A 103,815-nucleotide genomic window follows, 5' to 3' on the forward strand; every position below is an offset into this window, starting at 1 on the left:
GGGACAAAACATTCACACTTTGTTTAATTTTATTTTCCTTTCAAAACAGTGCAGTTATGATGGTTTAATTATAATCACACTTGATATATTTATACTTCAATAGCTTCTGAAATCCGCAGTGCATCTTCAATCTCGACACCAAAATAGCGCACGGTGTTATCTAACTTGACATGTCCAAGCAAGATTTGAATCGCCCGAATATCCTTGGTTCGACGATAAATCAATGTCGCCTTGGTTCTACGCAACGAGTGCGTGCCATACAATTCACTATTCTGCCCTAATTGACTCGCCCAGTTTTTTACCCTTGAGCGGTAATAGCTATAACTCATCGGCTGATGAATACTCCTTGGGCTAGGAAATAGATAATCCTCAGCGGTTAATCCCTTTTCAAGCAACCAAGATGTCAGGCTGTGCTGAGTCTTTGGAGTAATTTCAAACTGAACGTCACGATGGGTTTTACGCTGTATTAATCGCACTCGCGGATTGATTATGCCTGATGAGGTAATGTCTTGGACCTTCAAGTGTAATAAGTCACAGGCTCGCAATTTTGAATCAATCGCCAGATTAAGTAACGCTAACTCAGCAATATTATGTTCTAACTCCAAACGAGTACGAATGCGCCAAATCTCTTCCAATTTAAAAGGTCGTTTTTGTCCCATGGGATGACCTTTATTCCAAGCGTCCATACAAACCTCCTCAGGTTGTAATGAATAGACACTTGAAGTATAGGAAATAGCGCTCTTAACTGAACAAATATGGATTATAAAATCTCATGCATAAATAAAATTAAAGCGGAGTCTAAAAATGAAGCGCTGAATTGCTTTGGGGCAATAGCTTTTTAACTGAATGAAAAGCGAGAGGGTTAGTGAGGATTGGCATTGTTGCAACAGTGACCGTTGGCGGCATGGATGCAGCCGTCAAGCCCTCAGGGACGAGTTTATGGCGAGTCACTGGGGAAACAGTGACAATTTATGTAGCACACCTGACGACGAAGTGATCTTGCCGTGGGGCATTAGCTTTTTAGCTAAATTAACAGCGAAAGGGGCATAAACGTGCCTGAACAGATCGGCCTGATACTAGTTTGGACCAAAGCGAGTGAGCCAGAAGCTCGCACAAAATGCCAGCGTGATGCGCGTGAATCAGACTGGTGTAGATTGATTCACGAGGATGATTTAGAAATAATAGCGACCATTAGAAAATTATATGGTTAACGTCACGTACAACGGCGCAAATTGATGCGTCTTATTAGCAGACTCTGATACTAAACAATGCTCCGAACCAGCTTTGAGGCTGCTCGAGTATAGCAGTACAACGGATGACCTCTTGAGTTATATCGAACAACCAACAAGCCCAATCTAAGCATTAACTGTAAATCATCTTGGAAAAATCGCGTCTCATTACATAAAAAATCAGGTCCAGGACATAATACAATTTTTTGTTTTATATCGCTTATAGCGTTTGACAATAGGAAGAATTCACTATTATTTTCCTCCATCAATTTGAGGATATCGAGAGTCTGGTCTGAGATTGCTTCTTGCACATAAGCGAGCGCCAAACCCTCAATCCCATCTGACCTGGTTGCAAGAATTGCTAGGCGCTCTGAAATAGTATCAAGCTTTTCATGTACATCAACCAAGCCCCTATTGAAGATGCTTTGAATGCTAAGTGTCGTAGCATGATTTGCCTCAATTGCTTGTTTAATATCTCCATGATTATGCTCCATTAACCAAACCAGAAATTCATTCAACTCTATTTGTTTATTTCCAGTCCGGCCCGATGAAAAGGCAGAGAGCAATCCTACTATTGTTGCGAATTCAGCTACCATATTTTCTGTGCCCTCGTCTCAATTGTATTCGTGCGCATAGTGTTTATCTTGTAGGTCAACTGAATTTAGTAACTACTTTAAAATACTAAATTCCATATTATTGCTAGATTGTGAATCAGACTATCCTAGAATGATTCACGGGCTCACTTTGGGACAAAAAAAAGCCCCGAAGGAAGATAGTTACGGGGCAAAATCGGTATTAAGTATTTAATGAGAGGATGCTGGTCATTATTTATACGCTTTACAACATGAACGATACACTATCGCTAGTATTAAATTGTATTCATTATCAGACTGCCTTTTCGCCGCACATTAAGAAAATTAATCATCTGTTCATGTATTCAATAATCAGTATTCACCATTATGGAATAACCCTAATATCTACAAGGTGCAAAAATATCGAGTTGGCTCTGATAGACAGTGGTTTTTACATTCATAAGTCCTAGCAAACTGTCGAACAAATTGTCGTGGGAAAAGCCGCCCTGTTCTGCTCGCTGTGCAACACAAGTCATGTTCAACTGATTATCTTGGCTAAAGTCATTAGATACCCAAGCCAACATTGGTACGCTAGTTTGTTCTTTTGGTGCAATACTATAGGGCGCACCATGTAAATACATGCCCTTTTCACCCAAAGACTCACCATGGTCAGAGAGATACAGCATTGCAGTATCGAACATATCCTGCTTACCTTTTAATTTATTCACCACTTCACTGAGAATAAAATCCGTATATAGAATAGTGTTGTCGTAGGTGTTAATCAGTTCTTCTTTACTGCAATTCTGGATATCACTGCGCGGACAATCCGGTATAAATTTACGATGCTCTGGCGGGTATCTAAGATAATAAGTTGGTCCATGACTACCAATGATATGCAAAAAAATTACAGTATCTTGACTTGGTGCTACTGCCAGAATTTTATCTAATTTGTTGAGCAATACTTGGTCAAAACAATATTGGCCAGAACACAGCTTCGGATCACTCTTCAAATCTATCGTGAGATTTTCAACCTGATCACATACACCTTTACAGCCAGAATCATTATCAAACCACTGTACTTTTATACCACTATGACTTAACACATCAATCACTGTGTCTTGAGCATTAGCACGGCGAGGATCATAGTCTGCCCGCCCCATTCGTGAAAACATACAGGGTAGAGACACCGCTGTGGCCGTGCCGCATGAGCTAGTATCGTTAAACGCAATCAGCCCCTGATTTTGGGTATGAGCATTGGTTGGCTTGTTATATCCATAATATTGATAGCTCATTGAGTGCGCAGTTTCACCCACAACAAACACTAATAAGTTAGGTTTAGTGTTCGGGTTACGACTGGCATTCTTCGCATCTAGGCCAAGTTGTTGGTATTCCATGGGCGTCTGCAAATAGTGCTCATTGAGATATTTAGATGCACTACTAACAAAATAGGTAGGGACAATGTAACGCCTTAACTCACTGTTGTTTCGACCAAATGCAGCATAATCTTGATAGTAAAAAAAGGCGACTATCCCAATGCCAACGAACATTAGCAGCATAAAGGCTAATTTATGCAATAACTCCTTAAAAAAGGGCTGATAATGAATATCGGCCTTATAAATAAGATATGACGGTAATAGCCCTGTCAGCAGTAGATTGGTAATTGATGCAAGATTTACATACATCAATGCTTCGGCAGGATGTGTTTGAAACGTGTTTTCGATCATGCCGTAGTCAAACACGACATTGTATTGATAGGCGGCAAAAAATACACTTGAGGAAAGTAACGTCAATACAATGAAAAAGGGCTTCAGCAGGTATTTGACGGTAAAAATTGAAAACAAAAAACTCAGCGCAAATGTTAAAAATAGCGGCATAGATGCGATGAAAAGGGGATCGACTTCTGGTTGTTTTTCAATTCCTTTTCGTACTATACCAAAGAGAGGTAGATTGAAAATGGCAACATAACACAACGCAGTGATGAAAGTGAATTGGTTAACCGATAACGTCTTAAATCTAGAAATCACAAAAATCCCTTTTTGTTAAAAAAATCAATACTACCTTGATCTGATTAAAATAACCTTATAATAACAAGGCTGTTTTAGTGAGTAATATTGATTTTTGAAGTCCATTAGCCAGTGAACCAGACTAGGCAAGTCTGTTTCACTGTAACGATTTTTGAAATCCCTCATGGGCAGGTCATACTTTTTGGTATTCATTACTTTATGTATCTCAAACTATCAGACTAAGTAAGAGCTAGCCTTCGAGCTGTGACACGTTTTGGGGCAGGAATGAGCCAGCGATGAACCCACCGACTCGAATCGGGACAAAAGTGAGTTAGACCATTAGCTCAAATGAGTGAGTTTCAAATATCTCAAATCGCAGCACTTTTAGTGTAATTAGCGCATCCATCCTCATTGCTGCTTTGACTTATTAGGCATGGAGTAGAATTATTCATTTTCAGTTCCACGGTGATCAATTGTAGGTATCTCATTAAGCAACGCTATTAGCTCAGAGCGATCAACAATCATTTCACATATCTTTCTTGGCTTATCATTGCTTCCGTTAGTCATTACATCCAGGCTCAAATAATCAATACCACCACCAGTTAAATCGGTAGCAGTGGGCAGTTGAATCCATCGTTCCGAGACCTCACACCTTAAAATTCTATTTTCACGATCGTCCTTTTTTTCTTCTCTTGGATCGAAAACCGCCGTAAATAACATTATTTGTCATCGTTTTCCCTTGTGTATGTCCACTGCTAACGTGAAGCGTTGGAGTGTTGCTGAAACGACTTGTTAGGCATGATGCTCATAGCTCCTACTTAATGATTCAACCCAAATGGGCTCATTACGCTCAGTATCAATAACAATAGGAATTTGGCGCTTTGAATTTTCCATAATCCTGCAGCTTTAATCCAAGCTTAATTCAATGGCTTTCTCTCGCCCCAGTTCAGTCAACGTAAACGAAAGCCTGAACGTCTGCAAGGACCGGTGCATATGGACCAAACCATTCTCATTGAGTTTGTGGCAAGATACCCTAAAGTTTGTCCCAAAGACCTCTGTTGCTCGACTTTTATTCAACATAGTAAGGATATCTGTCGCAGGTATAGGTTTTAAAAAACCACGAAGCTCTAGCTGGTATAGCACAAATAGGATATCTTTTTGGACTGCTGAAACTCTCATCAAACATCACTCTTATTCATGTGTGATATGATTAAGATATCAAATTTAAGGGTAAAATAAAATGAAGTTGGCTACCTCCCTGGCATTATCAAGTCTGTTGTTTACGCCGATCACACTTGCCCAGGACTTATTTGCAGAAAGCACTAAATCAACGCTCAATGATGCGATAGCGAGCCCGTTTACAGGATATGTGGTGGGCGCGTTTACCGCGATTATCATCATTGCTTTAATTGTATACGCGCTCAAAGACTAATCACTCATTAAGCGAGTGTTTACCCTTCAAATTACGCAAGCGCTGTAACCGATTGAATACCTGCAAAATAAGATTGACGCCCTTAGCCTCATTAAACGCTTTTAAATCATGATAACCCGGGTTCCTGTAATTATGCCTATCCGTGGTATTTATCACCCCCGTCGCCTGGCATGTAACGCACTTACCACTGACACTGTAACGCTTAGGCGTCTCACAATGACAGCCGTCGCAGCGATGAACAGAGGTGTACATTCGCTGAAGTGCCAGCATTGCCTCAAGGCGTTCACCTTCAATTGAAGGAATATTTTCAAACATAGGAAATTTTATCTTAGAAATAAACGCGTAGAACCCAATCGACGAATGCCCTTTTCGTTGTGACAGGGCGTGAGGCATATTCAAGTACGTTGCGGCCTTCAAAACGGCCTGTAACCAACGTGGCACCTTTTTCAACATGCCAATAATGATTATTATGCTTAGCTGTAAATATTCCGTTTTCTTCAATGGCAATAATATCTAGCGAGTTCAATGTAGGTCCTTTTTTAGGTTGACACCATGATGATGCGTACAACGATGTTCAATATCAAGCTCAATCAACCGCTGATTCATATGGTCTGGGTGTTGCCAGTATACCTCACCCTTCACCGGTGCGATTTGTAATGTTAAATGCTGAGCAATATCATCATTTTGGCTATCCGGTGCCCCGATTAACCACACAGGGTAAGGACTCACAAACGCATCTAGTTCCAACTTTTGCGCCATTGCCAACATAGCTGATGCAGTTGCCGCCTCAGGGACAAAAATCAGTTTTGCAATGATGCTATTGCATCTTGAACAGGGAAAGGATTTATTTTCAATGACCTGAAAATTATCTGGCACGTTTTTAGTGAAAATAGGAAGTTGTTCATTCAATGGCTTTTGGGCTTGATGTTGTAATAATGCATCCGTCATTTGCTGCGCAACAAACGCAATGACAGCCTTGTTATCACTCGCATCCACATTCATGTAAGGCTGAAGCTGCGTATTTCCTTGGGTGGTTTCACTGACTATCACCCCACCGATGGCCTCATGACCATCGCGAAAAATCACGTAAGCCTTACCTTGTCTTATCACCGATACCCCTGGAGGAAGGGCTAATTTTTTTTGTGCCATTGATGATTTTCCCACTATTTTGCACGTGCCTGGACGAACTTAGCGCGGCGCTGGTAGTTCTCTTCATCATAGAGCGCTAAGGATTGCACCACCTCGCCGGCTACTAGCGCCTCTTTATATTTAATAAAAAAGAGTGGGGACTTCATACCCTCTAACCGGAAAGTGACTTTATCCGCAGTATTGGCATTAAGGCCCCAAGGGTGCATTTTTAACACCTGAGCACGAATAACTGTCGCAAATTTCCGCTGGCCTTCGGTGCCACTTTTGAATACCGTCATAAATCATCAACCTAATCAATGTTTAAGATAGTATTTTTACGTTATGTGAAGTTTATTTGCAAATTTTAAGGGGAATACATCCGATAAATTGAAAAGTTGACCGCGCTCATTTTGAGTGGCGATTTGTTGTCCATCTTGCCAACCTTGAGTTCTATGTATGCCCACTTCCCCATCATAAGGGTTGACTGGTGCCTTATTTAAGTGAAAAGTTCGCAAGCCCGCTTGGTATATGCCATCAAACCGATGCTGAGTAACGATATCATCCTCGATACCTTCCCAAATATCCTTACCCTGCTGCACTTCATAAACATATCTTTCCATGAGTGCTTGTCGTTGCAACAAGTATTGTGATTGAATCGGGGTTAACGACCCTTCAAAAGTTAACGCTTCAAGCCGTTCGATGACACTCTCTACCGCGTTGCGCGGTAGCGGAACGCTGCCCAATGAAATAGTTAACCCAGAAAATCCCATTGACTCAAGGGAAAGAACCTTACCAACAAAAAAAGGTTGTTTATCCAAATCAACCTGGGAACACTTCGGTATGGCCACCATGATGGGCGCCATATCAACGTTAAATTGTTTGATGTAGGCCGTACTGGCCTTTGTAACCTCTGTAATTTCCCAAATCGCCGTTGGCGCTGCGAGTACGGCGGAAAAATATAATCGTGCCATTGCCCCTTCGCGCCAACCTCTCTTACGCACAAAATATTCACCAATCGTTTCAGACTCAGATATCGGGTAACAAAAAGCCAATTCATCCGTTAAATCATCCGAAAAATACCATTCTGCAAGGTGGTCAAAAGGAATATCAGGGGCTAATCCGTCGAGAACAGTGTTAATAAGGCATTTTTTATATTGATTGAAATAGAATCCTTCTAAGTGACTCAAAAAGTTTTGAAAAAAATGGTCGTATTTACTTTTAACATGACTCATAGACACCTCTTTATACTCTTTAAAAACAGCACCTTAACAATAAACAGTATAACACATTAAGCACTGTATTTAAAAACAGTGTGATGTTTTTTTGCACGATAAAATAGGATGGATGACCGTCTTACAAGTCACAAATTGGTATGATTATTGCTCTTTTCCCTTCTGCTAGACCGCTTTTGTTTTTAACTGGTGTTCAGCACGTTTGTAGCTTAACGGTCGGATGACAAAATTCACTTTCAGCGGTGCTTTAAGTTCTCGCCCCTGCCAACGGCAGGAAATGGCGAGGCATTATTGCTCTTAGGTGGATTTATCCACCGTTGCTTGTGCCTTTTAATAAGTTATCTTTTACTAATACTTAATCTTTTTTAAAAAAGCTTTTGGACTCCCACTTCTTACTCCTTTTTCTTACTCCCATTAATGCTTTGATATACCGCCCTTATCCACAACCCACAGAGAAAGTAAAAAACGTACCTAGCTGTTTGGCAAAAAAAGGAGACGATATTATGTTTTACAGAAAGATTAGGCTGCTTTAACGTCTGATTTAAGCGACTAAAAACGTCCAGATGTGCAAAGTCCCCGCCAATCAAGACGGTTGCTTAAAATGCCGCTCAGTGGGTTTGAGGTGGGTTCGTGCTTTGTGAGAAAAACATATCAGCGGTGAACCGCTGTTTTACTGGGAGCTGGCGCTTGAACACTCGCCAAGTAAATGACAGGCCGTTATTGATAGCCTTTTGATAAGCTTGCTTTATCTGTGCGCGAATTGTGTCAGTGTATGCACCAATCGCTTGCAAGAACTGAGATGAAAGCCATTTATAAGAAGCTACAGAGCGTATGGTTTTTTCCGTTTCACCGGCATTCTCTGTGTGACTGGCAATTTTGACTTCCTGAACAACGAACACTCCGGCCAGCTTTAGCATATCGATATAACGATACCAGGTAGAGCTCGGGATCGCTTCTCCCCAACGCTTCGCATGGGCTAACATCAGTGCGTCATGGCTAGTGGTATCCATACCTATATTTTTCGCTTTACCGACTTGGCCACTCATTAAATCGCATGTGGTAATCATCGTTACCACTATTTCAAAGAGTTTGCGCTTAGTCCGTTCTGACATCTTTCTTGATATACCACCCTCATCAATTTCAAGCTGGCCACGATAGATAAGTTGACGAGCGTTATTGATCACTTCGTTGAAATAGCGAGGTAGACGAGCGTTTTTAACCTTGAAACCATCAAGGCTCGCTTTAAACGCATTAGCACCAACAGCGGTTTTATGGTTTTTTACATGCAACGCCGCAGCACGCTTTGCAGAGCGTAGCTTTTGCCGTTTAATGCGAGCTTTGTCAGTTGTTGTCTTTTGCACAATAATATCTAACGCTGTTTGATTTCAGGCGCAAATTCAGCACGAACCACCCCTTCCATCACTTCCATCGGAATACGACCGAACTTCTCCTTCGCACTTTGTGCCTTAGGGTTATTTGCACTTACATCATTACGGCTTATACCTGAATGCTGTGTAGTTTGACTCATTTCCAATACCTTACGAACACAATGAACCGCTTCATGGCGCTGTCGCTCAAATTCTTGTCTGCTCATACGTGCTTTAAATTGTGCATCCAACAGATCAACCATTAATAAATCAAACTCTTCAATCAGCGCGACCATACGCCAACCAAATCGACTAGTTACAAACAACGCCTTTTCAACCGGTTTTAATGAAGCGCACTCAGATGACGTCACACGGCGACGACGTTCATTTGCCATTAACCCTGTGCTTAACTGATTAATGGTTAAGAACGCTTCATTTAAACTGTTTTCAATCAAAATAAGCCCATGATCTGCGTATGGATCATCTTTCGCAGCAGAGGTTTCTAATACCGCAGTATGTGAAAAGAACCCGGGTAATCCCTGACTTTTGCCTTTGCGACCGTGCCACAACGAGACAGAATCACTGGCATGAAGTGCAATAGACGCATCGCTACGCAATAAACCCGCTCTGTTTTTATTTTTTTTCATCATCATTTCCTTTTTTGATATCTGACCAAATAGCACCGATACTGACCGCATGCTGTTTGGCTAAGACGAGTAATTCTTCTGCAGTGGGGTAAAGCGGATTAGGCAATTTCTCGATGTCAGACCAAAGCGCCAAATGGCAATCAGCAGGGATAGAGCGCTGTCGATAGTTGGGATCCGTATCAACAAAGCGGCGCCAAGAAGCACATGTGTGTTTTGAAATATTAAGCATGTCTGTCATTAATTTGTTAGACGCGCCGTAAATGATTAGCTCTTCACAAAATAATGGGATTTCAATACCTTCCATTTTTTTTAACAGGTAATTGCCGTTAATCTCGATAAATGCACAATCTAATTTCGCTGCCAATTCCTCTAACTGAGCCGATGACATATTCATTATTTGACACAGTTGCTCAGGAGGCAGCCCTAGCTGGTTCAATTCATGCGATTTACCATATTTTGCGTAAACACAAAGTTGATTTAAGAAAAAGAAATTGAAACTAATAGCAGCATTCATCACTCACCTCCTTCGCTAGAGAGTGCGCTATTGTCAGGGAGGGCCAATGCTGCAAGCGTCGTGGTTAACTTAATGAAAAAGCCATTCAAACGTTTGCCACTTGCTGTCACTTTAACCGAGTGAATATTCCTACCTTCTGTAGTTTTAAGATGAAGCCCTAAAGACTGAAAACCGGATTGAACCGCTAAATAACTGTCGGCATCACAACCCTGTTGGTACTTTTTACAAAAGACCTTCATAGCCGTGGGTGACACGATGAAGACCTGCCCATTCACCTTGTGAATAAAAGCCTCTGCTGTATTAATGGACACTTCACCAGCTAATAGTCCAGCTTCAATCCAGTTCCAAAACAAGATCCCAATTTGATGATCTGTTAGTTTGTTAAACGGCGTTACCAGTAGCTCTGGGCCCAGAACGTCTGCAGATTCATTTATGTCATTTGTTGATGGAGTTGCCTCAATTATTGGGGACATGAGCGCTTCCATTCCAGGGATCATGCTTATCAGTAAATCGTCTTGAACGATGACTTCTCGCGTCACATCGGTATCGTCTGTTTCAATAATTTCAGTATTAACAGACTCTGGGACAGGCTCCTGTTCTTCCACCGCAAATCCAACTGATGATATTGCTTCAGCTAAGGGCTTTTCATCTTCTGGCGGCAATATATCGATGGATCCAGGTAATGAGTTGAGCGCAAGCTCTGGCGCAAATGTTGGCAAGTGAATACACAAACACGTAAATTTTTGGTACCAGTTCACGTCAGTTAATGTCACTTTAATCGACCAAACCGCTAAACCCTGCTCGTTAGGGCGGATAATGTTGTGCTGCTGCAATTCATTAAACAGCTTTGTGTTTGAGGACGGTACGCCAGAGATCCCCCTGTCTAACAACGTGGTTCGAATGAGATCAGCAATCGGCTTACACACTAAATACAAGTGCTCACCGGCAACGAAGCCCTCCCCACCTTTTTTGTTAAGCAATACTTTTTTCTCTGTCAGCAAATAAGTCATCGTGACATGGAGCTGCTCAGCAAATGAGTTGTTCTCAAAGCGCATACGCTTCGCTGCGGCATTGATGCCGTCTTTTGATGCTCCCAAATCTTGCGCAACGCTGGCTGCATCAGCTTGTTTCACGATAAGCTCAATCACATTGTCAGGATTTTTATGGCCGGTTAGGTACTCGGTAAGGCAAGAATAGAGCATGGTGTCACTGGTGATGGACAACATGGGATTCTTCGAAAGCATTCTCGTTAAAAAGGAGTGTGCGATCCGTTGATGGTTTAAATAGGCTCGGTCATCTTTGTATTTGAACCGGTAAGGCTGTGTGAGTTTACCCACGGGCCCTAATGCCGGTGTCCAAACCTCGTTATCTGCGTCAACATTGAATAGCTCAATTTGCATATCCATGATTTTGCCGCAATCATGGAAAAGTGCGGCCAAAAATACCCCGTACACCCAAACAATCTCGCGGTGCAAAACCTCTTCAGGTGGGGTGTTGGGTGGCATAATGTAATTACGACGAATGCGCACCGCATAAATTGCCACGTCTAACGAGTGGTAAAGCAGTCCTTTGCGGCCGTGGTGGTGGTAACTCGCAGAAGCTGGCAGTTCTTGCACCCACAGCGCGAAATTCACAACAGTATCGATAACAAACTCAGTCCATATTTCATAGGGCAGCGCTAATCCGCTGCGTTGCAATACTCTGACTTTGTCTTTGATCGTCTCGTCTGCGCGTATTTGCGCTTCTGTCCACGGCATGAAATAACCGGCGGGAACAGTACCCTTTACTTGTAAAGGCACTGTTTTCGCTGGTTGCATCGCAAAGTTTTTAATTCTTTTGAAGAGATCCATCTACTACCACCCTTTTAACTGTATATTTATACAGTATTTTTATAAGTACAGTTTTTAGCGCTTTGTTGTCAATAAATTTTGTATGGTTATTTTACTTTTCAAACAAATCCGGCCTTAAATCATGCTTAGATATCCCTGTAATTTCAGAAACTTGCTTTACTTTTGTTGGATCGAGTTTTCGTCGACCGTTTTCTAAAAATGAGATCGTAGATTGATCTACTTCCAACATATCAGCGAGTTCATGCTGGGTGAGTTGATGTTTTCTTCTAAAATCTTTTAGGGCAACAAGCCCGCAATTACCAATAGTCATATTTTTTAACTACCTATAGAGATTGAGGGCAAGTTAAAGGCACTCATAATCACAAAAAAATTATGTATTTAAGGAGGTTGGGTGTGTGGCAAGAAAGAATTCGAGATGCACTAAAAAAGCGTGAAATGACTCAAGAAGATTTAGCTATAGATACAGATTTATCGCAAAGTGCGATATCAGCATTTTTATCTGGCAGAAAAAATCCAAGCCTAGATAGCTTAATCAAAATTGTAACGGCACTAGATATGACAATGGCGGATTTATTCAGTCCGAGTGAATCGTCATTTAATGAGCAGAACCTAGATGATGAATTTCGTCGTGTAAAATACGAAATGCAACAATTAATCAGGTCTGCTGAACCATCACAGTTACATTCTTTGTCATTGCTTTTAGCAATCTCAAGAAAAATCTTGCGTTAACCCCTGCCGTTTCCAAACAGAAAACAACAAATGAGCATTACTGAAAGCAGTAATGACTTAGGAGTGGAGTCTTGGTCTTAAGTAAACCAAGCGTAATCAAACCGTGTAGGTCTAATCACATTAGTTGATACCAATAACGACGTTATCGGTGCTTCTGTCAAAGACAAGAGAAGCTAAGTTTAGGATACCTCAATCAGCGTAAGCTGAACGCGACACATCTCATGAGGCCATTTAAGGCGTACTGCCGTGTGCTTCACACTGTAAGTCAGTGAGCAACTATTTAACATGCTTAGGCTATCATTCAGATATAGAAATGCCAACAACATTTTTCTGTAAAATGCTGTTTCTGTTTGGGAACGGATTTTTAAAGAGCGTGAACATGTGCACGTGATCATATTCACACTATAGACTAGAGTCAATAACTCTTAAACTAAGTTCTGTTTTACTACTTCAATGGGACTTTAATGACACCAATAGAAAGACGTATTTCATATACCGTCGAAAACTGTGGAATGAGCAACACCGAACTAGCACGTAAAATAGGTGTTGAAAGAACAACTGTAAGCAAGTGGTTGAAAACAGGTAAAATATCTATAGAAAACTTTGCCAGTTTATGCGTGACTCTTAATGTTGACCCTAGGTATTTTTTGTTCGGAAATCTGCAAGAAAACTTACTTGATAACATACAAGCTAATGAATTTAAAACATTAATTACAGCAGATATGATCAATGAACTAGATAAAATTATACGCTCGCATGAAAGTTTATTAAACGAATTAAAAAAACTGAGAAAATAGTAGCTTATTACGACCCTAACGTAGTCTAGCTTCTGACATTGCAGAACTAAACTTTTGCATAAAATCTGACTCAAATGCATAGCCTGATTGCATTAATGAGCTGATGTTAACAGTAAGATTATTCAGTTCCTCTACTGTAGGGTTGCCATCTGAGTTAGCAACAAATCCATCCACTACAGCCCAGGTTTCTTGTGCTAGTTCTAATGGATTTCTTTCATCTCCGAGCTTTTTGCGCTCCTTCTTTTCAGCTGCATCGATCTGAACAGGATCAACCCAGTAAAATAAAAACTCAATATGAGTGATTTTCCGACCTTGTTTCTTATAACTCCAACCCAAATTTTGAGTCTTTTCGTCAATTAAAAACTTAATCCTGTGCTCTTTTGATTCGATCTCTCTGATAGCCGGCGAAATGATTCTCTCAATGAAGCTATTTGTTCTGGCATATGTTTTTTTGATCAATTTCCCCTTTTCATCAAGTAAACCAAAAAACGCGTGAAGCTCTTCGAGAGAAAATGGGTTCAGTTTTCCTTGTCCATACTTAAACCTACATAGAGCGGTATAAAGCCTTTTGGCATAATCCGTTTCTAATGCCGTAAACGTATCATTGTAGATCTGACTATGGCCCTGTGATAAGCAGAGATATTCATTCATTAACAAATCATTGGGCACGATAGTAAGAACACCATCTTCATAGGATACTTGTTTGAAAAGACTACGAAAAATGAATCGACGCTTATTTGGTTCTTGCAATCCAATTGTTTTCTCGCTAAGTCGTTTTGCAGGATCTTTAATCACATTATAAAGCGACCGGTTATCAACTTTTAGCCATTCACATAAAACGTTTGAAGTGAAACTATAGTGCGGAGATGGAATAGTAGGTGGCGTCGAAACAGAGGAGTCTGAGATCACCCAGTGATCTTTATCGAGACGAGAAAGTAAAAGGGCAAATATATCATGTTCAACCGGAGACATTGATAACTGTGAAAAAACAAGACGATGAGCTTGCCTAAAAAAATCTGAAGTTAACTGCCCAATACGTTCTGTTTTAACTAAATTAGTATTTGCCACTTTTAGTACCTTAAATCAAATTTATAATGCTTAAGTCACGTTTTACTCTGCTTACCAGAAGAGTTAGATGTGTCTTAAGAACTTTGAGTGACCTTTCCACCAAATAGGCATTCTTTGAACAGCCAAGACAAGTTTAAACCGTCAGATCATGCGTTTTCATAAAATTGACCAGAGCAAACCGTGTCATATGGCTACATCCTATCAGAAACAAACAGAGCATCAAGTGTCTTTTAATCTAAAAACACTATTTACTCTGTTTAACGCATATGGAAATAAATCGATCTACATCTAGATGCATTCAGCGCAAAACCAAATGACTTCTGCGGTTTGGTTGATAGAGTGGCCAGGAACTTAGAAGCTAGATTACAATGCAAAAGAAACATATTGTAAAATTCGATAAATAGTACGCCTGCTCTAAAATTGTCTTTGCTTGTAGAAACTTACCTAAGCGCCGTCACAAACTAGGTTTTACGCCCAAATGACGGTAAGAAGTTGCATTAACTGGATTCTTTTAAGTGTGCAATTTTTATTGAGTATACTTATCCAATTAAATTATCCACAGCTTTTCAATAAACAGCAGAGTTAAACGTGTTCAAATTCAGAGTCAGACGTGTTTTTTTACGGAGTAAATAGTGACATTTAACAGAGTGAACAGTGTTTAATAGCAGAGTAGACAGTGACATTTAACAGAGTAAAACGTGTCGTTAAGTTGTGCAAGTTACTGATTTTTATGTTTTTGCAAGACACCATAGATCTTTATAGATCTTCATAGATCTTTCATAGATATTTATAGATCTTATTATATAGGATGTGCATATGTGCATATGTAACCGCAAGCGGTTAACACATACACACATATACACATATACACAATCACAATAAATTTTTTTCTTTTTCTTTTTCTTTTTTTATAAAGCGTACCCTCCCCACCCGATAGGTGAAGAGGGATATTAAAAGATCAGTTCCTTTTCCCTTTATCGGATAGGGCTTTTCCCTTGTGGAAAACCCTTCCCTTGCCCCCTTTAACCCTTTTCCTTTTTCTGTAGTAGAATTATAAGAACTTGATAATTAAGTTAAAACTATAATTCACTAATTAGATTTCTTTATAAAAAATATCTACATCACATTCGTTCTGAATCGCTATAACAATTGATTCAATATCATCAGTGTTAATTATTGATGACCAACTGCATACCTGTTCCTCCTCTGTCTGAATTAATTCTTCATAATTATCAGCCTTACCACCATATGAAGATACTTTTGCTGGATTCCATATCAAATATTTATTCATATTTTCAACAGAAGCATCAAGTTGTTGTGGCAATAAACGTGTCAAAGCAGCTAGTACGATTGCTGAATCAACTTTGCCTTCATTATCAAAGTGAATAACTGACTCTGTACTTAAGTTATCTTCAAGCCATAAGATTAATTGCTCAAAAGCAAAAATATCAGACGGTATTGTCATGTTGTCTCTCCATAAAAAGGACAACAACCCAATGGGAAATTGTCCCATTGGGTTTAAGTTTATTGATTAAGCATTCAGTAACTTCTTCGCTAACGCGACCTCGATACTGTCACCATCAGAGTTAAGAGCATCTAGGCCATTATCTGGCATATCACCAGAAGTCGATTGAGTCACAGCAATCTTCTTGGCCATTAATTCCAAACAAGTCATTTGTGCCGTGTTGTTGTAACCTAAAAATGTCACATCAACATCATCACTCTGCCCTATTCGCCAACTGCGCCGAGCAGCTTGCATCAACGTGTAAACGTTATAACCGGTTTGCATAAAGATAATTGATGGAAATTCCAACAAATCTAGTCCTGTTTTGACCAGTTCAGGATTACAGATTATACAATCAACACCTCTATCAACTTGCTCCAATATCCAGTCCTCCCGATCTTCTGTTTTCACAGAAGCACGCATCACTGCAGCCTTTATACCACTTGGTTGCAATAATGATTTTAATCGAGTGGCAGTATCGCGTTTACCGGTATATGCGGTATACACAAGTGTGCGCCGCCCTTTGGCTTTATTACTATTCACCATTTCAATAAGCCGTTCCTCTTTTGGCGTCGGGCGTTCATCATCAAATAGTGAAGGCACAAAGGCCAACGTTTCTCGTGTTCGTGGATGCAATACGTTTTCAGCCCTAAAACAACAATCTGGCCAAGCTAAAAGGACGTTCATCACCACACCTAATAACGTGGTATCTCCCGCCCTTAACGCTTTTCGTAACCGTCCTAAAAGCGTTGTTTCCAATGCGCTATATCTTTCTGCCATGTCAGCATCGAGATCAACACCATCAAAAAACTCCTCATAAGCCGGTAAAATATTGCCTCCAATATCTTTAAGTTTAAGAAAAGCCGTATATGGCAATACGTATCGAGCAACACCTAATGGACCAAATCCAGGAGCGCGTGTTTGACTCACCCGAATGTTTTTACCCTTAGCTGTTTTATGATTATCCTCACTGGATACCTTCATTATCTCTTTGATAATGCCGTGTTCTTGTGAAAATGCCATCGCAGCACTGCCTAAACGTCCATTGTGGTAAGTGTAACCATCTTTCATCATGATATTGGGCATACAACGCCACAGTAGATAAAACAAATCTTCTGCATAACCGCCCATTAATGTGCCAGTCAGGAGTAACGTTTGTTTCGTGCAAGACGCTAAGACTTGCATCGCCTGTCCTTGCGCCGAACCAGCGTTCTTATACTCATGTGCCTCATCAATCACCATTAGATCAAAAAAGCCTTTTGGTAAATATCGCTTAATGAATTCACTCGCTTGGTAATCACCTTGGCCAAACGCAAATTGGGTTTTAGCCAACTTACGCTCAATACGCTCAGCTTGTCTGTCATTAAATACAAACTCACCCTCAGCATCGATAAGATTTACAAGTTCGTAAATATTATCCGTAAGTGCTTCAGCCATATTGTTAACCCCAAAGGCGTCTATAAGCCTTGCAGCAGTGGCTTCTCCTATCGTCGGCAACGTCATTAACGATCGTTTTACCGTACCATCTAATGAACCATCAATCCGTTTACGATGTAGCGTCCATAAAGGACTTTCACATTGCTGACACCAAAGCTGATTATCTTGAGGAAAGTTAGCCGGTGTAAAAGCATAACCTTCTTCATCTTTCACCTCTGAAAAACAGTCAGGACAAACTACATGGTTAGCCCAGCCGTATTGTGGATCATCAATGTCTCTACTAAGTAATGTCCGCTTACGTTTAATCTTAAACGCAACCTTCCAGTTATATCCCATTCGCATCCTGACACGGCCTAGAATGAAATACTCGGGTCCGTCATGTTCTGTGGCTATTGCTCGGATCTTCAATAGTGATAACAATGTATCTGGACCATTTAATATCCACACTTTTGCATTATCGACTGTATCCAAGATTTCACGGCGCCACTTGTAAACTAAATGCGGTGGGGATAACACCAGTATACGGTGAGCTTTACGCTCAGCATGTAACACTGCCGTAACGGCGATCGCCATCATCGTCTTGCCAGTGCCCATCTCTGCATTAATAATCGCAGCAGGGGCATTGTCATCCACCAATAAACTCGATACCGCTTGTACTACCTCTGCTTGTGCCTCAAAAGGGACTCGCTTAAGGCTTTGCATAACCATATCTCTATCGATACAAGCATGTTGGTAACGAGCTGGATAAGCGTTCTCCACGTTTGCTAATAGTCCAGAACCAAAATCATGTATGAAATCCGTTAAAGAAACAGTGTTCTTTGAGGTTTGAACTTCAGATTCTTCGGTAACAAGATGAGTTAATATTGCCTCAGTCATAGCACTTCCTCCGATTGATTGCTGTACGAAGGTTGTAGCGAATGACCTTGTAATGTCAGAGAGCGATCTTTTATTGCCTCAGCGATAATGGATTCAATTACATCTGGTTCAAGTTTGATTTGATAACCAAACACTCCCCAACTGGTTAGCGCTTTAACACAATGGCTTAATAACTCTGCAAGAACATCTTTCCATTCATCAAGCAATGGCAGATGGCACAGATTTTTAACCAGGGGCCATAGCGCATCCCAATTCAAAGTATGTTGACTCAATACCAACGCTTCTTGACTGCCATGCGGTGTTTTCATTAATGTCGGTAGCATTAACCAGGTATGCACCCATTCTCCGACAGGGGTATATTTGGGTAATCGTGTGCTTAATTTTTTCATGTCAGTGACACGATTAAAATTAAGTAGTTGTGTATCACCATTCGGTAACTTCACAAACCTATCGCGATAACCCCCTTGGCTAACAGGTAAGGTTAATGCCGCGAAAAAATGTTGCATTTCACCATCTCTGGCCCATAACGATAGAAAAATGATGTCGTTATTTTCGTCCATCACAAATGCATCAATATACAGACCACCATTGAGTGCGATAAGCGGTGTTGTTTGTGGTAAATATTGCATAGAGCCTTATCCTTAAATATGAATAAGCCCCGTGCATAGGGGCCTATTGCCCCTAATGGGAAGTGAATTATTGAATAACGATAATGTCACCAAAAGTATCACCTTCAGTGATATCAATTGCGCGAATTGTCGGTATAAATTGGTCTATTCGAGTGGTTATAGTGTTGATTTCATCCATAGTGGTAACCGTTCGCTGCACTTTTTGAGTGCCCCCCTTAACCAACAAATGTTTGCTACCATCATTGCTAACTACATGACCTGATATTTGTCCCGCCGCTAATGCTAGGGATAAATGCCAGGGCGAAAGTTTACGTAAAGGACTCGGTATCGTGTGATGACAAGCTTGTGAAAACACGCCGCCAAAACGCTGCCATAAACCTTTATGAGTGAAAAAAACATCACCCAGTAATGCCTTATCCGGACTAACAACTTCGAATCGAAATGGCGTTGTCGATATCGCGGGTACTTGGTATGGTTCAGTGACGGGTGACGTCGGTAATATTGCCGCTTTGCTAATACTCTGACCGATATTAACTAATAGATCTCGATGCCTATCTCTAATAAGCCTGAGTTCTTCTCCATTCATATCGCGTTTAACGCCCATAATAACCACTTGATTGAAGCGATCTGTTGCGGCTGAATAAACACGGATATCACCGATGTTTCTGGCTAAATAATGACAGAAACCAGGGCTAAGACTGGGAAAGGGCACAACTAAAGCAACAACCCCTTCTTTGCGTAAAAAGCCCAAACAGCGACGTGTAAACTGTATTTCTAATCGATTCATGCCTTTGTCAGCTTGAGCTAAATTGTCTGCAACAACATCCCCATATGGGGGATTAAGAAACAGAAAACTCATGCTATTACTGCCAACTACACAGTCAAAAGTATTGACATTAAGTACATGTTCGAGCTGCTGGGCCGCAATGGTTGCGCGTTCTTTATTAAGCTCAATGCCATAACAACTCATCGGATTAATAAAGCGCTTACGCAGGAATTGCAATGCAGCACCGTCACCACAGCAAGGGTCAATCGCGCGGATGTAACCAGCAGGTACGGTGAGTAAACAGGCTATCCCCTGGAGGGTCTCCTCATCCGTTGGGTAATAACCGTCTTTTAAATAATTATGTGCTACGCGTGGGTGCATAATTGCCATAAGCAATCCTCCAAACACGGCACTTCCCCACAGGAAAGCCCCGTGGGTTATTAATGTTAATTTATGGTTTAAGCATCAATTTGCTTAATCCAAATTTTCTCCTGAGGTTTAAATTCCCATACTCGTTTTCCATCAAGGAACTGCCCTTTCAAGTAATTTATCTGCAGTCGCATTTGTTCACGATTGGTTGGGTCAAGCTTTACGGCATTACCTAATGGCCAGAGATCACCGAAAATTAATTCAGCGCTATGGGGTTCAAGAGGTATTGCAGCTTCTGTTTGAACTAACGAGTTATCTACTAATGGTTCGCTCAATGGAGATGGATGTTGTTCAGCACGTTCTTCCGTTAGTGGATCAACATTCATCGGCTCATCGATTTCAACAGGACGTTCATCAAAGTTATCAAGCCAAATTTGCGAGACTTCAGCTCTGGTTTCGATGGTAAATCGATGCCCTAATTGATAACTTCCTGAATAAATCCGCTTAATTGCAAATGTGCCGTGGTATACACCTTCTGAATATTCTTCAAGCAGCGCATCTTTTACGGTAAATCTACCGATATCGAGCTCAAGTTGAGCAACATTGAATAGACCAAAGCGCCCAGAGATAGTTTTAATCGTTAATGTGCCTGGAACTTGTAACATAAGAACTCCAAAAATAATGAAGATCTTTCCACCGGAAAAGATCTTCCGGTTAAGGATACTAAGTACTAGCAAGGGTAAAATGTCTGTATTAAGACCGAGGTGAAGGGTACTCCAATCAGCCTAAGCTGAACGCGACACATTTCATGGAGCCATTTAAGGCGTACTGCCGTGTGCTTCACACTGTAAGTCAGTGAGCAACTTTATTACACAAAATAGCTTACCATTTTGAATTGAATTAGGAAATAGGAAAAATTTCTACTGGTTAGTAGGAGTATGTTCATGGAATTTAATGCGTTGAACTTTTGCTTAAGTAGTTAATAACTATTTGTTTTTAAAGGATATAAAGTGATTGTATTTAATGGATTTTACTTTTGAATTATTTGCCATTAATCGCCCAATCTCAAAAGCCGCAGCAGCACGCCACTAATGTTCTTTTTCATCTTTATACTAATTACCTCAAGAAGTGCTTATTCTTTCAAAAAAGTGGCACTTATTGATAACTTAGTTAGATGATTTTTTTCCAAAATCCCGTAGTACTTTCTTAACACACTCAATATTTTAGGGTTTTCAAGTGCTCCTAAATGAGAAGGCCCGAGACTGCAATTCAGCAATATCGGGCCATAGGTCTTTCGCTTTATGCTAAGGAACTGGCACCGCGACAAAGGCGGGAGAAGAACCGTCAGCTAGCTACACTCCAAACAATAGACAAAAAACTTGGTGTTGTCTACTTGCTGTCGTGGGTGCGTTTTCTCCACTTCGTGAACAATATGGCTTTCTAATAGTCGCAGGCCTTACGATTGCTAAATGTGATTGATAAGAAGCGGATTGAGTGCGTTCTGCCTTAGTACAGCAAATTAAAGGTCAGTAAAGGCCACTGTGAGTGGCCTTTATTTTTTACTAATATGGAAAATATGCCGTTATAAACGAACAAAAGATGACGCTAAAAATCGGCGTCACAGTCAAAGATTAACTCTATTCTTCTTGCATTATCTGTTGGATCAATATTTTAATTTTTTCGCGTTTTTCAGCATTTATTCGAGATAGCGTTATTGTTGATTTGTGTGGAGAATCATCATGATAACGAATAAATTCATTGTTTTTCTCACCGCTGAACAAGGCTATTGGTTCCACACTTTTTTTCTGACGACCAACTTTAGCTTGCTTCTTTTTCAGCACAGATTCTAAGCAAGAGAACACTAAGATTTTATGTTCTTCTATGTTTTGACATTCAGAGATTTTACTTTCAATGAGTTCATAAGTTTCTAGAACAAAATCTTCAATGCCATCTTCATTTAACGCTTTAATTGACCTATTAATTTTGATTAAACGTTGACTGTCAGCAGCAGAGTTTATCTCGTCTTTGTCAAGAAAGAGAGTGTATAACCTGTCATCGACGTTATATGCATTGATATAGCGAGACAAGGTCGCTTCTGAAATCCCTTCACCCTCTGCAAATTGTTTTTGAGTTTGATCTGTTTCAGCCATTTTTAATGAGTAAAACTTACCCCATTCAAAATCAGTAAATTTTTTCTTTTTGTCAGATAAATCAACGATTTCTTTTGCTTCTCGCTTAGTTAAAGGTTGGTCTGATACCTCAACGGAATAACTACAATCCTTCAAAATCGCAGCAGCCCTACGCCGTGAACCATCAACAATCAAAATATGATTATCAGTATCGGAATACCCAATTGCTGGATATAACTGCATTGCAGCAATTGTAGGTAAAATATCCGACAGAGATTTTTCATTCAGCCAGGATTGTTCTCTAATATTTGAGCTATCAATACGTGTGAACTTCTGTATATCCCCTTTACCATTAAAAATATGTAACTTGAGTGTAATTACCCGCCCACTCGATAGTGTTAATGTGCGTTGTTGAGGTGCGATTAAGTGGTCATTTTCTTCTAAGGGCTGAGAAGTCCCTGTCGCTAATGCTTCACTACGTTTGCGTAATCGGTCTTGTAGTGCTGTTTTACCTGACATAATTACTGTTCCCCTTTATGGTATATCACCATCATATCTATCAGTTCTTTTGCCCATTCAGATGCTTTTATGTATGAACGATTAAACGCATCAGTGCTGCCTGTATAATTTTTTCTTATCATTGAAAAAATCGTTGTCGAACTGTCAGTGCAGCGCTCAAAAGCGTCTTCGGCAGGTAAGGGGTGTTTGAGTACAAATTGATGTCCAAAAATATTGTATAACTCTGAGACTGCTCCTTGATAAATATCTTGATCATGCTGACGCTTATTCGACACATCCTTTGATATGTAGGCGCTGATAAATTTCAACTTCTCACACTGATAACCATCAGAAATCATCTGTTCGATGACAATGGGTAAGCGTTCTACAAAGCGAACCGTTGAGTCCCAATTATAAAAAGTAGGTGGAACGGGAATGAAAATGCCATCTGCCGCAGCAATGCAATTTTTCATCACTTTATCCATATGTGGACCAGCGTCCAAAAAGATAAAATCATAATCTTTAGCCAGATTTTTTATGACACGATGATGCAATAGTGTGAAGTATGGCTGACCTTCTGTTATGTCGAGATCGTCCAGCTCATCAGCTAAGAATCCATCCAAAGTGCCACAGGGTAAAATATCCAGATTTGTAATTGATGTTTTCTTTACCCCAGATAACAACAGTTCATCACGAGTCAATCCTTTCGAAGCCATGGCTAGAACTGACGTTAAATCGCTATCAGAAATTTCATAGCCAGGCAGAACTTGTTGAGTGCTTGTGCCTTGTGGGTCTAAATCAATGATCAATACTCGAACCTGTTGCATAAGGTATTTATCAAGTAAAATCAATGCTTCCGCGAGCATGTTTGTGCCTAGTGATTTTCCAACACCGCCTTTAAGGTTTTGCAGAATTGCGACAAAGGCATTTAGTCCTTTATCTCTGTAACGAGTGACACCCAGATAATCTCCAACCTTCCAGCAATCCTCAATGGATAATTGATACTGACCTGAAGCTGTTCGAGGGAATATTACACCCTCGGTTTCTTGTTGCAGCATGATCTCTTTCAATGTGTTCATTGCGATCGGTTTGTTCGTAAATTTTAATAATCGATGCAATTCACGTTGTGAATATGTTTGTTTTGAAACTTCATTTTTTACATCTTTTTGAACATCTGAACGAAATTGACGAGAGCTTGTAGCGCGAGATCCCATTGCAATAAGGGCATTGTAATCCATGGTAGTTCTCCTAATTATTTTGAATAATGCTAACTGATTCATTTTTTTGAGTCAATTCCGAAATTATGAATCATTGATGCTTTTTTGATTATGTCTGTTTACAAGTGGCTAAATAGGGCATAAACTGAAAATCAATGGAATTTAAGGCATTAAATTGCGAGTGAAATACAAGTAAATTAGCTTTAAAAATATGAGTTTACACCTTCTTTATTTATTGGATTAGTTTAGGTGATTTTGATGAAAGCATTCCTAAAACGCTGGCACGCTGAGTTCAAAAAGGACCGAGAAATCAGACAAAGTACGCTTCTACCAACGATGTCGATAGAAGCGTATGTAAATACATTTCATGATTTAAACCAAGAGCCTGCGTCTAAGAACCCGCTGTCCTATTTTAAAGGTGGTGGGGGAGAATGGCGTGACGATGCTGGTAACCCCGATCCTAATGGTCCTTGGTTTTATTAATTTTATTTTTTGAGTTGTTCAATTCCTTTTGATGTGGTGCTCTTGATAGTATTTAACCCATCATTAAATCCGCTCCCCAAGCTTGTCATTTGATAGCCTGCAAAACCGATAACGCTCAGCCATAGTGCTGGCACAACTACATACAGTATTAACAACACGACTTTGATGATTTCAGAGTCCAATGCATTCATGGCGCTCGCGCCATATGAGATAGGATCGGTTATGTTGAAGTCGTGACCGCTATACATTGCCGATAACAATTTAGACTCGAGAGAACGACACCACTCCCACCAAAACGTAAAGAACTGAACCCCAAAATAGGCAACGGTTACCGTGATCAATACTCGCCATTGGTATAATGCTAAGGGTAAAATTAATGGGATTGAAATGATGATCACGCTCGTCAGTAACGCTTGAAAAATGGGAAGCGCTTCCTTAACAATAAAGAATACCGGCTCCATAAATACGCGCCCCGCAATTAAGCCTGCCCCCCCTGCGGTACTGCCCCACATTTCTGATATGAACTTTTCGCCACTCTTATCGATCACTGCACCATAGCCTCGCGTTGTTCGCCCTGTTGCGTTGATATTCTCAGTGCTCAATGCTCTGCGAATCAGCATGTCCTTACGGCCTTCAGCAGTGATTTCACCTTTAAATAGCTCATCGAACCAGCCTTGTGGTTGCATCACGTCAGCGTAGATTTCGGGAGAATTTTGCCGGATTTCTTTGGCTAGGCGATTACGGAGGCCATGTTGACTGTCCTGCCACCATTCATAACAGCTTGGATAGGCATGGGTTGACGCCTCGGCTTTGCCTAAACGTACTGCCCAATTTTCGTTGTAAGCTGCATCACGCACAGCGTTATATGGAAATGTTGGGACGGGTTCTAATGATGAGATTCCTCTATACGTGGTGTGTGCTGCTGCGGGATTATTTGACATAAAATACTTATCCCCCAACCATAGAGCGTGGTCAAAGTCTTTATCTGCCACACTTTGGGTTTGATAGGACTCTCTTACCATTGACGATTTTGCATTCGCAAAACATTGCTCATAAAACTGTTGGGTTTCTTGCTGTAAAGCTGGGGAATTAATGCTGACTTCACTCAACTTTAACTGTGAACGAGTGACGTCATAAGAGCAAGGGATTGACGCAACTGATGCATTGGTAATGCCGATTGATAGGCCGTGGATCAGTTTCCACCAAGAGGGCACTTTGGCAGTTTCCCCGCCCAATGATTCAAAGGCACTGTCCCAACTGGTCCCTGTGTCACTCCCGGGTTTAGTTGATGCGACACCACATTGTTCACTGCGAACGTTATTGTAGGTCAGAGTCTCCAGTCTCAACGATTGACTGGGCACCATTGCAAAAATATAAGCCGCGATAGCCAATACCAGCCCTACAGCACTACGATTGAGAGACAACAATCCTTTATTACCCTCATCTTCCCCTTCGCGCATTGCTTCTGTCATGGTGTTAAAGACAATGACAGCCAGAGGCAAAACCAACAGGTTAGCACTCGACAATAAGTAAAAGATTTTGTTGGAGATAACCCAAGCTTGCAACGTTAAAAATAACGTCAAATAGTCATTTACTACCATAGTAACCCCTCTGCTGCAGCCTGATGTAACGTTGATAAATAACCTTCATAACACGTCGCGAAAATAGCCACGATGAGCGGGATATAACGATGTTGTCGGAAGTAATAGTAAAATGCGATATAACCCAACAGACGCAGACCAATCATGTACCATGCATACGGCAGCGGCGTGAGGTTATTTTCAGGGATTGCTGCTGCTCCAAGGCTTAGCAACATCATCGCCGAGATAAAAAGGAACGTTGACAGTAAAACGAGGCCACTCTTTTTAATAAATTGACGCCAGATTGCTTTATTCGTTTGTTTATTCATTGGCTAGCTCCAAACTTACCACCTTCAAACGATGAGTTGACCTTGGGTGCATCTGGGCTCATCTGACGGTCTGCGTACTGCTTACGCGAAATCACTTCATCAATGATATTGCTGGAAAATTGTTGCCTGACAGTCGCTTCAAACCTCAATAATTCAATGTCTTGCTCGAGCAGTGCGATTGATTTATCAATGTCAGCGAGTGCCACTTTGTTTTGAGCAATGTAGGTCTCTTTCTTGCCCGCAATTAACGCTCTACGCGCTAAGAGTGCTTTATCGATAGTTTGCACTAATGCCACTTCAGATATCACTCGTTGCTCAATAATCTCCCGGGCAGGATCGACTTTCAGTGCTTGAATAAATGATGGCGGGAACGAAGGCGTGCCATTTTTACTCACCATGGCTTTTTGCAGTTCTTGCTCAATTGCGATCGTTTGTTTGGCCACTTCCGCACTTAACCCAATACCGGCAATAGCACCTTCTTTGCTTTTGTCGGTGCCAGTCTGGGTAACAACATCACCAATCACACCAGTAACCCATTCAGTGAGTTCTTCTTTGGTTTCCCAATAACGATATAAGCCTTCTTTTTTGGGTTTTGACTGACCTTCTGTCAATATTTCGAATCCTGCAATTGCAGTATCTGTTGTGATCCGAATAGGCTGCTGATTACGTCCTCCGGCCGGAATGCCACCTCGCCAAACCACCCCTGAATTACCTTTGTCCTGCTCAGCGTCTTTCTTAGCTTGGACGGCATCACCTTTCTTTGCTGCAGTAGTCCAGGCATTGGCTTGGCTGAGTTGTGCCCACTCGCTTGAGCCTAAGCCGTCACCCATCCATTTCGTCATGTCTTCACATGAACTTTTAGCATTGTCGAAATCAAATTTACTTTGCAAAACACCATTTGTGAGTAAATCGTATAAGCCAGGATCTTGTTTCTGAATAAAATAACCAGGAAGAGACATCACTGCAGACGTTGCATTTTGTAAGACGCTACCCATCATGTCTTGAAAACCATCTGTAATACCATTTAACTGATTTTTTACCGTCAATTCGGGATCTAAATTGCCACATTGCAGGTTCATGTCCCAATTCACACCAATGGTTTTTTGTTTAACACGCTGCTCTCTTGCTGGCGCTGAAATGACGTTACCTCCACCTATGGTGTAATAAATTAAATCCGTTTGTGCGTGACTAGGTACACTCATTGTTACCAACGTAAAGGCTATAACGCAGACTAAAAATCGCTCTTTCATTGAATTTTCCTTTTTAATTGCCAAAATGGGCGATTAGCATCGTCCCTTTGCGCTCACAACCACGGTAAGTGCGCCACACTGCCCAAACATATTCTCCGCTGTCACTCATTCGGTCGGCGAATGGATCGGTTATTGACGTACTATCATCAATATCAGGCCAAACACCGGCTTTCATTTGGAGCTTGGGATAGAGAGGTTGCCATGCTGTCTCGCTGTTATTCGGTTCAACAGCTTCTGGCGGCCAATAGCCTAGTTTCTTACTAGCGATCAATGACTGATAGACGCGGCTTTGCATCGGTCTTGTCACAATGTGAGCGGCTTTAAATGCGGCTAAGGCTGCGGATTTATAGGGGTGTTTTTGGACTGAGAATCCACCACGAGGATAGATGTTGCCCCAGTTACCTAGTCGATTTGAAAGCGGGTTCCAACTAGACATATTTAACACATCAGGAATATTGAATCGCCATCCTAGTGTATCGAGACTTGATAAGTAGTAAGGCATAAACGGAGTGGCGGGGCCCTTCAGTGAATACCCAAAACTAGATAACATTTCAAAAAATGTTCCCTCGGCAGGGTGACCGATAATATCGGTGTTCTGAAACGTGACAGTTGTGCTGTCCAATAATGCGGGGCTTTTAGCGTGACTATTGCCTCCGCCTCGTGCTGAAGAATTAGCTGGTGACATCCAAGCGGTTATGTCCCAAGGTGCTTTCCCTGTTTCTTGATAACTCATTGCTATCATGTCAGGTAATCGGTGTTTAACTTTAATTGATTGGTTTGTTTTGCAGCCAACAGGAGTGCATGTCATCCATAAACAGCCGCCTATAACTTGGTAATCAATACAATCGGGACAAAGGCTGCTCTGCAATATTTCAGCAGTATTGATATTGCCAGCATAACTGTAGTTGATTGAGATGAATCCCATCATGAACAATGAAACGCGTAACCGACGTTGAGTAGTTGTCACCAGCCTTCTCCTTGGTAGTGAACCCTCGAATCCTCTATGGATTGTGCTTTTAATAATGCCGCTTCGAGCGCTGTACAGCCCTGTTCATCCATGAAGTCTTTACGCTTCTTTTTTGCCTCGCCGTCAGTCTCACCCAGAGCAAGATAAAGGGCAGGGGGGATAATGGTAAATCGGGCTAAAAGACTATCGTCCATACCCATTACCACGCCTTCTTTGAACTTATGCTTTTCAGATGTCATTGAGCGTATGAGATCTAATTTGTTATCACTCAGTTTCTTGAAGTCTTGTAGCGTGTTGAGTTCATCTTCACTCATGTTAAGCAAAACCCACCATTCGGCATTGTTAAGCATTTTTCGTGAAACACTGGGGAAGTCTGCGAGATCTTGTGTTGCCAACCAAAACCATGCTGAGAGTTTTCGCCACATTTTGACGATCTTCGTTGCATAGGGAGCGAGTAAAAGATTGGTTGATATAAGATGGGCTTCATCGGTTAAGCAGACGATGGGGACGCCTTTATATTGATCGCGCTCTGCAATACCGTTGATGCGGTTGATTAACGAGATATAAGCCGTGGCCATCTGGGCTTCATACCCGTTCTTAGCATAAATACCTAAATCAATAATGGTCACATCGGCCTCTGGCCATGCTTCTCCTTCACCATTAAAAATTTTTCCTTCCATCCCTTCACAGAAGAAGGCCATCGAATCGCTCATCATGCGTGCGCGTTGTTGACGTTCTGGCGGATAAGTATCCTCGGTTGAAAAGGCTAATAACGCTTCTCTTACATGAGTAGGGCGCACCATGACATTATTGGCTTGGCATGTATTGGCGGCATTGACTAATGCTTGACGTACCATTGAGCTATCAGCGCGTCTGTAATCGTCCAGTTCGCGTTGCTCACCACCGGTTATCATCATTCTGGCCATGATCTCTAATTCACCAAGAATATCGCGCTCTTCACTGTCATCATCATTATCGTTTAAGCGCTCTGGCAGTAATGCTGCATCACTGGTGACGTGAGGGACATCCACACCAGCAAGGTGTTTTGCATCGGAAAAAGGGGCGAGTGATGTATTGCAACCTGGCTTTAACGATACTTTATTTACGGTTAATCCGTGCTTACGGCAGTAGTCAGCCAATAATCCAAATGAATCACCGGCTTCAATGATGAACAATCTTGGCCTATGAATGGCAAGTAAACGCAAACAGATACCTACTAACGTCGCCGATTTTCCTGAGCCAGAAGGACCAAATAGGTTTAAATGCGCGTTAGATCTAAAATCAGTCAGCGGGTCAAAGCTGAGAGGCTCACCTCCTCGATTAAAAAACGTGAGCGTATCTGCGCCGGTTCCGACGCTACGACCGAAAAGTGGCGACAGCCGTAACATATCTTCAAGCCATACAAAGCCACAATACCAGTATTTGCTATCAAATTGCGGTTGATAGTTCATCGGTAACCACCGAAAAAAAGCATCTAGTGGTGCGATTTGAGTGCTGTTATCAACAAATTTTGCGCCGAGGCCTTTGGTGTCAAATATTGATCGCAATACTTCAGTATGGCTCTCGATTTCTTCAACACTTTTTCCTTGCAAATAAATGGCTATTTGACCACGCCATAGCGCATTTTTATTCAGTTGTTTATCCATTTCATCGCATTGCTCGCGGCAAGCCACAGTTTCAGCTTCTCCGCCCACCGCAGATTTTTTTATTTCAGCGATACGCTCTCTACCAGCTTGAGTTGACTGAGGGACAAGGGTCATTGTAAACATGCCGCCAGGCGGCAAATCATCAAAGAGCACTTGCTTGTCAGCATCTTGCTGACTGTCATCTCCGACCTCACCAAATATTCGTCCTGTTAAAAACGATTCACTGCTCCAACTGTCCAGCTCCACAACCCGCGTTGCCACGCGCTCATTCTGAGTGTTTTTGAACCACCACAGGCCGTTTTCGACATCTGCAGTGACATGGCTTTGCAATAATCGCTCTGAGTAATCACGATCAATTATGGAGAAACGTTCTCGATGACTCAGTTCTTCACGGTGACAGGCAGGATTTAAAAAAGGCGCAAGCCAGTTAAACACTTCTTTGCCACTGGCTCGGCTAATACCAACACCATGATCTGACATTGAAGAAGGGTTAAGCAGGTAGCGCTGCAGTGAGGCTAACTGCTTACGATTTTTTATTACTTCTGATTTACCCGTGTTCGTGGGTAACCAGCGATAAACCGCCATAAACACTTGTCGAGAGCGACCACGCCAAGCACGGTTTTTGGAGCTGAAAATGCCTTGCTCACGGCCAATTAATGCAAAATGCTTTGCATCTTCATTGAGTACCGCTTGGCTAAACGCATCATCGATACGCACTTTTTCTTGCAACCTTGGCATCAGATTGGATAAATCATCAATGTCTCTAGCAAATAATTGGATGATCCACGGGTTATCTTCATCAGCTTTTTTCCCCACGGTCACAAAGGCATTGGTTAGATTGCTTAAAATGGTATTAAGCCCAAGTTGGTGTTTATCCTCGGTCGATACCGGTGTGATAGCAAAAAATGCGCCTACGGACTGCCCATCTTCTAACTCTGTGACGCCATTTTTGTCTACTTCGCACCAAGGTAGCTTCGCTGCAAAGGAAGGCGGTACGCTATAGTCTATTTCAGGCGCGGTGAGCCCTTGATTCGGATTGAAAAAACGTGTCACCTTCTGGCTTAGTTGAGACAGCATTATTGTTCTCCTACTGGCATTCTGGCTTTTTGATCGCTAGGCGTGGCGTAATGTACGCGCTCATAAAGGGGAAATACCGTGCTGTATCCTGGGACGGGCATCGCTCCGGTGCGGTGCGGGTAGACATAAAACACCACATCTGGATTAGGTAAGCGTGGAAATTGATTAAAGACCTCACGGTAACTATTGCGGGTATAGTCAGCTTGGTGTTTTGCCAGAGTATCAGGTGACAATTCGCGGCGTAGAGAGGCGCGCTGTTGCAACACCTCATCATTTGCCCCCGCCCCCATTTTTTGCTCCCATACGGTTTTGACATTGGTGTCAGGTTGGGGAAGGGTTGATTGTTGGCTCGTAGAACAAGCGGATAAAAAACTGACTACAAGTGTCAGTAATACTAAATTAATCCAATACATAAGTGCCTCCAGTTGCTTCTGTTGGGTAACGAACTTTTCGAGGGGTGACGGGTTTGTCAATGTGTAATGTACGACCGAGATGGACTGATATGGGCGTACCAGGCGGGGTATAAATGGCATCAAATGTGCTGGCCATACGCTCTTTTATCCAAGTGTTCACATTTTCCACGCTACCGGCTGCAGCATTGGCTAGTGCATACTTGCTGGCATCACCGGTAACAGAAGAACTACCACCACCGTTGTCTGATATTGAGGTTGTCGTTTGGGCGGCGGCAGCTGCACTGGCTGCTGCGCTGACGCCATCAAGTACACCCATCATCGTGAGGTAACTGGGGGCATTGGTTATTTTGATGCCGTTAAGACAAGGATTGCCATTAGGATCTGCGAGGAAACCGAGTTGCATCGACGTTGTTACTGCGCTGCCGTCAAAATCACTACTTAAACCATCAACGGCTTCCGGTATAGAGATGACACTGCCGTCTTCCATGATGAAATCGAATGATTCTACTGAACCGCGCACACAGGAGAGATTCCAGTCGCCGGTGACAGTACCCGTAGCGATAGCACCTTTAACCTCGGGTAACATGAAGCCATTGGCCATTAAGTTCTCTTTACCGATAATCAATGAAAATGGGTAAGGGGAGGTGACTTTGCCGTTGACGGGGATACGACCGATTAAGGCGGTTAATGATACGGAATCACTTAGGACAGAGCCACGCACTAAGGTGTATACCGGTGTTGGTTTTTCTTCAAATACGGCAGCATTTTTCTGTGCATCTAATCGAGCTTGTCTCGCTAAATTACGTTGATATGCCTCGTTCATCCCAGGCGTAGTTAAGACTCCTTTGTCATCGATTTTTGCATCGATGGGATTGAGCCACACTAATCCATCACTGCTCACAGGAGCAGACGGTAAATGGCTTATTGCACCATTACCAAGCCCCAGTTCGTCATAGAGATTGTCTTGTGCTAAATCGACTGGCTTATTGATCCCAATCACATCGGTACGCTTTTTTAAGTCTCCGACTTCTTTATCAAACTTAATTTGTAGATCAGCTAACCCCGTGTTGAGTCGTTCCTGTAATGATTCCGCGGCGGATTTGCTTTGTTGTTGCTGCGCATCTAATCGCGCTTTGAGCGCGGCATTTTCATCTTTTTGCGCTTTGAGCGTAATCGCGAGCGTACGCAGTGTGTTGTCGGGTGTATCTGCCGTTAACCCTAGGGTTTCCTTCAAGGTTTTCGCATCGGCATCACTTAATGTTACGGGGGCTGTATTAGTATTTGCCTCAGCTTCTGTGTTCGATTTCTCATTTTCATTTGGCTTGAGAATGCTGATTATGACCACGAAAAATAACGCAGCCAGTAACACTAAAATCAACTTATTTTTATTGGTCATGGGTGGCTCCTTTTGGGATGGGAGCTGGCGGTAACGAGTCAGCGAGCGTACCTTTTGACACTAAAAATGCGGTACTAATTGCGCTATCGGTTCCTGCGGGGCCCAGATCAGGAAAGGCAAAAGTGGTTCCGTAAAGCGCTGCAGTCACCTGCCTTGGATCAAGTGTCAACGTATCGTTATTTCTATGGGTTAATGTCACTGCTGTGACGGTATATCCCCCCAACGACCATGCCGCCACGGGTTTAGCGTTAACAGGCCACAAAGGAAATGCTTGTGCTTGAATATCGGGTGCAATTTGCATCGTGGCGCGACTGACACCAGGCAAGGGTTCTATTGCATGAGAAGGGCTATATATATTTTGGTAGGCGTACCTAACTAATAGCGTTGGAATAGGCATGGTTACGCGATTAACGTGTTGTGTTAACGCGTCCTGTGTTGCCTGTTTTTCATTAGCCGCCGCTTCTTCATTCGTTGTGACAATATCAACTTGATTGGCTGTAGTGATGCCTTCTTGAGCTCGTACATCGATGAGCATGCGCAACCCGTCTCGTAAGCGTTCAACTTGTAAGCGTTGTGATTCAAATGATTTATTGGCGGTGATGTAAATGGTGCCTCGCAGAGAATCAATATTGGCAGATTGATAGAGTGCAGAGGGCACACCAACACGCACATCTCCATCAAAGGACAACAACATTTCTTTGCCGACAGGTAATGAGATGGAAATGGGTACGCCGTCCCACACCACAGCCCGAGAATGCACGGCCTCTGTTGCGGGATTGGCTAATAACGGTGTCGCCAGCATCATTGAAAGCGTGAGCAATATCATCCGTTTCATTGTTTTTCTGCTCCAGATTGTTGGGTGACGTTAATTTCACGCGCTACACCATCAAAACAGTCGATAGCCAGCCCCCAAGGGTTATTGTTTACATCGACGTCATACCTGACAACGCGCAGTGGCCAACGGGCTAAAGAGGACTTCACTTCGGTGCCTTTAACGTATTCTTTAAGCTGCAAATCGGCATTGACTGTCCAGCTATCTTGGCTGTGAGTGATAACGCGATCATCAGTAAAACCCCTTCCAGGTACTTCAAATAAGGCACGTTCGCGACCTGTTAGCTCGCCTTTGCGGCTTTTGGTCTCATAATCTCTCGCTAAAATTCCACGACATTGCGGGGTGATATACCATTTGTAAGTGTGTAAGTTATTTTGATAATCATCTGCGCCATTGGTCGGCCAACGATTAATTTGGCTGAACATACGGACACCAAAGGCGTATACATTGGGAGCAGGCACTTCCCACCACACGCGTGTTGAGCCGGCACGTAAGTCTGGTGGTGTATGAACCGTGATTTCTTGTGCTGAGTTGTACCAACCGATAGCGATAAATACGCAAACCGTACCCAGCACCCCAACAGCAAAGCGCAAAGAACTAATGTGTGCATCGCGGTTTTTTAACGCATTGCGAAATGGACTTTTCATGGCAAAACCTCGAGAGTGTTATCTACAATGCCTAAATACAGATAGCCCTCAAACTGCGCGGCCTGAAACAACATAAACGTTGCATCTGGCCCAAAAAATAGCTCCATTTCATCCGTAGCAATCTCACTGAAAACAACCACTTCACGTTGTTGTAATGCCAAAACTTCCATTACGCCCACATAACGCTCTGGTGTCTCATTAGTACGATAGAGTGATGCGTGATAGGGCAGGTCATTAAATGTCACGTCACACTCACCGATGAGTTCACCGGTGAAGCGAATATCACTGAGATGCTGAAAGGATTGAGTCAAAAGATATAATTTCATTACTTCACCTCTCGACCGATTTGAGTAATGTATTCCACATCAATCGCGGCAAGTAATTTTCGTGTATGTGTTGATACTCTAAAAAAACGAGCAATATCTTGTTTATTTTTGGTGACAAGGACTCTACAGGTGTGACTAGGGAATTTGGCTGCATTTCTATCGCGAAAGGTTTCAACTACTACCCACTCGCCAGAGCCTTGCGCTTCATAGATTTCTTGTAAAATATCGGTGAATGCAGTGTCCCGTTGACGGAAATCAGTTTTGTGTTGGCTGCGAACCTGTTCAGTCATGGGAAAGTCTGCATAAGCACGCAGCCAGCCGACTAATTTGATGATGTCATCCCCGTTTGTGGGGAATATTTCAAATACGCTTGCAGCAGGCTGTCCTGCAACATTGGCGACCATATGATTAGTCATGGGATTTGTCCTTTTTATTGTGGTAGCACCCCGATGAAACGATGTACTTTTTTGGGTAAAGCGCATAATCAAACCGCTGATATAACCAGCCAACGGGTTTGCCAGTGCGCCATTTGATAATGCGGTCAGTGATTTGCTTGGGAAGCCACAGAATGATAGATAACCCTGCTAGACTCCCCAAAAGTAAGGGGGTAAAGCTTTGTATTAGTAGGGATGCAGCGGCACTCAGGGCAGTACTGATAATGGTCGAAATAACCGTCAGCAATAACACTTCAGGAATACTTAAGCCCTTAAGGAATGGCGGGTGCTCGTTGAGGAAATGAGCACTCTTCATTACGCTTTCTCCAGTAATTGCAAACAGAAGTTCACGCCCCAGATGCTCAGCAAAATTAGCACTGCCCCAATAACACCATCAGTAATGAGATCGCTTTTTTCTTTTTTCTGATTTCGTACTTCTTGAAATACGCCCCATAAGTGAATGAAGTAGTAACCTACGGATGCAGCTAATGCTATCCCGCCACCATAGAGCACAACGTCATAGGAGTAGGCGAAAAATGTTTTGAGAATATTCTCATCATCGCCTCCTTTCGTTGGTTCCTGGTTGCCTGGTATCTTGGCGAGTGCGGGGGTTACGGTAAATACGCAAGCTGATACCAATGCCACAAGATGAGTTTTGCATCGAGTCAAAAATGGGAATGTCATATTAAATAACTCCAGTGAATAAAATAAAATTGAGCACTAACCAAATCAGCATGGTGCGCTGCATGGCATGAATAAATTTCTTTCTATCAGTTTTGCCAGACTTAAAGCCGCGATACACACTCCAGCCTACCCAGATGGCCCATGCGGTAATGATGATCATGCCGACGACAGCAATCAGCAGCGCTAAATAATCAGCACTAAAGCCAGCGCCATGTTCAAATGCGGATAAGACCTCATTCATCCATTTTCACCGTGTAATCCCCTGATAAGGGCGTAATAGGTAATGGAATGGGGCGGGAAGGGTAAAGGTACGCATCGATACCCGATTGAATATCGCGTAGATCACTGCGAAGGGCTCGGTAATTAAGTTGCCGCGGTGAACGGTAGTCCGCACGTTCCTCTGCGCGTTGGATTAAAAATTCGAGTTTGGAGAGCTGATCACTAATGGCGGCCAGTTCTTTTTTCTCATCCATAACGGATGCAGCATGAACCTGGGGCATGAATAAGACGCCCAGAAAACTGGCAACAATGAGAGGGTGGCAACGCATGATATTTCCTCACGTAAAATAGGTGAGGAAACGGTACAGAAAAGATTTTGAAAAGTACTGATTAGAATCCCATTGAAAAAAGATTCTGAAAAACGTATTTTTAAATTTTAATTTGATATTATAAAAGGTTTTTTATGACTTTATCTCCGCGGGGGCTTTTGTTGAATTAATAGATTCATTAAGTATTTCCCTAGGTTTGGTATGCCTGCGTCGCTCAAAATATTTGCTATTCTCATAGAATGTCGATTATTACGTGGGAACATCAACACGCAGTTTTCATTATGAGGATGGGGTAACTCACCTACGAACCAAGTAACTTGTATACGGTTAAATATCTCAAATAGTTCATCCCAGAGTAATGTGTTGTCGACAGAAAATAACTTGAACTGTTCTGTTAGCTCTTTGACCGCAGTGGGGTTAAGGCTGTAAGCATGAAGACTACCACATAGCTGCACGGGTTGACCTAATATACCGGCTAGATAACGAGCCGTTGCAAAATGGTGACTGCCTCCACAGTTAATTAAGCATACTCGGTTGTCCCAATAATGATATTTGAAAAAATCTCCGCGCCCATGTTGCATAATGCGCACCTCGTTATGGGCTAAATTATGGTAAATCTGTTCTAAGCTAACATCATCGAGATATCCCTTACATCTAGCAAAAGCAAAGGAATCTAGCTCCTTGAATACATTAAGTGGGCTTTTCGAATTGCAAATAGCCTCTACTTGCCGAATATCACACTTCCACATTTCGGACTGTTGGTGTTTAGTGAGATTGACCAATGCAGGCACGCAAATAGAAAAGCCTTGATACGAGTCTTGCGTTTTACGCCAACCACGTAATTCACCTACTTGACTATCCCAACCTGCTGGTTTCCATTCGTGCCAGCAAGTTACACTGTCAGAACAGACTGTGCGAGGTGTATCTAAGGAATAACCTAGCTTAGGATTAACAGCCAGAAAGTCTTTCAGACTTGCGGGGAAACCAAGGATATCTTGGATAAAACGGACTATTGTGGAAAACATTGACTGACAGGTATTAGGTTGTTACCTCTCTCTTCATAACAAAATTTGCCTACGCCTAAAAAGGTCGCAATTTCGGTAGCTTCTTGAGCGCTTTTTAAGTAAATCGGAGGCTTGTTTTTAATCATTAATTGAATAAGGTCAGAGTCATTTCGCGAGTCATCAATAACAGTAATGTCTTGAACTTCAAAGCAAATGATTATCCGTTCATTTGCGGCAAACAAGCGAAACAGGCCATCGTCAGCGCGACTATCTTCAATGGTTAATTGACCGTCATCAGTCGTGTACTTGATCGCGCTTTTATATCTATCCTGCATAATAACCTCTCAAATCTATTGCTAAAAACTCGGTCATAAATTCCGTTGATTATGTATATTTTTTCACTTTTGCGTTTTCGTGTTGAGATAATTAATCACATCACTAGCACAGAAAGGGGTTATTTCCCGCTTTATATCGTTCAGTGACTTTTCATTTAAGGCCGCTGTCCGTGATTTCATCATGCACGAGAGGGTTATCGCGGTTTCATGATCGGTGCGCATCATGTGGCTAATAATCTCTGCCAAATATGCCATGCCTTGCTCGCTATCCAATGTTTCTTGTGAATGAGAAAAACTGAATAAGCCGAATCCACACATTCTAAGGTAACAAATAAAGTGTTCGAATGTAGGCAAGTCACAAGAAGTTATTACATGTTTAGCATCATCTGCTAATCTTTTGGTGTATCCACAAAGACGCTCATTCTCGTACATTTCGTCAATTGCTAAATTGAGCTTCTGCTGTAGTTCAATTGCAGCTTTGCGAGTGAACTTCAAAACTCCCGAATTTAACGTAATTTGTATTGGAAGGTTTTGATCTCCAATGGCCTCAATTTCAATCATTACGTCTCCTATATTTTGTGTTTGTAGCCGTTACCTAATTTCCGTTATTTGGCTAATTGATAATCTTTGACCAAGCAAGGAAGCGGGATTTTAAGCCCCTTATTAAGTTTGCGGATCATGTTAAGACTAAGCCTACGTTGGCGGTTTAATACCTCAGACACTCGGCTACGTTGCCCAAAAAACGGCACCATATCGGCATCCTCAAGCCCTTGCTGCTCCATTCGGAATTGAATCGCCGCGATTGGATCTGGCGCTTCAATCGGAAAGTGAGCATCCTCGAACGCGCTTACTAGCGTGATCAATACATCCAGCTCGTCACCCTCTGGCGTGTTGGGTTCAGCGTCAAAAAGCTGCTCGATGCGCTTTAATGCGGCCTCATTGTCAGCCACGGTTCTGATCGGCTTAATTTGCATTGCAAACCTCCTAAATTGTGGTTGCATCAACTTTGTCATACTCTGCGTGAGTGCCGACAAAGCGAACATAGACCATTGCGAATTTGTAATTCACGGCGACAATCAGTCGATACTTGTTACCGTGTATGTTGAATACCACCCTGTTATTACCAACAAAACTCGCATTGCGAAAAAGATCCTTAATCTCTTGCGGATTTAGCCAGTTGGCGTTTTTAGCTTCCTCGTACCATGATTTGAGCGGTTGCTCACTATCTCGGTAAATGGGCTGCTCCCAGTACTCCCGCAAGGCGGCTCTCGAAACAACTCTCATGTAATCCCCTTGTCTATATTTCCCATTATGGGAAATGGGCAAACAATAGTCAACTTTTATTTTCCCTTTTTGGGAAATGGTGTTTTACTTTTGATTTATCCGCTTTTCCTGAATAACAAGATAGTCAATAGTCGTTGTAGATTTTGTTAAGTTCTTTTATCTGTAATCCTTAATTTCATCAAATCTTGAATTGTGGTAGTCACCGAAGTGCTTAACATTTGCGACATCTTCACAGGAGACTGTTTTCATGCATCTTAATAGAATATTTAACGTTAAGTCATGGGCTTTAAAATTTCTTGGAATAGATTTATTCGCTAGTGAGTGCGAAACGCGTAGAACTTGCAGTATCTTTGCTCTTTTATGCGCAGGCATTGAATGTTCATCATCAATGATGATCAAACCATCGTCAATCTCCCCTGCAATGACATTAATGATAAACGCTGCTACGTTGCGCATTTCATAATATGCAACTTCATAATTAATCGGATCAGCATGTTCACTGGGTTTTATCACTTCTTGAGTCATGGTAATTTCCTTGATAGTCGATGCTAAAAGCTCGGGACAAAGGGATTTCAAAGATACTTCTTGTAACTCGATACCATCAAACGGGTGATCATCCCAACAATGACAGCGCAGGGTAACAAAAGCCAAATAGGATGGATGGGCCATAAGCCTGGTAATACTAGCCAAGCTAACCCTGTGTACAGCATGAATTTTTGTAACAACCGCTTGCTGTGATAATGAATTGTGACATGCTCACGGTCTAAATGAGCTATACGCCGCTGCCTTACAACCAGTCCATCGAATAACCCCACAAACAAAGCCAGTAAAAATATAGGGTAAAAACTGCCTAACATGATCACTCTCGCTAGCAGAGCAATTGTCGCAAACACCACACCATTCCAGTAAGGCTTAAATGAAGTAAAAACGCCAATAAACTCAATAGATGTCAGAATTTGGGCGTAATCAAAAATAGCAAGTACCTGGTTTATGATTTGCTGTGTTAGTTCGGGGAAGTCATCTTGCAATAACGTCAATTGCGCAAAAAAAACGGTCTTTGCATGTTCACCGACGGTCCATCCCCATAAATCCCCTAGACTCTCTAATAATACGAGTAACAGCCAAGCATAGAAAAGGTATTCAATGCATTGAAAGGGTAATAAATACCAAGGGGTTACGGTATCTTCATTTTGTTGCTTTGTGTTTTTTCGCTCTTGTTTAGGCGGCATTATATTCAGCCTCATCTTCAAATGAATGACTGATACATTCATTAAATGCCGAGCTTTCCTGCAACCATTTATCGTGATCAATCACCGTTTTAGTGGTGTTATCCATATAATCGATAATGTCTTGTACATCATCGGGGATCATTTCGTCGCCAACGCTGCTTGGTAAAGGAAAGCGGAGCTTCCAAACCCGCGAACCCTCAAGCTCTGCAAATGCTTGTCCTATCGGTAAATTGGTAATGTCATTATCGTTGACCAGTAAAATCTCTTTGGCGGTTTTAGTGTCTTTATTCGTTGAGCTGTAACCACTTTCAGAGCCTGGAGAGTCAGTTGCACCGGAATCAGGGGTAACATCAAACACATTGACCTTGGCCATTCGGTCCGTCATGATTTTTGCCGTGGCGAGATCTCTTACGCGCATACAAATTAAACTATTAAAGTTACCTTTTGTTTGATTAGCCTTTGCCGCAGAGCCCAGTCTGGCTTCAATATCTGCTTCTGTTTGCGTGTAAGCCGTAACCACAAATTTTGCTCCCCTCGCTTTGTTTAATATAGGAATAAATTCATCCCCGATCAGTTCGTTAAACTCGTCAGCGTGGATCATGATATTGCGAGGTTTAGCATTTGGAAGAGCCATACCCGGTGAGTTGCCAAACTTATAGATTTCGCCGGCGAGACTACAGAGATCTGCAAACATACTATTACCAAATGCCGCAGCAACTGTAGTATCTGAAAGCGCATCAAGTCCCACATACACAACGCCACCACTTTGGATCACTTCACGCCAATCAATCACGGGCCTGTCATCCGCCGGAACGTAATCAGGACTGATGATTTCAGCGGTTTTTCCGGTGCCCAGCTTTTCTAGGAGTGGTAGTAAGGAGGCCACAATCTTGTCGAAATAAGTTTTGTCATATTGGATTGCACTGCGAAGGCCCAGCAATACATCATCGGTACTGGGGTGATCATTGAAGTATTCCTCGAGCGCGACCACTCGGTTAGGTCGCCCCTGCAGGTGTCTGGGAATATTTTTAGGATTGATGTTATTTTCAATTTCAACCACCTTGGCCATCGCATTCTTATCATGTTCAGGTAGCGTTTTTTGACAGTAATCGATGTATAGACTGTCAATGGCGGTGACATATTTCTGAATAGAGCGCATGTCAGGACGGGTATTGAGCGCGTTTTGAGCTCGTGCAATGATATTGACAAATCGCCATGCGAACTGTTTAAACGCAGCACTATTGCCGCCACCTTCAAGCTGGCCAGAGACTCGGGTCGCCACTTCTGTGATCCGCCCAAATCGCGCCACTGGACTATAACGCGCACTCTTATCAGGATAACCAAGGTGAATAACATAGAATTGGTCTAATCGTCCGCTGCGTTCGCATTCGGCGTACATTCGCTTGAGCATGTCAGCATCGCCTTTGGGATCAAACATAAACACGACATCCCCGCGGCGAATATCTTGAGTGACTAAAATCTCAGCAAGCCTTGTTTTACCAACACCAGTGGTCCCCAGTACAAGCGTGTGCCCAGCGCGAGCTGACATAGGTAATAGGCAATCTGTTTCTTCACTGACACCCACACCGTGCATTTTAGGATCGCCTCCAACGGGAGGCATAGGTGGGGCAGGATTAAGCAGCTTCATCACCGTATTGAATACCGCCATCGGATCATCAGGTTTAAACGGCATCTTGCCGGCTAACCAGCGACCAAGGGCATTTTTCTCATTATATGCCTCAATTAATCTGATCATTTTATAAAATGAAGACAGGCTAACGTATTGTTCTGCCCATTGTTGCCTTGAATCATACAGTCGCTGCGCATGGCGGGGTAAGAACAAGAAGCCCTTACCAAGAAAGAGTTTGTCAGCATAAACGGGGATATCTTTACTCGCAGCCACCCAAGGCGGGAGCCGCATCAAGTTACGACGATATGCTAAAACTTCAAGCCCTTGCCAAAGACGAATAAATGCGGGCACCAATAAAGCGAGTATCACGTAAAGTCGCAGGGTTTGAGGTATGAGGAAAATATCGGGCCTCAAGTACAGTAGTAACGCGCACAATGTGAACATCGTAGCGCTGGCCAGTTCTTCAGCGGGGCGAAGTAGCCCTTCCATGTGTTTCATCACGTCACTCGTGTTGGAATGTAATATAGGGGTGAGCAAGCCACCCCAAGGATAGATACTTAATTACTAACGTATAACCCGTCAACGTTAGAGGCAACTGGAACGTCATCTGGGTTAGTATTAGCGCTTTTACCTGTACTCATTTTTTTTACTAGAGGTAGTAAGGAGGCCACAATCTTATCTAGATGCGAACAGTCATATTGAATGGCACTGCGAAGGCCCAGCAATATATCATCGTTACAGGGATGATCATTGAAGTACTCCTCTAGGGCGATCACTACGTTAGATCGCCCTCGCAAATGCTTTGGAATGGTTTCAGGGTTGATATTAAATGTAAGATCACGCACCTTGACCATGGCATTTTTATCGTGGTCAAGAAGTGTTTCTTCACAGTAATCGATATACAGTTTGTCGATGGCGTCGACATGCTTAAGAATCGAGTGCATATCTTGATGGGTATTGAGCGCATTTTGTGCCCGAGTAATGGTATTTACAAATTGGCAAGCAAATTGTTCAAAAGTTAAACTCGCATTATCGGCTAATATAGATTTGTGCATATTGGTATCTCCATGGTTTTGTTGTTGAATAAGGTTCAATAATTCTGTTTTCTTATGCGGCATGTTGGATATCCCCAAGATTGAGTAATTTGATAGTCGAATTGGCGTATTTCTGTAGTGTTTTACTCGCGACACCATTAGCAAATGTGCGTAATTGATCAAATACTAAGTCGCCAGTACGGGGATGGACATGAACACCGAGGGTTGCTCGTTCGAGCACCTCATTATTGAGAGTGTGACGTAGTGAAAAAACGCGATATTGATTGTTAAAACAATCGAATCGATAACTGAAAACACAATGGTCGAGATCGCATCCCTCTTGATGTAAATCCTGGGCGTTGCTGATTTCTGAAATGCGACTGTCACCGAGATTGGTGCTGTACACCCTATCTTCTACTAATTGTTTTTCCCATTTTATCAGCGCTATCTCTTGGTGTTGTAACTCCTGTTGTTGTTTTGTCCAGCCATCGGCAAGGTTATTAAATGACACCCAGGTTTGATTTTTATGTAGAAGCGGCTGATCAAATAAAAACCAATCAATGACATGCTCTAGTTGATTAAGTACGCGATCCCATTGGTCTTTGTGCTTAATAGGCTTCACTTTGCCTATCATCTGCTTGTGATAGATAGCCCATTGTGCAAACAACGAAAGGACTTGAGCCGGTTGTTCATGCAGTCGCAGAGGCAAGTTGAGTAATATCCTCAATAAACGGCTGCGAACCCAGATAGGATATTGCATGATGTGTTTATTTCTAATCAGCCATTTGGAACTACACAGTAGGTTGTGTATCTGTTGCTCACTCACCACTGGGTCTATTCTATGTGTGTCATTTTGCTCATCGTAGTAGATTGGGTCATTGTAGTAGGGGTCATTGATATGACTTATCACGCTGTTAAGGGTTGCGCAGAACGCGGCCGTGAATGTGATTGGCTGCGCTCTTAATATGCGGACATCCGCTTTCGTTAGTTCAAATTTGCAGTTTTGATTTACCAAAGGTAAGAAAACGCTGTTTGAAAACAATTCGGGATGAGCAAAATGCGAATCATCGATGAAGTTTAGTAAGGGTAAAAGTGATTTATTATTGAGCGCATGCTCAGGGTTCAATTTTAACTCTGTAAAATTATTCACCTCTTTTAAACCAATGTCCTTTAAACATATGCTGTTTGATGACTCTCTATTCTGGTAAAGGTAAATATGCCGAAAAATGCCGTACATTGGCCTACATTCAACAAACTCCCATGACTTTTTTACCACTAATTTCAACGCATTGAATTTATGATAGTGTGGCACCGAGGCGTAAAGCTTATCGGTTATCGTTTTAATGTGGCGAGCCGGATTGGTGACATGTAAGTCACGCATTATATTTGTTAGGCACCAGCAATTAACATTTTCAAAAATATAGTAATGGTCTTTAAAACACAGCAGTGGCAGTGAAAAAAGCTTATCTGTTCTAACCCATTTCGAAGTCAGTGTTGAGTCGATGAAATTAACTTTCAGGCGCTCAAAAGTCAGTTTTTTGTCATTATGGTATTTGCTTATGCGCCACATTCCGCAGATTGTCAGCACAGTCTCAGTAGCTGTACTGGTCGCTAACGCTTGTCGTGTCACATCAAGTGACAGCAGATAATTGTGTAAGTCATTGATAGACTTACTTGGTAACTTATTTTTTCGGGTCATGGATATCTAACTCCATTACTTTGCATTCTTGACGCCACTCGATTTCTCGGCGAATACGCAAACGCCGCTGGCTTTCAGTGGTGGTTTTTATGGTTTCTTTTTTTGGGCGCGGGGATTTGAAGTTGTCATTGAATGAGCGCCATTCTGGTGAGTACATGGTTTCTCCTTTTTACTACCGCCCAACGTTCGTTGGTTGCTCAAATGCCCCTTCACGCTATAAAAATTCCAGCGTTCATGGACATTTATTGTTTAAACGCTACTGAGATATTTTCCCGTCGCTAATCAATGCGGGGTAATGGTTGATTAAAAACAATTTCGCAAAATCGTGTCCTTGAACGGGGTAGATAGTCAGGTCGTATTGTTTAAAGCGATTAAGCCCTTGCTCCGTTTTGACATTTACAATGATGCCAATGGCATTGAGCGATTTAAGTCGTTGTTCGTGATGTGTAAGCCACTTATGAGAAAGAGGATCATCTCCGACTATAAACAGAGGCTGAGGGAGGGTGGCTGATGTTGTCTGGGTCGTGGTGGTGACGTTAATTTTCCCAGGTGTTAACTGTGGTGTTTCAACGGGGAGCATTTGAGCGTATGGGTTCGCTGCAATGGCTTGCTCACAAAAGAAAATAGAGGTGATAAGCAGCATTTTGAAAATAGGCTTATTCATAGGAAACACTCCGGTAGTTTGTAAAAAAGCTGGATTTGTATTTCTCTGCAAGTGCCCCTCCTGCAGGACGATGAAACCAACCGGCAGCATCAAGCCATGAACCATGTACCTGGTATCCTTGCTTTAAGAGTTTCGCTGCGTGATTAAGATTGGTCCGTGGCTCAAGTACACTGCAGGGGGATACAAAATGCTCCCCTTGGTATCGCCAGTTCTGCTGCGTGAGGCCAATATCGACAATGGAGGTTGTTGTTAAAAAACGCGTTAATGCCCTGCAAGCCTGTTCATTCGAGTTATAAAAATAGGCTTTTCCTTGGACGTTCAATGTCCATGGCCAAGGTCTGACATTCCCATTCGTGAGTTTTTTTCTACTTTCGGTTAAGGCTACGCCGTACAGCACTTTTGCAGGAATACCGTGTTCATGCGCCACTTGGATATAAAGCGCGGGGATAGCCGGTGCGGCATATGATGCGAGAGGGAAGCTAGCCCATAACATGCAAAGGATTAAGGGGTGACGAAAGACCATGCTCCCTCCTTATTTTTGGCGAGAGAAACCGGAATAGGCTTTGCTTTTGCGACAGTTAGCCATGAACCATCATCATGGTTGAGCGTTATTTGCTTTTCATCTACATCGAGCTTACGGATACCCGCACGCATAGCCCATTCACGCAATGCGGTGTCATCACCTTTGCCGACAAAATAAATATCGACTTTGCTACCTTTGCTCCGCCATTGCTGTAGTAATTGAGAGCAGGTGTCACACTGAGCGTTGACATAGAGTGCGACTCGCTCAGGGGTGTTATTCCTAACAAGAGGAAGATTTGGGTACATTGTTTTCCAAGCTGCAGTTCTTGCTCTATCAAATGCAAGCAACCCTTCGGCCAGTTGATATTCATGCTTGACTAACAATCTCGCGTATTTTTCTCGCTCAGCTTCTGTTGTCGCGCTGCGGCCCAGTACAGCAAGTGGGTGGCTATCTTTCATTTCCCAACCCTGACTGCTTGCCATGACGCGTTCATATTCATTCCATTGTGTAAGGGATAATCCAAAGCGGGTGGCCTGCTGCTCTCTGTTTTGAACTGAATGTCGTTCGTCACTGACAATTTGCGTTTCGGTTTGTGCCTGACTCACCGTGGCCGCATAGAGCGGGCAACTCAGTGTCAGTAACAATAAAATGGAGCCGATGATAGCGTTCACGTTCATTTGCTACTCCTTAGCGTGAGTGTTTGTGCGGAATGTAATTGTTGAATATCAATGAAATCAGGTTCGATGGACGTAACGCGCCAACCTGAATAGGTGTCGTTGCGCTTAATCAACGCAACATCTGAGAGAGAGCTCGCATTAAGCGGTGATACGATAGCGAGCAACAGCGTCCCTCGACGTTGGATATCGTGAAGCGTGAATGGTGCGCTAACTGATTGCAGAGGTTTTTTGGGTGGAATTTGCTGAGGTTGTGCGGTGTTTTTGGGTGGAACACTGGGTTTGCTGTCAGCCGACCGCTTAACTAGGTTGAGTTGTGTCGATAATTGTTCGAGCTGACTGGTGAGTGCTGCTAAGCGGTCTTGATAGTGGCTTTGCCATTGCGAAGTAGACTGATTGATACCTGCCAGCTTCTCATCGGTGGACTGTTTATTGTTTTCAACTTCATCATTCAATAGCTGTAAGGCGACTACCGCATTGGAAACTGACTTTAGTTGCGCCTCAAAGCCGGTCAGTTGCTCTGTAAAGGCGCTCATTTTGCTTTGCTCTACAGTCAGGGCATTAATTTTATCGTGAATATGAGGAAGCTGCGTGTATAGGCTTCCGATGCAAATAGCAGCCGAAATAACGCCAATACCTAGAACTTTAAGGAATAACACCACGCATTTTTTGAGTTTTGCTAACATCTTCACCGCTCGTTATTTTTAAAAGCAAATTACGAAAGACGGTATAGAAAAAAATTTAAAAAGTACTGATTAGAATCCCATTGAAAATAAATTCTGAAAAACGTATTTATAGATTTTAATTTGATACTATTGAAGGTTTTTCATCTTTCTATGGCTAAGTTAAAGGCATAAAAAAGCGGAGCTATTAACTCCGCAAAGGGTCTTTCAGGCAACTGCTTTACTATCTAGCGAACTGGCGACGCAGCGTGACTAAGCCTAGACCAAGTAATCCCAAGAAACCTAATGCACCGCCACCGCTTGAGTCTGGCGCCGGCTCAGGCGTTGGAGGCGTGATAACCTCACTCTTGCCTTTGTTGAAGGTTACTGTGTGGCCATCTTCTAGCGTTAGCACACCCTCATAGCCGTTTTTGCTTGATACCGTGTAAGTACAAATATCAAAAGGTTGAACTTGCCCAGTCATACAAGAGCTATTGGCTACATCGATTTCAATATCACCCGTACGAAATGCGGTGTCTGTTACCGGATTAGCATGTAGCGACTGCACTTCAATCGTGGTTGATTGACCTGCGGCAACACTTGCAATCGTTTGGTGATGCCAGGCATTAATCGTAGAAAGAATGAAGTCAGAGACATAGGTAATGCGAACGCTAGCGACTTTTCCATCGGTTCCAACATTTGCTCTTGTTGTTATTGCAACAATTTTATCTTTTGAGTCAATAATAGAAGAGCCAGAATCACCATGTACCACTTGACTCAAACCTGTTGGGTCTAGATCTAAAATTTCTGGGGAATTATAGTTTCCGTGGATTTGATATTTGGCGCTGTTAAGTTGGTTTCCCGTCTGGCCAAAGCCATAGATGTTAAAAACTTGCCCTTTATCATTAGTGACGAATTCAGTTGAGAGAAATAAACTCTTATCAACCTGAGGAATGTCATTCAATTGCCACAGTGCAAAATCGGCGTCTCCATGCTTTTCTTGCTTCGTGACAGCGATGGTGGAAGCGCCATTTTGACTTTTGGCGCCCACTAATGTTACAGATTGCTCATTGCAATGCTTCGCTGTCATGACCCAGTTGCCCGCAATGATAGTGCCAGTGCAGTTCATGGTCACTAAGGAGGGGAAATCCGCAGGCGATTCAGGGGTGCCATTTTGGATTGCAAATGTTGGCGCTGACGTTGCCATTAACATAATACTGAGTAAGGTTTTGTTCATTAGACATCCTTTTTATTATTTATATTTTGCAATTATTTCACTAGCAAATTTGACCGTTTTTCGAGCAATTCATTTCCGTTGACGACACATGTTCAAGAGCTTTAGATTTCTACTATGCGTTTTCTAGTGCCTTGTCTTCTTCATCAGAACAAGGAAATTCAACGATCTGGTAAAGCTTATTAAGTTCTTCACCTAGCACTCTAATTTCTTCCTGATTTTCGATTACCATGCTGTTTCCAATATCAAAACTGACCTTTCGTTATTTAACATTCTTATCAGGCAAACCGTTAACAGCATCCAGATCTCGCCGCTCACCAGCTGCAGCTATTCTAGATAATTGACGTTCCGATTTACCCCAACGCTTTGCAATTTCTTCAAACTTCCAACCTTTAGCATTAGCAATACGTTGGAACTCTGTAATAATTTTACCTGTCATATGCGTCTACTATACTCTATAGTTTAAACCTGTCAAATATGTCTGGTTGCTATTCCTGTTTTGCTTTTACATTGTCATTCAATAACAATGTAAACCTATCCAATCTTCTGATATCACATTCATTATTGAAAGATTCTACAAAACCCAATATCTCGATTAGCTCTCTTTTACTTGCTGACATCAAATTAATAACCTCTAAATGTTCCTGGTACATAGCATGAAGATAATTTATTGCATCTGCCCTATTCTTGGTGCTTTTACCCTTCCAAGCAGGCTCATGATGAAACAGTCTGTTTCTAAATTTGTTGAGTGATCCTAGCTTTTGAAACATAGTATTGAGTGAGATCCCCTTGGCTCTTGCGTTAGGAAAACATTTATCGAGCTGTGTTTGCCATAAATTGCATTCATTTTCGCGAGGATTATTGTACCTTTTATGCAACATATGAACCCAGAAGCCAAATGGTAAGCGTGAAATGAGATCATTACTGGTATACTTGACGCCTATATCTTCTAAACATTGTTGCAAAGCAAAATCGACCTGTTTTTTTGATTCATCCGTACTGGGGATTCTTTTAAACCATTCATCATCTTTAAATCGATCTGAAGCTACCTGGTGTATTGAATTTCTAAGAGTGACCTCTAACAACTGCACCAAGGGAAAGAAGTTGCTCATAATTGATTGCATTGCCATGTAGACTGCAATGAGTTCGGAGTCTGATTTGCAGTCTAAAACTTGACTATAAGTATCAAGTTTGTCAGATGAAAGCCCTCGCTTAATTTCTACTAAGTCCAAAACATTTGCCCTTATTAAATTTATTAGGTATATTTAACGGAACTGAGGCAGTGCCTCTTGTTGTGATAGCCCTGTCCTCTTCCGCTGGAAACAGTATTGACAACAGGTAGCGAGTTTAAGAGCCACCCTAATTGGGTGGCTCACTTGTTTCTAAGATGCCCAATCCTAACTTTGCCAGTCATATATGTCCACTAAAGCGCGTTAGCCACACCTTAAATATTGCAGATTTCTAACAGTAGGTCCTATCGGCTGTAATATATGTGAACGCTAAAGCCGATTGATTATGGACAATGTTGGGATTGCGATACACAAGTTGGGTTACGAATTGTTGACGATGGCGACCAATAACCATTGTTACAACTTTTTTGTCTCGTTCCTGTTTCGCATGTTCGTTGTGGACTTGCACAATAAATATTTTCATTTTGCACTTGGCCCGTGGAGCATTCAGCAGGTTCATGTGGTTGTTTATTGATACCCCAAACATTAGTAATTATTCCTGTGTATTTGGCTCCAACATACTGAAGTGTCGTTCTTGACGGAAATTTTAAATGAATTAAATCATTACCGTCGCCACTGGTGTTTGTTGACATATTAAGCTCTCGGCCTATCAGTCCATCTGTAGGAAACACCGCGGTATTAAGCCGGCCATGTTGGTTATTGGCTCCCACCACCACTGTGGCGTAATTATTAATATTGTCAGAGAGAGAGCAGGTATTACCAAGGCGACACTCCCCCTTAAACAGTTCAATGTATTTTTCATTATTATTCCCTCCCCCCACAGAAGTGTTTTCAGGAATGCGATTGACACTGTTCCATTCATCAATTCGAGCCTGATGATCAATGTAACTACTGCCCACATTTTTTTTATGCGATTCCATTGCCTTATCATATGTCCATTTCTCTTCTGCATGAGCATGACCGATAACCATATTGGCTAAACACAGACTTAACCCAATCAATGTGATTTTTTTCATTGCAATTTACCTTATTTATTGTGCTAAACAGTAAACAGTGACACTGATATCACCGTCATGACGTCGTTCCCACTTATCCTCACCGTCAATGTGTGCGGCATATTCCATCGTAACTACCCAATAATTACCTTGGTCTTTTGCAAGCACCGAGTTATTGCCTATAAAGGGTAATGGTTTTGTTGCATGATATTGTCCCATCGGAATGGCTGTGATTTGTGCAGTCAACGGAGTGGGACATGCAGGCTTATCAACCTTGTCACCATGCTTGCTGACTCGCACAGAAACCGCACCACCAATGGGAATTTGTGAGCCATCTGAATTTCGTACCGTCATGCCTTTGGCATTGACAATGGCGTAGTTACCACCAATATCCCAATCCCCCGTTAATTTCGTCGTACCGTCTTTGCGTAAAAACTCGTTATAAGCGGTACTGTTCATTGGCGGGTAAATACTGATTTCAATATCTCCACTGGCGTTTTGCTTCGCGAAGGGGATTTGCAACAGATACGAATTCCAGCGTTTTTGCTGCTCACCAAGCCGAATCGTGGGTATAAATAATCGTGCGGTGTTTGCATCAATCACGGCATAACTGATTTTACTTATAAAAGGAGTGTATTCAGGGCGCTTACACTTACCTGCTTGCACCTCTGCGATAGAGCAGGCTATCCAGAAACGGCTGTTGTAATCTGTTACTAGCGCGTCTAACGATGCTGGCCACATTTGCACTGGGTCAGTGGTGATACGGTTGCTGTCTCGAAAGTAGTGATACCCCTGAACGCTGGTAATCACTTTTTCAACGTGTTTTGCAAATGCTTGAGCTTTGCTCTTTTCAGCAAGCAGTAATGCGCCTTGCATGATAAACAGCGCGACAATACTTAATACTATTAGCGAGAGTAATGTCTCGACTAGGCCGAAACCTTTTTGCCTGATATTGATTTTTTTCATCATATTTTCCATTCACAAACAAGGTTAAGGGAACCCCCTTAACCGTGCTTGGGCTTTATTCAAAACATTCGTCTTGAGGATTAAAATTAACCTGTTGGTATTCACTGGTTATCAAGGGCAAATTAAGGACAACATTAATGACATTGCCGCTTTCCTCCGTTAAATAGTCGGTTTGCGCAAACGTCTTAATCAAAAAATGACGTAGTTCTGGTGTCGCCGCCGTAATACCCAGAACGTATTGCTGCTTATTTCGGTAACTGGGGACGATGTGCCAACCACTGCTGTCCACTAACGCTTGCACCCCCAAGCTCGCTAACGTTGGGGTGATTATGATCCCTTTGCAATTAGGTTCAGAGTGATGCGGAGCCATTAAATCTGTCATGGCCGACATCGTTTCATCTACGACATGGATAAGCCGTTTTTGTTGTTCTACATACTCTCCCCAGCGCATGAGAGCGGGGACGGTCATTGCGAGTGCTGACGCAGTAACAACCAGAGCCAAAATAAACCCTAACAATGAAAATCCCCGCGCCTTCATTACATCGTGACCTTAATGGTTGTGCCGCTCGCCGTCACAGATGTACAAGGCATAGATGCACAGCGGTCAGCACTCACTGGTGCAAGCTTTGTTGCTTGACGATTTAAATTGTTGGCGTCAACGTTAGTCATCGAGATATCGACTCGAGAAGCATTAGTGGCCACTGCAATACTGTAATCACCGCCATAAGGGTTCGCTTTTTTTCCGTCTTTATTTTGACCGCACCAGGTCGCTCCTTTGTTGCCGTTTCCGTCTTTGCAGAGCTCACTGATACTCACACCGGCAACGTCGGTTTTAGCACCTTGCCAATCAACCACCGCTGCTTTCATTTGCACAACATCTGACGACGTTGTTGACACTTTGATCATGCCATTTGCGACGTTGTACAAACTTAAAATCGCCAAAAATGCGATAGAAGCCACAATCATCCAAAAGATAAAATCTTGCAGTGTGAAACCATTTTGCCGCCCCCGCCCTTTAACCGTTGGCGTGATTTTTGTGGGTGTAGTTTCGTCTGCCGCTTGGTTCTGATTAATCACATCTTGTGAGTGAAACTCGTTGTTTTTCATATCTATATTCCTATTGTTTTCATTAAAGTTAAGGGGGTAAAAATTACGCAGTAGCTTCTAAGAGTTGCATCACCGACGTGCCAATGAGGGTAGCCAGTACAGCAATCGCCACTAATAATCCGACTTTGGGTAATATGGCTGACATTAACGTGATGCGACGTTCAACCACTTTTTGATGTGCTTTCGCACTTTTAAACAGCAACACACTGTTATCTGCATAGCCTCCGAGCACTTTGAGCGCAGAACGCTCAAAGGGAAGCAATAATCCGGTATCCATGATTTCCCCGAGGTTTTCTTGGCCGATACTGCGCTGGCGCATTTGACTGACATGCGAGGTTATAAAGGGTTGGCCATGAGTTCCAATTGAGGCTAAGGCGTCATCAAGCTTCATGCCGCAGGAAAGTAAGTTGGCGACACTTTCCATTAATGATGCCGTCGTCGCGGTTTTGAACAGTGAGAAAATCGGTAAGTTGTCCAAACCTTCTCGCAACTGACCTGTGACGCGGGGGAGCGCAAACGCTAGGATCATTAAGAACACCACACAAAACACTGCGACGACTGGGCCCCATAACACCGCTATATCATTAACCAGTTGGCCTAATCCAAAAGGGTTAAGCTCTGGCGCGGCGGCGAGCACTTGATTGGATACGTAAACCCCTAATCCACCCACGCCAATAGTGATTAAAAAAGGAATGGCTAATAGTGCAGCGATTTTTCCAACTATATTCTGGCCGCCCTCAAGCTGACGAATGGCCGCTTTAAGTCCTTTCTGGCGATCACCGGCAAGCGTTGAAACTGTAATGGCTGAAATCACCAGCGGTGGAAGCCAGCCCTGTAATACATCGGTGAACTGCTCTCCTCTCGCTGGCGCATCAAGCCCTGCAGTCCCAATGTGCTTGGTTGCACTGGTGCCGTTTTCGATTAACGATTCACAAAACTGACGAGTCGTTAATCCGTATTCATCACTGCTTTGCCATTGTTCAAGTAATGCAATTTGGTCTTTAGTCGTAAATGCCCATTGCGTCAGACTTTTGCCTAAAATGTTCATAGTGCCTCCTGCATTGCTCTGTAGGTTTCATTCACGTTAACCGGCATCAACCCATCGACTTGCTCCGCTGCAGACGCAATATCAACTTGACCTCGACCTATACGAGATAAGGTATGCGCCTGAATATCTGGCCAACCTTGCTGTTGCAGATGCAATTTCCAACCATGATCATCCTCTCTGGCGATAAATCCGCGGTCTAAATCGTTGAGCACAATGATTTCCATCACAACTAATCGACCTTTTTCACCTCTACCCTGACAACATTCACACCCATTAGGGTTGATCACCCTGGCGAGGGAGGTTTTCTCTTTTAGTAAGGTGTTCAATTGATTACGCTTACTATCGAACACACTTGATAGCCCCATATCTTCATAAATAGCGTGAGCTTCATTCAGAGGAAGTGCGCATTGGCACAGCTTGCGCACGAGCTTTTGATGTACAAACATCAACATTAGCCCTGGGGCCCCTACAATCGCCGCAGGGATGTTAAGTTGTTGGATAAAAGTTTGCGGTATACCGATAGCCGAATTGGTATGTAATGTCGTGATCGCCAGCCCTCCGGTTTCAGCTTTACGGCAGAATTCTTTGGCGGCGGCATGCTCTCGAACCTCTCCCAACGCAGAGACATCCACATCATGTCGAAGCGTTTCAACTGCGTAATAGGCGTAATCACGATAACGCCCCTCACCTATTTTTATTTCTTTTTTGGGCTCTACCGTGGTTTTACAGACACCCTCTTGCTCAAATTCCACAGGGTCTTCTAAGGCGTGAACACAGCGAGCAATGCGATCGATTAATTCAATTAATGCGGTGATTAATGTTGATTTGCCGCTGCCCATAGGGCCACTCACCACAATGGCTCCACCTCGTTTGTGGATCATGCTGTTTAACACATCGATATAAGGTGCGGGTAAGTCCATATCAGCTAATGACAGCGCAGCAGTTCCAGAGGTGACGCAGCGCAACGTCATTTTCACCCCGTGATTAAGCGGAATAAGCCCTACCCGCCATTCGAAAGGCTTTTCATGGCCATCGCGCGTTTCTAGTAAAATTTCAAATCGATCGTTGGCAGGGTCACGCAGCTTAATATCCTGCTTGCCTAGTGTTGAGAAGATATAGCTGGCTAAGGCAACGCCTATCTTGCGGGTTTGGTGTAAAGCACTTTGTCCATTACTGAGACGTTTTAATACTTCACGTTTCCCATCCACCCTCATTAAGAAGCGTGTAGACTCTTTATTGACCTCGATATGAATGTCACTTGCCGAAGCATTGACCGCAGCCTGACACAGCGAGGTGAAAAACTTGGCTAATTCGGAATCTTGATTCTGTTCATAATTTTTTGAGGTGGTTTGTGACATGATTTCAATCACAACTTCAACCTGCTCCTGTGTCACCTGAATGACTTTGATGTCTTTGCCTGTCATCAAGGGTAACGCTTTGACGTACTGCACAATTTCATCAAGTTTCGGAGCGGTTTTAGGTGCAGCGCTCATGATTTCACCTTCACGCGTCACATACGTTGTTCCGTCATCAAGGCATAACCGGATAAGTTCAGCATCCAGTAAAATAGCGGGATTCGTCGACGAATTATTCATAACTGCCCCCAGCTAAAAAGCGGGTCTTTTTATCGAACGACACGGTGACACCTTTATCTGTCACCGAAACCACCTTCACGCCCCCCACGTCACTGCCTTTACTGACGCGCACCGGCGCAATGCCATCAATTGAGAGATAGGCACTCGTTTCCCCGCCACTGGTGATCAATGAATTGAGCATCACCTGAGACAAGATATCGACAGAGTGAAGAGGCATGTTGGCATTTGCCGCACCAGCAGGCATTGAGTTCCCAAGCCCCAGCATGTCAACGTCAAGAGCATCAATATGTTTAGATTTGGCTTCACGCTCTTTCGCCTTTGCCTCTTCCAGCGCCACATCTAAGTTTTTAAGACTAAGCTCAGTGGTTTTACTAATGACGTCCAAGGCATTTCTATCAAGCGTAATGCTCATATCAATCGGGGGAGTCACAACCACCTGTTGTGGCGGGGCTTCAACGGCTACAGCAAGAGCCCCTGTTGAGGTGGGTGCCATTTCTGCTGAGTCAGCTTCTGAAGTGTATGGCGCGGGAATATCGCTATCCGACAACATTGGACCGACAGAAAATATCAGTACCGGAATGGCTACTATCGCTAGACCAATCCATTTGGCATTTTGTTTAATCATGATTAACTCCTCTTTAGTGCTGGCCGAATACGTTGAGCACGAGCCCAATGGTGTAATAACCTGGCGGGATAGGTTTCATCGTAAAGCTGTGAATGCCGACAGGCGTTTCGGCGAGCAGTTGAGCCACATACTTGATCTCAGATAAAGACGCATTTGCTTTACTAAACGACAAGGGGGTGACATAGGGTTGCGGGTAAGTGTTATCACTCGGCTCTATCATCCATTCCAAAGCAATCAGTGCATCGCGAAGGGAGGATGTGATTGAGGCTGTAGACGCTAAGCTGCCTTGCCAACGCGCTAATGTGATAGGCGTTGGGCATAACAAAGTGAAAGACTGAACATCTAGTACACTGTGACAACCAGCAGTTTCTAATGCAGAGTGGCCATTGAGCCATGCCTGCATCACACTGTGCTTCCCAGAGACTTGTCGATTTGCGCTGAGCCTTAACTGGCCACTGACAAACTCAATCGATTGCAATGGCCATTGGTCTGGGAGCAGCGCGCCATAGGCACCTAACCCCACGGCTTGATTTAATACCTTGCCCGCATCAGCGCTTTGACTGAGCGATATTCGATATACTGAATACGGATCAACAACTACTTCCATCTCAGGCTCAGGAGCGGGAAGCTGCTCAGGCGTTTGCCAAAACCCTATACCGGTTGCTACGGTAATGGTGGCAACACCGGCGATAATCCAAGGCAATATTGAAGCGTGCTTCTTTAAGGCAAACGGAGCTAACTCCGCAGTGCTTAGCGCTCGAACGACCTGGTATGTGCGATCATCGGTTAAATGACCAATCAACACTTCATCGGTGACAAACACCTGCTCACAACGCTGTAGCGTCACATCTGCAAGCAGTGTTGCGAGTGAACAAACAACCACTTTTTGTACGACTTGCTGATAAACCGCGACCATGTAAATCTCATTGTCGGCATGCGGCTCTAGCACACACCAAGATTGCGGTGGTTCATTTTGCTTTGAAATGCGATCAACCCATGCTTCTGCAGAGGCAAATGCAGGAACGTCACTGGTGTAGCGGCCAATCCAGCCGTTACGCTCAACTGTAAAGCTAAACATTGCGGGAAATCGTTTGGCCATCTCGCGTTTTGAGATGGTTTTCAATGCCCCCAAACGATAGGCAGGGATTGATGAGCTCATCGTACTCGCCTCGGCGTTAATAAAATTAACGTTTCGACGGTTTCACTATTTGTCGCTTGTGAACCTAAGCCATCGATGCCAAAGCTGGCACTTTTGTTTGCACCTGTGGTTTGTTGCTTAATAGAACCAATGACGACCGATTGCCCATAACGAAGATTGTTGGCAAAACCCAAATCGACTTTACGCATAGCGATAAATCGCAATTTAGTGTCTTTGACTGTTTCAGTTTCATCACTGGCTATTTTTGTTAATGAGCCAGCAATGCGTAACGACACATGGTCTTGCTGAACATTGGCTGTCACAAACATATCTACCCCTTCAGACACACTTTCACGGCGCGTCTCTGTATCAGAAGAGTTTTCTGAGGTGTTAACTTTGATATCAGCCAAAAACGGCGTTTCTAACGTTTGCGACAACCGCGCGGGTTGATTGCTTAAGGTCTGGATATTAATCGGGGTTTCTGTCGACACACTGCCTTGCTGTTCCAGAGCTTTAATAAAAGCCGTCGTCCCATCCCATTTACCTGTGCCTTGAAATGCCATACCAAAGCCATTATTGGATGCTGCCGTCGTTGTCCCTGGAATAACAAATTGCAACGAACCATCCCCAATGTCTTTCAGAATATTCCAATCAACACCTTGGTCTTTTCCAAGATTAGAACGAAATTCAAGGACTTGAATATTCAATATCACCTGCTTTTCAAGTTCTTGCTTGTATCGTTCTACGACCTGCTGAACATCTGGCGCATACGATCAGGCGTAGTGCGCACGATGAAAGACGATAATGACGGAACGGCTTCAACGCCCCCAATAAGCTCATTACTTTCTTCGTTAGATTTGAGCACTGCCTTGATTGCAGTCGTCACCTCTTGAATCATGTCCACATTGCTCAACGTGGTACTGATAAATTGCCCTTCGACTTGAGGGTTTTCACCTCCTCCAGTTGAACCTGTTGAGCCTTGTTGTGCGGAAACGGTGCCAATGGGTATGCTAAGGGTGAAGGTTTCTGATAAATACCGACGAACCTCAACTTTGTCTTGAGTGGGCACAAAACCATAGCTAGTTTGGCTGGCGAGCAAATTAAGAATATTTTGGCGTGTTGTATTGGCACTTAACGTCACCGTTGTCGACGCATTCACATCATTATCAAACCAAATGTTAGCCGGCACGCCGCGCATCACATCACTGAGCACTTGTGACAACGGTAAGCGTGTCACATGGACTTTAATGGTTTCTGATAACCAAGGAATATTTTGAGTTTTGACCAAAGGCGTGACGATTACTGGCGGCCGAGTGATAACACTGACATTGTTTAGGGCATTCGAAGGCGTGAGTTGCTCAATGCGTGATTGCATTGATTCAGCCTCTTTTTTTGAGTCTGTATAGGATTGAGATACACACCCTGCCATACCAAGTAACAAGAACGGCACAATAAATGGAGAAGCTTTGCGAAATAGGGACATTATTGTTTCTCCGAAATAAATGCTTGCTGTGTGCCGTAGATCAACTGAGCTTGAACAGGGTATTCCGTCAGCACTTGCTCAAGTGCATGGGCGATATCCCCCCTTGGGGCAACAATCGGATAGCTAGATAAAAACTGATAATCATCAATCGCTAACCAATTAGCATCTTGCCATTGCCAACCAAACGTCGTAATCACACTCGCCACTGCTTGCTTGAGGGAGTCACCTGACACCCAAACAATGTCAACAATGCCAGGGTAAGAATGGACGGCAGACATATCGCGGTAATGCGATAAATAAAGGGGTTCATTGATTTCTTTACTGAGCTTCGTAACCACGTCATCCAAAGAGGTGCCCGTCAATGTTTGACCATTGACGACGACTTGACTGAGTGCTTGTTGTGTTTTGGGAGGAAGATGCCAGGCAACCTTGGCAAGATTGTCATCCTGCATCCATTGGCGTAATGAGGACAAATAATTGCTACCAGGTGCAACGACATAATAACGTTGAGCCAAATCTTGCTGTTGAAAGGCAGAGGCAGCAACCTCCTGTAGAGGGATACTTTCTGCTCCAACATTCACGCTACTCGGGGCTGAGCTAAACATTGATTCAAATTCAGCATTTCTCGTAGGGTCAGCTACATGTGAGCTAACATCTTCATTCATGGTGAATATTTCAACGGGCAGCGTGTTGACGCTCGCGGTCAATGCATTGCTGTTTTGTGAAGAAGGATTACTCCAGACATAACCCTCACGTAATTTAAAGCCCACCTCGCGCTTAACCACGTCTTCTTCTAGGGCCCAAGGCTCCCCGCCCATCACCTGCAGCGCTTGACGAACAGACATGTAACCCATGTTCATATGTACGATGGGCAGCGGCTGCTGATAGAGCTGCTCTTCGGCATAACCCAGAGGCGGGCGAACACGGTAACCGGTTTGCCCCAGAAGAAAGTCCAACCCTTGCCCGACAGTCGCATTAGGCAGTTGCGGAATATTCACGTTCATTTCATTGGATAACACATCCCGCACTTGCCTTGCCGGCACGGACGATTCAGTGACGTAGCGCGAGCTATAAATAGTCGCACCTATTTCGGTCACATCCGGTGCAACTCTGATATTTAGCGGTGCCTGCTCCACACGGGGTGGCGCTGGCGGTGCGTTAACACAACCCGTAATCACAAGTGCTGCGACCGTGGCCACAATGGGGGTTCGCATAGACGATTTCCTCAGTTTTAAAATGTGAGGAAACGGTACAGAAAAGATTTTGAAAAGTACTGATTAGAATCCCACTGGAAAAAAATTCTGAAAACCGTATTTTTATATTTTAATTTGATATGATTAAGGGTTTTAAATAAATAATGAAGGCCGCATTCGCGGCTTCATTAAACGCTTTACTCCCTATCGTTTGCGTTAACCCGTTTGATCAGCGCTTTAGGCAAGACGATTTTTTTACACACACTTGAAAAATAACTGGGGACGCAATAATCCTCACTGAAAACAAAGAGAACCTTTGGGCACTCATTTCTTTTCATAGCCGCCCATCCCTCATCATTTGTATCTCTGACAATGACAACATCGCCGTTCACTTGCTCTGCGTTCGCCTCAAAGAACGTAAGAATAGTTATCGGCATTCCATAAATGGCCACCCTGGCGTGATAATCTGCCAGCTGAGTGTTCACTACGGAAATGAGTTTTTTAGCGTCTTTTTCAGTCACGTTATTTTTTTTGCATTTTGCCACCCACTTGACCTTTGTTAACCCAAAGGCAAATGGCTCCCGCAAAGGCAACCATTTGCCCTGCGGGAGTTAACGTTAATATTCAGAAGGAAGTAACACAGTTGTTGCACTTCTATCTGCTTCTGTAATGATCCAAATGCGTTCATCTGCGAACTGATATGCAGACATTAAACGCCCACCTTGCATTAGCGCTTGCTCATTCGATTGTTTATCGGCATCAGATACACCGCCCCATTGGCCCTTAATATGTTGAGCGATTAACAGCCTTAGATCTGTTGTATTGCCTGGTATGGCCAACAAAGCACTAATACCTTGCGTAACCACCACTTGGCCAAGCGAAAACAAAGGTTGATTTGGGAGAGTATTCATCGTTAAGTCCTCATGTTAAATTAAGGACTTAACCCCTTAAGGGATTAATATCCCCGAGGGTAAAAAAGCATAAAAAAAGCCTTCACCGCAATGGCAAAGGCTTTCGTTGTTTGAGTATTGGTTAAGTTACGAGAAGATATACTTTAACGAAGCGACAAACACAGCAGCTCCGATACCAAGTAATAGCGTTTTAATCCAATTCAAATCACTTCTAATTGAACTAACCTCTGATTTGACCGCATTGATATCTAGCTTCAAATCATTGTGAACTAGCTTTAATTCAGCTTTAGACACAGCCTCATTCGCATAAATATCATTGATCACACCGATAAAGGTTTCGGCTTGTTTCTCGTTTAAACCTGAATCAATGAGATCTTTAATTGCTTTATGGGTATCTAATGGGATCATAGTCATATTCACCTCGTCATTTCTTACTTTCATTGTATCAAATAAAAGCAGGAACCCAAACCAAATGGCAGGATAGCTCCTGCCATTGAAAAGTTAACTGTTAATCAAGCCCTAATTCAAAAATGCGTACATCACATTGACCATAATTAAACGCAGTTCGTAAATATTTCGGCATTGCCGATAGCTGATGGGTTATGTCATCGATAATAGTGAGCAACTTTTTGTGATTAAATTCAAAGTAACACGCAAAATCACTCAACACATTGTCGAATTTCATACCTGCATAAAACGAATCACTCCATGCCGTATTTGCAATATCTTCGTCATCCTCACAATCTATCAAGGCAAACTTTGCTTTTGCAACGGCAAGTGTGAGTTCTATTTCACTTAATGCAATTAACATCTCAGTTGACGTTTTCATACTCATTCCTCTCAAAACCACAAAGAGGAACGCCACTCGGGGACGTGTCCCCGGTGGGTTAGTTAAAAAATATTAAATGGTCACATTGATCGCCACATTGAATACAGAACATCTGCAAATTCGATTTCGCTTAGTGTACCAACAACTAAATCAACCATTGCATCCGATAATTCATCATACTCAGTGTTTATTTCGTAATCATTGAGTGACAAATACTCTAAACACAAGGCAAGCCCTGTGCGCTTGTTTGCATCTGAAAAAGCGTGTGCCATAGCGACTGACGTCGCATATTTAGCCGCAATTAAAAACACATCATCCAAGCCTTCATAAGCAATAGCATTGTCGATCCGTGATAACGCACCCGACAATCTGCCGATATCATATTCACCGCGAAAACCTGGTTCATTCAACAGAATGGCCTGATTGATTTCAACGACTCGTTCAGCAGGAAACTGAATGAAATTCATTACATATCAGCCAGTTTGCGAAAAGTGTTTTTATGCGTTCGTAAAACAAGTTTTGTTTCGCTATGCACAATCTGCTTACCGCAACCACCTGTCAAATCAAGCTTTTTATTGGCTTTAACATGTGGACGCTCTACGATATTTACACCGTATTTCTTTGTTTCATTTAACATTTTAATAGTCCTCGCGTTAACACTCACCTTGATTTTATAAGCTAAATATAAATCACTTATAAAACAAAAACAAAGTGGCACAAAGGTCCTTAGTAAAAAGCCCTATCACTCGAAAGTAAAAGGGCTCAGTTTATTACGCAGCGGTCTGTACAGGCTGTGCCGGTGCATCTGCTGCTTGCGATGAAGATTGGAAGACGATGTTACCATTTACCTTAAGGTAAGTGATTTTCAACAATCGCGCTTTCAAACAAACGCCAGTTTGGCCTTGTTTTTCTCCACTGCCGTGAACGAATGTCTCTGGGTACAGATCACCAAGTTTAAAGCTTGCTGTTACCGTATCATCTTTCTTCACAGAAGAAAGGTGGGTATCAAACAACGCTTTGGCTTCAGTGCCAACAACAGAACAATCGAAGTAAGTTTTTTGACCTTCATCACCACGACAAGCAGCAATAGTGACGGCCCAATAAGGCTGACCTTTGCGTAACTCGACTTTACGGATACGGTTAAAGAAACCGAAGCCAGTGATATGTAAGTCAAAATGTGTATTTTGTGTAGTCTGAGTCATGATAATTCTCCAAATAATAGGCGAGAAAAATCAAGACCCTAATGGGAGATGATTTATCCCATTAGGTAGATAACAACAAACGTTAAGGCCAGTGAATACACACTGGTGCTTCTATCAAAGAGAAGCTAAGTTTAGGATACCCCAATCAGCCTAAGCTGAACGCGACACATCTCATGGAGCCATTTAAGGCGTATTGCCGTGTGCTTCACACTGTAAGTCAGTGAGCAACTATAAAACTCTTTCAGAGTAACAGAGCGGTTTTACGAAATAAAGCCTCTTCTCTATAATTTTTACATCAACAAATCTATGTTTGGTTATTGCTCTCCATCTCCTTACCAGGCTTACCCTCATTATCAAACAATCGTCGCTGGCAACCTGATTGATATGCCGAACATCCCCACCAGAACTTACCTTTCGTTTTGGCTTTTTTTCTAACAAGCACCCCTTTCTTACATGTACAAGGTGTTGTTTTAGGCAATTTCCCGCGCTCATCATTAAGCAATAGACCACATTGTTCTTTGTCCTCGCATACCCAGAACTTACCGCTTTTCCCCGACAATTGTTTCATCGATTTTTGACATACAGGGCACGGGAGTGTCACAGCCAAAACCTTTGGCAGCTTTAATGTGTATTGCCCTTGTTTGAACATGGAGACTAATTGCGTGATAAATGTACCTTGCCTTGCCATGAAATCATCCAGTGAACCATTACCCAATGCAATCTCATCGAGTGCTTGTTCCCACAATGCTGTCATTGCCGGTCTGGTGAGTACATCTGGTAACGCATCGATGAGTGATCTTCCAGCCTCAGAGCTTATCAACTGCTTACCAGTAACAGTGACAAATCCCCGCGCTTTGAGCGTATCGATAATGTTTGCTCGGGTTGCTTCAGTACCAATGCCCGAGGTTTCTTTTAAAATGGATTTGAGTTTTGGATCGCTTTCAAATTTAGCGATATTAGACATGGCATCAATTAGCGTTCCTTCAGTAAAGCGCCCTGGAGGCTTTGTTCGCTTCTCTTCTCGCTGAAACTGTGCTGTTAAGGTTTGTCCGATGCTCAACAGCGGTAAATTAGCACTGTCATCGGCAGTTTCATCCTCACTGTCTTTACCTGTCACCAAGCGCCAGCCTTTTACTCGCTCAACCTTGCCCGTCGCTTTAAAGCGTTGGCTGCCAACCATCAGTTCAATTGTTGTGCCATCGTCTTCCGCTACTGGGTAAAACTGCGCGAGATATCGCTGCACAATGGCATGATAAAGATTCAGCTCCTTTTCGTTCATTTCATGCAATTTCGGTGTCACCGGTAATGGAATAATCCCATGGTGGGCCGTAATTTTCTTATCGTTCCAACACGCACTTGTTTCATTTACATCTGCAGTGCTACACCATGCAGCAAATACTGGCACAACCTTGAGTTTATCGAGGATTGAGCCAACCTCCTCCTTCTGAGATAAGGGCAAATAAGGGCAATCTGTTCGGGGGTAAGTCGTGACCTTATATTTCTCATATAAAGATTGCACAATATCGAGTACTTCTTTAGCGCCATAGCCAAACTTAGCAGACATAGCCTTTTGTAAGGAACCTAAGAAAAATAACGGTGGATGTTTAGATTTTTGCCGCTTGGTATCGAATTGCGTGACCGTACCCGTTTGGCCACGACATTGAGATAAGACATGTTCAACAACAGCCACTTGTAAACAGCGGCCTTGCTCATCCCCAAGATTATCAGGCACTTGCCATTTGGCTTTAAACGGGATCGTTGCATCAAATAAGCCAGTGATATCGTAATACGACTGTGGTACAAACTGCTCAACTTGCCTATCTCTATCGACCACAAGCCGTAATGTTGGCGTCTGCACTCTTCCGACTGAGAATGCACCTTGATAACCGTATTCACGGCTCAGTAAGGTGCATAATCGCGTCATATTCATTCCAATAAGCCAGTCTCCCCGACTTCGGCCTAACCCAGCATCGTAAAGCTTGGCAGTTTCATGGTTAGGTCGCAAAGACACCAACGCTTTCTTAATGCTGGCGTCATCCAACGCACTTAGCCACAACCGTTGAATGGGCCCTTTATAGTTAACGTATTCAAGCACCTCTCGGGCGATAACTTCACCTTCGCGGTCTGCATCCGTTGCAATAATAACCTCAGTGGCCTTGGCCAATTGCTTTTTTACAATCGCAAATTGCGCTTTCGTTTTTGGACTGACTAACATTTTCCAAACTGTTGGGATAATGGGTAAATCAACGATATTCCACGTCTCAAAATCAGGGTTATAGTTTTCAGGTTCTGCTTGTTGTAAAACATGGCCAACGCAAAACGTCACCGCAATACCGTCACCAGTAAAAACACCATCTCCACGCTTACAACCAAGGACACTCGCAATATCTTTTGCCTGTGACGGTTTTTCGCATAAAAAGAGTCGCATAATAACCGCCTATATATTGATGTACGGGCATGCTTTAGTTAATACGGAAGCCGTCGTTTGCTCAACGGTGCTCACAACAGCACCTAGCGCCTTTAAACGTTGATTAACCCAAGTGGGAGTCACATTAGCGATCGTTTTCCCCTCTGTATTACCCATCAATGCTTGTTGTACCTGGGCAACATAAGGTTGTTGTAAATCAACATCACGCCTTGCCTGAATTAACAGAGAAGCATCTTTTTGATGCATCGCCCAGGCACGGGTTCTTAGCGCAGCTATCGCGTTAGTTAAACTGCGTCTTGGCTTAGGACTTTGCTTCTCCATGGTTAATACCTCGGCTCATAGGTACTGTCATCTTGATAGGGCACTTGCGCGGCATGAGGTTGATAAGGGGCTTTCTCTTCCAACGTTATCGAGGCAATACGTCGCGGTAATATCGAAATGGATTCAGCCGTAATACAAAAACCAGGTTCCATCACACCTTGGTCATTTTCCCAGGGCTCAGCACGAGGCTCACCAATCAGCAAAATTCGCATACCTTTTTGCAGCAGTTGTGCTAACGCGGGTCCATCTTTTTTCCAATAATCAACAGTGATCCAAAAACCACCCTTATCAATCAGCCCTTCATTATTAGGGCCATTCACCAAGCGATCGTATTTGACATTCAATTTTAATATTGGTCGTTTCTCGCCTCGACTGCGCTCATTACCTTCTAGAAAAGTAATTGCTGGTGCCTGACCAATATTGCCTTCTAAAGTTATTGTTCCTCTGTACATAATCATGTTCCTTGCTGGTTTAATGGATGGATTAATGACTTTCAGTATTTAACAGCGTTGTTGTAAGTAACGTTTTGCCTCCTTCTGGGCATCAATACACAGAAGCCGGCGATAACGTGGATCAAGTTCTAAGAAGTGCACTAGCACGAGAAAAATGGTGTTAGTGCAAAATTGAGGTTCAAAAAAAGAAATGAGCGCCCGAGTGCGTTTATTTAAATGCGCTCTATGGGTTGGGGCATCCCCCAGAGAATTGTGGATTTGTTCAATTTTAGACAGGTCTAGTGCAGGCTGTAACGACACTGTTGCGACCAAATGGGCACAAAAATCATCAAACAATCGCTCATCATTTTCTAATCGGAATGACACGCGGCTTAACGACACAGGCTCATTTAGCTCACCCATTGCGCCCAAGACAATCCGCAAAAATTGACAATGAATTTGCTCAAAATGCGTTTGCTGGCTTTGCCATTGTTCGCCGAATAAAGCTGTTTTAAATGCCGTTAAATCAACTGCACTAAAACTAAAATTTTTTGCAACTTGATTTCCCATGACCACTCCCTAAATGACGCACATAGGAAAACGGTACAGAAAAAAATTTGAAAAGTACTGATTAGAATCCCAATGAAAAAAGATTCTGAAAAACGTATTTTCGAGAATATTTTTGCTATCATCAAGGGTTTGAAATAAAAACATCTGCTATCCGGTCATATGTGCACACATTGAAGGAGATGCAAATGCAACATCGAAATCTAGAAAGCAAACTCGAAAATACTGGTTACATACTTAGCGTGGTAGGAATGGCGCTTATTCTGGCTTGGATTGGGATCTACAAATTCACCCCAACAGAAGCTGCACTAATAGAACCATTAGTTGCAAACCACCCTCTGATGGGATGGCTTTATTCATTTCTGTCTGTACAAGTTGTTTCGAACATTATCGGCGCAACAGAAATCATCGTTGCGGTGGGATTAATCGCAGGTTTTAAAAATGCAAAAATTGGGTATATGTCAGGGATTGCCTCTGCTGTTATTTTTGCAACGACATTAACGTTCCTCATAACTACGCCTAATACATGGAAATTCTCAGATGGCGTATTGATAACAAATTTCTTTCTGTTAAAAGACTTCTTATTTATTGCAGCGTCACTCAGTATTATTGCAAAAAACAGAACTACCCTTAGGTTGATAGCCGAAGCTAACAACAAACGTTAACGCTTACATCAAAACAAAATGATGCTGCTTAATGAGTGTTGACGCTTGCGACAACGCGAACTTAAGCAGCCATTCTTTTTCTCCCATAACAACACCGTTATAAAGGGTGTAATATTAGGTGAATTTGTTGGCAATCAGGATTCACTTGAGCAACTTCCACGTTAAATAACGCCTCACCCTTTAGCATAGCTTCCAATTTATCAAACTCTGGCGATTCATAAAAAACTGATACAGGAGCAATTTGTTCACCGGTCTCTGCAAAACCATACTCAACATGAGAACGCAGCAAGTAAATAAACTTAGACTTACGGGTTTCACCATCAAGAATAAACCGTGACTCAATACCATGCTTTACTCGCACAAGTTCCAGTAAATCAAATAACTTGTGTGCATCAGTTACATCTTCAGTATTCTTTGTTATTAAACCGCCTATTTCTATTAGTTTAAGCTCAAGGTTCGCGCCTTTTTGACGCCCAATACTGAGTATTTTCCTTGTTTCATTTCTAATAAACTTAAACCTATGGTCCTTGTGAATTGGCTTTATAAATTTAACTAATATTTCATTTCGCTTAGCAATAGTGACATGCCCTGGCGAATCGGATATCGTTAAATAAAGATGAATCAATGCATTGGTCACAACCGAAGAAACCATTTGGTAATATGTTTGTCTACCGGTCATATCGCACCTAGTATTTCATGTTCATTTATATATTGCTCTGCCCAATCCAGTGCTTCTTTTTTAATGTGCATAATATCGGTTCCACTAAAACCTTTTCGTGTCTGTGTATAATCAAAACGTATGACCAAAGTTGCCATTGACTCTAACTGCTTTGCTGTAATCGTCCTTAATGTCAGTACGCCCTCTTCAATCAACACATATTCACTGCCATCTTTGTTTTTGCTCCAAGGCATTGCTTTTATCACTGTATGGTGCCTTTTAAGTCCAGCCCTCATTCATCCCCTTTATTATTAATAAATGCATTCACGACGTATTATACCGCCAACCGCTATAAGCTAGAACACATTGCAGCCATTTTCTTCATCATTTTGATGCACAACATCACCATTATTAAAAGCAATAGCCAATTTGCGCCATTTTTATTCATTTTGAAAAAATAGGGGCGCTCAATGTTGATGCAGAAACAACGGCTCTCCCTCTGGGTCCACCAAAGCGAACCCAGAGGGAGAGCCGTTGCGGCAGGTGTTTCGTCGCGATATAATGCCTTATGCTTCGTAACTTACATTTTTGGTGAATTTTTTGGCTCAAAATAATCCCAGTTTAACAGGTAATAAATTCATTCTGCATCAGAATGATATTGATTCCCTTAAACATGAATTATCAATTCGTAAGAAATCCCGTCGATACAAGTCAAGACTTGACCCATATCGACAGCAAATTCTTACATTGCGCGCTGCAAACATTCCCTACCAAGGCATTTCATATTGGCTACTGACTCGTCAGAAGATTACAATAACACCGGAAGCTATCAGCGCACGAATTAAGAAATGGAGTCTAGAGGATGAAAAATGACAAGTTACGCAAGAATTTAAAAAGTCAATCTTTCCGTTTTTTCAATGCTCATTACAATGGTATTGGAAAAAACAAATCGGATGAACCTGATAAACTTAGAAGTCATACTTCATTTTACAAGCATGTAGAACAAGCAGCCTTTGCCGCAGAAAATATGGGTGTTAAACGATTAAAGCATATTACACCAGAATTGGCGCAAGAATATCTTGAAAATAGAAGAATTAATGGCATATGTCAAAAAAGCTTAGCTTTTGAAAAGAAAATGCTTGAACGCATTATTTCAATATTCACCCCCATCACGAAATTAAATCCTGTGATTGAGTCTAAGAGAATTTCAAAACCAAAGGCGCTCTCCAATCGAGCGTATACAAAGCAACAGACATTATTAATTCTTGCTAGACAATCTCCTTATACTCAGCTTTCCACGCAGATTGCGTTTAATGCTGGACTAAGGGCTTTTGAATTATTAACAATTCAGCGTTCAAATGAAGCATCTCCTTCGCCTCATAGATATTGGCGCAGTGATCTATTTAAAGGGCGAGATGATGGAGTTGCTTATATTGTTACAGGTAAAGGAGGGTTGAGTAGGACAGTTATTTTATCCACGGAACTGTCTAATACATTAGAACAAAGACGACTTGATGAACCAAGAGTTGTTGAGGACCGATATGCAAAAAAAGTTCTACAGTTTTATGACATATCTGGAGGCCATAAGTTCTCTAGATCATTTTCAAAAGCGAGCATGAAAGCTTTAGGTTGGTCAATGGGAGCTCATGGTTCAAGATTTACATATGCTCAAGAAAGAATGGATAACAGCATTAAAGCAGATTCATATGAAATGGCTAAAACTATTATAAGTCAAGAACTAGGTCATTTTAGACCAGAAATAACTGAACGTTATTTAAAGCCATGAAAAAGTCTTATTAGACTTTTTCACATATTAGACGTAAGTACACACCCTCCGGTGACGTCATTTAGATGACGATTAACAGTAAGCCTGTTTCTGCCTTGCTTCACCCGCAGGTATGCAATCGTTCTTTTTGTCTATGTTCTCCTGTATTTTAAGTTTTAATGGGTTAATTTTTGTTAGTCACTATTGAATAACAAAACGAGTAGGCACCCTCGATGGGTGAGGTTAAAAGTCTGGTGACTTATATGGTTCTCAGTGAAATACATCCAGAAAACCAATGGTTAAGGCAGACGAATACACGCTGGTACTTCTATCAAAGAGAAGCTAAGTTTAGGATACCCCAATCAGCCCAAGCTGAACGCGACACATCTCATGGAGCCATTTAAGGCGTACTGCCGTGTGCTTCACACTGTAAGTCAGTGAGTAACTGTGGAACACTGTCATTTTAGGCAGAGCAACTTAAAACGTCAAACACTGCTTATCCACAAAATCTGTGAATAAGTCGAGGGACAGAGCTGCATAATCTTTAATAGCTCGCTCATCAGCCACTATTTTCGTGCTGATTAATTTTTAACCTGCCAAATAATCTTTTCAATTTCTGCGCAAGACAAAATTGAGTATTTACAGGCCGCATCCCTTTGGGCACCAATTCTCAGTATAAGAGCCATGTCCTAAAGCAATTGACATAGCAACCGTTAGGTAGGGTAGTTCACTATAGGCAGCAAATGACCGTCACTTAGATTCTACTTCAGTAGCTTTTTCTTCCCACTCAGATATGACTGATGTAGGTGCCAATTTAGGGAAATTGGGTCTTTTTATTCTAAAGTTTGACATAGTTTCTCTAAGATTTGACCAAATACTATAATTGTCGGCTAATGCCCCGTTGAGCCAACAGTTCATTGCCTTGCTTGAACGGCTTGTGTACGCCCAGCATGACCATGAACGAATGAGGTGAACTTGTTTATGATATGATCATTCAGCGTTAATACCTTCAAACCCTATTGGAAAACATACCCACTCATCGCTATCGCTATAAAACTATAAGGTCCATTATCCTGAATCGCGATTGGTACTAAAGAGTTAGATAAGTCATTGTATTAAGATTACAAAAGAAGCACACTTATAACATAATTTGATTGTTATCACGGAACGAAAATGAGTAAATTTATCTTCCAAGGCAGCAGCCCTATCTCTGAAAAAGACTTTAAAAGTCATTTAGGCTCTTTGTGCCAATTAGAAAACATAGGTGTCCTTCTAGGTGCTGGTGCATCAGCAGGATGTGGCGGTATGACAATGAAAGGTGTATGGCTTGATGCAATAAACAGTACGCCTAATCTACCCAGTGAATTACTTGCTTTTAAACTCATAACTCAAGAAAATATCAATAATCAAGATGTAAATGTGGAGCAACTTTTAGATCAAGTAACTCAATATTTATCGGTATACAAAAAAACATCACCATTAAACAACGAGACAGATTTTGAGTCCCAACCTGTAGGCAGGCTTCAGAAAATTCTACTTTGCTTATATCAATCCGTAACCAAAGCGGCACTACTGGTAAAACAAGAAGCTTTTGGTGATGAGAACTTAGGATCTCAAGAACAATTCAAATCTCACCGAGAACTGCTTGAAAAATTAATTTCAAATCGCCAGCCAGGTCAAGCCGCTCCGATGCTATTTACCACCAACTATGATCTCTCCTTAGAGTGGGCTGCTGAAGAAATAGGCATTCAACTTGTGAATGGATTTTCAGGGCTTCACACAAGAACTTTTCAACCTCAAAATTTTGACTTGAGCTTTAGAAACGTCAATGCAAAAGGTGAGGCCAGATTTGGGCACTATCATGCCTATTTGCATAAACTGCATGGCTCCCTGTCTTGGGTTCAAGAACATGACAGTGATATTAAAGAGATCCCTTCAGCTCTAGCGAAGAACCGTTATATTGATCCATTGCTAAAAGGCGAAGCTGTATATGATAAGCAATTCTTAATTTATCCTGGTGCCAATAAATATCACCACACAATCGGTTTTGTATACGGTGAGATGTTTCGCAGGTTTAGTGAGTTCCTATCAAAGCCTCAAACAGCCATTTTTGTAAATGGATATGGCTTTGGTGACTATCATATCAATCGAATCATTCTTGGGGCTCTTCTCAACCCTTCACTACATATTGTTATTTTCTATCCTGAGCTCGATACAATATCGACAGATACAGCTAATTTAAATGAAGCACAAAAATGCATCAAAAAACTTAAATCACTGTCATTAAACCAAATTACAATTGTTGGCGGAGATGACAAAGCCTACTTCAATTCATTTGTTAAATATATTCCAAAGCCTGTGTTATTCCCCAGAGATACTTCCACTCAAGATCTTGTAGCCGCTATTAATGATCTAGTTCAAAGTGGAAATCAGATATGAGCATAGAAAGCGTCGATTCTATTGGGTATGTAGTTGCGCTTGAAGGCACAAAAATTCGCGTTAACTTACTTGAGGGACACAAAGGTCAATTAGCATCTCACCGACGAGGGGTAAGCTCAGTCTCTCAACCTGGCGATTTAATTGGACTAGATGCTGGCACTAACCTTGTTATTGCTAGAGTCACTGATATGGCATTTGTTGATCCAGACAAAGCTCATTCTTCTAATGTCGGCACAATGAATGTTACTGATATCCCACTAAGGCAACTCATTGCATATTCTGTGGGCTATGTATTTCTGGATGGTGAAACTCGAAAGTTTATTTCCGAAAACTGGAAATTACCAACATTAGGAGCAAAAGCGATTCCCCTGTCGAGCGACTATCTAGAAACTATTTATGGCGTAAATGAAGATGAAAAAGACTCCACAATTGAACTAGGGCGAGACTCAAGAACTAAAACGACGAGAATCAATGCTGGTCTCAACTCTCTACTTTCTAGACATTTGGCTGTTCTTGGTAGTACTGGTTATGGGAAATCAAATTTTAATGCACTGTTAACACAAAGAATACGTGAAAAATTTACAAAATCCAGACTTGTTATTTTCGATATAAATGGTGAATATGCTGATGCATTTATTGGTCAAAAACGAGTGAAAGAGACCATTTTGGGTAGTATCCCAGCTTCTATAACTAGTTCAGTTATATTTGAACCTGTGCCGGCACCTCCTAATTTTGATGGTAAATACCCTGTCTATCATCAAATACCTTATCAAGCATTTGGCTATGCGGGATTAATTAAATTATTAAGACCAAGCGATAAAACACAATTACCAGCACTACGAAATGCATTGAAGTCACTTCATATGGTGTGTAGCGGGACAAATGACTCAATATTGACAGCTGAATCATTTCCACCTCCAACTGCTCAAATTTGGTTCGAATTGGTTGATGATTGTCGACAAGATGGACAAAAGGACTTAAGCCAGTGGCTTAAAAAATTGAGAAGCAATTCACTTGGATATTTTCCAACATGGCCACCTTTTAATGCGCTAGCTAACCTTGTTGCTGAGTTTGGCTGCCAAGCATATACACCTCAAGGCGAAAGTAAAAGAGATGCATTTAGTTATGGTAACGTATTGCCATTAGTTAAAGTTATTCAACAACTTGTAGATGATCCACGCTTCAGGAATGTAGTTAACTTATCTGGAGGGCAAGTTATCAAAGACCCGATGACTATGTGGAATGAAGAAGTTGAGAATGAAGTTGATTATATTTTTGGTAAAAAATCGGGGGAAGCACAAGATTGGGATGTTCATATCATTAACTTAAAAAATATAGCAGATGATCATGCTCCAATGATTTTAGGTTCACTTTTAGAAATGTATTCGGATGTATTATTTAAAAGAGGCCAAGATAAGAATTATCCAACCATGCTGCTTTTAGAGGAAGCACATCACTACCTTAGAGATCCCTTCGCAGAAGAAGGAACTCAACTTAAAGCATATGAAAGGCTTGCAAAAGAAGGGCGTAAGTTTAATTGTTCTTTACTTGTTAGCACTCAACGCCCATCAGAGCTATCGTCGACTGTTCTCGCCATGTGTTCGAATTGGATCTCACTGCGCTTAACTAATGAACGAGACATCAATGCATTAAGACATGCGATAGAAAATGGTAATGAACATACTCTTAGCGAAATATCAAGTTTACCTAGAGGTGACGCTATCGGTTTCGGCTCGGCATTTAATATTCCTGTTAGATTTACGATTGATAAAGCGGAGCCTAGCCCTAAGTCTTCAGATGCTGCATTTGCTTCTATATGGTCGACATAAATTATTTTGATATATCAATTCAGATGACGATTAAGGAATCAAATAAACGAAAACTTTTACAGAAGAATATTGATTAGCTTTTGTATAGCAAAATGGCAGGATGTATGCGTAAACCAGACTAGGCAAGTCTGATTCATCGCACGAGTAAGGCCTATAGCATTAATTCAAATGGTCTCAGCTTCGAAACAAAAACCGGTAACCTTTGCTTTTGTAAGCAATTTAAAAACTCTGATGCTGTCATCGGGGGATTCTTTAAGCTACTTCTTTGCTGTTGAGCCGCTTTGATACAAGAGCTTGGATCTAACTCAAACATATCGCACAAAAACTCATCTGGATGGATAGCTGATAGTTCAAGTATATTGAGCTCTGATGCAGGAAAATCTTTAAGATTAAACGTTATGATGGCCTCTGCGTGCCCTTTTAAAGCTGCAGCAACCACATGCCGATCATTCATATCAGGCAGTGTTAATCCTTTAATTAACGGCTCATACCCTTCGATAAGGCAATCAGGTACATTTTGATTAATCAGTTGTTTCGTGCGTTCTAACATTACTTCTGTGATGCGTGGATTATTCAACAATACATTACGCATCCATTCATCATGGATCTGCTCAGTCCAGCGAGCCCTAAATAAGCCCGCATTGGCTAAAAACATCAAATAACTACGAAGTGGTGCGGGATACATGACACACGCATCAAAAACAACAGTATACGACGCCATTAGTAACCCATACCCAATTCCTGATCTAATCTGGAAAGCTCATCAAGTGTTGACAAACGCTGGATTTCCAGTTGCTGCTTATATTTTATCACCGAAGAAAATGGCACTTTTCTTCGATTACCGACTCGAGTAAATGGTATTTCACGTGAATCTAATAACTTGATAAATGTTGGCCGTGACATATTCAAAAAGTCAGCGCCTTGTTGCGTGGTCATTTCGGCATGGATGGGGGTGATATTAACAGAATTACCCTGCCCCAATTGCGTCAACACTTCAATCATCATTTTCAATACGCTAGAAGGTAAAGTGACATCATGCGATTGACCTTGTTTATCAATTACACTTATTTGTTGAGCCTCACCATTACTTTCAATAACAGCAGATAACTCCTGGCTGCCCAACCGAGCCATTGCGATTTCTTCGGCGTTCGGCAAAGTAGTCATGTTCATAATTCATCTCTCAAATATTGGAAAAATTTGTTTCAACCTGCATTATCCGCAATATTCGAAAAATGTCAACATTCGAAATATTCGCAACTACACAGGATTGCTACTACAGTTGAATCAATCTTGTGTAGAGTGATTCACCGGCTTACTTAGGGTATACCCCAAGCAAACTAACCACATCACATTGCCAATTGGTTCGCTATATATTGATTTTAAACCCTACTCGCACTAGTATCGTAAACCACATCCTAAAAGCACCAAATGAGGCAAAATGTTTATTCGGGCCTACCTGCGCGCATCGACAGATGAACAAGATGCCAATCGAGCCAGAAATGAATTGGTTCAGTTTTCAGAAAGTAAAAATATTCGTATAGCCAGTTTTTATACCGAGACGCAATCAGGGGCGAAAATTGAACGACCTGAACTTGGGCGCTTAATCATGGACTCTCACCCTGGCGATGTTTTACTCATAGAAAAAGTCGATAGATTGTCTCGCCTCCCCTTCGAGCAATGGAAGGTCCTAAAAAGTAAATTGGTAAAAGCCAATATTCATATTGTCGTTGTTGACCAGCCAATGACGCATGGGATCTTAAGTGGCATGGAAGAACATACCATGATCGCAAAAGTGCTGACTGAGTTCATGATTGATTTGGCCGCTGCAATGGCCAGAGATGATTACGAGACAAGAAGAAAGCGACAAGCGCAAGGCATCGAAAAGGCCAAAACCTTAGGCAAATACCTTGGACGTCAGCCTGACCATGGATTAAGGCAAAATATTCGGTTACTACTCAATGAAGGGAAAAGCTGGTCTCAGGTGCAGAGCTTACTTAAATGTAGTCGTTCGACCATTGCTAAAACGGCCAAGTTGAGCGAGCTTGGGTAGCAATAATTCGCTTTATGGATGAACGCTGTTGTATTGCAGACTAGGTGAGAATGGTAGCAACATATAGGTGGAGGCGAATATAGTAAGAATTAAAACTGATTAATCATAAGCTTAATTCAATATTAGCGCCGCATTTAATCTTAATGTAATGCCGTATTTATTCCTATTATTCTCACGTTAAGCTATACTCGCGCTATTGTAGAGTAAGGAGGTTTAAATGGCAGCTGTTGACAGTATCTTTCAAAAAATAAAGCGTTCTAGACGCTACGTTTTCGAACGCAAAGACTTTGACGGCATTGCTAGCTATGACCAGATTGGCAGATCGCTTAACCAGTTAATGGATAGAGGCGAGATAATGAAGCTTGGCTATGGCTTATACACTAAAGCGCGAGTAAATAGCCTGACAGGACGTTTAATGCCGACCTGTCCAGGTGGTAGCGATGCACTTATGCGTGAAATATTGAAAATGAAAGACATCGATTTCGAGATAGATAATCTGTCCTTACAAAGTCTTTCCGGTAAAAACACCCAAATTCCCTCATCAGTTCATTACTCATGGGATCAAAAACAGTTCAATCGAAAATTGGTTGTTGGTAACAGACTGTTGACGCCAGCAAGTAGACCATGAAAAAACTGAAACAACAGTTCTTAGAGGTTTCCGATGCATTAGCGCTCGGGAACCCCGCCATAATTGAAAAAGATTATTGGGTGGTTGCTCTACTTTCAGAGCTTGAACAGCTAACGTTTGAAACTCATCAAATGGTGTTTTCCGGCGGCACCGCACTTGCTAAGTCCAATGTCAAAATACTTCGAATGTCTGAAGACGTGGACATAAAGCTGATCCCCACGCCGCAATTTCAACACCTTAGTCGCGGCAGGAAAAAACAGTACCGTAAAGCATTAGCAGTACAAATTGAAACAGCGCTTATTGCATCTAACAAATTTTCTATCGAAGCTAGATTAGTTCAGGATGAATATCGCTATGTGGAATATGAGCTTAAATATCCGCAACAATTTAGCCAGGCTCCTTGTCTACGCCCAATCATCAAGTTAGAACTGATGGAGACAATTCCACTTCTTGCGCTGGAAACACGGGGCATTCAATCGTTAGTAGCAGAACTTTATAAGCTGCCACAAGAAGTGAACGGATTCATCTGTGTATCAGTAAATACCACCTTGGTGGAGAAAGTGCTTTCCATGCTACGCCGTACAATGTCTGTTAAGCGTGATGCAGCGCGAAACGATGACGTTACCTTAATTCGACATATTTACGACGTACACTGTATTCATGCAGCACTGGCCCTTGATAATGAATTACTCGCGCCCCTTTTCCTCGCCGTATTAGAAGAAGATATTGCTCGCTTTGGCAACCAACATGCCGAATTCGTCATGGACCCAGCCAATGAGTTAAGGCTTGGCTTACAGGAGCTAGAAAAGAACCCACTCTTCCGACAACGCTTTGATGATTTTGTTAAACCAATGGTGTTTAACTCGCAATCACCCAATTTTGATACGTGCTTTATGTCCTTTAAACATATTGCGACATCACTCATTCTGACTATTTAGAGCAAACATGAATAAACAACAACTCGCTGCCAAAATCTGGGAATCAGCCAACCAGATGCGTTCCAAGATAGAAGCAAACGAATACAAAGATTACATACTTGGCTTTATCTTTTACAAATACCTAAGTGACCAATTGGTTCAGTTTCTCACTAATCAAGGGATGACACCTGAAGACATCAAGGCCCTTGACGAAGATGATGCAGAAACGCGTGAATACGTGCAAAGCAACCTCGGTTACTTTATCGCTTACGATAACTTATTCTCGACTTGGATAGATCCAAAGTCAGACTTTGACGAGTCCAATGTGCGCGATGCGTTGTCTGCATTTAGCCGGTTGATCCACACCAATCACAAAAAACTATTTGATGGTATTTTCACCACCTTAGAAACAGGGTTAAGTAAACTTGGCGAAAGTCCTAGCAAGCGCACCAAAGCCATCAGTGACTTACTGCACCTCATAAAAAGCATCCCGATGAACAGCAATCAGGGTTACGATGTCTTAGGTTATATTTACGAATACCTTATTGAAAAATTTGCCGCCAATGCAGGTAAAAAAGCCGGAGAGTTCTACACCCCGCATGAAGTGTCACTCCTCATGTCACACATCACCGCTCATGAATTACAGCACAAAGAAAATATTGAAATTTACGACCCTACTAGTGGCTCAGGCTCGTTACTGATTAATATTGGTCAGGCTTTAGCGCAATATGCTGACAAGGCAGACAATATTACCTATTACGCCCAGGAGTTAAAGGCCAACACCTACAACTTAACTCGTATGAATCTCATCATGCGGGGCATTAAAGCCACCAATATCAAAACCAGAAATGGCGACACCTTAGAAGATGATTGGCCATATTTTGATGAAAGCGATCCAAAAGAGACTTACAACGCTTTATATGTTGACGCAGTAGTCTCCAATCCGCCTTACTCACAAAGTTGGGACCCAACGCATAAAGAGAGCGACCCACGTTATTCGCGTTTCGGTTTAGCACCTAAAACCAAAGCCGATTTTGCCTTTTTGCTGCATGACCTATACCACCTAAAGCCCGATGGCATTATGACTATTGTGTTGCCCCACGGCGTATTATTCCGTGGAGGTGAAGAAGGTAAAATTCGCACTCAGCTAATTGAAAACAATCATATTGATACTATTATCGGTTTACCAGCAAATATCTTCTTTGGTACGGGCATTCCAACCGTCATTTTGGTGCTCAAGCAAAAACGTCAAAACACCGATGTGTTAATCGTTGATGCCTCAAAACATTTTATTAAAGAAGGCAAAAACAACAAGCTACAAGCATCCGATATCAAGCGCATTACCGATGCAGTGATTCATCGTCAAAGCTGCCCTAAATTTTCACAACTCGTCGAAAAATCCACCATCCGCGAGCACGGCTATAATCTTAATATACCGCGCTATGTCGATTCCTCGGCTGCCGCGCAAAGCTGGGATTTATACGCAACGATGTTAGGCGGCATTCCCGATAGCGAAATTGCCAACCTGCAACACTATTGGCAAGCCTTACCACAATTGCACAGTGCCTTATTTACACCCAAATCAACCAGCTACAGCGAGCTTACTATCGCCAAAGACGCGGTGAACACAACCATAACCCAGCATGCCCAAGTGGTTACGTTTATTACGGCTTACAACCAAGCCTTTAATGGCTTTGACGCATACTTAAATACCCACCTTATTCAAGCCTGGGCAACGGTTAACCGCAACCAGCAAGAGGCAGAGTTAAGCCGCGAGTTGTTTACCCGCTTGGCGCCCATAGCCTTAATCGACAAATACCAAGCCTACCAATACCTGAATAACCAATGGCAAATCATTAGCGCGGACTTGGAGATGATGCAAACCGAAGGCTTTGCCGCCACCAAGCTAGTTGACCCAAACATGGTGATTAAAAAGAAAGATGGCAAAGAGGTTGAAGTGCAAGATGGCTGGAAAGGCCACATACTGCCGTTCGACTTAGTGCAATCGACTCATTTGAATGACGAGCTGCAATACTTAGGCCAGCAAGAAACCCGTTTAGCCGAAATCGCCGCAGCGCTAGAAGAGCTTTTCGAGTCACTCTCTGAAGAAGAAAAAGAAGCTGACACAGTAAAAGAAAGCAAAGACGGCTTTGCTAATGCCGAAGTCAATAAGGCTGCCAAAGCCTATTTGAAAGAGCAAAAAGACACCAAAACCAAATTTGCCCAAGACAGTATTGAGGCCAAGCTTATTAACGTAAGTGCATTACTTGATGAAGAAAAAGCCCTCAAAAAAGCCGTTAAAGAAGCTGCCACGGCTTTACACCTAAAAACGAAAACCACCATTGAAAGCTTAACCGACGAGCAAATTAATCAGCTACTTAATCTTAAATGGATAGCGCCGCTCTGTAGCGAACTCGCGACTATGCCAAGCAGTGTTATCACCCTACTCACCACCCAAGTGCAAGCACTGGCCGATAAATACGCCGTGACTTATTCGCAAGTCGCGAGTGACATTAGCGCCACCGAGCAAGAACTGGCAACCATGATGACTGAGCTTACCGGTAATGAGTTTGATATGCAGGGATTGACCGAACTCACCCGCTTGTTGAAGGGCGAATAAGATGAGTACGGATAACAAGGTGCCTGAGATCCGCTTTAAAGGTTTTAGTGAGGATTGGGAAAAAAGGCTTTTGGGTAGCCTTTGCCTAATTGGAGATATAGACCATCGTATGCCAGAATCGAAAACAACGGGCATACCATACTTAATGACTGGCGACTTCCATGGCATTAACGGCCTCGACTTTAACTGTGCCAAGTTAATATCCATTGAGGACTACGAGCAGTTATCAAAAAAAATAAAACCTGAATTTGGTGACATATTGTTTGCTCGTTATGCATCTATTGGGAGTGTGAGATATGTTGAAACAGATACTAAATTCTTGATTTCATATTCTTGTGCAATTCTTAAAACGAATAACACCACTTATGGGAAATATTTGTTCTATTTTTTTCAGACTGAAAGAACACAAGGCCAATTAGAATTAGATATAAATACTGGATCTCAAAGAAATATTGGAATTGATTCACTAAAATCCCTGTTGGTGGCTTTGCCTAAATCAGTGGAACAAGCCCAAATCGGCAACGTCTTCCAAAAGTTCGACAGCCTAATCAACCAACACCAACAAAAGCATGACAAGCTCAGCAACATTAAAAAAGCCATGCTGGAAAAAATGTTCCCCAAACAAGGCGAAACCATCCCAAAAATCCGCTTTAAAGACTTAAATGGAGAGTGGGCTTATACTCCGTTATCAAAGATTGCGGATAAATACGACAATTTGAGAATACCAGTTACAGCAAAAGACCGGATATCTGGAAATACGCCTTACTATGGAGCAAATGGTATTCAAGGTTATATCGAAGGCTATACGCATGATGGTGAATATGTTCTCTTGGCTGAAGATGGGGCAAATGACCTAAAAAATTACCCTATTCAGTATGTAAATGGAAAAGTGTGGGTAAATAATCATGCTCATGTATTGAAAGCAAAAGAGAGATATTCGAATTTGTTCATTAAATACGCATTAGTGTCTATAGATTTTGAGCCGTTTTTAGTTGGTGGTGGCAGATCAAAGTTAAATGCTTCTGTCATGATGGATCTTGAAATAGCATTTACTGAAAATATTGAAGAGCAAGCCGCCATCGGTAACTACTTCCAAAAACTTGATACGCTTATCAATCAACATCAACAACAAATCACCAAACTCAATAACATCAAGCAAGCCTGCTTGAGTAAAATGTTTGTCTAGCAGGGATGCAGTCATGACCACCTTTAAAAAAGAAGCGGATTTTGAACAAGCCTTTGTAGAGGCGCTAACCAATAAAGGCTGGGAAAGCGCCGTTTTAAAAAATAAAACTGAAGCTGATTTACTGCAAAACTGGGCCAATATTTTATTTGAAAACAATCGCCAGCGTGACCGATTAAACGATGTTGCGCTTACCGCCAGTGAAATGCAGCAAATTATTGAGCAAATAAAAGAACTCAGAACCCCATTAAAACTCAATGGCTTAATCAACGGTAAAACCGTGGCCATTAAGCGCGACAATCCCGACGATAAAGAGCACTTTGGTAAAGAAGTCAGCCTTAAAATTTACGACCGCCAAGAAATAGCCGCTGGACAAAGCCGCTACCAAATTGCGCAACAACCCCTATTTGAACGGGGCAGCCCATTGCGTAATGATCGGCGTGGCGATGTGCTGTTATTAATTAACGGCATGCCCGTTATCCATGTGGAGCTTAAGCGCAGCGGTATTCCGGTTAGTCAGGCAGTTAATCAAATCGAAAAATACACCAAAGAAGGTATTTTTTCCGGCCTATTTTCACTTATCCAGGTCTTTGTCGCTATGCAGCCGGATGAGACTAAGTATTTTGCCAACCCCGGGATGGAGGGCAAATTTAACCCAGATTATCAATTTAACTGGGCGGATTTTAATAACGAACCAGTCAATCACTGGAAAGACATTACAGCAACGCTACTGTCCATCCCCATGGCGCACCAGCTCATTGGTTTTTATACCGTCGCCGACGATACCGATGGTGTATTAAAGGTGATGCGCAGTTACCAATATTACGCAGCCAATGCCATCTCCGATAAAGTGGCTAAAACCAACTGGCAGCAAATGGGCTGTAACGCAAATAACATTGACCGTTTAGGTGGTTATGTTTGGCATACCACTGGCTCGGGTAAAACCATGACTAGCTTTAAATCGGCGCAACTCATTGCTCAATCGAAAGATGCCGACAAAGTCATTTTCTTAATGGATCGCATTGAGCTTGGCACTCAGTCTCTCACCGAATACCGCGGCTTTGCCGGTGATGGTGAAGATGTGCAAGCAACTGAAAATACCCATATATTAATCACTAAACTCAAAAGCTGTACCCCATCAGAGACGTTGATTGTTAGTTCGATTCAAAAAATGAGTAATATTTTTGAAGAGGTTGACGATACGGGTACTGCGACTAATTCAGCTGATATCGAAAAAATTCGTGCCAAGCGCTTAGTGTTTATTATTGATGAAGCACATCGTTCAACCTTCGGCGATATGCTTATCGCCATTAAAGCAACCTTCCCCCGCGCATTGTTTTTTGGTTTCACTGGCACGCCCATTCAAGAAGAAAACGAAAAAAAGGGCAACACCACCACTACGGTATTTGGTAATGAGTTACATCGCTATAGTATTGCTGACGGTATTCGCGATGGTAACGTACTGGGATTTGACCCTTATAGAGTCAGCACATTTAAAGACAAGGATATAAGGCAAGCCGTCGCCCTTGAACAAGCCAAAGCCGATTCGGTGGCCGATGCACTATCAACCCCCGCTAAAAAGAAAAAGTTTAATTACTTTATGAATGACGTCGCTATGGCAGGTCATAAAGATACCACCGGAAAGTACATCAAAGGCATAGAAGACCATGTGCCTAAATCGCAATACCTAACCGATGAGCATCAAAAACAAGTCGTGAAAGATATTCTGGACAACTGGGAGGTACTCAGCCAGGCCAATAAATTTCATGCCATTTTAGCCACTAATAGCATTAGCGAGGCCATTGACTACTATCGCCGCTTAAAAGACGCGATGCCAACACTTAAAGTCTCTGCATTATTTGACCCAAACATTGACAACGATGGCACTGGCAATCGAGGGCCCAGCTTTAAAGGTGATGGCCTAGACGAAATAATGACTGATTATAACGTGCGCTATGGCCAAGATTTCGACTTTGCTAAACACGCTAAATTTAAAAAAGATTTAGCCGCACGACTTGCCCATAAAAAACCTTACGAGCGTATACACACCGAACCTGCAAAGCAGCTCGATTTACTGATTGTAGTAGACCAAATGCTGACGGGCTTTGACTCCAAATGGCTTAATACCCTGTATTTAGACAAAGTGATTAAGTACCAAAATATTATTCAGGCATTTTCACGCACCAATCGCTTATTTGGACCAGACAAACCTCACGGCACGATCCGTTACTATCGCTACCCACACACGATGGAGCAGCATATCAAAGACGCGGTAAAACTCTATTCTGGAGATAAACCCATCGGCTTATTTGTGGATAGGCTTGAAAGTAACCTTAAAGCAATGAATGAGTTGGTTGCAGATATCACTGAGTTGTTTGTAAACGCTGGGGTGCAATATTTTGACAAATTACCAGAAGACACCGCAACCTGCGCTAAGTTTGCCGACTTATTTAAAGTGTTGAATCAACATCTGGAAGCCGCCAAGATACAAGGCTTTAACTGGAATGAACTTGTTTATTCATTTGAGGAAAATGAGACGAAACATGACGTAACATTGGCTATTGATCAACAAATCTTTTTAAGCCTAGTGCTACGCTATAAAGAACTCGTTACTAAAGTTCCCAGTGACGGTGGTGGGGATACGCCACCATATGATATTAGCGGCAACATCACCGAAATGGATACTGGAAAAATCAATGCTGACTACATGAATAGCCGCTTTGATAAATATTTAAAAGAGCTAAATCAACACCAAGACCATACAACCATTGAAGGAACGCTTAACGAGCTGCACAGTTCATTTTCATCACTCACCCAAAGCGAGCAAAAGTACGCCAAACTTTTTTTGAATGATCTACAGCGTGGTGATGCTCTACTAACTGATGGGCATAATTTTAGAGATTATATTAATGATTATAAAAATAATGCCGAAAATGCCAAATTAAGCACAGTGGTTAATGCATTGGGTTTAGATGTCAACATGCTTACACGATTAATGAACGATAATGCGAACGAGAAGAACATTAACAATTTTGGTCGATTTGATGCGCTTAAAAACACCGTAGATAAAACAAAGGCGAAAGCTTACTTTGAGAAAGTGGAAGGCGTAGTCATTTCACCCTTTAAGCTAAACATACGTATAGACCAATTTCTTCAAACATATATATTTGGACGAGCAGACGATCTTGTCAGCGATGACTAAGCAGACTTATTTACCCCGTAACTTTTAACAAATAATGCTTATAGGTAGTAAGTTAAACACCGTGAATCAGTTCTCCGGAGTGATTCATTCGAATGAAAAAAAGCCCCGTTGGAAGGAAGATACGGGGCGAAATGGGTCTGTTTTAAGGCCAGCGTGAATCAGTCTAGTATAGAGTGATTCACGGGCTAACTTTTGGATATTTATGAGTTACGACGTAACGGTTTTAACTGCTGTTAACATAATATCCGGTGATGTTAAACTATGAATATTAATTTAAACTGACTCATCAATTACAGCACTTACAGTGCTGATCAATTAGTTTTTAGTCTTATCAGCTGGTTTGTCACCTTTTTCATTTACAAACTTAGGTTCTTCTCGATGAATTTTATCGATTAGAAAATGCATACCTAAAACGGTAGTCGTTAAGATGTTGCAGATCACAAAGAGATATGCAGTAACCAAAATAAATTTAACCGATGAGTGAAGATCAACTATCCAAAATGAGATATTTAATGCTGATAATTGAATGAACCCACCTACGAAATACATTAATATACTCATAAATGCTAGATAGCCAAAAAGGTACGTAAGGAAGTTTCTTCTGGTTAAAGATTGGCCTTTTAGCTTTGGAGGAGCACCAACCATATATTCATCCATACCTTCCTTTTGGAATGTGGCCACAGCAGCCATAGACGCAATATAAAAGCCAGACAAGATTTGCAGTATCCCATTCACTAAACCGATAAGGCTGTCTTTCCCCAATAATATTATTGGCTTAGGTAAAATGAAAATGATTGTAGCAATAAGCACGGCGAGCAACGCTGGAATGAACAAGTCAAACCAGTATTTTTCGGAATGCCTAATCCTTATGTAGCCCATAGGCTTTAAAAGCTTATCAATCATTACTTCACTTTTGCCATTTTGTTTAGTATTTCTATCATCAATTTTTTGAGTTTAACATGAACCTCCGTTTGGCACTGTGCTATTGGTTCATCGAAATTAACTAAAGAGCTTTTTGCGAAAATTTTCTCTGCAATATTAGCTTCTCTAACGCCAACATCCAGCGTCAGTGAACGTTTATTATCCCCTTGGTAACGAATTTGAAGTCGACTATATTCGCGAGCAAAAATTTTATCGCGAGCTTTATTTATTAGAGTCATGGCCTTCTGACCTCTAGTGCGCTTGACTTTAAGCACCAAGCGCTCGTCAACTACAACAAGCTCACCTTCCTCATCTAGAGCGTTTTGAACACCAATTTTAACAGCAACAAATCCATTAATAGTTCCGCTTTCTAACAGGTCATGCAATGTTTCATTACCGTTATGTTGCAATGAAACCTTAGGTCTACACAGCAATATTTTACTAGAATCTGGTTTTTTAAAATCGGCTTTTGAACATTCACTGAGCATGTGCGTAAGGCCAGCTTCAATAACTCCCCTACTAATGCCAGGAACTTCTTCAAGGATCACATCATGGCAAGTATTTAATAACTTTCCCGTTGGAGCTCTTCGAATTATTAAGTGTGCTGAAACTGAGATTCCTTCGCCATCTTGCTTCTGCTCAGTACGAGTATTACCCGTATCGGTATGCGTAAAAGAAGGGTCTGAAGCATTTTTGTCTGCATATTGAAAAAGCAACGTTACGTGGTGTTCTTCTATTTCTAACTTGTTTAACCTTAGAGTAATTGTTTCATCCTTTGTCTTATGGACGGCTTCATTTCTATCTACCATGTTTTTAAGTTGTGGCAAAATCCGTTCGAGTAGAAACGTAGGTGCCTCATCAGGTATCTTCCCAATTACTAAAGAGCACTCCAATGTAAACCTCTGATATTCTTGCAATAACATATTATCAACTCAGATTATAGTATTAACATCAATTTACATGATGGAGTATTGACTATCAAGGTTGAAATGGTAAAACTCGTGGCATACAACAAAATTATGAATTTTAACTGCTAGATATAATTCGGGTAAATATACCTTCCGTTTTTTGTTAAAATGAGATGGCATGCAAACACTGTGTACATTTTCAAACAAAAGATAAGACTATTGACGAACCGAAATTGGGTGTGAGTATGAGTTATCAACTGTTTAAAGTGCGGCAATATATGCAAGGCTTGATCAATTACTTTGGCACAGCCAATGCTTACTACGAATTGCTAAAAGCAGAACATAGAGACAAAATGAAAACTACCTATATTTTATTAAAGAGTTTCTTTCGCGGTTTAACATAATAGCCCAGAGGGGTAACTACATACATAGTGTATTGGTCAAGTAAAATTGGCCACGGTTTTAGAGTCATTCCAATATAAACGTTCTGACTCATTTGGCGTTAACCCACCATTATATTGATGGGGTCTGGTCTCACTGTAATATCCAGTGATGTAATTTGTGATCTCTTTATCTGCTTCTGTAAAATTCCCATAACCACTTACGGGTATCCACTCAGATTTCAAACTTCTAAAGAAACGCTCCATTGGTGCGTTATCCCAACAATTCCCGCGGCGACTCATACTTTGCTCAATCTGAAGACGCCATATTAATTGTCTGAATTTCAAGCTTGTGTAATGCGAACCTTGATCGCTGTGATATATCACATTCTCAGGCTTACCCCTTAACTCAAATGCCATTTTCAAAGCTTTACAGGTCAGCTCACTATCTGGTGATAATGACAAAGCCCATCCAACAGGTTTGCGGGAAAATAAGTCTAAAACAACGGCTAGATAGGCCCAGCGATTACCGACCCAAACATACGTCACGTCGCCACACCACACTTGATCTGGTTGAGTTACTGCAAACTGTCGATTAAGCGTATTGGGGATTGCAACATGCTCTTGTGTCGCTTTCCGATAAGAATGCTTAGGCTGCTGACAGCTTAATAACCCAAGCTTTTTCATTAGATTACGGGCTCGATAACGACTGAGACCAATCCCTTTGTTAGTCACTAATTGCGCTATCGTTCGCGCACCGGCAGAGCCATGACTAATACGATGTGCGGCCTTCACTTCACTGCATAAAATAGTCAAGTCTGTATCAATATGTTCTTTTCTTTTTAGCCAATACTTATAGCTACTTCGATGCACTTTGAATGCATTACAAATTGTGAGAATAGAGTGGCTCTGCTTGAGTGCGCTGATTAGCGTAAATTGTTCATCGAGTCTGACATCAAGAGAGCGGTAGCCTTTTTTAGGATAAGATTGTGCTCCTCAAGACGAGCTATTTGCTTCTTCAGCTCACGGATTTCAATTTGTTCAGGGGTAATCGGAGATGCTTTTGGTGTGCCACCCTGGCGTTCTAGTTTTAACTGTCTCACCCATTTATCCATAGTGGACTTACCTACGTTCATCGCCTTTGCAGCTTCGATGATGCTATGGTTTTTATCGAGGACTAATTGGGCTGCTTCAAGTTTGAATTCAGCACTAAATGTTTTTCTGGTTGTCGATCTCATGTGTTCACCTAAAGTCATCTACGAGGTAATAATATCACCTCTATTTAGGTGGCCAAAATTAGTGTGCCACTACACTCCAAAAGACTTTGCCGCATCGGCAACGCTATAATCTTGATCCAGCACCATCAAGATGGCTTCATCTTTAAATGCCTGCGGATAACTCTTATGTGATTTTTTCAGACTCATATTGACCTCTTAATTTATTGACCATACTGTCTCAAAATTAAGCGTCCGATGGGATTAGACCCAGAACAAGCTGATAGGCACAAAGGGGCGATAGGCTGTATTCCACCTCATAAGAACGCGGGGTTATGGAAAAAAGGACACCCAAGAAATGAGGCGGTGCTGGTGATGCTAAAGGACGGGCTGACGCACTGGAAGAAGATATCTGGATACCACCGTTGCTCACTGGCAGAAACGGCAATGTATCAGTTCAAGCCGTTGCTGGCGGGGAAAATCAGTCAGCGAAAATACAACGGTCAGGTAGGGTAAGTGATGGCGTATGTGAGCGCGATAAACAAACGGCCCCCCCCCTGGATCAGCCTGTCATACAGCCCCGAGTGTAGCGATCACTTGGGGCTGGGGAAGTCATGACTTGCTGGCTGATTTAGGCAACAACGCCATCACTCGGCAGTGGGAGCATAAATCCGCTATAATCAGCAGGAATTGGTGTTTTACTTTCAGGCATGCCTTTAATCTTATGTAACATATCTTTGGTCGGCAATGTAAACTTCCCATCGTTTCGGGATAATATCAACTTATTGATATTTTCCCCTTGTTTTAAATGCTGAATAATCTCGTCAATACCAAATGCACGCGACTCATTCAAGGGGTGATCCCCTTTGTTCACCCAAACATGCAGGTGTAAAGTAGCGGTTGAAGGTGCTACCGGAAAATGGAAAAATAAATTAACCTTATCTTTTTCAGCGGACACCCCATAGGCATCAACTAAATGCTGCAAGCTATCCCTCTTTAGTTTTTCCAGCATCCCCACATCACTTTGCTCCAAATCCAATATAGAAGTTAATGACTTCACGCCTGATGTTAGCTCAGCGTTATGTTGATTCAATTCCTCATTCTGTTTAGCCAGTGCTTTTCCTGCTGAAGGGTCACTATTAATTTCCTGAATCAAATCATGTGGCAATAAAGGATGAACGGCCCAGGCCGTCAGCTGGATGCCTTCTGATCTAGTGGCCAAATCCGTTATTTTTCCAGCGGTGTAGGTTTGCGACATGTAGGGAATATTCGGGTAAATTAGAAACCCATTGCCTGTCCCTAATGGAGCAGAGTAATGGAAGAGATCGAGATTTTTTTTGTACACCTCATTGTATATCTTATCGCCTGGCTCCCGGCTGTTACCGCGTAGCAGCTCAACCAGAAACTGGGTGGCATTTTCATTTTTGTACGTTTCCTTGAGCTGTACCAGATTTGTTGTTGTCAGCGATACCTGAGACAGATCGTTAGTTTGATATTTCTGCAAACCTCTTGGGTTTAGCCATCTGAAACTACCATAGTCGTCTTCAGATTTTTTGGATATATAGGCCCCATGGGTTAAATCGGCGGTGCCGAAGTTGCCTTGTTTGATCAAGACATGATATTTGTCTTGATTTAGCTGGCTCAGAGTTTTCCGATTGTCATCAATACCATAAGCATCCAGCGTTCTGCGGATCGCAGAGCTTGCGTGTTGTGTCAGGCTAGCCTGAGAGTTACGTACAGCCCGTACATCCAAGGTCTGATGGAGTGAGCTACTCGAGTCAGCTGGCAAAGTCGCAGCAGAAGGCTGCAAAGCTTGAATTGAAATCACTAGTTATCTCCTCTAGTTGTCATGCTGCACGTTGCAGGTGCGTTGGCTGCACTCAGTTCACTAAAGCTTGCCCGATAGCCCTGCAACGTAAAAGATCAGGTATAAACCGATTACAAAGGCAGGTTTAGAACGTTGTTGTGTACACCTTTAAATGGAATGCCTCTAATATCCTTAATGGAATCTGAGGTCGGTAAAAAATAAGTTCCCCCGTTTCGGTCAAGAACAAGATCGCTGATCTCTTTTCCAGATTTAAGATGCGCAATGATTGTATCGAGCTCGAAAGACCTTGGTTCATTCAGCGGGTGATCGCCTTTGTTTACCCAGGTGTGTAAGTGAAGCGTGGCGGTTTTCTCTGCAACGGGAAAATGAAAAAACATTCTGGTATTGTCATGTTCATTTACAGCATAGACATCTCGAAGATGCTGCACTGTCTCTTGTCGCAATTTTTCGAGCTGTGGAAGATGCTCTTTTTTTAAATTTAGAATGCTGGTCAAGGAGTCAATCTGTGTTTTTTTCATCAATCAATTTTTTGTGACATGTTCTGGCTTACCTCAAGCCTCACAGGGCCTGATTGATGATGTCGCGACTCTAGAAATGAAGACTGTATACCTGGATGAATCGCGTAGGTACATAAGATGATGCCATGCTTGCTATTTTTTAGTGTCTCGGGAGCATTGATATAAGTATGCAATACATTTTTATCACAGTACGGTGTATTGGGGCTAATGAGATAGCCATGCTGCGTACTATCTATCGGCGAGACAAATTGAACCAGACTCTCATTCTGACGATAAAGCTCAGTATCTAGACAAGACTCTGCATTGAGTATCTTGGTGAGAAAATCCGGCAAGGGAGTCTCCGAGTAGGTCTCACTGAGCTGTGTTAACTGATCTTTATTCGCAAAGCTGATAACTGCGACATCAGGGGTTTGATATTTAATCAAACCCTTTGGATTTAACCAGTTAAAGTTGCCATAGTTATCCTCACCCCGTTTGGATACATAGGCGCCGTGGGTTAAATCAGGGGTGCCTGAGTGGTCTTTTTTAACCAACACATGATATTTATCCTGATTGAGCTGTCTTAACGCTTTCCGATTATCATCTATGCCATAGGCATCCAGCGTTCTGCGCATCGGAGAGTTTGTAGTATTGCGCACCGCCAGTACATTTAGGATCTGATTGCGCTGATGACTTTGCTCAGTCGGTGTAATATAGGTAGAACGATGCAATGATTGGATTGGAGCCATTTTCTATATCCTTGATAATAAAGAATCGATAGTATTTGTATTATTAGACACCTGCCTGGTAAACAACTGCGCTAGCCAGAATACTTCCTCACTAACGCGTTTATATCATCCTGCGCGATAGAGTTGGCGTGGATATCGAGCTCGCTAATATTGACACCTTGTGCCGCCAATCGAGATAAAAGATGTTCGAGTTGAGGCCGCTGGGGCGTATAGTGTCCGGAATCAAGATGAAATGATTTCGCTTTTCCCTGTTCAATTAATATCATGCCAGCTGATAAAACCGGCTTACCTTCTGTCGTCGAGGTATGTTGCCATTTACCTTTTTCATACGGATGAACAAAGATATTTCCGTCGCGATGGATAACAATAGCTGCGTGGCCCTCCATCCCAGCCTTGCCTGGTAGATGTGTCGTATCTAATAACTTCCCCCCAATTACCCATTCACCTTGTGAAAGCGTTATTCGATAGTCAGTAGCTTGATCTGGGGACTGATAATTTATATAGCAGATACCCTGCGACAGAGGATGTTTAGGTTTATTCTTGAGCATGTTGATTTCAACATCGGGATGCTGATCAATCCATAGAAATAGCCCTGTTTTTGTATTAACGTCTTCCTGCCATGCACTTAATGCACCGGATTGTGCGTCAAGGCCGTTCAACGAAATCCTATCGCGATGATTCGGATCTTTAATTTCCAGCCAGTATTTTTGGTTAGCACCTGCTTCCCCACAGCTTTTTCTTGGCATCATATCTATGATGAATTGTGCGGTTTCTTTGAAACGCATCATGTTTGGGGAGTTTTTTATCGTTTTAATCGGTAGTGACTGAGACTCCCTCTGCTGTTCTGCTTGGTATCCGCTGACCTGAGCGATTTGATTGACTTTAATTTCCGGCATCAAGCCTCCTCCTTTATCATGGTTAGAATAATTTTTAGTGCGCCATGAAAACCATGAGTGATGCTTCCGATCAGTTGATACGACATGGTACACCTTGCGATAAATGCGTTACTCTCAGCATAAAAAGACAAAAAAGATAAGCGATTTCATATTTTTATCCTATTTCAAACAAAGAACTGAAGTGAATTAATCTGCAAAAACCTCGCATTAACGGAATGCTCATTATCGGTCATATGTTAAATCGCTAGGTTTGCTGTCAAAAACAGACTCACACTCTAAAACGGGTTCTGTCGCAAAGTGAGATCTTTGCGATCCAAATTGGGGAGGCTGTATCCCTCAGATACAATTAAGGGTCGCTTCAGAAAACGGAATCTATGGTCACTCCCGTTTTTGCAACACTGATTTTGAAGATATCGTTGGCTTGCTTGAATCTATCCGGCGTCTGAATGAGCTTAATTGCCCGCGCCTCGATGAGTTCCGCGCCTGATGAACCTCTAGAAAATATACGGCTTCAGATGAGCCTTTCCGTTTTACAGGTTCCTCAACAGGCCGGTTGGCCGTTCGTATCATCAATAATCAGTATTCGCAAAACCAGATAAGTCGCTGTTTAAAATCATTATCCTCGTTGACTTCACGAATGGAACGTCTGTTGTCGAGCTGTCAGTGCCCAGGCTATTCTGGCCAGCTTGTTTGCCAGAGCACAGGTCACGACAAAATTACTTTTTCGGCACAACAGCTCCCTGACCCAGTCGGCCAGCTTGCCAGACTGATGTTCCAGTTTTTGTATAAAAACTCTGGCACACTGAACCAGCAAGGTTCGGATCTTTTTGTTGCCTCGCTTGCTGATCCCCAGCAACGTCGTCCGGCCACCCGTGCTGTACTGACGTGGTACCAGTCCTGTTGCTGCCGCAAAATCACGGCTGCTGGCGTATTGTTTGCCGTCACCAAGTTCTGTGGAAATGGTACTGGCTGTCAGTGTACCCACACAGGGGATCGTCAGTAAACGCTGCCCAACCTCATCCTCGTTTAACTTTCGCTTTAACTGAGCTTCCAAATCTTTTATCTGCTCAACAAGATAATGATAATGCTGCTGCAATTTCTGCAATAACTGGTTGAGATAAAGAGGTAATTTGTTGTCTTCAAGGATCGTGCTTAGCCGACTGATAACCGCAGCACCTCGAGGAACGCTGACGCCAAACTCCAGCAGAAAAGCATGCATTTGATTGGTCGTTTTGACCTTATCCTGCACCAGAGACTCACGAACCCGATGTAGAGCCCGCATGGCCTGTTGAGACTCCGTTCTAGGCTGAACGAAGCGCATCGATGGACGTGATGCCGCCTCACAGATAGCTTCGGCATCAACGAAGTCGTTTTTGTTAGTTTTAACGAACGGACGGACAAACTGTGGTGATATCAGCTTTGGTGTATGTCCCAGCTCGGTCAACTTGCGCGCCATGAAGTGAGAACCACCACAGGCTTCCATCACAATAGTGGTTGCCGGACATGTTACCAGAAATTCAAAGAGCTTTGGCCTGGTAAACTTTTTACGAAAAACCGCTTTTCCACGACGATCCTGACAATGAATGTGGAAAGAGTTTTTCCCCAGATCGATACCAATGAGTGCAATATTTTCCATGATGGTTCTCCTGTTTAAGCCTGCTCTCAGCATACTGCTATGAAGGAGGGAGTGACCATCTCATTAAATAAAGTACGCTAAGCAGTTGATAAAGGACGAAACGCCCTGAACTTACCAGAACTTATCTTACCGTTACTGCACCACAAGTAATCTCCGGTCAGGTTTATGTGTTCCCAGCCCAGCGGTGATGGGTACTGCAATAACGCATCATCGACCGCTATTCAATAGCTATTCAGAGTTAGTATTTAAGACGTTAAAATACCGTCCGCAGTGGCCAACATCAGGCTTTAACAGCTTGACGACTGCAAGGGAATGGGTAGAGCAGATTGTAAAGTGGTACAACGATGAGCATAAATACAGCCAGCTGAACTTTGTCTCACCCAGGCCGCGTCATGCGCTGCAAGATGGCGCTATTTTAGCCAAACGAAAGGAAGTGCTTGAAGTGGCAAAGGCAAAAATGCCTATGCGATGGTCTAAAGATGTGAGAAATTGTGAGGTGGAGGGACCTGTGACGTTAACCCCAGATAAGGCTTCAACCGAAGACGCTATAAATGCTGCTTAATATTTGAGCAAATAGTGCCCGCTAATTTGAAAAATACCGTTCTAAAAGGGTGACACATGGATTACGTGCCAAGGGGCATGGCGTCATTGGAGTACCCATCACCGCTGGGCTTATATCTGGAAAAGTAACCGGATGCAGAATTATGAACAGCCTCAAGGCCTGCTAAAGTTGAACGGTCAAAAAACGGCCTTAACGTACAATAATTTTCGATATCCAAACTGCCCCCTAGCTAGGCTTAGAGTTTGATCTCAATAGGAATCAATATTCCTGAACGTGGTAAAAATGAGTAGTGAATGTTCATGATATCTTGTGAAATAGATTGATTACTTGATGGAATTAATTTTCCTAGTGAGGAGATTTGAACTCCTTTCCAAGAAGCTGCAAAGTCTAAAAATGCGATTGTAGCGATACACTACATTCAGCGGCCTGTAAGAAGACCATCGTCATGTAGTGGCATAGTGAATTTGACCCTCAATACCAAGAATATTTAGCGAAGAGAAAGTCCAAAAGGCTAGCTCGCAACTCTTGGAACGAACCTGCTCTGACTGCTTTATAAGTTGCTGGGCATCAAACGATGCTTTTGTGGAGGCTTGAGCCGTATGCAGTGAAAGTTGCACGTACGGTTCTTAGGGAGACGGCACTTGGTAACAAGTGTCGTCCACCCGACAAAAGCGCGTTAGCCCCAAGGCCTACGTAAAATGGCAGGATTGTATGCATAAATCAGACTAGGCAAGTCTGAATCTAATCAACTATCGTTTTCTTAAGACACTTAATGCTGCAACTGTATTAACTCTGGCACCTACAGGTATAGAATTCAAATCAACAAAAAAATTAGGGTTATGATTAGCATAGGGAAAGGGTAACCCTTTAGCACGTGCAGCAGTAAATTGTTCCATCGGAGCAACCCCCACTAACATGAATACATAGGGAACATTGAGAGTATTAAAAGCTTCTTGAAAATCTTCAGATCCCATTACGGGCGGAAATTGATCATATACATTCTCAGCTCCCAATAATTGTTTTAATGCAGGATTGATCTTAGTGACTAGCTCATCGTTGTTAACTAATGGCCCAGCATTGCCTTTCATTTTACGTATGGGCATTTGCTCTGGGCTCACTCCAGACGCAAATGCAATACCATTATTAATTTCGTCAATTCGAGAAATTATTTTATTACGGACTTCTGGCGTAAACCACCTTAAATTAAGCTTCAATATCGCTTCTGTGGGAATAACATTATTATCACGTCCGGCGTCTATGGCACCGACAGTGATAACGCCGGAATCTAGTGGATCCAGATTCCGACTAACGATTGTTTGATAAGAAAGAATAGCTTGAGCTGCCATAACAATAGGATCGATTGTCATTTGAGGTGTTGAACCATGACCACCTTTGCCCATAAAGGTTATATCAAGCTGATCTGTACCCGCCATTCTCAACCCAGCAGAACTTGATACATGACCAACAGGGATAGGTGCTGTATGCGATCCAAAGGCATAATCAGGTTTTGGGAAACCTCTTTCCCATAAGCCATCATTAACCATCGCCTGCGCGCCCAATCCCACTTCTTCTGCAGGTTGAGTATAAACAATAAGTGTCCCAGACCAACTATCCCTAAGTTCAACCATCGCACTTGCCATGCCCAATAACCAAACCACATGTGCGTCATGCCCACAGGCATGCATTACGTCGACTTCAGAGCCATCAGAAAGTTTTTGTTTTCTATTAGGGCTATAGGAGAGACCCGTGTCTTCTTTTACTGATATACCATCCATATCAGCTCTAAACCATATTGTTGGACCCGCTCCATTTTGGAGCACACCGACAACCCCAGTTTTTGCAATTCCTTCAGTGACGGTATATCCCAAGCGTTTAAGGTCATTAGCAACAATCTTAGCTGTCCGAACTTCAGTGAAAGCCAATTCAGGATGCATATGAAGATCTTTAAACATATCAACCAGACGACCCGTATCCTCTTTTACAACAGAATTTAATTGTTCCAAGAGACTGTCAGGCAGCTTAGTGTTCTCCTCACTAATTTGAGCAATAACATTAAAGTTAAACAAAAAAATTAAAATAAAAAAGCGGGTTAAACGTAAACTATATACTCGTTTCAACATAATAGTCTTCCTTTTCACTAAACAATGAATTAAGAGCAATAAACCAGCGATCCATTTAAAATAATGTATTTTCAGTTTGCACAGTATTGTTGACCAAGCCATCCGCGGCTAAGTCTGTCTCTATAATAGTTTACTATGTTAATTGCCCCTTGGCTCCTGCTGCGTTGCACAATGGATACCGCCTCCACCTGCTGCTATACCATCGATATTGATCTGTACAACATCACGCCCAGGAAACACGTTCTGCAATTGGCGCTTAGCTGCAGCGTCAGCCGCGGGGTCACCAAATTCAGGGACGATAACAGCACCATTACAGACGTAAAAATTAATGTAGCCTGCAGCAAAATCCTCATTATCGAATTTATCCCGAACAATTGTTGGAGCCTCAAGAACAATTACTTCAAGTTTTTGGTTTTTTGCATCTGTAGCTGCGCTTAGAATTTCTAGATGCTCTTTTGTTATTGCATGATCGAAAGACGCTGGATCAGGATCATACCCAGCGACAACCACACCGGGACGCGCAAAACGGGCATAAAAGTCAGTATGGCCATCGGTGATATCTTTCCCCTTGATGCCAGGCAGCCAAATGATTTTCTCTAATCCAAGCAATCGCTTTAACTCATGTTCGCATTGACTCTTACTGAGGCCAGGGTTACGGTTTTCATTGAGCACACAACTTTCCGTTATAATTGCAGTGCCGTGACCATCAACCTCAATTCCTCCACCTTCTAGCACCAACTTGGTCTTAATGCGACTCAAGCCTACTTGCTGAGTGACAAACGAAGCAACTTCAGCATCATAGGCAAAGTCCTGCTTCTCACCCCATCCATTAAAATTGAAGTCAACCGTCCCTTTGTCCCCCTTCTCAGTAACAACAAAAACAGGGCCAGTATCACGCATCCACAAATCATCCAGTGGACAGCTAATAAGCTCAATGTTGTCCCCCATAAGTTGTTGAGCTAAGGGGAGGTCTGCTTGACGAACAAGCATTGAAACAGGTTCGTACTTTGCGATGGACAGTGCTATGGTCGCTAAGTTACGTTGAACTTCCGGCAGAAGCTTCTTACCCCAGATTTTCTGACTTGCTCCAAAGGCCATCCATGTGCGCAAGTGGGGCTCACACTCATCAGGCATAAACCACAACTTATTATTAGACATTGCAAATATCTCTGTTGGGCCACACAACAATGTAGCGGAGGTAAGAACGCCAAATGACTTAATGAAATTGCGTCGATTGTTCATATTGACCTATCTTGTAAAAGGCTGACAACGCAAACAGCAGTGCTCAAACCCGCTGTAATCTTAAAAGCATGTTTAATATTCTCCAACTTACTGTAGCCAATCGCTAGGTAAATAACGAGATCTCAAATTGCTCCTATTCGCTTGACACTAACGGGCTGAAATCATCGCTCATCATCTAAATTTGCGACTTTTAACCTATTTAGCTTTTGCCAATCCTTCCTTGGTGGCAAAAGGTCTTTTAATGGTCCAAAATCAGAACCTTACTGATGATAAATAATTAAGCACATATGAATTTGCCGACGAGTTATAAACCCGCCTATAAATTGGGCATCTGTTTTCTGATATTGGGATTGATACTCAGCGGCTTAATCTCATGGCAGATAGGACGGATGAACGCCCATGTCATCGGACAAGCTTTACAGGAAAATGCTGAACTTATCAGTGAGAACGTCATCAACCGTATTAAGTTATATCAATATGGCTTGCGTGGGGCTCAAGGGACAATCATCACCGCAGGTGAGCACAATATCAGCCGTGCGATATTCCATCGTTACAGCATAACTCGTGATATTGATGCAGAGTTTCCAGGCGCTAGAGGATTTGGGTTTATTCGTCGAATATCCAGCGCAGATGAAGCCGCATTTTTAGCAAGAGCCAAAAATGACGATTGGCCAGACTTCAATATTCGGCAACTGACCCCACACAGCGGCGAAAAGTATGTGATTGAGTACATTGAGCCGATAGACAGAAACCGTGCTGCCGTTGGGTTAGATATTGCATCCGAAGCCTATCGTAAAGAAGCGGCAGATGCCGCGTTATTATCCGGAGAAGTGCGGTTATCGGCTCCCATCACGTTAGTACAAGCCACTGGTGAGCCTTCGCAGTCCTTTTTAATATTACGACCGATTTATCGTAGCGTTTGGGTACCCAAAACCGTCGAAGAAAGGCTTTCTGCTGGTTATGGTTGGAGTTATGCTCCCCTCGTGACAAACGAAGTGCTAACGAATTTAGCGCTTAATCAAAAACAAACTAAATTGCTGCTCAGTGATATTACCCAAGCACAGCACCCCATTCGATTTTTTGAGACTAACGCCAATGATGCATCACTACCATCAGCATATAGCCACACACTGACAAAAAATATTTTTGGCCGCAAATGGCAAGTCGAAGTCATTGCCTACCCCGCTTTTATTCAGTCATTACACCTTAATCAACCGAGCTTAGTGCTGCTCAGTGGCGGGTTATTCAGTCTACTGTTGGCCGCCTTTATCACGGTGTGGTCCTTAAGTTCGCAACGTAAGCGACAAATGCAAGCTGAGCAGGCAAGACGGGCCAGCATCTTAGAGCATTCCCTCGACGGCATTATCAGCTTTAACCTTGCAGGCCAAATTACGAGTTGGAACCAAGGCGCTGAGCAGCTATTTGGCTATAAAGAACATCAGGTATTAGGTCAATCAAATGCAGAATTGATTATTCCATCCAATAGCATCTCGAAAGAACACGCTCTGTTTACCGAAGTGCTCTCAGGAAAAACAGTATTAAATCGAATATCAAGCCATCAGCGCCAAGATGGTAGCCAGTTATCAACCTCTACGACAGCGCTACCTATCTACAATGAACACAATGAGATTGTGGGGGTAAGCCAAACTATCCGCGACATCACCGTCCAACAAGATGGCGAGCGGCATATTCTAAATTTGAATGCGCGTTTAGAACAAGAAGTCACCAAGCGTACCAATGCACTCCAGCAAGCATTACTCGAAAACCAGACGTTGCTCGACACCATCAATCAACAGTTGCTCTACTCTGTTACCGACCCGAATGGCGTCATCTTAGAAGTGAATGATAATTTTTGCCACGTAAGTGGCTATTCACGCAAACAATTGTTAGGTAAAACCCATGCCATTTTGAACTCTGGTGAACATGATGCTGCATTCTGGCGCACCATGTGGACCCAAATAAAATCGGGCCTATCTTGGCATGGTGAGATTTGTAATCGTGACCGACACCAAATGCTAAAATGGTTTGATACTGTGATTGGCCCTGTCTTTAATGAAAACGGCAATATAGAACGTTTTGTCGCATTAAGAACCGACATCACAGAGCGTAAATTGGCGCAAATTGAAAAAAATAAGTTGGGTTCGTTATTAACGAACGTACTCGATGCCGCCTCCGAAATGTCCATCATCGCAACAGACAAAAAGGGCGTGATCACGATTTTCAATCGTGGGGCCGAGCAATTACTCGGTTACGCCGCCATAGATATGGTCGGACTATCAACACCGGCACCGCTACATTTGCCCGAGGAAGTCGCGGCAAGATCGGCTGAATTGTCCAGGGAGTATGGTGAAGATATTCAAGGCTTTGATGTCTTCGTCTATAAAGCGCGAACCTTTGGACCTGAAACACGCACTTGGACCTATGTGAGAAAAGATACCAGTCAATGCCAAGTCTCTCTCACTGTTACAGCCATGCAGGATAATCTCGGCGAGATTATTGGTTATTTAGGCATTGCGATTGATATTTCCCAAGTACTACAACAACAAAAAGCACTTATCACCGCGAGTAATCACTTAAGTAAGGCTGCGGAAGTCGCCAAGCTCGGCATTTGGAGCTGGGATTTACGCGATAACTCCCTCGAGTGGAATGAGCGGATGTTTGCTATTTACGATCATCCCCTGAATTTACAGGATAACGGATTAACCTATGAACATTGGCGTATGCGAATTCATTCAGAGGATATTGACTTCGCCGAGGCGAAGCTAAAAGCGGCAGTAGAAGAAAAAGACCACTATGATCCCATTTTTAGAGTCGTCAGAACCGATGGCACCATTCGTTACGTGCAAGCTGCCGCCCAAATCGAACGCGATGTCACGGGTCAAGTCACAAAAGTCATCGGTATCAATTTAGATATTACCGAACAGCGGCAATTAGAAGAAACCTTGAGAGAGGCTAAACATGAGGCTGATGCGGCTAATGCGGCAAAGTCTGCATTTTTAGCCAATATGAGCCATGAGATCCGCACCCCAATGAATGCGGTCTTAGGGATGCTGCAATTAATGCAACATACCTCAATGTCAGTGCAACAACAGGATTATGTCTCCAAAACCCAAACTGCGGCGAAATCATTATTAGGGTTACTGAATGATATTCTCGATTTCTCAAAAATCGATGCCGGTAAATTAACACTCGATCTGCACCCTTGTTCAATCGAACTGCTTATGCGAGACCTTGCAATAGTGCTGTCGGGTAACCATGGCAACAAAAATGTCGAGGTCATGTTTGACCTTGATCCGGCTTTACCCGCATGGCTCTTAGCTGACCAACTGAGGCTGCAACAGATCTTGGTTAATTTAGCGGGTAATGCCCTTAAATTTACACGCCACGGTCAAGTCACCGTTGCCATGGAATGCTTACGTCATGAGGCCAATACCGTTACGGTGCAGATTTCAATTTCAGATACCGGTATTGGCATTAGCGAAGAGCAAATAGAGCGTATTTTTACGGGCTTTGAGCAAGCCGAATCGTCAACATCAAGGCGATTTGGCGGTACAGGGCTGGGATTAGCGATAAGCAAAAAGTTAGTCGAACTCATGGGCGGCCAATTAAACGTCACCAGCCGTGTGGGTGTGGGTAGCCGTTTCTGGTTTGATGTGACGTTCTGCGTCATAGAAGTTGAAGCCACTCAGGCCATTGACCTCAGTGGATATCATATTTTAATTGTCGATGATAACCCGCTTACCGTCGAAATTTTGCATAAGATTTTAACTGACTTTGGCTGCAGTGCAGAAACCGCCTCGGGGGGATATCAAGCGCTTGAAAAAGTAAAACAAGCCAATACAAATGCAAGACCATTTGATGTCGTACTAATGGATTGGCGGATGCCAGATCTGGATGGGCTACAAACCGCTGATTTAATGTGTAACTCTCACTCAGATAGCCCTATACCGCTCATCGTTATGCTCACCGCCTATGGCCATGAGGTGATAAGTGAAAGTCAGCATATTAAAAATGTCCCCTTCGTGAATTTTTTAACTAAACCGGTCACACCACAAATTTTAGCCGAGGCGATAATCAATGCTATCGAAGGCAAAACGATGACGGTAAATCCTATGCCACACTCGCAACGATTGTTATCTACACTCGCCATTTTAGTGGTTGAAGATAACCAACTCAACCGACAAGTGATTGATGAGCTGCTGAGTTATGAAGGGGCAAACGTGCAACTTGCCAACGGCGGCGTTGAAGGGGTGTTTCAAGTGTTAGAAAGTGGAAACGTATTCGATATCGTGATCATGGACATACAAATGCCCGATATGGACGGCCTAGCCGCAACACGGCTTATCCGCGCTGATAGCCGATTTGCGGATCTGCCCATTTTAGCGATGACAGCCAATGCATCCCAAAGCGATAAACAGGATTGCTTCGATGCAGGTATGAATGACCACGTGGGTAAGCCAATCGACATGCAGATATTACTCCCCAGCATTTTGCGTTTAGTGGAACAGGAAGAAGTCCCCTCATTAGCGCAACAGCATCAGCCAGCGGAGTTACAGGCTCCACTCGACGATATGGACGATATGCCATTACTGGATGACATCAAGCTGATACTGCGCCGTTTTGGCGGTAATCAGGCTTTTTTCCAGAAAATGGCGAAAGGTTTTGCACCTGAAATGTTGAAACAACTTAATCTATTCAAGCAGTCTACTAAAGTATTTGAGTATGCCACTGCGGCGGCCGTGGGACATGGTATCAAAGGTCTTGCCAGTAATTTTGGTGCACTGCGTTTAGCCGCTTATGCCGCATTTTTAGAGAAACAGCTCAAACAAAAAGACCTTGAGTTTATTGAGATAAAAGCGTGGACCGAACAATTAGAATTACTAATCAATGAAAGTACTCAGCAACTATCTACTTACATCCCTCAACCTGAATCGACTGCATTAGCTCAAGATAAAATGAAACAGGCCATCGATTCTCAAGCGTTAATGCCGAGTGCTTGGACTGAACTGAACGCCCTCATGCTCCTCTTAAAAGCGAACAATTTAGAAGCCATGACTTTCGTTGACCGATTAATCAAAAAATTACCACACCATCCACAATGGATAACACTACAGGGACAAGTGCAAGCACTCGAATTCGATAAGGCATCAGACACTTTACGCATCATCATGTTGGAGAATAAATAATGCATCCTACGGAAATCATCCCGCAAGCCAATCGCATGAAGGGAAAAATTCTTGTCGTTGACGACCAACCCCTCAATATAAAAATATTGCATCAGCTTTTTCATGAAGATTATGAAATGTTTATGGCTACAAACGGAGAGCAAGCCATCAACGTCTGCCAGAATGAACTGCCTGATTTAGTGCTTTTGGATATAGAAATGCCCGGTATGACGGGCTATGAAGTGTGTCAACGGCTCAAAGCCGATCCCGCGACAGCCAATATCTGCATTATCTTTGTTACCGCGCATTTTGATGAACAAGAAGAGGTTAAAGGCTTTCAGCTTGGCGCCGCTGATTTTATTCATAAACCCATCAATCCGATTATCACGAACGCGAGGGTGAATAATCAGTTTATCCTCAAACAACAAGCCGATTTACTCCAATCGATTGCTTTACTGGACGGACTCACAGGGGTTGCGAATCGGCACCTGTTTGAGCAACGGATCCCCGAAATATGGAAGTACTGCTGCAGAAATAGTGCACCATTATCAGTGGTGATGTTAGATGTCGATTCATTTAAACTTTTCAACGATCGCTATGGTCATCAGGAAGGAGATCAATGTTTACGTCTCGTTGCGAAAGCGCTACGCACAGCGATACACCGCCCGAACGATTTAGTGGCGCGCTATGGTGGTGAGGAATTTATTTGCCTATTACCGGACACTCAGCATTTAGGTGCGATGCACATCGCACAACTCATCGTAAACGCAGTGCAAGCGTTACACATCGAGCATTTAGGCTCCAGTTTTCAAGAGGTCACGATTAGTGCTGGCGTTGCGAGCATGCAGCCTCATCGGCATTTAAAATGGCAAACACTTATCGAAACGGCGGATAAGCAATTGTACCTTGCGAAAGAACATGGCCGTAATCAAGTCAGCGGGGTTAGCCTGTTACGGTAAACAGCATTATTGAGTACATATCGTAAGTTTTGATTTTTGAAATTATCAAAACTGAAATTTGACATTCATAGTGTTCAACTGAATTCGGCTACGGCTTTAGAAACTAAAAAATACATAACATTGACGATGTTAGTGTGTGAATCAGACGAGGTAAGTCTGATTCACTAACTCATTCT

At 42.5% G+C, this 103,815-nt stretch carries 108 protein-coding genes and 3 pseudogenes; 20 read left to right on the forward strand and 91 right to left on the reverse strand.

The annotated features are described in order from the left end of the window. Positions 1 to 89: 89 nt before the first annotated feature. The 4 genes from HQQ92_RS23025 to HQQ92_RS23040 form a co-directional block, all read right to left on the reverse strand. Complete coding sequence (locus HQQ92_RS23025; RefSeq protein ID WP_173248899.1) at positions 90 to 686, reverse strand: tyrosine-type recombinase/integrase; 597 nt, start codon at positions 684 to 686, stop codon at positions 90 to 92. A gap of 575 nt (positions 687 to 1,261) precedes the next feature. After that, positions 1,262 to 1,825: a hypothetical protein gene (locus HQQ92_RS23030; protein ID WP_173248901.1), complete on the reverse strand. Its 564-nt coding sequence runs from the start codon at positions 1,823 to 1,825 to the stop codon at positions 1,262 to 1,264. Between the two features lie 374 nt (positions 1,826 to 2,199). Further along, the gene (locus tag HQQ92_RS23035) at positions 2,200 to 3,825 is read right to left on the reverse strand and encodes an MCR-4 family phosphoethanolamine--lipid A transferase (protein WP_173248903.1); all 1,626 of its coding nucleotides are present in this window, start codon (positions 3,823 to 3,825) and stop codon (positions 2,200 to 2,202) included. 423 nt (positions 3,826 to 4,248) lie between these two features. Next, positions 4,249 to 4,524, reverse strand: a complete 276-nt coding sequence (locus tag HQQ92_RS23040) for a hypothetical protein (protein ID WP_173248905.1) — start codon at positions 4,522 to 4,524, stop codon at positions 4,249 to 4,251. 520 nt (positions 4,525 to 5,044) lie between these two features. On the opposite strand from HQQ92_RS23040, the gene HQQ92_RS23045 reads away from it, so the two are divergent. Continuing rightward, a complete protein-coding gene (locus tag HQQ92_RS23045; protein ID WP_105250854.1) occupies positions 5,045 to 5,236 on the forward strand; it encodes a hypothetical protein in 192 nt (63 codons plus the stop codon). A 328-nt stretch (positions 5,237 to 5,564) separates the two neighbouring features. On the opposite strand, the gene HQQ92_RS23050 is transcribed toward HQQ92_RS23045, so the two are convergent. The 9 genes from HQQ92_RS23050 to HQQ92_RS23090 all read right to left on the reverse strand — a co-directional run bounded on the left by HQQ92_RS23050 (position 5,565) and on the right by HQQ92_RS23090 (position 12,284). Next, positions 5,565 to 5,762: a hypothetical protein gene (locus HQQ92_RS23050; RefSeq protein ID WP_014620459.1), complete on the reverse strand. Its 198-nt coding sequence runs from the start codon at positions 5,760 to 5,762 to the stop codon at positions 5,565 to 5,567. Then, entirely contained in the window at positions 5,759 to 6,385 is a 627-nt protein-coding gene (locus HQQ92_RS23055) for a hypothetical protein (RefSeq protein WP_173248907.1), read from the reverse strand. Before HQQ92_RS23055 ends, HQQ92_RS23050 begins: the two co-directional genes overlap by 4 nt. Before the next feature lie 14 nt (positions 6,386 to 6,399). Then, a complete protein-coding gene (locus HQQ92_RS23060; protein ID WP_011839972.1) occupies positions 6,400 to 6,663 on the reverse strand; it encodes a hypothetical protein in 264 nt (87 codons plus the stop codon). Between the two features lie 36 nt (positions 6,664 to 6,699). Further along, entirely contained in the window at positions 6,700 to 7,596 is an 897-nt protein-coding gene (locus tag HQQ92_RS23065) for a hypothetical protein (protein WP_173248909.1), read from the reverse strand. A 608-nt stretch (positions 7,597 to 8,204) separates the two neighbouring features. Next, positions 8,205 to 8,957: a hypothetical protein gene (locus tag HQQ92_RS23070; RefSeq protein ID WP_014620916.1), complete on the reverse strand. Its 753-nt coding sequence runs from the start codon at positions 8,955 to 8,957 to the stop codon at positions 8,205 to 8,207. A gap of 8 nt (positions 8,958 to 8,965) precedes the next feature. Then, complete coding sequence (locus HQQ92_RS23075) at positions 8,966 to 9,610, reverse strand: PFL_4669 family integrating conjugative element protein (RefSeq protein WP_173248911.1); 645 nt, start codon at positions 9,608 to 9,610, stop codon at positions 8,966 to 8,968. Then, entirely contained in the window at positions 9,597 to 10,124 is a 528-nt protein-coding gene (locus tag HQQ92_RS23080) for an STY4526/YPO1902 family pathogenicity island replication protein (RefSeq protein WP_014620914.1), read from the reverse strand. The genes HQQ92_RS23075 and HQQ92_RS23080 overlap by 14 nt, the downstream gene beginning before the upstream one ends. Beyond that, positions 10,124 to 11,974 (reverse strand): MobH family relaxase, encoded by a 1,851-nt coding sequence (gene mobH, locus HQQ92_RS23085; protein WP_173248913.1) that lies wholly within the window; start codon positions 11,972 to 11,974, stop codon positions 10,124 to 10,126. The genes HQQ92_RS23080 and mobH overlap by 1 nt, the downstream gene beginning before the upstream one ends. A gap of 91 nt (positions 11,975 to 12,065) precedes the next feature. After that, positions 12,066 to 12,284 (reverse strand): helix-turn-helix transcriptional regulator, encoded by a 219-nt coding sequence (locus HQQ92_RS23090; RefSeq protein ID WP_014620912.1) that lies wholly within the window; start codon positions 12,282 to 12,284, stop codon positions 12,066 to 12,068. An 83-nt stretch (positions 12,285 to 12,367) separates the two neighbouring features. On the opposite strand from HQQ92_RS23090, the gene HQQ92_RS23095 reads away from it, so the two are divergent. Together HQQ92_RS23095 and HQQ92_RS23100 are read left to right on the forward strand one after the other, a co-directional pair. Next, positions 12,368 to 12,703, forward strand: coding sequence for a helix-turn-helix domain-containing protein (locus HQQ92_RS23095; RefSeq protein WP_014620998.1), 336 nt, complete (start codon positions 12,368 to 12,370; stop codon positions 12,701 to 12,703). 464 nt (positions 12,704 to 13,167) lie between these two features. Next, positions 13,168 to 13,500, forward strand: coding sequence for a helix-turn-helix domain-containing protein (locus HQQ92_RS23100; protein WP_173248916.1), 333 nt, complete (start codon positions 13,168 to 13,170; stop codon positions 13,498 to 13,500). Between the two features lie 15 nt (positions 13,501 to 13,515). Here HQQ92_RS23100 and HQQ92_RS23105 read toward each other — a convergent pair whose 3' ends face one another. From HQQ92_RS23105 to HQQ92_RS23140, 8 genes are all read right to left on the reverse strand, one after another. Further along, the gene (locus HQQ92_RS23105; protein ID WP_173248918.1) at positions 13,516 to 14,568 is read right to left on the reverse strand and encodes a replication initiation protein; all 1,053 of its coding nucleotides are present in this window, start codon (positions 14,566 to 14,568) and stop codon (positions 13,516 to 13,518) included. Positions 14,569 to 15,661: 1,093 nt separating this feature from the next. Beyond that, positions 15,662 to 16,033 carry a DUF957 domain-containing protein gene (locus tag HQQ92_RS23110; protein WP_173248920.1) on the reverse strand — a complete coding sequence of 124 codons (372 nt, stop codon included), beginning with the start codon at positions 16,031 to 16,033 and terminating at the stop codon, positions 15,662 to 15,664. 66 nt (positions 16,034 to 16,099) lie between these two features. After that, complete coding sequence (locus HQQ92_RS23115; RefSeq protein ID WP_173248922.1) at positions 16,100 to 18,385, reverse strand: SNF2-related protein; 2,286 nt, start codon at positions 18,383 to 18,385, stop codon at positions 16,100 to 16,102. Beyond that, positions 18,382 to 19,014 (reverse strand): hypothetical protein, encoded by a 633-nt coding sequence (locus tag HQQ92_RS23120; RefSeq protein WP_014620993.1) that lies wholly within the window; start codon positions 19,012 to 19,014, stop codon positions 18,382 to 18,384. The genes HQQ92_RS23115 and HQQ92_RS23120 overlap by 4 nt, the downstream gene beginning before the upstream one ends. Before the next feature lie 67 nt (positions 19,015 to 19,081). Next, positions 19,082 to 20,170, reverse strand: coding sequence for a DUF6094 domain-containing protein (locus HQQ92_RS23125; protein WP_173248924.1), 1,089 nt, complete (start codon positions 20,168 to 20,170; stop codon positions 19,082 to 19,084). Between the two features lie 68 nt (positions 20,171 to 20,238). Beyond that, positions 20,239 to 20,814: a DUF3275 family protein gene (locus tag HQQ92_RS23130; protein WP_173248926.1), complete on the reverse strand. Its 576-nt coding sequence runs from the start codon at positions 20,812 to 20,814 to the stop codon at positions 20,239 to 20,241. 972 nt (positions 20,815 to 21,786) lie between these two features. Further along, positions 21,787 to 22,797: a plasmid partitioning protein B gene (locus HQQ92_RS23135; protein WP_173248928.1), complete on the reverse strand. Its 1,011-nt coding sequence runs from the start codon at positions 22,795 to 22,797 to the stop codon at positions 21,787 to 21,789. A 2-nt stretch (positions 22,798 to 22,799) separates the two neighbouring features. Further along, positions 22,800 to 24,014 (reverse strand): ParA family protein, encoded by a 1,215-nt coding sequence (locus HQQ92_RS23140; RefSeq protein ID WP_173248930.1) that lies wholly within the window; start codon positions 24,012 to 24,014, stop codon positions 22,800 to 22,802. Positions 24,015 to 24,251: 237 nt separating this feature from the next. On the opposite strand from HQQ92_RS23140, the gene HQQ92_RS23145 reads away from it, so the two are divergent. Continuing rightward, positions 24,252 to 24,476, forward strand: a complete 225-nt coding sequence (locus HQQ92_RS23145) for a hypothetical protein (RefSeq protein ID WP_014620988.1) — start codon at positions 24,252 to 24,254, stop codon at positions 24,474 to 24,476. Positions 24,477 to 24,478: 2 nt separating this feature from the next. Here the strand turns inward: HQQ92_RS23145 and HQQ92_RS23150 are convergent, their stop codons facing one another. The 55 genes from HQQ92_RS23150 to HQQ92_RS23415 all read right to left on the reverse strand — a co-directional run bounded on the left by HQQ92_RS23150 (position 24,479) and on the right by HQQ92_RS23415 (position 66,609). Then, positions 24,479 to 26,077 (reverse strand): conjugal transfer protein TraG N-terminal domain-containing protein, encoded by a 1,599-nt coding sequence (locus HQQ92_RS23150; protein ID WP_173248932.1) that lies wholly within the window; start codon positions 26,075 to 26,077, stop codon positions 24,479 to 24,481. Beyond that, positions 26,071 to 26,385, reverse strand: coding sequence for a hypothetical protein (locus HQQ92_RS23155; RefSeq protein WP_131524906.1), 315 nt, complete (start codon positions 26,383 to 26,385; stop codon positions 26,071 to 26,073). The genes HQQ92_RS23150 and HQQ92_RS23155 overlap by 7 nt, the downstream gene beginning before the upstream one ends. Then, the gene (locus HQQ92_RS23160) at positions 26,382 to 27,635 is read right to left on the reverse strand and encodes an integrating conjugative element protein (RefSeq protein WP_173248934.1); all 1,254 of its coding nucleotides are present in this window, start codon (positions 27,633 to 27,635) and stop codon (positions 26,382 to 26,384) included. Before HQQ92_RS23160 ends, HQQ92_RS23155 begins: the two co-directional genes overlap by 4 nt. Positions 27,636 to 27,648: 13 nt before the next feature. Then, the gene (locus HQQ92_RS23165; protein WP_014620984.1) at positions 27,649 to 28,602 is read right to left on the reverse strand and encodes a TIGR03756 family integrating conjugative element protein; all 954 of its coding nucleotides are present in this window, start codon (positions 28,600 to 28,602) and stop codon (positions 27,649 to 27,651) included. After that, positions 28,599 to 31,325: a conjugative transfer ATPase gene (locus HQQ92_RS23170; RefSeq protein WP_173248936.1), complete on the reverse strand. Its 2,727-nt coding sequence runs from the start codon at positions 31,323 to 31,325 to the stop codon at positions 28,599 to 28,601. Before HQQ92_RS23170 ends, HQQ92_RS23165 begins: the two co-directional genes overlap by 4 nt. Then, positions 31,325 to 31,738, reverse strand: a complete 414-nt coding sequence (locus tag HQQ92_RS23175; protein ID WP_173248938.1) for a TIGR03751 family conjugal transfer lipoprotein — start codon at positions 31,736 to 31,738, stop codon at positions 31,325 to 31,327. Before HQQ92_RS23175 ends, HQQ92_RS23170 begins: the two co-directional genes overlap by 1 nt. Beyond that, on the reverse strand, positions 31,725 to 33,134 hold the full coding sequence (locus HQQ92_RS23180; protein ID WP_131524902.1) for a TIGR03752 family integrating conjugative element protein: 1,410 nt from the start codon (positions 33,132 to 33,134) through the stop codon (positions 31,725 to 31,727). The genes HQQ92_RS23175 and HQQ92_RS23180 overlap by 14 nt, the downstream gene beginning before the upstream one ends. Beyond that, positions 33,124 to 33,969: a TIGR03749 family integrating conjugative element protein gene (locus HQQ92_RS23185; RefSeq protein ID WP_173248940.1), complete on the reverse strand. Its 846-nt coding sequence runs from the start codon at positions 33,967 to 33,969 to the stop codon at positions 33,124 to 33,126. Before HQQ92_RS23185 ends, HQQ92_RS23180 begins: the two co-directional genes overlap by 11 nt. Next, positions 33,966 to 34,613, reverse strand: a complete 648-nt coding sequence (locus tag HQQ92_RS23190; RefSeq protein ID WP_014620979.1) for a PFL_4703 family integrating conjugative element protein — start codon at positions 34,611 to 34,613, stop codon at positions 33,966 to 33,968. Before HQQ92_RS23190 ends, HQQ92_RS23185 begins: the two co-directional genes overlap by 4 nt. Next, the gene (locus tag HQQ92_RS23195) at positions 34,610 to 34,939 is read right to left on the reverse strand and encodes a hypothetical protein (RefSeq protein WP_014620978.1); all 330 of its coding nucleotides are present in this window, start codon (positions 34,937 to 34,939) and stop codon (positions 34,610 to 34,612) included. Before HQQ92_RS23195 ends, HQQ92_RS23190 begins: the two co-directional genes overlap by 4 nt. Continuing rightward, complete coding sequence (locus tag HQQ92_RS23200) at positions 34,939 to 35,355, reverse strand: hypothetical protein (RefSeq protein ID WP_131524900.1); 417 nt, start codon at positions 35,353 to 35,355, stop codon at positions 34,939 to 34,941. The genes HQQ92_RS23195 and HQQ92_RS23200 overlap by 1 nt, the downstream gene beginning before the upstream one ends. After that, positions 35,348 to 35,689: a DUF3487 family protein gene (locus tag HQQ92_RS23205; protein WP_014620976.1), complete on the reverse strand. Its 342-nt coding sequence runs from the start codon at positions 35,687 to 35,689 to the stop codon at positions 35,348 to 35,350. The genes HQQ92_RS23200 and HQQ92_RS23205 overlap by 8 nt, the downstream gene beginning before the upstream one ends. Further along, on the reverse strand, positions 35,689 to 36,057 hold the full coding sequence (locus HQQ92_RS23210; protein ID WP_173248942.1) for a DUF2976 domain-containing protein: 369 nt from the start codon (positions 36,055 to 36,057) through the stop codon (positions 35,689 to 35,691). The genes HQQ92_RS23205 and HQQ92_RS23210 overlap by 1 nt, the downstream gene beginning before the upstream one ends. 1 nt (position 36,058) lies before the next feature. After that, the gene (locus HQQ92_RS23215; protein WP_014620974.1) at positions 36,059 to 36,298 is read right to left on the reverse strand and encodes a TIGR03758 family integrating conjugative element protein; all 240 of its coding nucleotides are present in this window, start codon (positions 36,296 to 36,298) and stop codon (positions 36,059 to 36,061) included. Beyond that, positions 36,291 to 36,557 (reverse strand): RAQPRD family integrative conjugative element protein, encoded by a 267-nt coding sequence (locus tag HQQ92_RS23220; RefSeq protein ID WP_254306376.1) that lies wholly within the window; start codon positions 36,555 to 36,557, stop codon positions 36,291 to 36,293. The genes HQQ92_RS23215 and HQQ92_RS23220 overlap by 8 nt, the downstream gene beginning before the upstream one ends. A gap of 188 nt (positions 36,558 to 36,745) precedes the next feature. Then, a complete protein-coding gene (locus HQQ92_RS23225; RefSeq protein WP_173248946.1) occupies positions 36,746 to 37,630 on the reverse strand; it encodes a DUF6685 family protein in 885 nt (294 codons plus the stop codon). Next, positions 37,615 to 37,944 carry a hypothetical protein gene (locus tag HQQ92_RS23230; protein ID WP_173248948.1) on the reverse strand — a complete coding sequence of 110 codons (330 nt, stop codon included), beginning with the start codon at positions 37,942 to 37,944 and terminating at the stop codon, positions 37,615 to 37,617. The genes HQQ92_RS23225 and HQQ92_RS23230 overlap by 16 nt, the downstream gene beginning before the upstream one ends. Positions 37,945 to 38,007: 63 nt before the next feature. Then, the gene (locus tag HQQ92_RS23235; protein ID WP_173248950.1) at positions 38,008 to 38,505 is read right to left on the reverse strand and encodes a hypothetical protein; all 498 of its coding nucleotides are present in this window, start codon (positions 38,503 to 38,505) and stop codon (positions 38,008 to 38,010) included. Positions 38,506 to 38,549: 44 nt separating this feature from the next. Continuing rightward, the gene (locus HQQ92_RS23240) at positions 38,550 to 38,918 is read right to left on the reverse strand and encodes a type II toxin-antitoxin system HigA family antitoxin (RefSeq protein WP_173248952.1); all 369 of its coding nucleotides are present in this window, start codon (positions 38,916 to 38,918) and stop codon (positions 38,550 to 38,552) included. Between the two features lie 10 nt (positions 38,919 to 38,928). Further along, positions 38,929 to 39,228: a type II toxin-antitoxin system HigB family toxin gene (locus HQQ92_RS23245; protein ID WP_173248954.1), complete on the reverse strand. Its 300-nt coding sequence runs from the start codon at positions 39,226 to 39,228 to the stop codon at positions 38,929 to 38,931. Between the two features lie 156 nt (positions 39,229 to 39,384). Further along, positions 39,385 to 39,753, reverse strand: a complete 369-nt coding sequence (locus tag HQQ92_RS23250) for a hypothetical protein (RefSeq protein WP_173248956.1) — start codon at positions 39,751 to 39,753, stop codon at positions 39,385 to 39,387. Between the two features lie 47 nt (positions 39,754 to 39,800). Then, positions 39,801 to 40,457 (reverse strand): DUF4400 domain-containing protein, encoded by a 657-nt coding sequence (locus HQQ92_RS23255; protein ID WP_014620963.1) that lies wholly within the window; start codon positions 40,455 to 40,457, stop codon positions 39,801 to 39,803. After that, positions 40,447 to 42,585 carry a type IV conjugative transfer system coupling protein TraD gene (traD, locus tag HQQ92_RS23260; RefSeq protein WP_173248958.1) on the reverse strand — a complete coding sequence of 713 codons (2,139 nt, stop codon included), beginning with the start codon at positions 42,583 to 42,585 and terminating at the stop codon, positions 40,447 to 40,449. Before traD ends, HQQ92_RS23255 begins: the two co-directional genes overlap by 11 nt. A 59-nt stretch (positions 42,586 to 42,644) precedes the next feature. Continuing rightward, positions 42,645 to 43,142, reverse strand: a complete 498-nt coding sequence (locus HQQ92_RS23265; RefSeq protein ID WP_173248960.1) for a hypothetical protein — start codon at positions 43,140 to 43,142, stop codon at positions 42,645 to 42,647. A 52-nt stretch (positions 43,143 to 43,194) separates the two neighbouring features. After that, positions 43,195 to 44,820: a PcfJ domain-containing protein gene (locus tag HQQ92_RS23270; RefSeq protein ID WP_173248962.1), complete on the reverse strand. Its 1,626-nt coding sequence runs from the start codon at positions 44,818 to 44,820 to the stop codon at positions 43,195 to 43,197. Beyond that, positions 44,804 to 44,977, reverse strand: coding sequence for a hypothetical protein (locus HQQ92_RS23275; RefSeq protein ID WP_014620960.1), 174 nt, complete (start codon positions 44,975 to 44,977; stop codon positions 44,804 to 44,806). The genes HQQ92_RS23270 and HQQ92_RS23275 overlap by 17 nt, the downstream gene beginning before the upstream one ends. Before the next feature lie 99 nt (positions 44,978 to 45,076). After that, positions 45,077 to 45,484 (reverse strand): integrating conjugative element protein, encoded by a 408-nt coding sequence (locus tag HQQ92_RS23280; protein WP_173248964.1) that lies wholly within the window; start codon positions 45,482 to 45,484, stop codon positions 45,077 to 45,079. Continuing rightward, a complete protein-coding gene (locus tag HQQ92_RS23285) occupies positions 45,477 to 46,007 on the reverse strand; it encodes a hypothetical protein (RefSeq protein WP_014620958.1) in 531 nt (176 codons plus the stop codon). The genes HQQ92_RS23280 and HQQ92_RS23285 overlap by 8 nt, the downstream gene beginning before the upstream one ends. Beyond that, a complete protein-coding gene (locus tag HQQ92_RS23290; protein WP_173248965.1) occupies positions 45,986 to 46,684 on the reverse strand; it encodes a TIGR03759 family integrating conjugative element protein in 699 nt (232 codons plus the stop codon). Before HQQ92_RS23290 ends, HQQ92_RS23285 begins: the two co-directional genes overlap by 22 nt. Then, on the reverse strand, positions 46,681 to 47,367 hold the full coding sequence (locus tag HQQ92_RS23295; protein ID WP_173248967.1) for a hypothetical protein: 687 nt from the start codon (positions 47,365 to 47,367) through the stop codon (positions 46,681 to 46,683). Before HQQ92_RS23295 ends, HQQ92_RS23290 begins: the two co-directional genes overlap by 4 nt. Before the next feature lie 220 nt (positions 47,368 to 47,587). Then, on the reverse strand, positions 47,588 to 48,580 hold the full coding sequence (locus HQQ92_RS23300) for a trypsin-like serine protease (RefSeq protein ID WP_173248969.1): 993 nt from the start codon (positions 48,578 to 48,580) through the stop codon (positions 47,588 to 47,590). Positions 48,581 to 48,839: 259 nt separating this feature from the next. Continuing rightward, a complete protein-coding gene (locus tag HQQ92_RS23305) occupies positions 48,840 to 49,016 on the reverse strand; it encodes a hypothetical protein (protein WP_173248971.1) in 177 nt (58 codons plus the stop codon). A gap of 49 nt (positions 49,017 to 49,065) precedes the next feature. Then, on the reverse strand, positions 49,066 to 49,809 hold the full coding sequence (locus HQQ92_RS23310) for an Abi family protein (RefSeq protein WP_173248973.1): 744 nt from the start codon (positions 49,807 to 49,809) through the stop codon (positions 49,066 to 49,068). Between the two features lie 281 nt (positions 49,810 to 50,090). Further along, on the reverse strand, positions 50,091 to 50,783 hold the full coding sequence (locus HQQ92_RS23315) for a hypothetical protein (RefSeq protein WP_173248975.1): 693 nt from the start codon (positions 50,781 to 50,783) through the stop codon (positions 50,091 to 50,093). 15 nt (positions 50,784 to 50,798) lie between these two features. Continuing rightward, on the reverse strand, positions 50,799 to 51,731 hold the full coding sequence (locus HQQ92_RS23320; RefSeq protein WP_254306377.1) for a type II secretion system protein: 933 nt from the start codon (positions 51,729 to 51,731) through the stop codon (positions 50,799 to 50,801). A 52-nt stretch (positions 51,732 to 51,783) separates the two neighbouring features. Continuing rightward, positions 51,784 to 52,266, reverse strand: coding sequence for a hypothetical protein (locus HQQ92_RS23325; protein ID WP_173248977.1), 483 nt, complete (start codon positions 52,264 to 52,266; stop codon positions 51,784 to 51,786). Further along, positions 52,266 to 52,835 carry a hypothetical protein gene (locus tag HQQ92_RS23330; protein WP_014620949.1) on the reverse strand — a complete coding sequence of 190 codons (570 nt, stop codon included), beginning with the start codon at positions 52,833 to 52,835 and terminating at the stop codon, positions 52,266 to 52,268. The genes HQQ92_RS23325 and HQQ92_RS23330 overlap by 1 nt, the downstream gene beginning before the upstream one ends. Before the next feature lie 43 nt (positions 52,836 to 52,878). Beyond that, the gene (locus tag HQQ92_RS23335) at positions 52,879 to 53,883 is read right to left on the reverse strand and encodes a hypothetical protein (RefSeq protein ID WP_173248979.1); all 1,005 of its coding nucleotides are present in this window, start codon (positions 53,881 to 53,883) and stop codon (positions 52,879 to 52,881) included. Next, entirely contained in the window at positions 53,880 to 55,478 is a 1,599-nt protein-coding gene (locus HQQ92_RS23340; RefSeq protein WP_173248981.1) for a GspE/PulE family protein, read from the reverse strand. Before HQQ92_RS23340 ends, HQQ92_RS23335 begins: the two co-directional genes overlap by 4 nt. Further along, on the reverse strand, positions 55,471 to 56,103 hold the full coding sequence (locus HQQ92_RS23345; RefSeq protein WP_173248983.1) for a hypothetical protein: 633 nt from the start codon (positions 56,101 to 56,103) through the stop codon (positions 55,471 to 55,473). Before HQQ92_RS23345 ends, HQQ92_RS23340 begins: the two co-directional genes overlap by 8 nt. Before the next feature lie 13 nt (positions 56,104 to 56,116). Then, on the reverse strand, positions 56,117 to 57,262 hold the full coding sequence (locus tag HQQ92_RS23350; RefSeq protein WP_173248985.1) for a hypothetical protein: 1,146 nt from the start codon (positions 57,260 to 57,262) through the stop codon (positions 56,117 to 56,119). Continuing rightward, positions 57,259 to 57,948 carry a hypothetical protein gene (locus tag HQQ92_RS23595; RefSeq protein WP_217272780.1) on the reverse strand — a complete coding sequence of 230 codons (690 nt, stop codon included), beginning with the start codon at positions 57,946 to 57,948 and terminating at the stop codon, positions 57,259 to 57,261. Before HQQ92_RS23595 ends, HQQ92_RS23350 begins: the two co-directional genes overlap by 4 nt. Before the next feature lie 35 nt (positions 57,949 to 57,983). Further along, positions 57,984 to 58,724 (reverse strand): hypothetical protein, encoded by a 741-nt coding sequence (locus HQQ92_RS23600; protein ID WP_217272781.1) that lies wholly within the window; start codon positions 58,722 to 58,724, stop codon positions 57,984 to 57,986. After that, positions 58,724 to 59,938: a hypothetical protein gene (locus HQQ92_RS23360; RefSeq protein WP_217272782.1), complete on the reverse strand. Its 1,215-nt coding sequence runs from the start codon at positions 59,936 to 59,938 to the stop codon at positions 58,724 to 58,726. Before HQQ92_RS23360 ends, HQQ92_RS23600 begins: the two co-directional genes overlap by 1 nt. 176 nt (positions 59,939 to 60,114) lie before the next feature. Then, entirely contained in the window at positions 60,115 to 60,462 is a 348-nt protein-coding gene (locus tag HQQ92_RS23365; protein ID WP_309247090.1) for a hypothetical protein, read from the reverse strand. 72 nt (positions 60,463 to 60,534) lie between these two features. Then, positions 60,535 to 60,828: a hypothetical protein gene (locus HQQ92_RS23370; RefSeq protein WP_173248987.1), complete on the reverse strand. Its 294-nt coding sequence runs from the start codon at positions 60,826 to 60,828 to the stop codon at positions 60,535 to 60,537. A 126-nt stretch (positions 60,829 to 60,954) separates the two neighbouring features. Further along, entirely contained in the window at positions 60,955 to 61,242 is a 288-nt protein-coding gene (locus tag HQQ92_RS23375; protein ID WP_014620940.1) for a hypothetical protein, read from the reverse strand. Positions 61,243 to 61,336: 94 nt separating this feature from the next. After that, positions 61,337 to 61,657 carry a hypothetical protein gene (locus HQQ92_RS23380; protein ID WP_014620939.1) on the reverse strand — a complete coding sequence of 107 codons (321 nt, stop codon included), beginning with the start codon at positions 61,655 to 61,657 and terminating at the stop codon, positions 61,337 to 61,339. 80 nt (positions 61,658 to 61,737) lie between these two features. Then, positions 61,738 to 62,124, reverse strand: a complete 387-nt coding sequence (locus tag HQQ92_RS23385; protein WP_011839986.1) for a type II toxin-antitoxin system death-on-curing family toxin — start codon at positions 62,122 to 62,124, stop codon at positions 61,738 to 61,740. Continuing rightward, entirely contained in the window at positions 62,124 to 62,294 is a 171-nt protein-coding gene (locus tag HQQ92_RS23390; RefSeq protein WP_011839987.1) for a hypothetical protein, read from the reverse strand. Before HQQ92_RS23390 ends, HQQ92_RS23385 begins: the two co-directional genes overlap by 1 nt. Before the next feature lie 133 nt (positions 62,295 to 62,427). Then, on the reverse strand, positions 62,428 to 62,859 hold the full coding sequence (locus HQQ92_RS23395) for a DUF3577 domain-containing protein (RefSeq protein WP_173248989.1): 432 nt from the start codon (positions 62,857 to 62,859) through the stop codon (positions 62,428 to 62,430). Positions 62,860 to 63,163: 304 nt separating this feature from the next. Further along, entirely contained in the window at positions 63,164 to 65,287 is a 2,124-nt protein-coding gene (locus HQQ92_RS23400) for a DNA topoisomerase III (protein WP_173248991.1), read from the reverse strand. 9 nt (positions 65,288 to 65,296) lie between these two features. After that, positions 65,297 to 65,608, reverse strand: a complete 312-nt coding sequence (locus HQQ92_RS23405) for a hypothetical protein (RefSeq protein WP_173248993.1) — start codon at positions 65,606 to 65,608, stop codon at positions 65,297 to 65,299. 2 nt (positions 65,609 to 65,610) lie between these two features. Further along, complete coding sequence (locus HQQ92_RS23410; protein WP_173248995.1) at positions 65,611 to 66,060, reverse strand: single-stranded DNA-binding protein; 450 nt, start codon at positions 66,058 to 66,060, stop codon at positions 65,611 to 65,613. Positions 66,061 to 66,108: 48 nt separating this feature from the next. Continuing rightward, complete coding sequence (locus HQQ92_RS23415) at positions 66,109 to 66,609, reverse strand: hypothetical protein (RefSeq protein WP_173248997.1); 501 nt, start codon at positions 66,607 to 66,609, stop codon at positions 66,109 to 66,111. A 185-nt stretch (positions 66,610 to 66,794) separates the two neighbouring features. Here HQQ92_RS23415 and HQQ92_RS23420 point away from each other — a divergent pair, with 185 nt between their 5' ends. Next, positions 66,795 to 67,271 (forward strand): DUF417 family protein, encoded by a 477-nt coding sequence (locus HQQ92_RS23420; RefSeq protein ID WP_173248999.1) that lies wholly within the window; start codon positions 66,795 to 66,797, stop codon positions 67,269 to 67,271. 97 nt (positions 67,272 to 67,368) lie between these two features. Here HQQ92_RS23420 and HQQ92_RS23425 read toward each other — a convergent pair whose 3' ends face one another. Together HQQ92_RS23425 and HQQ92_RS23430 are read right to left on the reverse strand one after the other, a co-directional pair. Beyond that, on the reverse strand, positions 67,369 to 67,950 hold the full coding sequence (locus HQQ92_RS23425; RefSeq protein ID WP_173249001.1) for a DUF2913 family protein: 582 nt from the start codon (positions 67,948 to 67,950) through the stop codon (positions 67,369 to 67,371). Then, positions 67,947 to 68,195 carry a hypothetical protein gene (locus tag HQQ92_RS23430; RefSeq protein WP_309247091.1) on the reverse strand — a complete coding sequence of 83 codons (249 nt, stop codon included), beginning with the start codon at positions 68,193 to 68,195 and terminating at the stop codon, positions 67,947 to 67,949. The genes HQQ92_RS23425 and HQQ92_RS23430 overlap by 4 nt, the downstream gene beginning before the upstream one ends. A gap of 596 nt (positions 68,196 to 68,791) precedes the next feature. Here HQQ92_RS23430 and HQQ92_RS23435 point away from each other — a divergent pair. The 4 genes from HQQ92_RS23435 (at position 68,792) to herA (ending at position 73,962) form a co-directional block, all read left to right on the forward strand. Beyond that, complete coding sequence (locus HQQ92_RS23435; protein ID WP_173249005.1) at positions 68,792 to 69,715, forward strand: integrase; 924 nt, start codon at positions 68,792 to 68,794, stop codon at positions 69,713 to 69,715. 212 nt (positions 69,716 to 69,927) lie between these two features. Then, entirely contained in the window at positions 69,928 to 70,098 is a 171-nt protein-coding gene (locus HQQ92_RS23440; protein WP_173249007.1) for a hypothetical protein, read from the forward strand. 769 nt (positions 70,099 to 70,867) lie between these two features. Next, the gene (locus HQQ92_RS23445; RefSeq protein WP_173249009.1) at positions 70,868 to 72,133 is read left to right on the forward strand and encodes an SIR2 family anti-phage-associated protein; all 1,266 of its coding nucleotides are present in this window, start codon (positions 70,868 to 70,870) and stop codon (positions 72,131 to 72,133) included. Continuing rightward, positions 72,130 to 73,962, forward strand: coding sequence for an anti-phage-associated helicase HerA (gene herA, locus HQQ92_RS23450; RefSeq protein WP_173249011.1), 1,833 nt, complete (start codon positions 72,130 to 72,132; stop codon positions 73,960 to 73,962). Before HQQ92_RS23445 ends, herA begins: the two co-directional genes overlap by 4 nt. Before the next feature lie 151 nt (positions 73,963 to 74,113). Here the strand turns inward: herA and HQQ92_RS23455 are convergent, their stop codons facing one another. Together HQQ92_RS23455 and HQQ92_RS23460 are read right to left on the reverse strand one after the other, a co-directional pair. Further along, positions 74,114 to 74,683 carry a PIN domain-containing protein gene (locus HQQ92_RS23455; RefSeq protein ID WP_173249013.1) on the reverse strand — a complete coding sequence of 190 codons (570 nt, stop codon included), beginning with the start codon at positions 74,681 to 74,683 and terminating at the stop codon, positions 74,114 to 74,116. Continuing rightward, positions 74,683 to 75,132: an excisionase family DNA-binding protein gene (locus tag HQQ92_RS23460; protein WP_173249015.1), complete on the reverse strand. Its 450-nt coding sequence runs from the start codon at positions 75,130 to 75,132 to the stop codon at positions 74,683 to 74,685. The genes HQQ92_RS23455 and HQQ92_RS23460 overlap by 1 nt, the downstream gene beginning before the upstream one ends. A 268-nt stretch (positions 75,133 to 75,400) precedes the next feature. Here HQQ92_RS23460 and HQQ92_RS23465 point away from each other — a divergent pair, with 268 nt between their 5' ends. The 6 genes from HQQ92_RS23465 (at position 75,401) to HQQ92_RS23490 (ending at position 84,562) form a co-directional block, all read left to right on the forward strand. Next, entirely contained in the window at positions 75,401 to 76,012 is a 612-nt protein-coding gene (locus tag HQQ92_RS23465) for a recombinase family protein (protein WP_173249017.1), read from the forward strand. Between the two features lie 217 nt (positions 76,013 to 76,229). Next, positions 76,230 to 76,640 (forward strand): DUF6088 family protein, encoded by a 411-nt coding sequence (locus tag HQQ92_RS23470; protein WP_006087348.1) that lies wholly within the window; start codon positions 76,230 to 76,232, stop codon positions 76,638 to 76,640. Next, positions 76,637 to 77,578, forward strand: a complete 942-nt coding sequence (locus HQQ92_RS23475; RefSeq protein WP_173249019.1) for a nucleotidyl transferase AbiEii/AbiGii toxin family protein — start codon at positions 76,637 to 76,639, stop codon at positions 77,576 to 77,578. The genes HQQ92_RS23470 and HQQ92_RS23475 overlap by 4 nt, the downstream gene beginning before the upstream one ends. A 7-nt stretch (positions 77,579 to 77,585) precedes the next feature. Next, on the forward strand, positions 77,586 to 80,177 hold the full coding sequence (locus tag HQQ92_RS23480; protein WP_173249021.1) for a type I restriction-modification system subunit M: 2,592 nt from the start codon (positions 77,586 to 77,588) through the stop codon (positions 80,175 to 80,177). A gap of 1 nt (position 80,178) precedes the next feature. Further along, positions 80,179 to 81,363 (forward strand): restriction endonuclease subunit S, encoded by a 1,185-nt coding sequence (locus tag HQQ92_RS23485; protein WP_173249023.1) that lies wholly within the window; start codon positions 80,179 to 80,181, stop codon positions 81,361 to 81,363. A 13-nt stretch (positions 81,364 to 81,376) separates the two neighbouring features. After that, positions 81,377 to 84,562, forward strand: a complete 3,186-nt coding sequence (locus HQQ92_RS23490) for a type I restriction endonuclease subunit R (RefSeq protein WP_173249025.1) — start codon at positions 81,377 to 81,379, stop codon at positions 84,560 to 84,562. Between the two features lie 315 nt (positions 84,563 to 84,877). Here HQQ92_RS23490 and HQQ92_RS23495 read toward each other — a convergent pair whose 3' ends face one another. Beyond that, positions 84,878 to 85,465, reverse strand: a complete 588-nt coding sequence (locus HQQ92_RS23495; RefSeq protein ID WP_173249027.1) for a hypothetical protein — start codon at positions 85,463 to 85,465, stop codon at positions 84,878 to 84,880. Then, a complete protein-coding gene (locus HQQ92_RS23500) occupies positions 85,465 to 86,406 on the reverse strand; it encodes a hypothetical protein (protein WP_173249029.1) in 942 nt (313 codons plus the stop codon). The genes HQQ92_RS23495 and HQQ92_RS23500 overlap by 1 nt, the downstream gene beginning before the upstream one ends. Before the next feature lie 230 nt (positions 86,407 to 86,636). Here HQQ92_RS23500 and HQQ92_RS23505 point away from each other — a divergent pair, with 230 nt between their 5' ends. Then, on the forward strand, positions 86,637 to 86,795 hold the full coding sequence (locus tag HQQ92_RS23505; protein ID WP_173249031.1) for a hypothetical protein: 159 nt from the start codon (positions 86,637 to 86,639) through the stop codon (positions 86,793 to 86,795). Positions 86,796 to 86,831: 36 nt separating this feature from the next. Here HQQ92_RS23505 and HQQ92_RS23510 read toward each other — a convergent pair. Together HQQ92_RS23510 and HQQ92_RS23515 are read right to left on the reverse strand one after the other, a co-directional pair. Continuing rightward, positions 86,832 to 88,009, reverse strand: a protein-coding gene (locus tag HQQ92_RS23510) for an IS3-like element ISSba5 family transposase (RefSeq protein ID WP_173245183.1) whose coding sequence is annotated in 2 segments (ribosomal slippage) — positions 86,832 to 87,751 and positions 87,751 to 88,009 — 1,179 coding nt in all. Because the reading frame shifts where the segments join, the coding sequence is not laid out codon by codon here. Positions 88,010 to 88,081: 72 nt separating this feature from the next. Further along, positions 88,082 to 88,195: pseudogene (locus tag HQQ92_RS23515) on the reverse strand (transposase); the annotation flags it as partial. Positions 88,196 to 88,276: 81 nt separating this feature from the next. Here HQQ92_RS23515 and HQQ92_RS23520 point away from each other — a divergent pair. Continuing rightward, positions 88,277 to 88,575, forward strand: a pseudogene (locus HQQ92_RS23520) (IS5/IS1182 family transposase); the annotation flags it as partial. 41 nt (positions 88,576 to 88,616) lie between these two features. Here the strand turns inward: HQQ92_RS23520 and HQQ92_RS23965 are convergent. From HQQ92_RS23965 to HQQ92_RS23545, 5 genes are all read right to left on the reverse strand, one after another. Further along, positions 88,617 to 89,813 (reverse strand): hypothetical protein, encoded by a 1,197-nt coding sequence (locus HQQ92_RS23965; protein ID WP_173249035.1) that lies wholly within the window; start codon positions 89,811 to 89,813, stop codon positions 88,617 to 88,619. A gap of 110 nt (positions 89,814 to 89,923) precedes the next feature. Next, on the reverse strand, positions 89,924 to 90,331 hold the full coding sequence (locus HQQ92_RS23530) for a hypothetical protein (RefSeq protein WP_173249037.1): 408 nt from the start codon (positions 90,329 to 90,331) through the stop codon (positions 89,924 to 89,926). After that, positions 90,331 to 91,059, reverse strand: a complete 729-nt coding sequence (locus HQQ92_RS23535) for a hypothetical protein (protein ID WP_173249039.1) — start codon at positions 91,057 to 91,059, stop codon at positions 90,331 to 90,333. Before HQQ92_RS23535 ends, HQQ92_RS23530 begins: the two co-directional genes overlap by 1 nt. Before the next feature lie 71 nt (positions 91,060 to 91,130). Then, complete coding sequence (locus tag HQQ92_RS23540; RefSeq protein WP_173249041.1) at positions 91,131 to 91,955, reverse strand: hypothetical protein; 825 nt, start codon at positions 91,953 to 91,955, stop codon at positions 91,131 to 91,133. A 631-nt stretch (positions 91,956 to 92,586) separates the two neighbouring features. Beyond that, positions 92,587 to 93,591 carry an IS110 family transposase gene (locus HQQ92_RS23545; RefSeq protein ID WP_173249043.1) on the reverse strand — a complete coding sequence of 335 codons (1,005 nt, stop codon included), beginning with the start codon at positions 93,589 to 93,591 and terminating at the stop codon, positions 92,587 to 92,589. 223 nt (positions 93,592 to 93,814) lie between these two features. Between HQQ92_RS23545 and HQQ92_RS23550 the strand changes: the two are divergent. Continuing rightward, positions 93,815 to 94,153 (forward strand): annotated as a pseudogene (locus HQQ92_RS23550) (IS3 family transposase); the annotation flags it as partial. Between the two features lie 749 nt (positions 94,154 to 94,902). Here HQQ92_RS23550 and HQQ92_RS23555 read toward each other — a convergent pair. Then, complete coding sequence (locus tag HQQ92_RS23555; RefSeq protein WP_173249045.1) at positions 94,903 to 96,273, reverse strand: amidohydrolase; 1,371 nt, start codon at positions 96,271 to 96,273, stop codon at positions 94,903 to 94,905. A 138-nt stretch (positions 96,274 to 96,411) separates the two neighbouring features. Continuing rightward, complete coding sequence (locus HQQ92_RS23560) at positions 96,412 to 97,431, reverse strand: agmatine/peptidylarginine deiminase (protein ID WP_197018035.1); 1,020 nt, start codon at positions 97,429 to 97,431, stop codon at positions 96,412 to 96,414. A gap of 371 nt (positions 97,432 to 97,802) precedes the next feature. Here HQQ92_RS23560 and HQQ92_RS23565 point away from each other — a divergent pair, with 371 nt between their 5' ends. Then, positions 97,803 to 102,701, forward strand: coding sequence for a PAS domain S-box protein (locus HQQ92_RS23565; protein WP_173249047.1), 4,899 nt, complete (start codon positions 97,803 to 97,805; stop codon positions 102,699 to 102,701). Next, positions 102,701 to 103,639 carry a diguanylate cyclase gene (locus HQQ92_RS23570; protein ID WP_173249049.1) on the forward strand — a complete coding sequence of 313 codons (939 nt, stop codon included), beginning with the start codon at positions 102,701 to 102,703 and terminating at the stop codon, positions 103,637 to 103,639. Before HQQ92_RS23565 ends, HQQ92_RS23570 begins: the two co-directional genes overlap by 1 nt. The last annotated feature ends 176 nt before the right edge of the window (positions 103,640 to 103,815 follow it).

The sequence above is a fragment of the Shewanella sp. DC2-4 genome, assembly GCF_013248875.1.
Classification (GTDB): domain Bacteria; phylum Pseudomonadota; class Gammaproteobacteria; order Enterobacterales; family Shewanellaceae; genus Shewanella; species Shewanella oncorhynchi.

Coding starts and splice junctions, on each gene's coding strand:
- HQQ92_RS23460 (WP_173249015.1), bottom strand. CDS start 75,132: ATGAACATGACTACTTTGCCGAACGCCGAAGAAATCGCAATGGCTCGG.
- HQQ92_RS23440 (WP_173249007.1), top strand. CDS start 69,928: ATGGGTGAGGTTAAAAGTCTGGTGACTTATATGGTTCTCAGTGAAATA.
- HQQ92_RS23465 (WP_173249017.1), top strand. CDS start 75,401: ATGTTTATTCGGGCCTACCTGCGCGCATCGACAGATGAACAAGATGCC.
- HQQ92_RS23480 (WP_173249021.1), top strand. CDS start 77,586: ATGAATAAACAACAACTCGCTGCCAAAATCTGGGAATCAGCCAACCAG.
- HQQ92_RS23545 (WP_173249043.1), bottom strand. CDS start 93,591: ATGGAAAATATTGCACTCATTGGTATCGATCTGGGGAAAAACTCTTTC.
- HQQ92_RS23135 (WP_173248928.1), bottom strand. CDS start 22,797: ATGTCAGGTAAAACAGCACTACAAGACCGATTACGCAAACGTAGTGAA.
- HQQ92_RS23075 (WP_173248911.1), bottom strand. CDS start 9,610: ATGAAAAAAAATAAAAACAGAGCGGGTTTATTGCGTAGCGATGCGTCT.
- HQQ92_RS23060 (WP_011839972.1), bottom strand. CDS start 6,663: ATGACGGTATTCAAAAGTGGCACCGAAGGCCAGCGGAAATTTGCGACA.
- HQQ92_RS23495 (WP_173249027.1), bottom strand. CDS start 85,465: ATGATTGATAAGCTTTTAAAGCCTATGGGCTACATAAGGATTAGGCAT.
- HQQ92_RS23230 (WP_173248948.1), bottom strand. CDS start 37,944: ATGCAGGATAGATATAAAAGCGCGATCAAGTACACGACTGATGACGGT.
- HQQ92_RS23170 (WP_173248936.1), bottom strand. CDS start 31,325: ATGCTGTCTCAACTAAGCCAGAAGGTGACACGTTTTTTCAATCCGAAT.
- HQQ92_RS23315 (WP_173248975.1), bottom strand. CDS start 50,783: ATGAAAAAAATCACATTGATTGGGTTAAGTCTGTGTTTAGCCAATATG.
- HQQ92_RS23065 (WP_173248909.1), bottom strand. CDS start 7,596: ATGAGTCATGTTAAAAGTAAATACGACCATTTTTTTCAAAACTTTTTG.
- HQQ92_RS23210 (WP_173248942.1), bottom strand. CDS start 36,057: ATGACATTCCCATTTTTGACTCGATGCAAAACTCATCTTGTGGCATTG.
- HQQ92_RS23220 (WP_254306376.1), bottom strand. CDS start 36,557: ATGCCCCAGGTTCATGCTGCATCCGTTATGGATGAGAAAAAAGAACTG.
- HQQ92_RS23280 (WP_173248964.1), bottom strand. CDS start 45,484: ATGAATAAGCCTATTTTCAAAATGCTGCTTATCACCTCTATTTTCTTT.
- HQQ92_RS23325 (WP_173248977.1), bottom strand. CDS start 52,266: ATGAAGGCGCGGGGATTTTCATTGTTAGGGTTTATTTTGGCTCTGGTT.
- HQQ92_RS23180 (WP_131524902.1), bottom strand. CDS start 33,134: ATGACCAATAAAAATAAGTTGATTTTAGTGTTACTGGCTGCGTTATTT.
- HQQ92_RS23300 (WP_173248969.1), bottom strand. CDS start 48,580: ATGAACAAAACCTTACTCAGTATTATGTTAATGGCAACGTCAGCGCCA.
- HQQ92_RS23400 (WP_173248991.1), bottom strand. CDS start 65,287: ATGCGACTCTTTTTATGCGAAAAACCGTCACAGGCAAAAGATATTGCG.
- HQQ92_RS23045 (WP_105250854.1), top strand. CDS start 5,045: ATGAAGTTGGCTACCTCCCTGGCATTATCAAGTCTGTTGTTTACGCCG.
- HQQ92_RS23345 (WP_173248983.1), bottom strand. CDS start 56,103: ATGATTAAACAAAATGCCAAATGGATTGGTCTAGCGATAGTAGCCATT.
- HQQ92_RS23340 (WP_173248981.1), bottom strand. CDS start 55,478: ATGAATAATTCGTCGACGAATCCCGCTATTTTACTGGATGCTGAACTT.
- HQQ92_RS23205 (WP_014620976.1), bottom strand. CDS start 35,689: ATGAAGAGTGCTCATTTCCTCAACGAGCACCCGCCATTCCTTAAGGGC.
- HQQ92_RS23490 (WP_173249025.1), top strand. CDS start 81,377: ATGACCACCTTTAAAAAAGAAGCGGATTTTGAACAAGCCTTTGTAGAG.
- HQQ92_RS23420 (WP_173248999.1), top strand. CDS start 66,795: ATGCAACATCGAAATCTAGAAAGCAAACTCGAAAATACTGGTTACATA.
- HQQ92_RS23275 (WP_014620960.1), bottom strand. CDS start 44,977: ATGTACTCACCAGAATGGCGCTCATTCAATGACAACTTCAAATCCCCG.
- HQQ92_RS23390 (WP_011839987.1), bottom strand. CDS start 62,294: ATGTTAAATGAAACAAAGAAATACGGTGTAAATATCGTAGAGCGTCCA.
- HQQ92_RS23185 (WP_173248940.1), bottom strand. CDS start 33,969: ATGAAACGGATGATATTGCTCACGCTTTCAATGATGCTGGCGACACCG.
- HQQ92_RS23195 (WP_014620978.1), bottom strand. CDS start 34,939: ATGAAATTATATCTTTTGACTCAATCCTTTCAGCATCTCAGTGATATT.
- HQQ92_RS23250 (WP_173248956.1), bottom strand. CDS start 39,753: ATGACTCAAGAAGTGATAAAACCCAGTGAACATGCTGATCCGATTAAT.
- HQQ92_RS23405 (WP_173248993.1), bottom strand. CDS start 65,608: ATGGAGAAGCAAAGTCCTAAGCCAAGACGCAGTTTAACTAACGCGATA.
- HQQ92_RS23445 (WP_173249009.1), top strand. CDS start 70,868: ATGAGTAAATTTATCTTCCAAGGCAGCAGCCCTATCTCTGAAAAAGAC.
- HQQ92_RS23155 (WP_131524906.1), bottom strand. CDS start 26,385: ATGAATAAACAAACGAATAAAGCAATCTGGCGTCAATTTATTAAAAAG.
- HQQ92_RS23425 (WP_173249001.1), bottom strand. CDS start 67,950: ATGACCGGTAGACAAACATATTACCAAATGGTTTCTTCGGTTGTGACC.
- HQQ92_RS23470 (WP_006087348.1), top strand. CDS start 76,230: ATGGCAGCTGTTGACAGTATCTTTCAAAAAATAAAGCGTTCTAGACGC.
- HQQ92_RS23160 (WP_173248934.1), bottom strand. CDS start 27,635: ATGAAAGAGCGATTTTTAGTCTGCGTTATAGCCTTTACGTTGGTAACA.
- HQQ92_RS23320 (WP_254306377.1), bottom strand. CDS start 51,731: ATGATGAAAAAAATCAATATCAGGCAAAAAGGTTTCGGCCTAGTCGAG.
- HQQ92_RS23360 (WP_217272782.1), bottom strand. CDS start 59,938: ATGCGAACCCCCATTGTGGCCACGGTCGCAGCACTTGTGATTACGGGT.
- HQQ92_RS23175 (WP_173248938.1), bottom strand. CDS start 31,738: ATGTATTGGATTAATTTAGTATTACTGACACTTGTAGTCAGTTTTTTA.
- HQQ92_RS23435 (WP_173249005.1), top strand. CDS start 68,792: ATGAAAAATGACAAGTTACGCAAGAATTTAAAAAGTCAATCTTTCCGT.
- HQQ92_RS23215 (WP_014620974.1), bottom strand. CDS start 36,298: ATGAATGAGGTCTTATCCGCATTTGAACATGGCGCTGGCTTTAGTGCT.
- HQQ92_RS23100 (WP_173248916.1), top strand. CDS start 13,168: ATGACACCAATAGAAAGACGTATTTCATATACCGTCGAAAACTGTGGA.
- HQQ92_RS23530 (WP_173249037.1), bottom strand. CDS start 90,331: ATGAAAAAAACACAGATTGACTCCTTGACCAGCATTCTAAATTTAAAA.
- HQQ92_RS23385 (WP_011839986.1), bottom strand. CDS start 62,124: ATGAATTTCATTCAGTTTCCTGCTGAACGAGTCGTTGAAATCAATCAG.
- HQQ92_RS23505 (WP_173249031.1), top strand. CDS start 86,637: ATGAGTTATCAACTGTTTAAAGTGCGGCAATATATGCAAGGCTTGATC.
- HQQ92_RS23145 (WP_014620988.1), top strand. CDS start 24,252: ATGAAAGCATTCCTAAAACGCTGGCACGCTGAGTTCAAAAAGGACCGA.
- HQQ92_RS23410 (WP_173248995.1), bottom strand. CDS start 66,060: ATGTACAGAGGAACAATAACTTTAGAAGGCAATATTGGTCAGGCACCA.
- HQQ92_RS23190 (WP_014620979.1), bottom strand. CDS start 34,613: ATGAAAAGTCCATTTCGCAATGCGTTAAAAAACCGCGATGCACACATT.
- HQQ92_RS23285 (WP_014620958.1), bottom strand. CDS start 46,007: ATGGTCTTTCGTCACCCCTTAATCCTTTGCATGTTATGGGCTAGCTTC.
- HQQ92_RS23030 (WP_173248901.1), bottom strand. CDS start 1,825: ATGGTAGCTGAATTCGCAACAATAGTAGGATTGCTCTCTGCCTTTTCA.
- traD (WP_173248958.1), bottom strand. CDS start 42,585: ATGAAACACATGGAAGGGCTACTTCGCCCCGCTGAAGAACTGGCCAGC.
- HQQ92_RS23375 (WP_014620940.1), bottom strand. CDS start 61,242: ATGACTATGATCCCATTAGATACCCATAAAGCAATTAAAGATCTCATT.
- HQQ92_RS23485 (WP_173249023.1), top strand. CDS start 80,179: ATGAGTACGGATAACAAGGTGCCTGAGATCCGCTTTAAAGGTTTTAGT.
- HQQ92_RS23130 (WP_173248926.1), bottom strand. CDS start 20,814: ATGTTACAAGTTCCAGGCACATTAACGATTAAAACTATCTCTGGGCGC.
- HQQ92_RS23350 (WP_173248985.1), bottom strand. CDS start 57,262: ATGAGCTCATCAATCCCTGCCTATCGTTTGGGGGCATTGAAAACCATC.
- HQQ92_RS23265 (WP_173248960.1), bottom strand. CDS start 43,142: ATGCACAAATCTATATTAGCCGATAATGCGAGTTTAACTTTTGAACAA.
- HQQ92_RS23370 (WP_173248987.1), bottom strand. CDS start 60,828: ATGAATACTCTCCCAAATCAACCTTTGTTTTCGCTTGGCCAAGTGGTG.
- HQQ92_RS23570 (WP_173249049.1), top strand. CDS start 102,701: ATGCATCCTACGGAAATCATCCCGCAAGCCAATCGCATGAAGGGAAAA.
- HQQ92_RS23475 (WP_173249019.1), top strand. CDS start 76,637: ATGAAAAAACTGAAACAACAGTTCTTAGAGGTTTCCGATGCATTAGCG.
- HQQ92_RS23120 (WP_014620993.1), bottom strand. CDS start 19,014: ATGCAATATTTACCACAAACAACACCGCTTATCGCACTCAATGGTGGT.
- HQQ92_RS23140 (WP_173248930.1), bottom strand. CDS start 24,014: ATGGATTACAATGCCCTTATTGCAATGGGATCTCGCGCTACAAGCTCT.
- HQQ92_RS23535 (WP_173249039.1), bottom strand. CDS start 91,059: ATGGCTCCAATCCAATCATTGCATCGTTCTACCTATATTACACCGACT.
- HQQ92_RS23335 (WP_173248979.1), bottom strand. CDS start 53,883: ATGAACATTTTAGGCAAAAGTCTGACGCAATGGGCATTTACGACTAAA.
- HQQ92_RS23125 (WP_173248924.1), bottom strand. CDS start 20,170: ATGGCAATTATGCACCCACGCGTAGCACATAATTATTTAAAAGACGGT.
- HQQ92_RS23330 (WP_014620949.1), bottom strand. CDS start 52,835: ATGAAAAACAACGAGTTTCACTCACAAGATGTGATTAATCAGAACCAA.
- HQQ92_RS23115 (WP_173248922.1), bottom strand. CDS start 18,385: ATGACTGAGGCAATATTAACTCATCTTGTTACCGAAGAATCTGAAGTT.
- HQQ92_RS23500 (WP_173249029.1), bottom strand. CDS start 86,406: ATGTTATTGCAAGAATATCAGAGGTTTACATTGGAGTGCTCTTTAGTA.
- HQQ92_RS23415 (WP_173248997.1), bottom strand. CDS start 66,609: ATGGGAAATCAAGTTGCAAAAAATTTTAGTTTTAGTGCAGTTGATTTA.
- HQQ92_RS23040 (WP_173248905.1), bottom strand. CDS start 4,524: ATGTTATTTACGGCGGTTTTCGATCCAAGAGAAGAAAAAAAGGACGAT.
- HQQ92_RS23295 (WP_173248967.1), bottom strand. CDS start 47,367: ATGTTAGCAAAACTCAAAAAATGCGTGGTGTTATTCCTTAAAGTTCTA.
- HQQ92_RS23235 (WP_173248950.1), bottom strand. CDS start 38,505: ATGATTGAAATTGAGGCCATTGGAGATCAAAACCTTCCAATACAAATT.
- HQQ92_RS23380 (WP_014620939.1), bottom strand. CDS start 61,657: ATGAAAACGTCAACTGAGATGTTAATTGCATTAAGTGAAATAGAACTC.
- HQQ92_RS23270 (WP_173248962.1), bottom strand. CDS start 44,820: ATGACCCGAAAAAATAAGTTACCAAGTAAGTCTATCAATGACTTACAC.
- HQQ92_RS23395 (WP_173248989.1), bottom strand. CDS start 62,859: ATGACTCAGACTACACAAAATACACATTTTGACTTACATATCACTGGC.
- HQQ92_RS23080 (WP_014620914.1), bottom strand. CDS start 10,124: ATGAATGCTGCTATTAGTTTCAATTTCTTTTTCTTAAATCAACTTTGT.
- HQQ92_RS23090 (WP_014620912.1), bottom strand. CDS start 12,284: ATGACTATTGGTAATTGCGGGCTTGTTGCCCTAAAAGATTTTAGAAGA.
- HQQ92_RS23025 (WP_173248899.1), bottom strand. CDS start 686: ATGGACGCTTGGAATAAAGGTCATCCCATGGGACAAAAACGACCTTTT.
- mobH (WP_173248913.1), bottom strand. CDS start 11,974: ATGGATCTCTTCAAAAGAATTAAAAACTTTGCGATGCAACCAGCGAAA.
- HQQ92_RS23245 (WP_173248954.1), bottom strand. CDS start 39,228: ATGAGAGTTGTTTCGAGAGCCGCCTTGCGGGAGTACTGGGAGCAGCCC.
- HQQ92_RS23305 (WP_173248971.1), bottom strand. CDS start 49,016: ATGACAGGTAAAATTATTACAGAGTTCCAACGTATTGCTAATGCTAAA.
- HQQ92_RS23600 (WP_217272781.1), bottom strand. CDS start 58,724: ATGTCCCTATTTCGCAAAGCTTCTCCATTTATTGTGCCGTTCTTGTTA.
- HQQ92_RS23555 (WP_173249045.1), bottom strand. CDS start 96,273: ATGTTGAAACGAGTATATAGTTTACGTTTAACCCGCTTTTTTATTTTA.
- HQQ92_RS23110 (WP_173248920.1), bottom strand. CDS start 16,033: ATGACAATACCGTCTGATATTTTTGCTTTTGAGCAATTAATCTTATGG.
- HQQ92_RS23290 (WP_173248965.1), bottom strand. CDS start 46,684: ATGAACGTGAACGCTATCATCGGCTCCATTTTATTGTTACTGACACTG.
- HQQ92_RS23540 (WP_173249041.1), bottom strand. CDS start 91,955: ATGCCGGAAATTAAAGTCAATCAAATCGCTCAGGTCAGCGGATACCAA.
- HQQ92_RS23055 (WP_173248907.1), bottom strand. CDS start 6,385: ATGGCACAAAAAAAATTAGCCCTTCCTCCAGGGGTATCGGTGATAAGA.
- HQQ92_RS23455 (WP_173249013.1), bottom strand. CDS start 74,683: ATGGCGTCGTATACTGTTGTTTTTGATGCGTGTGTCATGTATCCCGCA.
- HQQ92_RS23255 (WP_014620963.1), bottom strand. CDS start 40,457: ATGCCGCCTAAACAAGAGCGAAAAAACACAAAGCAACAAAATGAAGAT.
- HQQ92_RS23200 (WP_131524900.1), bottom strand. CDS start 35,355: ATGACTAATCATATGGTCGCCAATGTTGCAGGACAGCCTGCTGCAAGC.
- HQQ92_RS23225 (WP_173248946.1), bottom strand. CDS start 37,630: ATGTTTTCCACAATAGTCCGTTTTATCCAAGATATCCTTGGTTTCCCC.
- HQQ92_RS23150 (WP_173248932.1), bottom strand. CDS start 26,077: ATGGTAGTAAATGACTATTTGACGTTATTTTTAACGTTGCAAGCTTGG.
- HQQ92_RS23565 (WP_173249047.1), top strand. CDS start 97,803: ATGAATTTGCCGACGAGTTATAAACCCGCCTATAAATTGGGCATCTGT.
- HQQ92_RS23560 (WP_197018035.1), bottom strand. CDS start 97,431: ATGTCTAATAATAAGTTGTGGTTTATGCCTGATGAGTGTGAGCCCCAC.
- herA (WP_173249011.1), top strand. CDS start 72,130: ATGAGCATAGAAAGCGTCGATTCTATTGGGTATGTAGTTGCGCTTGAA.
- HQQ92_RS23240 (WP_173248952.1), bottom strand. CDS start 38,918: ATGCAAATTAAGCCGATCAGAACCGTGGCTGACAATGAGGCCGCATTA.